This is a genomic window from Micromonospora sp. NPDC049559, from assembly GCF_040676675.1.
Classification (GTDB): Bacteria; Actinomycetota; Actinomycetes; order Mycobacteriales; family Micromonosporaceae; genus JBFAPK01.
The window spans coordinates 1-115,343 of sequence record NZ_JBFAPK010000005.1; the positions used below are offsets into that span (position 1 = coordinate 1).

General features: G+C 73.7%; 99 protein-coding genes, 2 tRNA genes and 3 pseudogenes (1 of these 104 running past the window's edge). 33 read left to right on the forward strand and 71 right to left on the reverse strand.

Annotated elements, in window-relative coordinates; genetic code table 11:
• Positions 1-89: 89 nt before the first annotated feature.
• The 18 genes and pseudogenes from AB0J86_RS08920 to ftsY form a co-directional block, all read right to left on the reverse strand.
• A pseudogene (locus AB0J86_RS08920) lies at positions 90-185 on the reverse strand (ribosome maturation factor RimM); the annotation flags it as partial.
• Positions 185-445: an RNA-binding protein gene (locus tag AB0J86_RS08925; protein ID WP_363854801.1), complete on the reverse strand. Its 261-nt coding sequence runs from the start codon at positions 443-445 to the stop codon at positions 185-187. The pseudogene AB0J86_RS08920 and the gene AB0J86_RS08925, both read right to left, overlap by 1 nt.
• Positions 420-869 carry a 30S ribosomal protein S16 gene (rpsP, locus tag AB0J86_RS08930; RefSeq protein ID WP_363854804.1) on the reverse strand — a complete coding sequence of 150 codons (450 nt, stop codon included), beginning with the start codon at positions 867-869 and terminating at the stop codon, positions 420-422. Before rpsP ends, AB0J86_RS08925 begins: the two co-directional genes overlap by 26 nt.
• 224 nt (positions 870-1,093) lie before the next feature.
• The gene (locus AB0J86_RS08935) at positions 1,094-2,287 is read right to left on the reverse strand and encodes an FAD-dependent oxidoreductase (RefSeq protein ID WP_363854806.1); all 1,194 of its coding nucleotides are present in this window, start codon (positions 2,285-2,287) and stop codon (positions 1,094-1,096) included.
• Between the two features lie 254 nt (positions 2,288-2,541).
• Positions 2,542-3,189: a DUF402 domain-containing protein gene (locus tag AB0J86_RS08940; RefSeq protein WP_363854809.1), complete on the reverse strand. Its 648-nt coding sequence runs from the start codon at positions 3,187-3,189 to the stop codon at positions 2,542-2,544.
• Between the two features lie 6 nt (positions 3,190-3,195).
• The gene (proS, locus tag AB0J86_RS08945) at positions 3,196-4,602 is read right to left on the reverse strand and encodes a proline--tRNA ligase (protein WP_363854811.1); all 1,407 of its coding nucleotides are present in this window, start codon (positions 4,600-4,602) and stop codon (positions 3,196-3,198) included.
• 193 nt (positions 4,603-4,795) lie between these two features.
• Positions 4,796-5,875 carry an amidohydrolase family protein gene (locus AB0J86_RS08950; protein ID WP_363854814.1) on the reverse strand — a complete coding sequence of 360 codons (1,080 nt, stop codon included), beginning with the start codon at positions 5,873-5,875 and terminating at the stop codon, positions 4,796-4,798.
• Between the two features lie 38 nt (positions 5,876-5,913).
• Positions 5,914-6,492 (reverse strand): Uma2 family endonuclease, encoded by a 579-nt coding sequence (locus AB0J86_RS08955; protein WP_363854816.1) that lies wholly within the window; start codon positions 6,490-6,492, stop codon positions 5,914-5,916.
• A 44-nt stretch (positions 6,493-6,536) separates the two neighbouring features.
• The gene (gene ffh / locus AB0J86_RS08960) at positions 6,537-8,090 is read right to left on the reverse strand and encodes a signal recognition particle protein (protein ID WP_363854818.1); all 1,554 of its coding nucleotides are present in this window, start codon (positions 8,088-8,090) and stop codon (positions 6,537-6,539) included.
• Between the two features lie 218 nt (positions 8,091-8,308).
• Positions 8,309-8,962, reverse strand: coding sequence for a response regulator transcription factor (locus AB0J86_RS08965; RefSeq protein WP_363855331.1), 654 nt, complete (start codon positions 8,960-8,962; stop codon positions 8,309-8,311).
• Between the two features lie 137 nt (positions 8,963-9,099).
• Entirely contained in the window at positions 9,100-10,251 is a 1,152-nt protein-coding gene (locus AB0J86_RS08970) for a sensor histidine kinase (RefSeq protein WP_363854821.1), read from the reverse strand.
• Between the two features lie 49 nt (positions 10,252-10,300).
• Positions 10,301-11,200, reverse strand: coding sequence for an ABC transporter permease subunit (locus tag AB0J86_RS08975; RefSeq protein ID WP_363854823.1), 900 nt, complete (start codon positions 11,198-11,200; stop codon positions 10,301-10,303).
• Complete coding sequence (locus AB0J86_RS08980; protein ID WP_363854826.1) at positions 11,190-12,095, reverse strand: ABC transporter ATP-binding protein; 906 nt, start codon at positions 12,093-12,095, stop codon at positions 11,190-11,192. The genes AB0J86_RS08975 and AB0J86_RS08980 overlap by 11 nt, the downstream gene beginning before the upstream one ends.
• Positions 12,096-12,277: 182 nt before the next feature.
• Positions 12,278-14,536, reverse strand: a pseudogene (locus AB0J86_RS08985) ([protein-PII] uridylyltransferase); the annotation flags it as partial.
• A 73-nt stretch (positions 14,537-14,609) separates the two neighbouring features.
• On the reverse strand, positions 14,610-14,948 hold the full coding sequence (locus AB0J86_RS08990; protein ID WP_363855333.1) for a P-II family nitrogen regulator: 339 nt from the start codon (positions 14,946-14,948) through the stop codon (positions 14,610-14,612).
• A gap of 26 nt (positions 14,949-14,974) precedes the next feature.
• Positions 14,975-16,357, reverse strand: coding sequence for an ammonium transporter (locus AB0J86_RS08995; RefSeq protein WP_363854829.1), 1,383 nt, complete (start codon positions 16,355-16,357; stop codon positions 14,975-14,977).
• Positions 16,358-16,585: 228 nt separating this feature from the next.
• Positions 16,586-17,422 carry an aminoglycoside phosphotransferase family protein gene (locus tag AB0J86_RS09000; RefSeq protein WP_363855336.1) on the reverse strand — a complete coding sequence of 279 codons (837 nt, stop codon included), beginning with the start codon at positions 17,420-17,422 and terminating at the stop codon, positions 16,586-16,588.
• Entirely contained in the window at positions 17,422-18,606 is a 1,185-nt protein-coding gene (gene ftsY / locus AB0J86_RS09005) for a signal recognition particle-docking protein FtsY (protein ID WP_363854832.1), read from the reverse strand. Before ftsY ends, AB0J86_RS09000 begins: the two co-directional genes overlap by 1 nt.
• Before the next feature lie 175 nt (positions 18,607-18,781).
• Here ftsY and AB0J86_RS09010 point away from each other — a divergent pair, with 175 nt between their 5' ends.
• The 8 genes from AB0J86_RS09010 (at position 18,782) to AB0J86_RS09045 (ending at position 26,540) form a co-directional block, all read left to right on the forward strand.
• Positions 18,782-20,581 carry an alkaline phosphatase D family protein gene (locus tag AB0J86_RS09010; protein ID WP_363854835.1) on the forward strand — a complete coding sequence of 600 codons (1,800 nt, stop codon included), beginning with the start codon at positions 18,782-18,784 and terminating at the stop codon, positions 20,579-20,581.
• A 97-nt stretch (positions 20,582-20,678) separates the two neighbouring features.
• Positions 20,679-21,131 (forward strand): MarR family transcriptional regulator, encoded by a 453-nt coding sequence (locus tag AB0J86_RS09015; protein ID WP_363854838.1) that lies wholly within the window; start codon positions 20,679-20,681, stop codon positions 21,129-21,131.
• Between the two features lie 260 nt (positions 21,132-21,391).
• Complete coding sequence (locus AB0J86_RS09020; protein WP_363855339.1) at positions 21,392-22,957, forward strand: MDR family MFS transporter; 1,566 nt, start codon at positions 21,392-21,394, stop codon at positions 22,955-22,957.
• Positions 22,958-23,049: 92 nt separating this feature from the next.
• Positions 23,050-23,559, forward strand: a complete 510-nt coding sequence (locus AB0J86_RS09025) for a universal stress protein (protein ID WP_363854841.1) — start codon at positions 23,050-23,052, stop codon at positions 23,557-23,559.
• A 105-nt stretch (positions 23,560-23,664) separates the two neighbouring features.
• Entirely contained in the window at positions 23,665-24,198 is a 534-nt protein-coding gene (locus tag AB0J86_RS09030; protein ID WP_363854844.1) for a DinB family protein, read from the forward strand.
• 101 nt (positions 24,199-24,299) lie between these two features.
• A complete protein-coding gene (locus AB0J86_RS09035) occupies positions 24,300-24,599 on the forward strand; it encodes a hypothetical protein (protein ID WP_363854847.1) in 300 nt (99 codons plus the stop codon).
• Complete coding sequence (locus tag AB0J86_RS09040; RefSeq protein WP_363854849.1) at positions 24,596-26,158, forward strand: hypothetical protein; 1,563 nt, start codon at positions 24,596-24,598, stop codon at positions 26,156-26,158. The genes AB0J86_RS09035 and AB0J86_RS09040 overlap by 4 nt, the downstream gene beginning before the upstream one ends.
• Positions 26,159-26,174: 16 nt before the next feature.
• A complete protein-coding gene (locus tag AB0J86_RS09045; protein ID WP_363854852.1) occupies positions 26,175-26,540 on the forward strand; it encodes a hypothetical protein in 366 nt (121 codons plus the stop codon).
• Between the two features lie 88 nt (positions 26,541-26,628).
• Here AB0J86_RS09045 and AB0J86_RS09050 read toward each other — a convergent pair whose 3' ends face one another.
• The 5 genes from AB0J86_RS09050 to AB0J86_RS09070 all read right to left on the reverse strand — a co-directional run bounded on the left by AB0J86_RS09050 (position 26,629) and on the right by AB0J86_RS09070 (position 35,475).
• Positions 26,629-29,898, reverse strand: a complete 3,270-nt coding sequence (locus tag AB0J86_RS09050; RefSeq protein WP_363854855.1) for a S8 family serine peptidase — start codon at positions 29,896-29,898, stop codon at positions 26,629-26,631.
• A 297-nt stretch (positions 29,899-30,195) separates the two neighbouring features.
• Complete coding sequence (locus tag AB0J86_RS09055; protein WP_363854858.1) at positions 30,196-30,651, reverse strand: protease inhibitor I42 family protein; 456 nt, start codon at positions 30,649-30,651, stop codon at positions 30,196-30,198.
• A 37-nt stretch (positions 30,652-30,688) separates the two neighbouring features.
• The gene (locus AB0J86_RS09060) at positions 30,689-31,309 is read right to left on the reverse strand and encodes an HAD-IA family hydrolase (RefSeq protein WP_363855341.1); all 621 of its coding nucleotides are present in this window, start codon (positions 31,307-31,309) and stop codon (positions 30,689-30,691) included.
• Between the two features lie 12 nt (positions 31,310-31,321).
• Positions 31,322-34,900: a chromosome segregation protein SMC gene (gene smc / locus AB0J86_RS09065; protein WP_363854862.1), complete on the reverse strand. Its 3,579-nt coding sequence runs from the start codon at positions 34,898-34,900 to the stop codon at positions 31,322-31,324.
• 380 nt (positions 34,901-35,280) lie between these two features.
• Positions 35,281-35,475, reverse strand: coding sequence for a hypothetical protein (locus AB0J86_RS09070; protein ID WP_363854864.1), 195 nt, complete (start codon positions 35,473-35,475; stop codon positions 35,281-35,283).
• Between the two features lie 390 nt (positions 35,476-35,865).
• Here AB0J86_RS09070 and AB0J86_RS09075 point away from each other — a divergent pair, with 390 nt between their 5' ends.
• Entirely contained in the window at positions 35,866-37,152 is a 1,287-nt protein-coding gene (locus AB0J86_RS09075; protein WP_363854867.1) for a CAP domain-containing protein, read from the forward strand.
• Here the strand turns inward: AB0J86_RS09075 and AB0J86_RS09080 are convergent.
• Positions 37,149-37,295 carry a hypothetical protein gene (locus tag AB0J86_RS09080; RefSeq protein WP_363854869.1) on the reverse strand — a complete coding sequence of 49 codons (147 nt, stop codon included), beginning with the start codon at positions 37,293-37,295 and terminating at the stop codon, positions 37,149-37,151. The two genes, AB0J86_RS09075 and AB0J86_RS09080, sit on opposite strands and share 4 nt — an antisense overlap.
• A 229-nt stretch (positions 37,296-37,524) precedes the next feature.
• Between AB0J86_RS09080 and AB0J86_RS09085 the strand changes: the two genes are divergently transcribed.
• Entirely contained in the window at positions 37,525-38,331 is an 807-nt protein-coding gene (locus tag AB0J86_RS09085) for an endo alpha-1,4 polygalactosaminidase (protein WP_363854872.1), read from the forward strand.
• Between the two features lie 13 nt (positions 38,332-38,344).
• On the opposite strand, the gene mutM is transcribed toward AB0J86_RS09085, so the two are convergent.
• From mutM to rsmD, 8 genes are all read right to left on the reverse strand, one after another.
• Positions 38,345-39,202 carry a bifunctional DNA-formamidopyrimidine glycosylase/DNA-(apurinic or apyrimidinic site) lyase gene (gene mutM / locus AB0J86_RS09090; protein WP_363854874.1) on the reverse strand — a complete coding sequence of 286 codons (858 nt, stop codon included), beginning with the start codon at positions 39,200-39,202 and terminating at the stop codon, positions 38,345-38,347.
• Positions 39,195-40,139: a ribonuclease III gene (rnc, locus tag AB0J86_RS09095; protein WP_363854876.1), complete on the reverse strand. Its 945-nt coding sequence runs from the start codon at positions 40,137-40,139 to the stop codon at positions 39,195-39,197. The genes mutM and rnc overlap by 8 nt, the downstream gene beginning before the upstream one ends.
• Before the next feature lie 18 nt (positions 40,140-40,157).
• Positions 40,158-41,156 (reverse strand): phosphate acyltransferase PlsX, encoded by a 999-nt coding sequence (locus AB0J86_RS09100; RefSeq protein WP_363854879.1) that lies wholly within the window; start codon positions 41,154-41,156, stop codon positions 40,158-40,160.
• 112 nt (positions 41,157-41,268) lie between these two features.
• Positions 41,269-41,442 (reverse strand): 50S ribosomal protein L32, encoded by a 174-nt coding sequence (gene rpmF, locus AB0J86_RS09105; protein ID WP_363854882.1) that lies wholly within the window; start codon positions 41,440-41,442, stop codon positions 41,269-41,271.
• A gap of 139 nt (positions 41,443-41,581) precedes the next feature.
• Positions 41,582-42,145 carry a YceD family protein gene (locus AB0J86_RS09110; protein ID WP_363854884.1) on the reverse strand — a complete coding sequence of 188 codons (564 nt, stop codon included), beginning with the start codon at positions 42,143-42,145 and terminating at the stop codon, positions 41,582-41,584.
• A gap of 193 nt (positions 42,146-42,338) precedes the next feature.
• Positions 42,339-42,833, reverse strand: coding sequence for a hypothetical protein (locus AB0J86_RS09115; protein WP_363854886.1), 495 nt, complete (start codon positions 42,831-42,833; stop codon positions 42,339-42,341).
• A gap of 180 nt (positions 42,834-43,013) precedes the next feature.
• Positions 43,014-43,502, reverse strand: coding sequence for a pantetheine-phosphate adenylyltransferase (gene coaD / locus AB0J86_RS09120; protein ID WP_363854889.1), 489 nt, complete (start codon positions 43,500-43,502; stop codon positions 43,014-43,016).
• The gene (rsmD, locus tag AB0J86_RS09125; RefSeq protein ID WP_363854891.1) at positions 43,499-44,083 is read right to left on the reverse strand and encodes a 16S rRNA (guanine(966)-N(2))-methyltransferase RsmD; all 585 of its coding nucleotides are present in this window, start codon (positions 44,081-44,083) and stop codon (positions 43,499-43,501) included. The genes coaD and rsmD overlap by 4 nt, the downstream gene beginning before the upstream one ends.
• A 317-nt stretch (positions 44,084-44,400) precedes the next feature.
• Here rsmD and AB0J86_RS09130 point away from each other — a divergent pair, with 317 nt between their 5' ends.
• On the forward strand, positions 44,401-45,528 hold the full coding sequence (locus tag AB0J86_RS09130) for an LPXTG cell wall anchor domain-containing protein (RefSeq protein ID WP_363854893.1): 1,128 nt from the start codon (positions 44,401-44,403) through the stop codon (positions 45,526-45,528).
• 128 nt (positions 45,529-45,656) lie between these two features.
• On the opposite strand, the gene recG is transcribed toward AB0J86_RS09130, so the two are convergent.
• Entirely contained in the window at positions 45,657-47,858 is a 2,202-nt protein-coding gene (gene recG, locus AB0J86_RS09135) for an ATP-dependent DNA helicase RecG (protein ID WP_363854896.1), read from the reverse strand.
• 55 nt (positions 47,859-47,913) lie between these two features.
• Positions 47,914-49,614 carry a DAK2 domain-containing protein gene (locus AB0J86_RS09140; RefSeq protein WP_363854899.1) on the reverse strand — a complete coding sequence of 567 codons (1,701 nt, stop codon included), beginning with the start codon at positions 49,612-49,614 and terminating at the stop codon, positions 47,914-47,916.
• Positions 49,615-49,868: 254 nt separating this feature from the next.
• Here AB0J86_RS09140 and rpmB point away from each other — a divergent pair, with 254 nt between their 5' ends.
• On the forward strand, positions 49,869-50,060 hold the full coding sequence (rpmB, locus tag AB0J86_RS09145) for a 50S ribosomal protein L28 (protein ID WP_363854902.1): 192 nt from the start codon (positions 49,869-49,871) through the stop codon (positions 50,058-50,060).
• Between the two features lie 179 nt (positions 50,061-50,239).
• On the opposite strand, the gene AB0J86_RS09150 is transcribed toward rpmB, so the two are convergent.
• The 3 genes from AB0J86_RS09150 to AB0J86_RS09160 all read right to left on the reverse strand — a co-directional run bounded on the left by AB0J86_RS09150 (position 50,240) and on the right by AB0J86_RS09160 (position 52,755).
• Positions 50,240-50,998, reverse strand: a complete 759-nt coding sequence (locus AB0J86_RS09150) for a class I SAM-dependent methyltransferase (protein ID WP_363854905.1) — start codon at positions 50,996-50,998, stop codon at positions 50,240-50,242.
• Between the two features lie 137 nt (positions 50,999-51,135).
• Positions 51,136-51,603 carry a GNAT family N-acetyltransferase gene (locus tag AB0J86_RS09155; RefSeq protein WP_363854907.1) on the reverse strand — a complete coding sequence of 156 codons (468 nt, stop codon included), beginning with the start codon at positions 51,601-51,603 and terminating at the stop codon, positions 51,136-51,138.
• 213 nt (positions 51,604-51,816) lie between these two features.
• On the reverse strand, positions 51,817-52,755 hold the full coding sequence (locus AB0J86_RS09160; protein WP_363854909.1) for a thiamine-phosphate kinase: 939 nt from the start codon (positions 52,753-52,755) through the stop codon (positions 51,817-51,819).
• Between the two features lie 173 nt (positions 52,756-52,928).
• On the opposite strand from AB0J86_RS09160, the gene AB0J86_RS09165 reads away from it, so the two are divergent.
• Entirely contained in the window at positions 52,929-53,162 is a 234-nt protein-coding gene (locus AB0J86_RS09165) for an Lrp/AsnC ligand binding domain-containing protein (protein ID WP_363854912.1), read from the forward strand.
• Positions 53,163-53,768: a DUF3515 family protein gene (locus AB0J86_RS09170; RefSeq protein WP_363854914.1), complete on the forward strand. Its 606-nt coding sequence runs from the start codon at positions 53,163-53,165 to the stop codon at positions 53,766-53,768.
• A 41-nt stretch (positions 53,769-53,809) separates the two neighbouring features.
• On the opposite strand, the gene AB0J86_RS09175 is transcribed toward AB0J86_RS09170, so the two are convergent.
• The 3 genes from AB0J86_RS09175 to AB0J86_RS09185 all read right to left on the reverse strand — a co-directional run bounded on the left by AB0J86_RS09175 (position 53,810) and on the right by AB0J86_RS09185 (position 57,263).
• Positions 53,810-55,384 (reverse strand): Na+/H+ antiporter, encoded by a 1,575-nt coding sequence (locus AB0J86_RS09175; protein WP_363854917.1) that lies wholly within the window; start codon positions 55,382-55,384, stop codon positions 53,810-53,812.
• A 184-nt stretch (positions 55,385-55,568) separates the two neighbouring features.
• Positions 55,569-56,669, reverse strand: coding sequence for a D-alanine--D-alanine ligase family protein (locus AB0J86_RS09180; protein ID WP_363854919.1), 1,101 nt, complete (start codon positions 56,667-56,669; stop codon positions 55,569-55,571).
• Positions 56,670-57,047: 378 nt separating this feature from the next.
• On the reverse strand, positions 57,048-57,263 hold the full coding sequence (locus AB0J86_RS09185; protein WP_363854921.1) for a hypothetical protein: 216 nt from the start codon (positions 57,261-57,263) through the stop codon (positions 57,048-57,050).
• A gap of 610 nt (positions 57,264-57,873) precedes the next feature.
• Between AB0J86_RS09185 and AB0J86_RS09190 the strand changes: the two genes are divergently transcribed.
• A complete protein-coding gene (locus AB0J86_RS09190) occupies positions 57,874-58,719 on the forward strand; it encodes a helix-turn-helix transcriptional regulator (RefSeq protein ID WP_363854924.1) in 846 nt (281 codons plus the stop codon).
• Between the two features lies 1 nt (position 58,720).
• Entirely contained in the window at positions 58,721-58,918 is a 198-nt protein-coding gene (locus AB0J86_RS09195) for a DUF397 domain-containing protein (RefSeq protein ID WP_363854927.1), read from the forward strand.
• A 109-nt stretch (positions 58,919-59,027) separates the two neighbouring features.
• On the opposite strand, the gene AB0J86_RS09200 is transcribed toward AB0J86_RS09195, so the two are convergent.
• The 5 genes and pseudogenes from AB0J86_RS09200 to AB0J86_RS09220 all read right to left on the reverse strand — a co-directional run.
• On the reverse strand, positions 59,028-60,074 hold the full coding sequence (locus AB0J86_RS09200) for an ROK family protein (RefSeq protein WP_363854930.1): 1,047 nt from the start codon (positions 60,072-60,074) through the stop codon (positions 59,028-59,030).
• A gap of 112 nt (positions 60,075-60,186) precedes the next feature.
• Positions 60,187-60,729 (reverse strand): hypothetical protein, encoded by a 543-nt coding sequence (locus AB0J86_RS09205; protein WP_363854933.1) that lies wholly within the window; start codon positions 60,727-60,729, stop codon positions 60,187-60,189.
• Between the two features lie 134 nt (positions 60,730-60,863).
• Positions 60,864-61,991 carry a cystathionine gamma-lyase gene (locus AB0J86_RS09210; RefSeq protein ID WP_363855344.1) on the reverse strand — a complete coding sequence of 376 codons (1,128 nt, stop codon included), beginning with the start codon at positions 61,989-61,991 and terminating at the stop codon, positions 60,864-60,866.
• A 54-nt stretch (positions 61,992-62,045) separates the two neighbouring features.
• Positions 62,046-63,044: an NAD(P)H-dependent glycerol-3-phosphate dehydrogenase gene (locus tag AB0J86_RS09215; RefSeq protein ID WP_363854936.1), complete on the reverse strand. Its 999-nt coding sequence runs from the start codon at positions 63,042-63,044 to the stop codon at positions 62,046-62,048.
• Positions 63,045-63,220: 176 nt separating this feature from the next.
• Positions 63,221-63,904: pseudogene (locus tag AB0J86_RS09220) on the reverse strand (lysophospholipid acyltransferase family protein); the annotation flags it as partial.
• A gap of 238 nt (positions 63,905-64,142) precedes the next feature.
• Here AB0J86_RS09220 and cofC point away from each other — a divergent pair.
• The 5 genes from cofC to AB0J86_RS09245 all read left to right on the forward strand — a co-directional run bounded on the left by cofC (position 64,143) and on the right by AB0J86_RS09245 (position 70,317).
• Entirely contained in the window at positions 64,143-64,745 is a 603-nt protein-coding gene (cofC, locus tag AB0J86_RS09225; protein WP_363855347.1) for a 2-phospho-L-lactate guanylyltransferase, read from the forward strand.
• Positions 64,746-64,825: 80 nt separating this feature from the next.
• Positions 64,826-65,023, forward strand: a complete 198-nt coding sequence (locus tag AB0J86_RS09230; protein WP_363854939.1) for a cold-shock protein — start codon at positions 64,826-64,828, stop codon at positions 65,021-65,023.
• A 597-nt stretch (positions 65,024-65,620) separates the two neighbouring features.
• A complete protein-coding gene (locus AB0J86_RS09235) occupies positions 65,621-67,879 on the forward strand; it encodes an RNA degradosome polyphosphate kinase (protein WP_363855350.1) in 2,259 nt (752 codons plus the stop codon).
• Between the two features lie 45 nt (positions 67,880-67,924).
• Entirely contained in the window at positions 67,925-69,454 is a 1,530-nt protein-coding gene (locus AB0J86_RS09240; RefSeq protein WP_363854941.1) for a CYTH and CHAD domain-containing protein, read from the forward strand.
• Positions 69,442-70,317 (forward strand): NUDIX domain-containing protein, encoded by an 876-nt coding sequence (locus tag AB0J86_RS09245; protein ID WP_363854944.1) that lies wholly within the window; start codon positions 69,442-69,444, stop codon positions 70,315-70,317. Before AB0J86_RS09240 ends, AB0J86_RS09245 begins: the two co-directional genes overlap by 13 nt.
• A 96-nt stretch (positions 70,318-70,413) precedes the next feature.
• Here the strand turns inward: AB0J86_RS09245 and AB0J86_RS09250 are convergent, their stop codons facing one another.
• From AB0J86_RS09250 to leuC, 3 genes are all read right to left on the reverse strand, one after another.
• The gene (locus AB0J86_RS09250) at positions 70,414-71,004 is read right to left on the reverse strand and encodes an HU family DNA-binding protein (RefSeq protein WP_363854947.1); all 591 of its coding nucleotides are present in this window, start codon (positions 71,002-71,004) and stop codon (positions 70,414-70,416) included.
• 132 nt (positions 71,005-71,136) lie between these two features.
• Positions 71,137-71,724 carry a 3-isopropylmalate dehydratase small subunit gene (gene leuD, locus AB0J86_RS09255; protein WP_363854950.1) on the reverse strand — a complete coding sequence of 196 codons (588 nt, stop codon included), beginning with the start codon at positions 71,722-71,724 and terminating at the stop codon, positions 71,137-71,139.
• 14 nt (positions 71,725-71,738) lie between these two features.
• Positions 71,739-73,193: a 3-isopropylmalate dehydratase large subunit gene (gene leuC, locus AB0J86_RS09260; RefSeq protein WP_363854953.1), complete on the reverse strand. Its 1,455-nt coding sequence runs from the start codon at positions 73,191-73,193 to the stop codon at positions 71,739-71,741.
• A 49-nt stretch (positions 73,194-73,242) separates the two neighbouring features.
• On the opposite strand from leuC, the gene AB0J86_RS09265 reads away from it, so the two are divergent.
• Positions 73,243-73,929: an IclR family transcriptional regulator gene (locus tag AB0J86_RS09265; protein WP_363854954.1), complete on the forward strand. Its 687-nt coding sequence runs from the start codon at positions 73,243-73,245 to the stop codon at positions 73,927-73,929.
• Between the two features lie 178 nt (positions 73,930-74,107).
• Here the strand turns inward: AB0J86_RS09265 and AB0J86_RS09270 are convergent.
• The 3 genes from AB0J86_RS09270 to AB0J86_RS09280 all read right to left on the reverse strand — a co-directional run bounded on the left by AB0J86_RS09270 (position 74,108) and on the right by AB0J86_RS09280 (position 75,334).
• Positions 74,108-74,180: transfer RNA gene (locus AB0J86_RS09270), tRNA-Glu, on the reverse strand.
• 161 nt (positions 74,181-74,341) lie between these two features.
• Positions 74,342-74,413, reverse strand: a tRNA-Gln gene (locus AB0J86_RS09275).
• Positions 74,414-74,530: 117 nt separating this feature from the next.
• Positions 74,531-75,334, reverse strand: coding sequence for a fumarylacetoacetate hydrolase family protein (locus AB0J86_RS09280; protein WP_363854956.1), 804 nt, complete (start codon positions 75,332-75,334; stop codon positions 74,531-74,533).
• 302 nt (positions 75,335-75,636) lie between these two features.
• Here AB0J86_RS09280 and AB0J86_RS09285 point away from each other — a divergent pair, with 302 nt between their 5' ends.
• A complete protein-coding gene (locus tag AB0J86_RS09285) occupies positions 75,637-76,854 on the forward strand; it encodes a hypothetical protein (protein WP_363854959.1) in 1,218 nt (405 codons plus the stop codon).
• Between the two features lie 93 nt (positions 76,855-76,947).
• A complete protein-coding gene (locus AB0J86_RS09290; RefSeq protein WP_363855353.1) occupies positions 76,948-77,844 on the forward strand; it encodes a 3-methyladenine DNA glycosylase in 897 nt (298 codons plus the stop codon).
• 93 nt (positions 77,845-77,937) lie between these two features.
• Here the strand turns inward: AB0J86_RS09290 and AB0J86_RS09295 are convergent, their stop codons facing one another.
• Both AB0J86_RS09295 and arfB read right to left on the reverse strand, forming a co-directional pair.
• Complete coding sequence (locus AB0J86_RS09295; protein WP_363854962.1) at positions 77,938-78,696, reverse strand: class I SAM-dependent methyltransferase; 759 nt, start codon at positions 78,694-78,696, stop codon at positions 77,938-77,940.
• A gap of 179 nt (positions 78,697-78,875) precedes the next feature.
• Entirely contained in the window at positions 78,876-79,298 is a 423-nt protein-coding gene (gene arfB, locus AB0J86_RS09300; RefSeq protein ID WP_363854965.1) for an alternative ribosome rescue aminoacyl-tRNA hydrolase ArfB, read from the reverse strand.
• 129 nt (positions 79,299-79,427) lie between these two features.
• On the opposite strand from arfB, the gene AB0J86_RS09305 reads away from it, so the two are divergent.
• Positions 79,428-79,919, forward strand: a complete 492-nt coding sequence (locus AB0J86_RS09305; RefSeq protein WP_363854968.1) for a GNAT family N-acetyltransferase — start codon at positions 79,428-79,430, stop codon at positions 79,917-79,919.
• 25 nt (positions 79,920-79,944) lie between these two features.
• Here AB0J86_RS09305 and AB0J86_RS09310 read toward each other — a convergent pair whose 3' ends face one another.
• The 6 genes from AB0J86_RS09310 to AB0J86_RS09335 all read right to left on the reverse strand — a co-directional run bounded on the left by AB0J86_RS09310 (position 79,945) and on the right by AB0J86_RS09335 (position 85,752).
• Complete coding sequence (locus tag AB0J86_RS09310; protein WP_363854971.1) at positions 79,945-80,709, reverse strand: hypothetical protein; 765 nt, start codon at positions 80,707-80,709, stop codon at positions 79,945-79,947.
• A 109-nt stretch (positions 80,710-80,818) separates the two neighbouring features.
• Positions 80,819-81,682 carry a trypsin-like peptidase domain-containing protein gene (locus tag AB0J86_RS09315; RefSeq protein WP_363854974.1) on the reverse strand — a complete coding sequence of 288 codons (864 nt, stop codon included), beginning with the start codon at positions 81,680-81,682 and terminating at the stop codon, positions 80,819-80,821.
• A gap of 50 nt (positions 81,683-81,732) precedes the next feature.
• Positions 81,733-82,692, reverse strand: a complete 960-nt coding sequence (locus AB0J86_RS09320; protein WP_363854977.1) for a VWA domain-containing protein — start codon at positions 82,690-82,692, stop codon at positions 81,733-81,735.
• Positions 82,689-83,762, reverse strand: coding sequence for a DUF58 domain-containing protein (locus tag AB0J86_RS09325; protein ID WP_363855355.1), 1,074 nt, complete (start codon positions 83,760-83,762; stop codon positions 82,689-82,691). The genes AB0J86_RS09320 and AB0J86_RS09325 overlap by 4 nt, the downstream gene beginning before the upstream one ends.
• Before the next feature lie 85 nt (positions 83,763-83,847).
• Positions 83,848-84,897, reverse strand: coding sequence for a MoxR family ATPase (locus AB0J86_RS09330; protein ID WP_363854980.1), 1,050 nt, complete (start codon positions 84,895-84,897; stop codon positions 83,848-83,850).
• A gap of 138 nt (positions 84,898-85,035) precedes the next feature.
• Positions 85,036-85,752, reverse strand: coding sequence for a helix-turn-helix domain-containing protein (locus AB0J86_RS09335; protein WP_363854983.1), 717 nt, complete (start codon positions 85,750-85,752; stop codon positions 85,036-85,038).
• 325 nt (positions 85,753-86,077) lie between these two features.
• Here AB0J86_RS09335 and AB0J86_RS09340 point away from each other — a divergent pair, with 325 nt between their 5' ends.
• A complete protein-coding gene (locus tag AB0J86_RS09340; RefSeq protein ID WP_363854986.1) occupies positions 86,078-87,451 on the forward strand; it encodes a hypothetical protein in 1,374 nt (457 codons plus the stop codon).
• A 127-nt stretch (positions 87,452-87,578) separates the two neighbouring features.
• On the opposite strand, the gene AB0J86_RS09345 is transcribed toward AB0J86_RS09340, so the two are convergent.
• Positions 87,579-89,282, reverse strand: coding sequence for a hypothetical protein (locus tag AB0J86_RS09345; protein WP_363854988.1), 1,704 nt, complete (start codon positions 89,280-89,282; stop codon positions 87,579-87,581).
• 278 nt (positions 89,283-89,560) lie between these two features.
• On the opposite strand from AB0J86_RS09345, the gene AB0J86_RS09350 reads away from it, so the two are divergent.
• Positions 89,561-90,553, forward strand: a complete 993-nt coding sequence (locus AB0J86_RS09350) for an endonuclease/exonuclease/phosphatase family protein (protein WP_363854991.1) — start codon at positions 89,561-89,563, stop codon at positions 90,551-90,553.
• A gap of 139 nt (positions 90,554-90,692) precedes the next feature.
• Here AB0J86_RS09350 and cimA read toward each other — a convergent pair whose 3' ends face one another.
• Positions 90,693-92,279, reverse strand: coding sequence for a citramalate synthase (cimA, locus tag AB0J86_RS09355; protein ID WP_363854994.1), 1,587 nt, complete (start codon positions 92,277-92,279; stop codon positions 90,693-90,695).
• 426 nt (positions 92,280-92,705) lie between these two features.
• Here cimA and AB0J86_RS09360 point away from each other — a divergent pair, with 426 nt between their 5' ends.
• The 3 genes from AB0J86_RS09360 (at position 92,706) to AB0J86_RS09370 (ending at position 96,546) form a co-directional block, all read left to right on the forward strand.
• A complete protein-coding gene (locus tag AB0J86_RS09360) occupies positions 92,706-93,164 on the forward strand; it encodes a PRC-barrel domain-containing protein (RefSeq protein ID WP_363854997.1) in 459 nt (152 codons plus the stop codon).
• 148 nt (positions 93,165-93,312) lie between these two features.
• On the forward strand, positions 93,313-94,056 hold the full coding sequence (locus tag AB0J86_RS09365; protein ID WP_363855000.1) for a tyrosine-protein phosphatase: 744 nt from the start codon (positions 93,313-93,315) through the stop codon (positions 94,054-94,056).
• A gap of 306 nt (positions 94,057-94,362) precedes the next feature.
• Positions 94,363-96,546 carry an MMPL family transporter gene (locus AB0J86_RS09370; protein WP_363855003.1) on the forward strand — a complete coding sequence of 728 codons (2,184 nt, stop codon included), beginning with the start codon at positions 94,363-94,365 and terminating at the stop codon, positions 96,544-96,546.
• A gap of 78 nt (positions 96,547-96,624) precedes the next feature.
• Here the strand turns inward: AB0J86_RS09370 and AB0J86_RS09375 are convergent, their stop codons facing one another.
• From AB0J86_RS09375 to AB0J86_RS09385, 3 genes are all read right to left on the reverse strand, one after another.
• Positions 96,625-97,719: a branched-chain amino acid aminotransferase gene (locus AB0J86_RS09375; protein WP_363855006.1), complete on the reverse strand. Its 1,095-nt coding sequence runs from the start codon at positions 97,717-97,719 to the stop codon at positions 96,625-96,627.
• Positions 97,720-97,893: 174 nt separating this feature from the next.
• The gene (locus AB0J86_RS09380; RefSeq protein ID WP_363855009.1) at positions 97,894-98,991 is read right to left on the reverse strand and encodes a branched-chain amino acid aminotransferase; all 1,098 of its coding nucleotides are present in this window, start codon (positions 98,989-98,991) and stop codon (positions 97,894-97,896) included.
• A gap of 186 nt (positions 98,992-99,177) precedes the next feature.
• Positions 99,178-100,209, reverse strand: a complete 1,032-nt coding sequence (locus AB0J86_RS09385) for a 3-isopropylmalate dehydrogenase (protein ID WP_363855358.1) — start codon at positions 100,207-100,209, stop codon at positions 99,178-99,180.
• A gap of 186 nt (positions 100,210-100,395) precedes the next feature.
• Here AB0J86_RS09385 and AB0J86_RS09390 point away from each other — a divergent pair, with 186 nt between their 5' ends.
• Entirely contained in the window at positions 100,396-101,292 is an 897-nt protein-coding gene (locus AB0J86_RS09390) for an FAD:protein FMN transferase (RefSeq protein WP_363855012.1), read from the forward strand.
• Between the two features lie 146 nt (positions 101,293-101,438).
• Here the strand turns inward: AB0J86_RS09390 and AB0J86_RS09395 are convergent, their stop codons facing one another.
• Positions 101,439-102,647: an esterase-like activity of phytase family protein gene (locus AB0J86_RS09395; RefSeq protein WP_363855015.1), complete on the reverse strand. Its 1,209-nt coding sequence runs from the start codon at positions 102,645-102,647 to the stop codon at positions 101,439-101,441.
• A 429-nt stretch (positions 102,648-103,076) separates the two neighbouring features.
• Here AB0J86_RS09395 and AB0J86_RS09400 point away from each other — a divergent pair, with 429 nt between their 5' ends.
• Complete coding sequence (locus tag AB0J86_RS09400) at positions 103,077-103,433, forward strand: hypothetical protein (RefSeq protein WP_363855018.1); 357 nt, start codon at positions 103,077-103,079, stop codon at positions 103,431-103,433.
• 99 nt (positions 103,434-103,532) lie between these two features.
• Here the strand turns inward: AB0J86_RS09400 and serA are convergent, their stop codons facing one another.
• From serA to AB0J86_RS09430, 6 genes are all read right to left on the reverse strand, one after another.
• Positions 103,533-105,131: a phosphoglycerate dehydrogenase gene (gene serA, locus AB0J86_RS09405; RefSeq protein WP_363855021.1), complete on the reverse strand. Its 1,599-nt coding sequence runs from the start codon at positions 105,129-105,131 to the stop codon at positions 103,533-103,535.
• Positions 105,132-105,473: 342 nt separating this feature from the next.
• Positions 105,474-106,694 (reverse strand): mannosyl-3-phosphoglycerate synthase, encoded by a 1,221-nt coding sequence (mpgS, locus tag AB0J86_RS09410; protein WP_363855024.1) that lies wholly within the window; start codon positions 106,692-106,694, stop codon positions 105,474-105,476.
• A 268-nt stretch (positions 106,695-106,962) separates the two neighbouring features.
• Positions 106,963-107,976, reverse strand: a complete 1,014-nt coding sequence (gene ilvC / locus AB0J86_RS09415; RefSeq protein ID WP_363855027.1) for a ketol-acid reductoisomerase — start codon at positions 107,974-107,976, stop codon at positions 106,963-106,965.
• A 40-nt stretch (positions 107,977-108,016) separates the two neighbouring features.
• The gene (gene ilvN, locus AB0J86_RS09420; RefSeq protein WP_363855029.1) at positions 108,017-108,532 is read right to left on the reverse strand and encodes an acetolactate synthase small subunit; all 516 of its coding nucleotides are present in this window, start codon (positions 108,530-108,532) and stop codon (positions 108,017-108,019) included.
• A 9-nt stretch (positions 108,533-108,541) separates the two neighbouring features.
• Entirely contained in the window at positions 108,542-110,479 is a 1,938-nt protein-coding gene (locus AB0J86_RS09425; protein ID WP_363855031.1) for an acetolactate synthase large subunit, read from the reverse strand.
• Positions 110,480-110,749: 270 nt separating this feature from the next.
• Positions 110,750-113,203: a bifunctional diguanylate cyclase/phosphodiesterase gene (locus AB0J86_RS09430; RefSeq protein ID WP_363855034.1), complete on the reverse strand. Its 2,454-nt coding sequence runs from the start codon at positions 113,201-113,203 to the stop codon at positions 110,750-110,752.
• 302 nt (positions 113,204-113,505) lie between these two features.
• Between AB0J86_RS09430 and ilvD the strand changes: the two genes are divergently transcribed.
• On the forward strand, positions 113,506-115,343 hold the 5' portion of the coding sequence (ilvD, locus tag AB0J86_RS09435; protein WP_363855036.1) for a dihydroxy-acid dehydratase. Its footprint extends 10 nt past the window's final position; only the first 1,838 of its 1,848 coding nucleotides appear in the window; it begins with the start codon at positions 113,506-113,508; its stop codon lies beyond the right edge, outside the window.

Here is a 115,343-nt window from a genome sequence, read left to right on the forward strand (position 1 = left end):
AAAACCCCCACCCCCAAAACAATTTCACCACACCCCCCCATCTCCCTTTCTGCCCCCCCCGGGGGGCGGGCCCCCCCCCCCCCCCCGACGGCGAAACGTACCTCAGGCTCGTCGGTCCGCACCTCCACGGTGACCTCACCGCGGATGCCGTGCGGCTTACCGACCCGACCGACGATCAGGAGCATCAGTACGAGTCGACGATGTCGACGCGGACCCCACGCCCGCCGATCGAACCGATCACCTGGCGCAGCGCCTTGGCGGTGCGGCCGGAGCGGCCGATCACCGTGCCCAGGTCCTCGGGGTGCACGCGGACCTCGAGCCGCTTGCCCCGACGGGAGTCGATCATGCGGACACGCACGTCGTCCGGGTGGTCGACGATCCCCTTGACCAGGTGCTCCAACGCGGGGCGGAGCGCCACGTCAGGCCTGCTCGCCGGAGTCGGCACCGGCCTGCTCCTCGGTCTGCGCGGGCGCCTCGGCCGCCTTGGCGGCCTTCTTCGCCGGCTTCGGCGTGGTCGCCTCGGCCAGGCCGGCGGCGGCCTGCGCCTCGGCCTCGTAGATGGCCTTGCGGTCGGCCTGCTCGGCGGGGACCAGCAGCGGCGGCGGGGCGGGCAGGTTCTTGAACTTCTGCCAGTCGCCGGTCTTCTCCAGGATGCGCTGGACGGCCTCGCTCGGCTGGGCGCCGACGGAGAGCCAGTACTGCACGCGGTCCGACTTGACCTCGATCAGCGAGGGGTCGTGCTTCGGCTGGTAGATCCCGACGAACTCGATCGCCCGACCGTCGCGCTTGGTACGCGAGTCGGCGACGACAATGCGGTACTGCGGGTTGCGGATCTTGCCCATCCGCAGAAGCCGGATCTTTACGGCCACAGTGTGTTCGCTCCTGTTGCGATTTTCACCAGCCCAGTCCGGGCGGTGCGCGGGTGAGAGCCGACCGGCACAGTGGGGTTTGAGCCGGGGACTGCTCGATGGACTGGCGACGGACCCGGGGTAGAGGGCGCCGGGCACGCGCCGGAGTACCAGCGCCCTATTCTGCCAGACCGCGGCCCGATCCTCCGCACCGGACCAGGGAACTGCCCCCACTCCTCGTCGATCTAGGGCAAATCTTCGTTATTGGAGATCAAATAGCAGGGATTTGCCCTAGATCGGCGGAGCTGGGCGGCGTACGGGCCGGGGTCCACCGACTCCTCCCCCCGGCCCAGCGCCGCGTCGATCCGCTCCGCCGCCAGCCGCCCGGACTCCAGCGCCGACCCGATCCCGACCCCGATCGTCGGACCCACCCCGGCCGCGTCGCCCGCCACGAGCAGCCCGGGCAGACCGCAGCGGCGCGGGGCGAAGTCGAACCGGAGGAGACCGCCGCTGGCCACCCCGGTGGCCCGGGCCCGGCGGAACCGCTCGTCGCCGTCGAGCAGCTCGGCCACGAGCCGCTCGTACCGGGCGCGCACCCGCTGCCGGTGCGGCGGGTCGACCATGCCGACGCCGACGTTGACCAGCCCCTCCCGGACCGGACAGACCCAGCCATACCAGGACAGCGGAGCGTCCCGCCCGCCCCGGTCGCGCTCGCCCACCAGGCCGCCCTCGCCCAGAGAGCCGCCCTCGCCGAGCCACCCGCCCTCGCCCGTCGGCGCGCGTTCCGCGATCGGACCGCCCTGGCCGAGAGAGCCACCCTCGCCGAGCGGCAGCCGCACCTCGACCAGTTCGTCCAGCCCGGTCACGCCGGCGAAGTAGCCGCGCACCGCGAAGCCGCTCCGCCGCCGGTCCGGCGGACCGAGTCCGGCCTGCCGGGCCAGCGCCGAGGCCGCCCCGTCGGCGGCGACCACCACCGGGACCCGTACCGCCAGCCGCCGACCGCCGCCCTCGACCTCCACGCCGCGTACCCGGCCGGGCTCACCGAGCAGGTAGGTGGCCCGGATGCCGGGCCAGAAGACCGCTCCGGCCCGGACCGCCCGGGCGGCGAGCCGGCGGTCCAGCTCCCGGCGGGTCAGCACCAGCCCGTGCCCCGGCGGGTCCGGAAAGCGCTGCTCCTCGTCCGGGAGCCCGGCGCGGCGCAGCCGCACCCCGACGGTGCGCCAGGCTCCGGCCAACTCGTCGAGCGCGCCCATGCCGGCCAGGAGGCGGACGGCGGCCGGGGTCAGCGCGTCGCCGCAGCACTTGTCCCGGGGAAAGGCACGCCGGTCGACCAGGAGCACGCGCCGGCCCCGGTGGGCGAGGTGGTACGCGGCGGCCGATCCGGCCGGGCCGGCGCCGACCACCACCGCATCGAAACGGGCCGGCGTGCTGTCGGCCATGCCTACCCCTTCGACGACGGGTGTTCCCCGCCGTCGCCTCGGAGGTTATGGCGCTGACCTGCGAAAACACGGCATCCTGTCATGATCCCGACAGTCGGGGGAGGTGGGCCGCTCCCCACCGAGGCGGGTCCGTGCCCGCCCGGGCCGCCGGGCCGCGCCCGCCGGGGCCGGTGGTCCGCGCCCGCCGGGGCCGGTGGTCCGCGCCCGCCCGGGCCGCCGGGCCGCGCCCGCCCGGGCCGGCGGGCGATCCGTGCCTAGCGGGCCGGCGGGCGATCCCAGCCGGTCGGCAGCAGCGCCGGTCCGGTCCAGTCCGGCTCGGGTACGAAGTCGCACCACGTGCCGTCGAACGGGAACTCCCCCGCCTCGGCGAGCTTGATCACCCGTTCGCCCTCGGCCCGTACCGCCGCCTCGTCGGCCACCCAGTAGTGCTCGGGGTAGGCCAGCCGCTCCCGGAACTCCTCCTCGTCCTTCCAGAACCAGCTCCGGTCGGGGCGTACCACCACGTCGAGGTCCTGGTCGACCACGTCGATGCCGGCCACCTCGCCGTCGTCCCAGCGCACCCCGGGCTCCTCCAGGTTGACGTACCAGTTGGCGAACCGGCCGTCGTCGCCCCGGAACCACCAGACGGAGTGCGCGGCTCCGGCCGGGTAGAACTTCACCAGCGGCGGGCCCTGCCAGACCGAGACGGCCAGCCGGTACGAGCGGGTGGTCCACTCGGCGAAGGGCATGGCTCGCATGCCCCGCCCGTCGTCGGCCACCTCGTTGGCGACGGCGGCGCCCCGGGCGATCCAGATCGCCAGTCCGCGCTCGTCGTCGCTGATCACCCAGCCGGGCCGGACCCAGCCGATCCGGCCCCGCCGGACGTTCCGGTCCAGCACCAGCCGGCCGCGCTCCCAGGCCATGGCGGATCAGTACGAACGGGCCAGGATGGCGACCAGGTCGGGCTCGTCCTCGGAGTCGGGCACACCGCCGTCCGGCCGTACCAGGCAGCGCACGGTGACGCCCTGCCCGTTCGCCTCGGCCTCGCCCTCGACGCCCACGGCGGACCAGGGCACCCGGGCCCAGCCCGTGGCCGCCGCCTCGATCGCCTCGCCGAGCGTCCGCACGCTGACCGTGCGCGACTCGCGCAGGGCCAGCGCCTCCTCGTAGAGCGCCCGCTGGTCCGCGTCCAGCGCGGCGAGCACGGTGGCGACCACGTCGGAGACGGGTACCGGCGTCTTCACGCCGCTCGCCCGCCGCACCACCACCGCGTTGCCGGCGGCCAGGTCGCGGGGGCCGACCTCGACGCGTACCGGGTAGCCCTTGAGCTCGGCGTCGACGGCCCGGCGGCCGAACGGGGTGTCCACCCGCTCGTCGAAGCCGACCCGCACGCCGGCGTCGCGGAGCGCGTCGCGCAGCTTCGCCGCCGCCTCGGAGACGCCCTCGCCGTCCTTGACGACCATCACGTACGCCTGCACGGGGGCCAGCCGCGGCGGTACCCGCAGCCCGTTGTCGTCGCCGTGCGTCATGATCAGGCCGCCGAGCATCCGGGTCGAGGTGCCCCAGGAGGTGGTCCAGGCGTGCTCGACCCCGCCGGTGGCCGACGAGTAGCTGATGTCGAAGGCGCGGGCGAAGTTCTGCCCCAGCTCGTGGCTCGTGCCCAGCTGGAGCGCCTTGCCGTCGCCCATCATGCCTTCGAGCGTGTAGGTGCTGGTGGCGCCCGCGAAGCGCTCGCGGGCGGTCTTGCGGCCCACCACCACCGGGATGGCCAGCACGCTGACCATCATGTCCTCGTAGACCTCGTGCAGGATCTTGCGGGCGTAGGCCCGCGCGTCCGCCTCGTCGACGTGCGCGGTGTGCCCCTCCTGCCAGAGGAACTCGCTGGTCCGCAGGAAGACCCGGGGCCGCAGCTCCCAGCGGACCACGTTGGCCCACTGGTTCAGCAGCAGCGGAAGGTCCCGGTACGAGTCCACCCACTTGGCCATGAACTCGCCGATGACGGTCTCGCTGGTAGGGCGGACCACCACCGGCTCGGCGAGCTGCTTGCCGCCGCCGTGGGTCACCACCGCCAGTTCGGGCGAGAAGCCCTCGACGTGCTCGGCCTCCCGCTTCAGGTAGCTCTCCGGGATGAAGAGCGGGAAGTACGCGTTCTCCGCGCCGGCCGCCTTGATCCGGGCGTCCATCTCCGACTGCATCCGCTCCCAGATGGCGTAGCCGCTCGGGCGGATGACCATCGTCCCGCGCACCGGCCCGTTGTCGGCGAGCTGCGCCTTGGCGATCAGGTCCTGGTACCAGCGGGGGAAGTCCTCCGCACGGGGAGTGAGCACGCGTGCCATGACCGCACATCCTATTCCGCCCCGCGCCGCGCTCCACCATCGGGCGACCCGGACCGGCCCGGTGCGGGGCGCGGCGGACGTGGGCTCGGGGCGGCCCCGGCCCCACCGCGCCGGCGCGGCACCGCACGGGTCCACCGCACCCGCGTGACACCATCCCGACGCACCGCGAACCCGCGCGCGGCACCGCACGGGCTCAGCGGACGACGCGACCGCGCAGCACGATCCGGCGGGGCGCGGTGACCACGCGCAGGTCGGCGCGGGGGTCCCGGTCGTAGACCACCAGGTCGGCCAGGCCGCCCTCGACCAGGCCGGGGAAGCCGAGCCACTCCCGGGCCCGCCACGAGCCGGCGGCCAGCGCGTCAAGGGCCGACATCCCGGCGCGGGTGTGCAGCAGCAGCATCTCGGCGGCGGCCATGCCGTGCTCGATCCCGCCACCGGCGTCGGTACCAAGGTAGATCGGCACCCCGGCCTCGTACGCCGCGCGGACCACGTCGGGGAAGCCGTCGCGCAGCGCGAGCATGTGCTTGGCGTACCCGGGGAACTTCTCCCGCGCCCGCTCGGCGATGCCGCCGAAGGTCTCGATGTTGATCATCGTGGGTACCAGGGCCGTGCCGCGCCGGGCCATCTCGTCGACCAGGTCGAGGCTCAGCCCCGTGCCGTGCTCGACCGAGTCCACCCCGGCCCGCACCATGATCTCCACGGCCGACTCGGAGAAGGTGTGCACCGCCGCGCGTACCCCGGCGGCGTGCGCGGCCTCGACGGCCGCGGTCATCGTGGCGGCGTCCCAGGCCGGGGCGAGGTCCCCGGCGTCGCGCTCCAGCCAGTCGCCGACCAGCTTGACCCAGCCGTTGCCGGCCCGCGCCTGCTCCCGCACCGTCGCCGGCACGTCGGCCGCCGCGACCTCCACCCCGATCCCGCGCAGGTACCGCCGGGGCGGCGCGATGTGCCGCCCCGCGCGGGCCAGGCGCGGCATCTCCGGGTCGTCGTCCAGCTCCGGGTACGGGTACGGCGAGCCGGCGTCGCGGATCGCCAGCACCCCGGCGTCCCGGTCGACCAGGGCGAGTTCCCGCGCCTCGTCCAGCGAGCCGATCGGGCCGCCGCCCGGGGCGATGCCCGGGTGGCAGTGCGCGTCGACCAGCCCGGGCAGGATGAACCCGCCGTCGGAGATCGTCTCCGCCCCAGGGAGCGGGCTACGACTGACCCGGTCGCCGTCGAGCCAGAGGTCGACCGTCTCGTCGTCGGGGAGCAGGACGCCACGCACATGCAGGACCATGTGCACCTTCCTACCGGATCACCGACCGGGACGCCGGATCACCCGTCGCCGCCCGCCAGCAGGCCGGCCCGGCGTACGGTCAACGCCGGCAGGTCGACCGTCACCTTCCACGGCCGCTCGGTGACGAAGATGGCCTCGGTGTGCGCCGCCGGCTCGTAGTCGCCGTTCGGACCGAGCACGAACTCGGTCAGCGTCATCCGCTCGTGCAGCGGGTCGACCACCCAGTAGGTCGGGACCTTGGCGCGGGCGTAGGCGCGCGCCTTGTCGTACAGGTCGCGGAAGACCGAGGTAGGCGAGATGACCTCGACCGCGAGCAGCGCGTCGGCCACCGGCACCGGGCTGCGGTCGGCGTGTTCCCGTCGGATCACCACCACGTCCGGGCGCGGCTCGTTGCGGCGGTCGATCGCCACCGGCAGGTCGATGCTGACCAGCAGATCCGGCGGACAGTTGACGCGTAGCGCGAGGAGAAGTTCGACGCAGAGGTCCTGGTGCAGCGCGGTGGGGGAGGGCACGATCAATCTTCCGTTGACCAGTTCGTACGGAAGGTCCGGCGGCAGGTCGCCGAGGTCGTCGACCGTCCACTCCCGCCGCTCGGGCAGCTCGAGCGCCGTGCTCACGACGACTCCTTCCATTGAGGGCCCCATCACCCTACGCGTTCGGACTATCGCTCACCGTCCCGGTTGCGCTTGCCGAGCTTGTTGAAGTCCAGGTTCGGCAGCTTGAAGCCCGGGGGCAGGCCCTGGCCGCCGGCGAGCGCGTTCGGGTCGAGACCCGGGGGCAGCTGCGGCATGCCGCCGGGGAAACCGCCGGCGGGCAGGCCCGGACGCTGGCGCCCGCCGCCGCCCTTGGTGCCCTTGCGCTTGTTCTTCGGCGACTTGGTCGCCTTGCGCCGGCCGGCGCCCGGCAGCCCCATCATGCCGCCCATCTGCTTCATCATCTTCTGCGCCTCGGTGAAGCGGTTGAGCAGCTGGTTGACGTCCATGACGGTGACGCCGGAGCCGTTCGCGATCCGGGCCCGCCGGGAGCCGTTGATGATCTTCGGATTGACCCGCTCGCCCGGCGTCATGGAGCGGATGATCGCCGTGATCCGATCGAAGTGCTTGTCGTCCAGCTCCGCCAGCTGGTCCTTCATCTGGCCCATGCCGGGCATCATGGCCAGCACGTTGGCGATCGGGCCCATCCGACGGACCGCGATCAGCTGGTCGAGGAAGTCCTCCAGCGTGAACTGCTCACCGCCCATGAGCTTGGCGGTCATCTTTTCCTTCTGGTCGGCGTCGAACGCCGCCTCGGCCTGCTCGATCAGGGTGAGCACGTCGCCCATGCCGAGGATCCGGCTCGCCATCCGGTCCGGGTGGAAGACGTCGAAGTCCTCCAGCTTCTCGCCGGTGGAGGCGAAGAGGATCGGCTGGCCGGTCACCTCCCGTACCGACAGCGCGGCGCCACCGCGCGCGTCGCCGTCGAGCTTCGAGAGGACCACGCCGGTGATGCCGACGCCGTCGCGGAACGCCTCGGCGGTACGTACCGCGTCCTGGCCGACCATCGCGTCGATGACGAAGATGACCTCGTCGGGGTCGACCGCGTCCCGGATCGCCGCCGCCTGCGCCATCATCTCCTGGTCGATACCGAGCCGACCGGCGGTGTCGACGATCACGATGTCCCGGGCGGCCCGCTTGGCGTGCTCGATCGACGCCCGCGCCACCTGGACCGGGTCGCCGACCCCGTTGCCCGGCTCGGGGGCGAAGACCTCCACCCCGGCCCGGCCGCCGAGCACCTGGAGCTGGCCGACCGCGTTGGGGCGCTGGAGGTCGGCGGCGACCAGCAGCGGCTGGTGCCCCTGGGCCTTGAGCCAGCGGGCGAGCTTGCCGGCGAGGGTGGTCTTACCGGAACCCTGGAGACCGGCGAGCATCAGCACCGTGGGGGGCTGCTTGGCGTACTGGAGCCGGCGCCCCTCGCCGCCGAGGACCGCGACCAGCTCCTCGTGCACGATCTTGATGACCTGCTGGGCCGGGTTCAGCGCCTGAGAGACCTCGGCGCCCCGCGCCCGCTCCTTGACGTTGGCGATGAAGCCCTTGACCACCGGCAGCGCGACGTCGGCCTCCAGCAGCGCGAGGCGGATCTCGCGCGCGGTGGCGTCGATGTCGGCGTCACTGAGCCGGCCCTTGCCACGGAGCTTGGTGAAGATCCCGGAAAGGCGGTCGCTCAAGGTGTCAAACACGGCGCAACATCCCCGTTTGTCGTTGTTCCTACGGCGGGTCGGAGGTGGCCTGCGGCACGCAGGCCGGCCAGCGCTCCGCGAGACACGCCTAGGGTAGCCGGCCGCGGCGCGAGACGCCCCTGGCCACTCCCGTCGATCTAGGGCAAATCCGCGTTAGTTGATCTCCAATCACGAAGATTTGCCCTAGATCGACGGGGCGGCTCGGCGAGGCCGGCGCGTCACGGTTCGACGAGCCCCGACTGGTACGCGAAGACCACCAGTTGGGCCCGGTCCCGCGCGCCCAGCTTGGTCATCGCCCGGCTCACGTGGGTACGGGCCGTCGCCGGGCTGACCACCAGCCGGGTGGCGATCTCGTCGTTGCTCAGCCCCTCGCCGACCAGCGCCACGATCTCCCGTTCCCGCTCGGTGAGGGTGGCGAGCTGGGGGTGCGGCCGGCGCACCCGGGCGGGCCGGGTGGCGAACTCCCGGACCACCCGGCGGGTGACCGAGGGCGAGAGCAGCGCCTCCCCGGCCGCCACCAGCCGGATCGCCCGGAGCAGTTCCGCCGGCTTGGTGTCCTTGATCAGGAACCCGCTCGCGCCGTACCGCAGCGCGTCGAAGACGTACTCGTCCAGCTCGAACGTGGTCAGCACGATCACCCGGGTACCGGTCAGCGCCGGGTCCGCCGCGATCCGCCGGGTCGCCTCGATGCCGTCGACCCCGGGCATCCGTACGTCCATCAGCACCACGTCGGGGCGCTCCCGGCCGGCCAGCTCGACCGCCCGCAGCCCGTCGGCGGCCTCCCCCACCACGGTGAGATCGTCTTCGCTCTCCAGCAGGGTACGCAGGCCGAGCCGGACCAGGTCCTGGTCGTCGGCGACCAGGACTCGGATCCGCCCGGGACCCGGAACTCCGTCGCCCGCAAGACCGTCGCCCGGGGCGCCGCCGTCGTCGGGCCGCGCCGCGCCGCCGGCCGCGGCCACGCCGTCCCGGGCCGCCGGGCCGCCGCCGCCCGGCGCCGCGCCGGGGCTCACGGGCGTACCTCGGTCGGCAGCCGGGCGTGGACCCGGAAGCCGCCCTCGGCGCGCGGCCCCACCTCCAGCGTCCCGCCGAGCGCGTCGACCCGCTCCCGCATCCCGGCCAGCCCGTGCCCGGGTTGGCCGGCGGCCGGGCCGCCGGGCGGCGCACCCCGCCCGGTGTCGGTCACCTCCACGGTCAACGCCGCCTCCTCGTAGTGGATCGTCACGGTCGCGGTCGCCGCCCCGGCGTGCCGCAGCACGTTGGTCAGCGACTCCTGCACCACCCGGTACGCGGCGATGTCCACCGCCAGCGGCAGGTCCCGGGCCGCGCCGGTCACCTCCAGGGTGATCGGCAGGCCGGCGGCGGCGAGCCGCGCCCGCAGCGTCTCGATCTGGGCCAGGCCCGGGGTGGGCGCCCGCTCGGCGTCCCGGCGCACCACCGACAGCGTCGCGCGCAGCTCGTCGAGCGCCTCCTTGCTGGTCCGGCTGATCGCCGTGAGCGCCGCCTCGGCCTGCTCGGGGCGGCGCGGCAGGAGGTGCAGCGCGATCTCCGCCTGCATGTTGATCGCGGCGAGCCCGTGGCCGACCACGTCGTGGACCTCCTGCGCTATCCGCAGCCGCTCGTCGTCGGCGTGCCGGCGGGCCAGCTCGGTCCGCGACCGGGCGGTCGACTCCCGGTTGAGCCGCACCGTCGCCCCCAGCGCGAAGGGTACGGCCACCCACGCCGAGCTGGACAGCATCCCGGGCAGGCCGGCCGCGCCGCCGCGGGCGTAGAAGACGTGCACCAGCAGGAGCGCCAGCGAGGCGACCGCCGCCGTGGCCGCCCGCCGGGTCGGCAGGTGGGCCGCGACGGAGTACACCGCGACCACGTACGTGAGGAGGATCGGGCCGTACGGGTAGCCGAAGACCAGGTACGCGGAGGTGGCCGCGCTGGCGAGGGCGAGCGGGACCAGCGGGTACCGCCGGCGGACGGCGAGCCCGACCGCCGCGCTCGTGACCAGCCCGTAGGCGAGCCAGTCCACGGGCGTGGAACCGTGCTGGTGCTCCCCGGCCGGCCGGGTACCGATCACCGACAGCACGAGCAGCCCGAACGCCAGCCCGGCGTCGGCGAGGAACCGGCGCCACGCGCTCCGTCCCGCCGGCGCCGGGTCCGCGCGGCTCACCACAGCATCCGAGAATGTCACGACGGTGGCACCCGGCGTGGTACCGGCCTCACAGGACGTCCCCCCGGCGCAGCCGGAACAGGCCGAGCAGGGCGAACCCCAGCAGGTACGCGCCGAGCACCAGCGCCGCCTGACCGCCGCCGACCACCGCCTCGACGCCGGGCGTGTCGGCGGTGGCGCCGAGCGCGGCGACCAGCGCGCCCGCGTTCGGTCCGGGCAGCCCCTTCTGCGCCTGCGCGACCCAGTCGAGCAGCGGCGCCGCGATGCTGGCCAGGAGGTTCTGCACGGCCAGCAGCCAGACCAGCCCGAGCCCGACCGGCAGCGCGACGCCGCGCAGCAGCACCGCGAGCAGGGCGCCGAAGCTCGCCCACATCGTCGCGATCAGCCAGCCGGCGCCCACGCCCACGGCCAGGTCGCCCGCGCCCGGCCAGCTCGTCGGCGCTCCCTCGGCGGCGGCGATGGCCGCGCTGGTCACCGCTCCGGTGGCGAAGACCGCCAGCACGGCGACGAGGGTCGCCGCGGCGAGCGCGAGCAGCTTGCCGGCGTACCCGGTGGTGCGGCTCGGGCCCTGCGTCAACAGGGTCTTCCAGGTGCCCCAGCCGTACTCGCCGCCGACCGTCAGCACCCCGAGGATGACCATGAGCGCGCCGAGGAAGACCGGCAGGCCGCCGATCGAGTTGCCCACCAGCTCCGCCGGCAGCAGCGGGGCGAGGCCCCGGCCGCTGCGCGGCCCGCGGGTGCCGCCGGCGTAGCCCGCGTACGGGATCAGGTAGGTGAAGGTCAGGCCGAGCACCACCGCGATGACCAGCAGCAGCCAGCTCGCCGGCCGCCGGACCAGCTTGGTCAGTTCGGCCGCGACGACGCCGGTCAGCCCGCCGAGCCCGCGGGGGCTGGCCACCCCGGTCGGCGCGTCGAGCCCGCGGGGGCTCCGGATGGTCTCAGCCGGCATGGGTCAGCTCCCCCTCGGTCAGTTCGAAGAACACCTGCTCCAGGTCGCGCTCGCGGGCGCGCAGCTCGCTCACGGCCACCCCGGCGGCCACCAGCTCCGCGTTGATCCACGAGGCGCGCTCGGCCGGCACCGACAGGTCGAGCGCGCCGTCGACCAGGCGGACCCGGTCGGCGCCGAGCAGGGCGCGGGCGCGGGCCGCCGCGTCGTCGAGCGGTTCGGCCACCACCCGCAGCGTCGCCGTACCGCGCAGCTCGGCCACGGTGCTCTCGGCGACCAGCCGGCCGCGCGAGACCACCCCGACCCGGTCGCAGACCTGCTGCACCTCGCCGAGGAGGTGGCTGGAGAGCAGCACGGTGCAGCCGGCCACGTGCAGCCGCCGCACCAGCGTCCGCATCTCCGCCATCCCGGCCGGGTCCAGCCCGTTGGTGGGCTCGTCCAGGATCAGCAGCCTCGGGTCCTTCAGCAGCGCCGCGGCCACCCCGAGCCGCTGCTTCATGCCCAGCGAGTAGGTGGCGTACCGGTCCCCGGCCCGGGCGGCCAGGTCCACCTGCTCCAGCACCACCGGCACCCGCCGCGCCGGCACCCCGGCGTAGCGGGCCAGCACCCGCAGGTTCTCCCGTCCGGACAGGTACGGGTAGAAGGCCGGCCCCTCGATCAGCGCGCCGACCCGGGCCAGCCCGTCCGGTGCGCCGGGCGGGCGCCCGAGCAGCCGTACCGAGCCGGAGGTGGGGCGGACCAGCCCGAGCAGCATCCGCAGCGTGGTGGTCTTGCCTGCGCCGTTCGGGCCGAGGAAGCCGTACACCTCGCCCGGCCGCACCGTCAGGCTGATCCCGTCGACGGCGGTGAGCCCGCCGTACCGCTTGGTCAGCCCGGTCGTCTCGACAGGAAGTTCCATGCCGTTCACGGTCCCCGGTACGCCCCGGCGCCGCGTCGGTCACCGGGCGACACCCGGGCTACGCCCGCCGACGTACGCGGGCCGCCCGCCGGGCGTAGCCGATCCGGCCGCGGCGGCTCGGCCGGGGACGCCCACCGGCCCCGTCGCGGCTGCCGCTCAACCGGCCCCGTCGGCGCGGCGGGTCAGCCGGCGGCGGCCAGGACGGCGGCCTCCAGGCGTTCCCGTTCCGCCTCGTCGTAGCCGGTGCCGACCAGGTAGAACGCGTCGACCACGTCGCCGCCGAGGGTGGAGATGCGGGCGGCGCGCACCTGCACGCCGGCCTCGTCGAGCGCGCTGGCGACCCGGTAGAGCAGCCCGGCCGCGTCGGCGGCCCGCAGCTCCAGCACCACCGCGTCGGTGGCCGCCTCGCGGTGCCAGACCACCCTCGGCGCGGCCCCGCCGCCTCGGGCGGCCAGGGCCCGGCCGCGCAGCCGCTGGATCACCGAGACGTCCCCGGCGACGGCGCGGCGCAGGTCGGCGGTGAGCGCGATCGGGTCGGGCGGGGTGCCGTAGCGGGGCTGCACCAGGAACTCCACCAGCGCCCGGCCCGCCACGGTCGAGGCGTCGGCGGCGACCACCTCCAGCCGGTGCAGGGCCAGGCAGCCGGCGACGGTGGCGAGCAGGCCGCGCCGGTCGGCGGCGGCGACGGAGACCCGGTCCCCGTCGAGGTGGACCACCGGCAGCGGCCCGGCCACCAGCGCCGGATCCGGTACCGGCGGGGCCGGCAGCGCCCCGGTGTCCAGCGCGGTGTGCACCCGGCGTACCAGCTCGGCGACGAGCCGGGCCTTCCAGTCCGACCAGGCGGCCGGCCCGGTGGCCAGGGCGTCGGCCCGGACCAGCCCGTGCAGCAGGCCGAGGGTGGTGCCGTCCCCGACCGCCTCGGCGACCCCGGAGATCGTCACCGGGTCGGCCAGGTCGCGCCGGGTCGCCACCTCGGGCAGGAGCAGGTGCAGCCGGACCAGCTTCTCGATCACCGCGACCTCGGCGGGCGGCAGGCCGATCCGGGCGGCGACGGCGCCGGCGATCGGGGCGCCGACGCTGCTGTGGTCGCCCTCCAGCCCCTTCCCCACGTCGTGCAGGAACGCGCCGAGCAGCAGCAGGTCGGGCCGGTCCACCTCGCGCAGGTACGCGGTGGCCTCGTACGCGGCCTGCACCAGGTGCCGGTCGAGGGTGAACCGGTGCACCGGGTTGTGCTGCGGCAGACTGCGCAGCCGGGGCCACTCCGGCAGCCAGCCGTCAACCAGCCCGTACCGGTCGCAGGTCTCCCAGGCGGCGATCAGGCCCTCGCCCGCGCCGAGCAGGGTGATCAGGGCGGCGCGGGCGGCGGGCGGCCAGGGCGCCGGCAGCGGCGGGCAGTAGGCGGCCAGCCACTCACAGGTGGCCCGCGCGATCGGCAGCCGCGAGCTGGCCGCGGCGGCGGCGACCCGCAGCGAGAGGCTGGGGTCGGGGCGGGCGCCGATGGCGGTACGGGCCAGCACCAGTTCGCCGTCGTGCTCGACGACGTCGCGGGCGACCGGGCGCCGGACGGGGCGGCCCTCGGCGTGCCGGCCGCGCCCGGAGCGGAGCCGGTCGGCGGCGCGCCAGGCGTCGTCGAGGGCGTGGCTGACGGTACGGGCGTCGCCGGCGACCCGGCGCAGCAGCGCGTCGCCGTCGTCCGCGCCGGCACCGGAGCGCTGCCCGGCGGCGGAGTCGCCGGACGGGAGCTGGCGCAGCCCGAGCAGGTTCGCCACGGCCGCCCGCTCCTGCGCGACGAGCCGGTCGACCCGGCGGCCGACGGCGGTGTGCAGGGCGTCGCGGGTGTCGAGCAGCCGCAGGTGCGCGGCGCGTACGGCCGGGCGCAGGGCGTCGCTGATCCCGGCGTACGCGATGGCGCGCAGGATGCCGACGTCGCGCAGTCCCCCGGCGGCCTCCTTGAGGTCGCCCTCCAGGAGGAAGGCGAGTTCGCCGTGGGTCTTCCAGCGGGCGGCGGTGATCTCCCGCAGCGCCGGCAGCTGCCGTACGGCGGTGCGCCGCCACTGGTCGGCGGCGGCCGTGACGAGCTGCGCGGTCAGGTTCCGGTCGCCGGCGACGTGCCGGGCGTCGAGCAGGCCGAGGGCGACCTTCACGTCGTCGTGGGCGACGGAGAGCGCCTCCGGCACGGTGCGCACCGAGTGGTCGAGCCCGAGCCGGGCGTCCCAGATCGGGTACCAGATCGAGGCGGCCAGTTCGTCGATGCCGCGCACGCCGGAGTGCAGCAGCACCAGGTCCAGGTCGCCGTGGGGCGCGCACTGGCGCCGGCCGAGGCCGCCGACGGCCACCAGCGCCACCGAGCCGCCCGCGGTGGCCGTACCGGCCGGGAAGAGCGCGGTGAGGAAGGCATCGAGTGCCGCCGCGCGCTGCTCGCGCGCGGCGGCGCCGATGCCGGGGACGAGCGGGGGCCTCGGTCCGGCGACCGCGGGTGCCGTCTCGCCCCGCCTCATCGTGATGGTCGGCCGCTCAGAGCGCGTCGAGGCCGCGCTCGCCGGTGCGGACCCGGACGACGTCCTCGACGCCCGTGACCCACACCTTTCCGTCACCGATCTTGCCGGTACGAGCCGCCGTGACGACGGCGTCGACCACCTTGTCGACGTCGATCTCGTCGGTCAGCACCTCGACCCGGATCTTCGGCAGGAACTCCACCGTGTACTCGGCGCCCCGGTACACCTCGGTGTGGCCCTTCTGCCGCCCGTAGCCCTGGACCTCGCTGACGGTGAGGCCGGCCACGCCGAGGGCGTGCAGGGCCTCCTTCACCGCGTCCAGCTGGTGCGGTTTGATGACCGCGGTCACCAGCTTCATGTCCAAACCCTCCATCGCTTCAGACGTTAACCGGCGACCTTCTCGCTGACCGGGGTGGCGGGCTCGGCCGCCGGCGTGCTGCTGTTGGGGGTGCCGATCCCGGCGAGCGCGAAGGCGCCACCGCCGCCGCCACCCGCGGGCGAGAGGTCGTAGCCGCTCTCCGCGTGCTCGGCGACGTCGATCCCGTCGACCTCGTTCTCGGTGCTGGTACGCAGGCCGACGGTGTACTTCACGGCGAGCGCGATCAGCGCCGCGACCGCGAACGAGTAGACGGTGACGACGAGGCTACCGAGGGCCTGCCGGCCGAGCTGGGTGACGCCGCCGCCGTAGAAGAGGCCCTCGCCCGCGCCGAGCCCCTCGATCGCGGAGTTCGCCTGGAGGGTGGCGAAGAAGCCGATCGACAGCGAGCCGATCCAGCCGCCGACGAAGTGCACGCCGACCACGTCGAGGGAGTCGTCGAAGCCGAGCCGGTACTTCAGGCCGACCGCGAGCGCGCAGACCGCGCCGGCGACCAGGCCGATGACGACCGCCGGGATCGGGGCGACGAAACCGCAGGCCGGGGTGATGGCGACCAGGCCGGCGACGGCGCCGGAGGAGGCGCCGACCAGGGTCGGCTTGCCGTCGCGGATCCACTCGACCACGATCCAGCCGAGCAGCGCGGCCGCCGTGGCGACCTGCGTGTTGACGAAGGCCATCGCGGTGGTGCTGTCGACGGTCAGCTCGGAGCCGGCGTTGAAGCCGAACCAGCCGAACCAGAGCAGTCCGGCGCCGAGCGCCACGAACGGCACGTTGTGCGGCTTGAAGTTCTCCTTGGGCCAGCCGACCCGCTTGCCGAGCACCAGCGCGAGGCCGAGCGCCGCCGCGCCGGCGTTGATGTGCACCGCGGTACCGCCCGCGAAGTCCAGCGCCTTGATCTTGGCGCCGATGAAGCCGCCGCCCCAGACCCAGTGCGCCACCGGTACGTAGACCAGCGTGAACCAGCCGAACGCGAAGACGATCCAGCCGGCGAACTTGGTCCGGTCGGAGACCGCGCCGCTGATCAGGGCGACGGTGATGACGGCGAACATCATCTGGAAGACGAGGACCACGTAGGTCGGGATGCCCGTCCCCGTACCGAGGAAGAGCCATTCCTCACCGGCGAAGTTCGTCTGGGTGCCGAGGTACTGCGTGAAGCTGCCGATCACGTTGTTCAGGCCGGCGTTGTCGTTGGTGCCGAACGCCAGGGTGAAGCCGTAGATGACCCACAAAACGGAGACGAGCCCGATGGACACGAAGCTCATCATCATCATGTTGAGTACGCCCTTGGACCGGTTGAGGCCGCCGTAGAACAGGGCCAGACCCGGCGTCATGAGCAGCACCAGCGCAGACGACACGAGCAACCAGGCGGTGTTGCCGGTGTTGATCTCCACGCTGCCTCCTCTCGGTAGGTTCCTCCTTCCGGCAGGCAGGGCAGCATCGCCCGTACGCCGGTTAGGGCGGAAGCTTCCCGGGCGGCTGTTTCACGCACCGTCTCCGCCCGGTTTCGAGCGGGTGACGGCTTGTTTCAGACGTGTGAAGAAAATCTCACAGGCGTTGCCGGTGGGCGCGCGGCTCTCAGCGGCTGTCGGGACACCCCGGGCGAGGCTCTCGACAGCCGCTCAACGGAGCGCGTACTCCAGCGTGTGCCGCTCGTAGTCGAGCAGGCGCAGGTCCCGCATCGGGCGGCGCAGGTGCCCCTTGTGCACGATCCGGACGAAGGCCGGGTCGCCGGCCGCCGCCATCCGGCGGATCCCCTCGACGTGGTCCACGATCCGCTTGCGGATGGTCCGTACCAGGCGGTGCCGGTCGCGCGGGATCAGCCCGTACGCGTCGGCGAAGAGCCGCAGCCGGCGCGGGCGGTTCGGCCGCTTCCAGCCCAGCGTGTACGAGTCCCGGTCGGAGAAGAGCGGCACCCAGGTCCAGGCCGCGTAGGCGACGTCGTAGATCCGGGCGCCCGGCGAGGCGAGGTCGAAGTCGATCAGCGCGAGGGTGCCGTCGGGCCGCCAGATCACGTTGTGCGGGGCGGCGTCGTGGTGGCAGATCACCTCGGTGTCCGGCGGCGGCGGCCCGAACGAGCGCCAGACCGCGCCGGGCGGCGGCACGAAGCCGTACTGCGCGTCGTGGAACATCCGCAGCATGGTCGCCACCGTGACCAGTGCCTCGTCGGTGACCCAGTGCGGGGCCAGCGGGTACTCCCCGCACTCCCCCTCCAGGTACGACAGCACCTCGCGGTTGCGCTCGTCCATGCCGAGCGCCCGGGGTGAGCCGGTGAAGCCGACGTACTCGAGGTGGCGCAGCAGGGCGTGCACCGACGGGGTCCACGGCCCGACGTTGCGCCGGACCGTGTCGCCGACCCGTACGACGGTGCTCACGTTCCCGCCGTGCAGCGGGATCTCCTGCGAAGTCACGTACGGTCTCCCCAGTCGCGGCGCCGGTTCGCGATAGATCACCGAGATTACGCGTTCGCGTCGAGCGGCTCGGTTCCGAGGAGGGCGTCGACGAACTGGACCGGCTCGAACGGCGCGAGATCGTCCGGTCCCTCGCCCAGCCCGACCAGCTTCACCGGGATGCCGAGCTTGCGCTGTACCGCGATCACGATGCCGCCCTTGGCCGTGCCGTCGAGCTTGGTGAGGATCACCCCGGTCACGTTCACCACCTCGGTGAAGACCCGCGCCTGCTCCAGCCCGTTCTGGCCGGTGGTGGCGTCGAGCACCAGCAGGGTCTCGTCCACCGGACCGTGCCGCTCGACCACCCGCTTGACCTTGCCGAGCTCGTCCATGAGGCCGATCTTGTTCTGGAGCCGGCCGGCAGTGTCGATCAGCACGGTGTCCACACCCGCGTCGATGCCCCGGCGGACCGCGTCGAAGGCCACGCTCGCCGGGTCCGCCCCCTCTGGCCCGCGTACCACCTCGGCGCCGACCCGGCCGGCCCAGGTGGCGAGCTGGTCGGCCGCGGCGGCGCGGAAGGTGTCGGCGGCGCCGAGCACCACGCTGTGCCCGTCCGCGACCAGCACCCGGGCGATCTTGCCGCAGGTGGTGGTCTTGCCGGCCCCGTTCACGCCGACCACCAGCGCCACCGCCGGCGTACCGTCGTGCGGCGCCGTGCGCAGCGACCGGTCCAGCTCTGGGTCCAGCGCGTTGACCAGCTCCGCGGCGAGCAGCGCGCGCAGCTCGACCGGGGTACGGGTGCCCAGCACCCGGGTCCGCTCGCGCAGCCGGTCGACGATCTCCCGGGTGGCGTCGATCCCGACGTCCGCGGTGATCAGGGAGTCCTCGATCTCCTCCCAGACGTCCTCGTCGAGCCGGTCCCGGGCGAGCAGCCCGAGCAGCCCGCGGCCGAAGACGTTCTGCGAGCGGGAGAGGCGGGTGCGCAGCCGGATCAGCCGCCCCGCGGTCGGCTCCGGCGTCTCGACGGCCGGGGCCGGCTCGACCACGGTGGGCTCCGGCTCGACCACCGGGGGCGGCGCGGTGACCGTACCCGTGGCCGTTCCGGCCTCGCTGACCGGCGGGCCGGCCTCCTCCTCGACCCGGGGCGGCACGGCCGGTGGCTGGGGGCGCCGGCGCAGGCGGGGCGCCACCAGTCCGATGGTGCCGAGCACCAGGACGCCCACCAGGACCAGCACGACGACGAGGTATTCCATGCGGGAAATCCTGACAGATGACCGGCCGGGCGTCTCGACGGCCGCTCCCTGCGACGTGGCGCGTTCCACGGGTAGGCTCCCCGCCAGACACGGGTGGGGGTCCGGTCGGTCGGGTAGGAAGGAAAGATCAACCTCTCCCGACCGGGCGCACGCACCACCCTCGGAGGTACCAGCCATGTCCAGTGCCCGCCTGCTCATCGGCCCGCTGCTGCGGCGGGTCGTCGGCGCACGCGCCACCATCTGGGTCGAGACGAGCGGGCCGGCGGTGGTACGGGTCGCCACGGCGGACGGCGGCCACGGGCAGGCGGCCACCTTCGCCGCGTACGACCACCACTACGCGCTCGTGGTCGTCGAGGGGCTGACCCCGGGCGCCGCCAGCGCGTACCGGGTCTTCGTCGACGACGAGCTGGCCTGGCCGCAGCCGGAGACGGACTTCCCGCCGAGCGTGATCCGTACCCGCCCGCTCGACGACGCCGACGAGCCGGTCCGACTGATCTTCGGCTCGTGCCGGGAGACCACCCAGCACGCGACCGCCCGACGCCTGCCGCCTGACGCGCTCGACGCGTACGCCCGGCGGCTGATGGCGGCCGACGACCCGGCCGCCGAGCTGCCCGACCTGCTGGTGCTCCTCGGCGACCAGGTCTACGCCGACCAGACCTCGCCGACCGTGCGCAAGCTGCTCAGCCGCCGCCGCAGCCGTCCCCGGGGCGCCCCGGCCGACCAGGTGGTGAGCTTCGACGAGTACACGAAGCTCTACCTGGAGTCGTGGCGCGACCCGGAGATCCGCTGGCTGCTGGCGACCGTACCGAGCGTAATGATCTTCGACGACCACGAGATCATCGACGACTGGAACACCTCCGCCAGCTGGCGGGACGAGGTCCGGCGGGAACCCTGGTGGGCCGAGCGGATCGCCAGCGGCCTCGCCTCCTACTGGGTCTACCAGCACCTGGGCAACCTCTCCCCGGACGAGATCGCGGCCGACCCGGTGTACCAGAAGGTCGTGGCGGCCGAGGACGCCACCGCCGTGCTGCGGGAGTTCGGCGCGCGGGTGGACGCCGAGGCCGAACTCGCCCACGACACCGAGAGGTGGCGGGCGGTGCAGTACCAGTGGAGCTACGCGCTGGACCTGGGCCGCACGCGGTTGGTGATGCTCGACAACCGGTGCAGCCGGGTGCTCCAACCCGACCGGCGGGAGATGCTGCCGCCCGGCGAGTGGGCCTGGTTCGTCGACCAGGCGCACGGCAGCTACGACCACCTGGTCGTCGGCGCCTCCCTGCCCTGGCTGCTGCCGCCCGGCATCCACAACCTGGAGGCCTGGAACGAGCGGCTCGCCACCTCGCCCCGCCCCCGGGTCGCGGCCTTCGCCGAGCGGCTGCGCCGGGCGCTGGACCTGGAGCACTGGGCGGCCTTCCACCGCTCCTTCGAGGCGCTCGCCGCGCTCTTCGCCCGGATCGGCGCGGGCCAGACGGCGCGGGTCGGCGAACGGGTCGGCGCCGGCGAGGCGTACCCGGCCCCGGCGACGATCAGCGTGCTCGGCGGCGACGTGCACCACTCGTACGTGGCCCGGGCCCGCTTCCGGCAGCCGGTGACCACGCCCGTGCACCAGCTCACCTGCTCCCCGATCCACAACCAGGTGCCCGCCGCGATGCGGCCGCTGATGCGGCTCGGCTGGTGGCGGGGTCCGGCCGCGGCGACCCGGGCGCTGGCCCGTACGGTCGGGCTCAAGCGCTCGATCGTCGGCTGGCGCCGGTTGACCGGGCCGTACTTCGGCAACGCGGTGAGCACGCTGGTGCACGCCGGTCGCCGGGCCGAGGTGACGCTTGAGGGCACCACCTCGGACGGGGCGCTGCGCCGGATCGCCACGGTCCCGCTGAGCACCCGCACCGACGCGCCGCTCGACCCGCCCGCCGACCGGGGGGTCGTGGTGCCGCGCGCCCCTCGCGAACAGGCCCCGCCCAACGCCACGACCGCCTGACCGGCGGCACCCCACCCCCGCCGGCCGGCATCGGGCGCGCGCCGGAGGTACGCACGGTCGCCGTCCCCGTACGCTTTGCGCAGCGAGGGAGGGGCGGGTGGACGACGAGACGACCCGGAGACAGGCCGACGACCTGCGGCGGGTGGAGGATGAACTGTCGGTGCTGCTGCGCCGCGCCCGGGCGGTCTCCTGGGACATGGCCCGGGAGGTGCACCCGCGGATGGACGCGAACGCGTACGGGCTGCTGCTCTCGCTGTGGCGGTCGGGGCCGACCCGCCTCACCGACCTCGCGGTCGGGCTCGGGGTCGGCAAGGGGACGCTGAGCCGGCAGATCCGCAACCTGGAGTCGTTGGGGCTGGTCCAGCGCCGGCCCGACCCGGACGACGGGCGGGCGGCCCTGCTGGAGCTGACCGAGGAGGGGCAGCGGCGGTTCGAGGAGGCCCGGACGGCCCGGCTGGGGCCGCTGCGCCGGACGCTGAACGGCTGGCCCAGCGGCGACCTGGCCGAGTTCGCCCGGCTGCTGGGCCGGTTCAACGCCGCGAACGAGTGACCGCCGCACCCGGGTAACCAGGACCGGACGGCCGGCACGGGTCGGTGGTCGCCGGCCGTGTTGCCGGGGACTACCTGCGGGTATAACGTTGCCTGAGGCAACAAGCCGGCGGACCGGGGGCGGGATCTACCGGCACCGATCGAACCGCCCGAGGGATGTTCATGACGCAGTCCTCGACCCCGCGCGGCACGTACGACGGCGCGCGCACCAGCGGCATCAGTGGCACCACGGGCCCCAGCGGCACGACCGGCGCGCCGCAGATGACCCACCGGGAGATCCTGGAGGCGCTCTCCGGGCTCCTGCTCGGCATGTTCGTGGCGATTCTCTCCTCGACCATCGTCTCGAACGCGCTGCCACGGATCATCAGCGAGCTGCACGGCTCGGAGTCGGCGTACACCTGGGTGGTCACCGCGACGCTGTTGAGCATGACGGCGACCACTCCGATCTGGGGCAAGCTCGCCGACCTGACCAGCAAGAAGCTGCTCGTGCAGCTCGCCCTGGTGATCTACGTGCTGGGGTCGGTGCTGGCCGGGCTGAGCCAGTCCAGCGGGCAGCTGATCGCCTGCCGGGTGATTCAGGGGGCCGGCGCCGGCGGGCTCACCGCGCTGGCGCAGGTGATCATGGCCACGATGATCTCGCCCCGCGAGCGCGGCCGGTACAGCGGCTACCTCGGCGCGGTCTTCGCCCTCGGCACCATCGGCGGTCCGCTCATCGGTGGCGTGATCGTCGACACCTCCTGGCTCGGCTGGCGCTGGTGCTTCTACGTCGGCATCCCGTTCGCCGCGCTCGCCATCGCCGTACTCCAGCGGACGCTGCACCTGCCCGTGGTGAAGCGACCCGTGAAGATCGACTACCTCGGCGCCACGCTGATCACCGGCGCGGTGTCGCTGCTGCTGATCTGGATCTCCCTCGCCGGTACCGAGTTCGCCTGGCTCTCCTGGGCCACCGCCCTGATGGTGGTCGGCGCCGTCGCGCTGGGCGGGCTCGCCGTCCTGGTCGAGTCCCGCGCCGCCGAGCCGATCATCCCGCTCCGGCTGTTCCGCTCCCGGACGATCACGCTCGCCGTGCTCGCCAGCATCGCGGTCGGCATCGCCATGTTCGGCGCGACGGTCTTCCTGGGGCAGTACTTCCAGATCAGCCGGGGCAAGAGCCCGACCGTCTCGGGGCTGATGACGCTGCCGATGATCCTCGGCCTGCTGCTCTCCTCCACGATCAGCGGTCGCCTGATCAGCCGTACCGGCCGGTGGAAGGCGTACCTGGTCTCCGGCGCGGTCCTGCTCACCGTGGGCTTCGCCCTGATGGGGACGCTGCGGTACGACACCAGCCTGGTGGTGCTCGGCAGCTACATGGCGCTGGTCGGGATCGGGGTCGGCATGACCATGCAGAACCTCGTCCTGGCCGTGCAGAACACGGTACGGCCCCAGGAACTCGGCGCCGCCAGCTCGGTGGTCGCGTTCTTCCGCAGCCTCGGCGGCGCCGTCGGGGTCTCCGCCCTCGGTGCGCTGCTCGGTCACCGGGTCCGGGACTACCTCGCCGAACAGCTCACCCGGTTGCACGTGCGGATGCCCGCGGGCGGCGGCGACGCCATCCCCGACGTGCACAAGCTGCCCGGCCCGATCCGGACCGCCGTGGAGATCGCGTACGGGCACGGCGCCGGCGACGTCTTCCTCGCGGCGGCCCCGTTCGCCCTCATCGCGGTCGTGGCGGTGGTCTTCATCAAGGAGGTCCCGCTGCGCCAGCAGAGCGCCGGCGAGCTGGCCGGGGAGACCGGGGAGGCCGCGCCGGCCGGCGGGGCACCCGTCGGGTCGACTCGAATTGAACGCTGAGCCGATGTTTCATTAGGACATGCCCCGGTAAACGGGCTATGGCGAGCACCCCGGGTACGACGACGTTCCCGGGCCCGGCGAGGACGGTGACGGTGAGCACTGAGCCGCTAGACCAGCAGCCATCGGGTCGGGAGGGGTACCGCCCCGACCCCTCGGCCAGCCCGTTCGAGCGCGGTACGGACGGCCCCAAAGTGATCATGGTGGGGGTGGACGGGAGCCGCACCTCGCTGCGCGCCGCCGCCTACGCGGCCGGTCTCGCCCGCCGGCAGCGCTCCACCCTGGTGGTCGTCTACGTGGCCGCGCCCGCCGCGTTCACCTCGCTGGCCTCGGGGCTCGCCGCCACGGCGGTGCAGCAGACCCAGGACGAAATCGCCGAGGACCTGCGCCAACAGGTCCGGACCCACGCCGAGGAGGTGGGCACCCGGACGAAGTTCGTCTACCGGCGCGGCGACGCGTACACCGAACTCTGCGCCGCCGCCGACGAGCTGCGGGCGGACCTGGTGGTGGTCGGCTCCTCCACCCAGGCCGGGCACCGGCTGGTCGGCTCGATCGCCACCCGACTGGTCAAGGCCGGGCACTGGCCCGTCGTGGTCGTACCGTGACGGCCCGGGACCGGGCGGCCCGCGCTGGCCACCGGCCCCAGGAACGCGGGCACCGGCCGCACAAATGCGGGTGCGGCGGGGCCGGCCGGCCCCGATGATGGCGCGATGACGACGACCTGGACCGCGCCCGAGGTGAACCGCGAGCAGGAGCCGTACCTCGGCGACGAACGCACCATGCTCGAAGGCTGGCTGGACTTCCACCGCCAGACCCTGCTGCTCAAGTGCGCCGGCCTCACCGGCGAGCAGCTCAAGACACCCAGCGTGGAGCCCTCGGGGCTGACCCTGCTCGGGCTGGTACGCCACCTGGCCGAGGTGGAGCGCTGGTGGTTCCGCCGCCAGTTCGCCGGCGAGGAGGTCGGCGACCTCTACTGTTCCGAGGCCAGCCCGGACGGCGACCTCGACGACATCGCGGACGCCGACCCGGAGATCGATTTCGCCACCTACGCGCGGGAGGTGGAGCTGGCCCGCGAGACGGCGGCCGGACACGACCTCGACGAGACGTTTGTGCGGCGGCGCCGCGACGGCGACCAGGAGATGAACCTGCGCTGGATCTACGTCCACATGATCGAGGAGTACGCCCGGCACAACGGGCACGCCGACCTGATCCGGGAACGGATCGACGGCGTCACCGGCGACTGAGCCCGCCGGACGACCCCGCAGCGTGATCCGAGGGACACCGTCCGCTGCGCGGAGGCGGTAGGGTGCTGCCCATCCGAGGGGAGGGCCGGACCATGTCGTTGGTGCGTACCGACACCGCCGCGCTGCGGGCCGCGGCGAAGCGACTGCGGGACGAGGCGGCCCAGCGGGTGGTCGACGCCGCCGTACGGAGCTGGCGCACCGAGGAGCGGCAGGTGCCCGGCCTGGTCTTCGACCGGTACGGCAGCCTGCCCGGCTACCGAACCGCCGCCCGTGCCTGGCGCGACGAGCTGGGCAACCTCGCCGAGGCGCTGGCTCAGCTCGCCGACGCGCTGGACGAGTCGGCCGACGCCTACGACCGGGCCGACGCCGCGGCCGCCGCGCGGCTGGGCGGGGGCCGGTGAGCGCGGAGACGCCGCTGCCCCGGCTGCGGCAACTCCAGCGGGAGATCTCGGGCGAGAACGGCCTCTGGAACGCCGCCGCGCTGCGCGTCTCCACCGCCGAGGCGGTCGCGCAGGCCGCTCCGGGCGGCGCGGCGGCGGTGCTCGACGCGATGGCGGACGACTACGCCGGCGCGGCGACCGGGGTGGACGCCGCACTGCTGGTCGTGAGCGAGCTGCGCCGCCAGCGGCTCCCGGCCACCTGGGCCGGCGAGACGCAGGTGGCGGCCGGGGACGCGCTCGCCGCCGCCGAACGCGGCCTGCAACGCGGGGTAGACGCGCTGACCACGATCGCCGCCGGGCTACGCCGGCTGGCCGGGGCGGTCGAGCCGGCCGGGCGGCGGGACCTCGCCGGCGTGGCGACCCTGCGGGAGGCGAACGTGCTCGCCGAGGAGATCACCGCCGGGTTCGTCCCCGACCCGCTCAGCTACGACGGCGACAAGATGCGCCGCGCGCACCACCTGGCGATCGACGGCATCGCCGAGCGGGTCGCCGCGCACTCGCTGGTGGACGGTACCGCCCGCGAGGTGGCGGGCGAGTTCAGCGAACTGGCCAGCGAGGCGCGGCTGCGGCGGCTGGCCGGCTCGCCGCTCTCCGGAGTCGACGAGCTGCTGCTCACCGACGCCGGCACGGGTCGCGGCCCGGCCGAGGCGATCCTCACCCCGGCCGTGGCCGACCGGGCGGCGAACCGGCTGCACGGGCTCGACGAGGCGGACCAGGACCGGATGGCGCGGCTGCTGGCGGGCGCCCACGGGCCGGAGCACCGGGCGTACCTGATGCGCGCGCTGGCCGCCGGCCACGACCTGGACCGGATCGCCGAGTTCGACCGCCTGATCGGCCCGTACGGCGCGGACCCGGCCTGGCTGCGCGAGCACCTGGACCCGATCGACCCGGTCACCCGCGACACCGGCGAGTACCGCACGACGAGCTTCCAGGGTGCGAAGTGGACCCAGGGCGACGAGCCGACCTGTGTCGCGGCCGCCACCGTCACCGCCCGGGCCCGGGTCGACCCGCTCTACGCGCTCCAGCTCACCACGGGCGGGCATCCGGGCGACCCGGCGTACGACAACCGCGACGCCTTCTCCGCCCGGCTGCGTGACGAGCAGTTCCGGGTCTACGACGGCGGGCGGGACTGGTACCAGCGGCTTCCCCTGCTCGACGGGATGACCGACGGCCAGTCGGAGACCGTGGCGGACGAGGAGGTCGGGGCCCGTACCGGCGCCGACTACGAGAACCGCTCGCTCGACGGGGCGAGGGAGCGCCGGGCGGTGCTGCCCGAGATCGAGCGCGCGGTCGACGCGGGCGACGCCGTACCGATCACCACCCGCGAGGGCCCGACCGGGCACGCGCTCCTGGTGGTCGGGCACGACGGCGACCTGTTGCAGCTCTACAACCCGTGGGGCTACACGTTCTGGGTACGCGCCGAGGACTTCGTCCAGGGTCGACTCGACGGGGTCGACCCCGACATCCCGGACACCCCGGTCAGCGTCCGGCTCCCCCGCCGCGCCGACCAGCCCGGATGAGCGCGCAGGAGGCCCGGTGACACCCGGCCGGCTGGACGAGACCGAGCTACTGGCGCTGGACGTACCGGCGCTGCTGGCCGTGGGGCTGGCGTCGCCCGCGGGCCCGGCCGGCAACGCCGCGGTCGCCGCCGCGCTGGCCGCCGCCCGGCTCGGTACCGAACCGCGCTCCCTGACCTTCCTCGCCGAGGTCGTCCGGGTCGGCGGCGTCGGGTACGCGGCCGGGCTGGCCGAGCCGTTGCCCACGGCCGGGCAGCGCGCGCTCGCCGCGTCGTGGCTGGCCGCCGCGGCCGGCGTCGCCGACGACCCGGACCGGGACGAGGTCTTCGCCCGCTGGCTCGACAAGGTCGCCACGATCGTGGCGGTACGCCGCGCCGCGGCCTGACCCGCCGCGAGCGCGACGCCCGACCCCGGGCGACCGGACGCGCGTGCGGCGGGGCCGTCCGGCCCCGCCGCACTGATCGGTCACGCGGCTACTGCCACCACGACCGCGCGGTGTAGACCAGGTGTCCGGGGATCACCTGGCCGCCGGTGCGGTACTCGGTGTACGCCCAGTACTCGCCGTCGCCGGCCAGCGGCGCGTTCGGGCGGAGCGTGAACGAGGGGGTCGTGCCCCGCTCCACCGTGGCCGGCAGGTCGAGCGTGGCCGGGGCGTACCGGCCGTCGCGCGCGATCAGGGCGTGTCCGAGCCGGTAGTTCACCACCGGCTGGCCGGACTGGTACGCGAAGACGTACGCGGTGTACCGGCCCGGCTCGGGCAGGAAGACGTACGCCTGCTCCGAGCTGTGCCAGTTCGCGCTCCGGTACACCAGCCTGTCGCCCTGGTAGAGGAAGAGGTCGAGGTCGGCGTTCGGGTCGTCGGTCGCCGTCTCGACCACCAGCCCGGCGCTGCCCTTCGGCACCGTGAAGGTGTGCGCCCCCACTCCGGGGGCGTGCGGGTCGAAGATGCCGCCGTCGATGCCGGCCGGCATCGAGTACGCGTCCCACTCGACCGGGGTGTAGCCGGTCGACCGACCCTGGACCGGTCCGGTGAAGCCGACCTCCAGCAGCCCGAAGGCGCCGTTGGCGAGCCGGCCGAACTCCAGCCCGTCGTCGCCGTACATCCGGGGCGTGATGCCCCACGGCCGCGCGGCGACCGGCACCCGTACGGTGTGGGCCTTGCCGCGCCACGTGATCGCCCCGGTGACGAAGCGGTCCCAGGGCGCGCTGCCGCGCCGCAGCGTGATGGTCACCGTGGCGCTGCGCCCCGGCTCAACCGTGATCGACTTCGGCTCCACGGTCACCTGCATGCCCGGCAGGCCGCTGACCGTGGCGCGGTAGGTCTCCCGCGCGGTACCGACGTTGGTGAGCCGGCGGGTCAGGGTGAGCGGCCTGCTCGCGTCGTACTCGCGCAGCCCGATCGAGGGCAGGTTGAGCTGCTCCCCCTCCGGCTGCGCCGCCTCGCTGAACGCCACCAGGTCGGCCGTGGCCGGCTCGATCACCAGGCCCGGGTCGCTGGCGCGGGCCAGGTTCACCAGGCCGCTGCCCTGCTCCAGCGGGCTGGTGGTGCCCTCGGTGTCGGTGGCGGTGGTACGCAGCGCGGAGGCGACCGCCGCGGGCGACCAGTCCGGGTGCTGGGCGCGCAGGATCGCCGCGGTGCCGGCCACGTACGGGGCCGCCATCGAGGTGCCCGAGTACGCGTCGTACTGGCGGCCGAAGTTGCCCGGCGGCGAGACCGCGGCGACCACGTCGACGCCCGGCGCGACCAGGTCGGGCTTGAGCAGGCCGAGGTGCACCTGGTCCGGGCCCTTGGAGGAAAAGTCCGCGACGCTCGGCACGCCGGCGACGCTGGAGCCGTCCCCGCCGGAGCTGACCACCGCCGTGCCGTCGCTCGGGTGGCGCATCAGGTAGTTGAAGAGCTGGCCCGCCTGCTCCTCGGTCGGCAGGTAGAGGACCGGGAAGTTGTAGATCGAGTTGACCCGGAAGTTGCCGCCCGGAACGAAGACGACGATCGCCGCGGCGCCCTTCGCCTTCGCCTCCGCCGCCTGGTCGTACGGGTTGGAGAGCGCGCAGGCCACCACCTTGCCCCGGACCTTCGCCGGGTCGAGGCTGCCCGGCTCGCAGTACTGCGCGTAGTTCTCCAGCGAACCGGCCTGCTCGCCGAAGACCAGCGGACGGGCCCGCCCGCCGGGGAGGACGTCCATCGTGGCGCCCACGAGCTTCGTACCGTCACCGAGCCGGATGGTGCCCTCGTTGAGGTTGGTCACGGCCGCGCCCACCGTGGTCACCCACGGCGCCGCGTTGCCGATCATCCCGCTCATGCCGTCGTTGCCGGCCGACGCCGAGACGAAGACCCCGGCCAGTACGGCGTGGAGGAAGGCGGTACCGATCGGCGTGTTCGGCTGCTGGTCGCCGAACTGGTACCCGATCGAGTAGTTGATCACCTGTACGCCGTCGGCGACGGCCGCGTCGATGCCGGCGATGATGTCCGCGTCGTAGCCCTCACCGCCCCAGAGCACCTTGTAGACGGCGAGCTGCGCGTCCGGCGCCACCCCGGAGACCGGGCCGAAGCTCCGGCCGTCGATGGTGACGTCCTTGACCGGCAGCCCCGCGGCCGTGGAGGCGGTGTGGGTGCCGTGCCCGGACATGTCCCGGGCCGAGAGGACCTCGCCGTCGGGGAGCGCCCCCCGGCTGGCGAGGAAGGCGTCCGCGAAGTACCGCGCCCCGACGATCTTGCCGTTGCAGTGCTCGGCCACGAACGCCGCGCCGGTCTGGCAGGTGCCGTGCCAGCCGGCCGGCGCGGGCATCTTCTTGGCGAACGACGGGCTCTCCGGCCAGATGCCGGTGTCCAGCACGCCGATGACCATCCCCGCGCCGGTACCGCTGCCCGGCTTCGGCTGGCCCGGCTTCGGCTTGCCGGACGTGCCGCCCTGGTCGGCCCCGCCGGCGGCGCCCGTCCCGCTCCCGGCGCCCGTCCCGCTCCCGGCGCCCGTGCCGGCCGGAGCCGCCGCGCCCGCCGCCGCCTCGGACCCCGAGGTCGCGCCGCCCGGAGCCACGGAACCCTGCGTCGCAGAACCCTGCGCCACGGCACCCTGCGTCGCAGAACCCTGCGCCACGGCACCCTGCGTCGCGGAACCCTGCGCCACGGCACCCTGCGTCGCGGAACCCGGGCTCGCGGCGCTGGTCCGGACCACCCGGTCCTCGGTGACCGCCCGGACCCGCTTGTCCTGCCTCAACCGGGCCACCTGGGCCCCCGTCAGCTTCGCGGAGAAGCCGTTGAACGCGGTGGTGTAGGACTGGCCGGCCGTGACGCCGGCCGCCGCGGCGACCGCCGCGCGCTGGGCGTCGAGGTGCGCGCGGTACGCCCGGGCCGCCGTCGAGTCCGGTTCGAGCCGCTCTCCGGATCCGGGCCGGGTGCGCGCCAGCCCGGAGACCCCGCCGGCGTACGTCGTCACGGGCTCCTCGGCCAACTCGACGATGTACCGGCCGTCGCCGGCCGGGGTGCCGCCGGAGCGGGCCCCCGGCGAGGCGTCGGGCCGCGCCGGACGGGTTCGATCGGCGTCGAACGGCCGCCGGCCGCCACCGCCCGTGAGGTCCAGCCGCTCGCCGTCCTTGGCCAGCCCGAGGCCGGGGCCACTCGGCGCGCCGGCGGCCGGTGCCGCCGAGGCCGGAGCGGCGGTACCGGCCGCGCCGGCGCTCGCCAGGGCGAGGACCAGCAGGGGTACGGCCAGTCTTCGCCGCGTCCTGCTCGTGTTGCTTGCCACGAGGCTCCTTTCGGCACTCCCCCGCGGGAGCGCTTCCATGAACGAGATCGCACTCCCAACGGGAAGGGAGAGGAGATGCGCCTACCTAACCCCGCCCCGATTAACCAGGGGTTCGGGGGTTGTTACGCCCGATCTTGCCAACAAGATCACCGTGGAACAAGATCACCACAGGGCCGGCATCCACCCTGGACGGCCACGACCCGGCCCCCACCCCCCCGCGATCTAGGGCAAATCTCGGTGATTGGAGATCAAGTCACGACGATTCGCCCTAGATCGCCGGGGAGCGAGCGGGGGGCGTCAGGTGACCGTGACCGTCCAGAGCAGAGCGGTCGACGCCGCCCGCGTCTCGGCGTCCCGGCACCCCTGGAAGCAGTTCGTGACCGTCACCGTAAGCCGGCCCGGTCGCACCGCCACGAAGATGAAGTGGCGCGTACCGGCGCCGCCCCCGACCGCCGGGCCGAGAATCCGCTCGACCGGGTGCGACAGGACGAGTTCACTGCCCCGTGCCTCGGCGGCCCCGGCCGGCTCCACGGCGGCCCGCCAACTGTCGCCGACCGAGGGGCCCCGGTCGGGCACCGTGAGCGTGAACCGGTCGCCCGCCCGCACCGTCAACGCCGGACGGGACCGGTCGGCGACCGTGCCGTAGCGCACCTTCGTCCGCAGCGCGAGCGCGCCGGCGACCGTACCGCCGACCAGTACGGCGACGGCGAGGCAGCCGCCCAGGAGGATGACGACGAGCCTGCGGGCACCCACGCCGACCGACGCTACCGGCGCCGGGCAACGACCCGGCTCAGAGACCCAGCGCCGCGCGCAGGTACGGCAGGTCGGCCGGCCCGGTCCAGCGGTACGCGGAGAGCCCGGCGACGCGGGCGCCCCGCACCATCCGGTCCGAGTCGTCGACGAAGAGCACGCGGTCCGGCGGGGTCTCCAGCGCCAGGCAGGCCTGGCGGAAGTACTCCTTGGTCGGCTTGTGCACGCCGAGCACCGAGGAGTTGAGCACCAGGTCCACCTCGCCGGCGACGCCGAGCGCGGCGAGGTCGGCGTCGAGCCGGTCCGTGGCGTTGGTCGCCAGCCCCACCCGTACGCCGGCCGCGCGTACCTCGCGGACGAAGGCGAGCACCTCCGGGTCGATCTCGCCCCGGTCGGTCTGCCACTCCTCGACCGCCGCCCGGGCGTCCTGGTGGCTCACGGCCGGACCGGAGAGGGCCCGCGCCACCCCGTCCAACCAGTCCGCGTGGCTCACCTGACCGACGAGGGCGGGTTGCAGCATCGACCACCCCATCGCCGTGTCGAGCAGCGCGCCGGCCGGCAGCCCGTACCGCCGTTCCACCGCCGCCGCGAACCGCGGGTCGAACCGCCGCAGCACACCGTCCATGTCGACGAGCAGCGCCGTCGCCCTACGCCGAAGCATCATCCGGCCGACCTAGTCCTCTTCCCTGTTCAGCCGCTGGCTGATCACCTGGGTGACGCCGTTGCGCATGGTGACGCCGTAGAGCGCGTCGGCGACCTCCATCGTGCGCTTCTGGTGGGTGATGATGATCAGCTGGCTCTTCTCCCGCAGCTGGGCCATCAGGGTGATCAGCCGGCCCAGGTTGACGTCGTCGAGCGCGGCCTCCACCTCGTCCATGATGTAGAACGGGCTGGGCCGGGCCCGGAAGATGGCGACCAGCATCGCCACCGCGGTCAGCGAGCGCTCCCCGCCGGAGAGCAGCGAGAGCCGCCGGATCTTCTTGCCCGGCGGCCGGGCCTCGACCTCGACCCCGGTGGTGAGCAGGTCGTCCGGGTCGGTCAGCACCAGCCGCCCCTCGCCGCCCGGGAAGAGCACCGTGAAGACCTGCTCGAACTCGCGGGCGGTGTCGGCGAAGGCGCTGGCGAAGACCTCCAGGATCCGGTCGTCCACGTCCTTGACCACGGTGAGCAGGTCGCGGCGGGTCGCCTTGAGGTCCTCCAGCTGCTCGGAGAGGAACTTGTACCGCTCCTCCAGCGCCGCGAACTCCTCCAGCGCCAACGGGTTGACCTTGCCGAGCAGGGCCAGGTCGCGTTCGGCCTTGGCCGCCCGCTTCTCCTGCATCGGCCGCTCGAACGGCACCGGCTCGGGCACCGGCTTGCCGTCCCGTTCGGCCGCGGCCACGTCGGCGTCGGTCGGCGGTACGGGCTGCTGCGGACCGTACTCGGCGAGCAGCGTCTCCACGTCCAGCCCGAAGTCCTCGCCGGCCTTGATCTCCAGCTGCTCGATGCGCATCCGCTGCTCGGCGCGGGCCACCTCGTCCCGGTGCACCGCGCTGGTCAACCGCTCCAGCTCGGCGCCGAGGCGCTTCGCCGCGCCGCGTACCTCCTGCAGCTCGGCCTCGCGCGCGGCCCGCGCCCGCGCCACCTCGTCGCGGGTCTGCTCGGCGGTGGTGAGGGAGACCGCGACGCGGACCAGCGCCTCGCGGGCGCCGGCCTCGACGGCGCGGGCGATCGAGGCGCCCCGGGCCCGCGCGGCCCGGCGCGCGGCGGCGCGTTCCCGCGCCGCCCGCTCGGCCGCGGCCTGCCGGGCCAGCGAATCGGCCCGGCCGGCGATCGCCGCGACCCGCTCCTCCGCCGTACGCACGGCGAGCCGGACCTCCATCTCGTTCTGCCGGGCCTGCGGCAGGTACGCGGCGAGCTCGTCCCGCTCCTCGGTGGAGGGTTCGGCGTCGACGGGGATGTCCTCGGCGGCGCGGAGCCGCTCCTCCAGCTCGGCCAGGGTGGCGAGGTCCTTCTCCCGGGACGCCTCGGCCCGGGCGCGCGACTCGGCGAGCCGGTCGGTCTCGGCCTTGGCCGACCGGGCCGCCGCGCCCAGCTCGGCCAGGCGGCGGGCGGCTGCGTTGCGCTGCCCCTCGGCCTCGCGCTTGACGGCCGCGGCGGCGTTCACCGCCTCCTTGCGGACGGCCACCTCCTCGCGCGCCTCGGCGAGCTGTTCGCGCAGCTCCGCGATGGTCGCCTCGGCCGTGGCCCGGTTGTTCCGGGCCTCCTCGACGGCGGCCTGCACCTCGATGAAGCTGGGCGCCTTCGCCGAGCCGCCGGCCGCCGCGTACGCGCCGACCACGTCGCCGTCGGGGGTGACGGCGCGCAGCTCGGGGTTGCCCGTGACCAGCCGGGTCGCCGCCTCCAGGTCCGCCACCAGTACGACGTCGCGCAGCGCGCGGTGCACCGCGGCCCGGATCTCTTCCGGCGCCCCGACCAGGTCCGGCGCCCAGCGCGCGCCCTCGGGGAGGGCGGGGCGCAACGCGTCCGCGCTGCCGATCATGCCCGGCCCGGCCGCGCCGCCGACCAGCAGGCTCGCCCGGCCGGCATCCTGGATCTTGAGCAGCCGCATCGCCTCGGCGGCCTCGTCCACCCCGGTCACCGCGACCGCGTCGGCGAGCGCGCCGAGCGCGGCGGCCAGCGCGGCCTCGTGCCCCGGCTCGACCGTGAGCATCCCGGCGAGGCCGCCGAGCAGCCCCGGTACCTCCCCGGCGTGGGCCAGCAGCGCGCCGGCGCCGTCCTTGCGCCGCAGCCCCATGGCGAGCGCCTCTTCGCGCGCCTTCCACGTCGCGGCGTCCTTCTCGGCGGCGCGCTCGGCGTCGGAGAGCGCCCGTACCGCCGCCGCGGCGGCCTCCTGCGCGGCCACCGCCTCCGCGTGCCGGGCGTCGAGGTCGGCGTTGTCCCGGTCCGCCGCGGTCGACTGCGCGGCCACCGCGTCCAGCTCCGCCTGCGCCTTCTCGGCGCGGGCCTGCGCGTCGGCGTGCGCGGCGGAGAGTCGGGCGATCTCCTCGGCCGCCGAACTGGTCCGGGCCCGGGCCGAGTTCACCTGCCCGGTCAGCCGGGCCAGCCCCTCCCGCCGGTCGGCGATGGCCTTGGCCGCCGTGACCAGGGCGCGCTCGGCCTCGGCGAGCTGGCGTTCGAGCTGCTGCCGGCCCTCGACCGCCTCGGCGAGGCGGATCTGGTCCTCGGTGAGCGCCGCGCGCAGCTCCTCCTCCTGCTCCCGTACCGCCTCCGCCTCGGCGGCGAGCTGGTCCGGGTCCCGGCCGGGACGCTCGTCGTCCGGGGTGACGCTCAGGTGGCGCAGGCGCTCGCGGGCGAGCTGCTCGGTGGAGCGGAACCGCTCCTGGAGGGCGGAGAGCTTGTACCAGGTGTCCTGGGCGGCGGCGAGCAGCGGCGCGTCCTCGGCCAGCGCCAGCTCCAGCTCGGCCAGGCGCCGCTGCACCTCGGTGTGTTCCTGCTCGACCTGCTCGCGCCGCGCCCGCAGCGCGGTCTCGTCGGCGATCTCCTTGTCCAGCGTCGACCGCAGCGTGGCCAGGTCGTCGGCGAGCAGGCGCAGCCGGGCGTCGCGCAGGTTGGCCTGGATCACCGCGGCGCGCCGGGCCACCTCGGCCTGGCGGCCGAGCGGCTTGAGCTGGCGGCGCAGCTCGGCGGTGAGGTCGGTCAGCCGGTTGAGGTTCGTCTGCATCGCGTCGAGCTTGCGCAGCGCCTTCTCTTTGCGCTTGCGGTGCTTGAGTACGCCGGCGGCCTCCTCGATGAAGGCGCGCCGGTCCTCGGGCTTCGCGTGCAGTACGGCGTCGAGCTGCCCCTGGCCGACGATGACGTGCATCTCTCGGCCGATACCGGAGTCGGAGAGCAGTTCCTGGATGTCGAGCAGCCGGCAGGAGTCGCCGTTGATCTCGTATTCGCTCTCGCCGGAACGGAACATCCGGCGGGTGATCGAGACCTCGGTGTAGTCGATCGGCAGCGCGCCGTCGGTGTTGTCGATGGTGAGCGTGACCTCGGCCCGGCCGAGCGGCGCGCGGCCGGCGGTACCGGCGAAGATGACGTCCTCCATCTTGCCGCCGCGCAGGGCCTTGGCGCTGTGCTCGCCGAGCACCCAGGCGATCGCGTCGACGACGTTCGACTTGCCCGAGCCGTTCGGCCCCACCACACAGGTGATGCCCGGCTCCAGCTTGAGCGTCGTGGCGGACGCGAAGGACTTGAAGCCCTTCACCGTGAGGTTCTTGAGATACACCGTCTCGATCCGGCCGTTGCGGTCTGGTCAACCCTGTGTCTCGTCAACCGTCTTCTGGTCAACCTGCAGGTTAACCCGGAGCGTCGCGATCCTCGCCACGCGGCGCGCGCCCACACCCTAGCCGATCAACGCGACCATCCCGCGCGCACGCGGCGGAAACTGCGCTCCGTACCGGCACGGATACGAATCCGCGCCGGCGGCGGGTACGCCGGAAATCGCGCGTCCGGGGGGATGCGGAACGTGACGCGGAGACAAAACTGCGCGCCGCCACGGATGTGTCGGCGCGCGATCTTTGTGTACAGCGGTGGTGCTGATTCAGTTGTGCGGTGCCGTGGATTGTGTCCCGGCTTTGGGCGCCGGTCGCCCGGCGCCCCGGGAGATCAGGTCAGTGCCGGCTCTGCCAGGCGGAGCAGGTCGTCCGCCTCGGCCGCCGCCGCCGCGAGCCGATCATTCTCGGCACGCAACCGCGTGACCTCGAACTCCAGTGCCTGAACGCTGGCACGCAGTCGAGTGACCTCGTCGAGCAGACGCCGGTCAGGCGCCGCACCCACGTGGCCGTAGAGGGCCTTCGCCATATTGTCTCCTTGTAATGCGCTGCCGGAAAGGCCGGCCAACGCGCGCCCAACTTATTCGCGACTACCTGCCCGTAGGCAAATCCGGGCATGGCCGGGCGCGACTGGCGACACTCCTATCTTGGGCCGGTCCGCCCGCTCTCGTCAAGTTCCACGGGCACGGATCACTCTCGCGTCAACCGGTCGCTCGGCGAGGCCGCCACAAGGCACGAACAGGCGCGTTGTTCGGACCGCGCCAGTCTAGGCCGTGTTCCGCGCGGCGCCATCGGCCGCGAGCGGCCGGAGTCGATCTTTGCCGCAGCCTTATATCTTCCTTAGCCGGATTGTTCCGCCGGGCCGGCACACGTAGCGTCGCAGCAGCTCAGATACCGGCTATGGAGCGGAGGCAGACGCGTGAACGGGTGGCCCGACCCGGACCCACACGCACCGTACCGGCGACCCACGCCCAACGCGGGCGGCCGGGAACCGCACCGGGACGAGGCGTACCCGGCGCCCGGCGATCCGGCCGAGGCGGCCGACTTCCCGCCGCACCACCCCGAGCCCGAGTACCCCGAGTCCGACCACCCGGAGTCCGGCTACTCCGCGCCGCACTACCTGGAGCCGCCCTGTCCGGGGCCCGGGCCGCGATCCGTCGATCACCCCGCGCGCGCGGGATACCCGCCCGAGTCGGCGTACGCGGGCCGGCACGACGATGACCAGCGGGACGAGGCGTACCAGGGCGATGCGTACCGGGGCGAGGCGTACCGGGGCGAGGCGTACCGGGGCGAGGCGTACCGGGGCGAGAGCCTCCGGAATGACGGCCTCCGGAACGAGGGGTACGCCGACGAGCCGGCGACGGCGCGGGCCTCGGCCTTCTGGGACGGCGACGCCGACGGCGTCGTCGGCGGCGACACCGACCCGGACCGGCGCCCGGAGGGCGCCCGCCGGCGGCACCGCGCGCCCAGACGGACGCGGCGCTCGGCCCTGGTGGCCGGTGCCGCCGCCGTCGCCACCCTCGCGGTCGCGGTCGGCGCCGGCGCGCTGCTGCTGCCCGACCGGGACCGGCCCGCACCGGCCGCCAACGCGGCGGCGGACGGCACCGCCGGCTCGGACGGCACCCAGATCGACGCGGCCACCCCCGCCGCACCGGAGCCACCGACCGCCAGCGCGCCGGACACCCCGGCACCCAGCTTCAGCACCACCCGCACCGCGCCGACCACCGCCGCGCCGGCCCGCAAGCCGGCCGCCACCCCGCGGCGTACGCCGAGCCGTCCCCCCGCCACCGCCACGGGCGCCGCCGCCGCTCCCACCGCGCAGGGCGGCCCCGAGGCGCAGGTGGTCGCGATCGTCAACCGGGAGCGCGCCGCGAACGGGTGCGGAGCCGTCCAGGTCAACGACAAGCTCGCCGCCGCCGCCCGGCTGCACAGCCAGGACCAGGCCGAGCACGACACCATGTCGCACACCGGCAGCGACGGCAGCTCGCCCTGGGACCGTGCCGGAGCCGCCGGGTACGACCAGGCCATCGGCGAGAACGTGGCGGCGGGGTACCGCACGCCGGACGCGGTGATGACGGGCTGGATGAACAGCGCCGGACACCGCGCCAACATCCTGAACTGCCAGGCGAAGGCGATCGGGGTGGGCGTGGCCGCGGCCTCCGACGGCACCCTCTACTGGACCCAGATGTTCGGCTCCGCGATCTAGAAGCCCACGTCGATCCGAGCCCGGTCGATCTCGAAGCCCACGTCGATCCGAGCCCGGTCGATCTCGAAGCCCACGTCGATCCGAGCCCGGTCGATCTCGAAGCCCACGTCGACGCCGGTGGCCGGCACGGACCGGTCGGCCACGATCCGTGGGCCGATCGGCCGGGCGGCCGTACCGGGCGCACGTCCCGCTCGTTTCTCGGCATGAGGGGCGCTCCCGCTCGGTGTCGTGCGGGCCCGACGGCGCGCGCCGCTCGGACGGACCCGCCGCGACCCCGCGGCGGTCGACCCCGGGAGCCGCAGATGACGAGCGCGCCGCCACCGTACGCCGGTCGGCCGCCGCGGTGGACCGCCCGTACGCCGGCGGGCTGAGATGCGGCGGGCCGGCCGTCGCGCCGTCGCCCTCGTCGTCTCGCTGGCGCTGGTCGTACCCGCGGCGGGCTGCTGGCGCGACCGGTGGCCGCTGCCCGGGCCCCGCCCCTGGCCCAGCGGGGTGGCGCCGAGCTGGCAGTGGCAGCTCAGCGGCGAGTTGGACGCCGACGTCGACGCCGAGGTCTTCGTGCTCGACCCGTTCACCACGACGATCGAGGAGACCGGGCGGCTGCGCGGCCGCGACCGGCGGCTGATCTGCTACGTGCGGGCGGGGAGCTACGAGCGGTCGCGCCCGGACGCGGCCCGCTTTCCCGAGCGCCTGCTCGGCGGGGCGGTCGCCGCGGACGGCCGGCGCTGGCTGGACGTACGGCAGTGGGAGGTGCTCCGGCCGATCCTGGCCGACCGGTTCCGCCTCTGCCGCGGCAAGGGCTTCGACTCGGTGCTCGTCGCCGACGTCGACGGGTACGCCCGCTCGCCGGGCTTCCCGCTCGGCTTCGACGACCAGCTGCTGTTCAACCGCCGCCTCGCCGAGCTGGCCCGGTCCCTGGACCTCTCCCCCGGGCTCGGCAACGACCTGCCCCAGGTGGCCGCGCTGGCGCCGGACTTCGACTTCGCGCTGAACGAGGAGTGCGTACGGCTGCGGCAGTGCGAGCGCCTGCTCCCCTTCGCCGACGCCGGCAAGCCGGTCTTCCACGTCGAGTACGAGGGGACGACGGAGACCTTCTGCGCCACCTCGCTCGGTTACGGCTTCTCGTCGATCCGCAAGGAGCGCGCCCTCGGCGCCTGGCGCGCCCCCTGCCCGGCCTGACCGCGCCCGGAACTCACCTCGCCGCGGCGGTACGCGGACGGGGCTGGCAGCGCGGGCAGCTGTACGAGGAGCGGTTCATGAACGGCTCGCGGCGTACCGGCGCACCGCAGCGGCGGCACGGCTGGCCCTCGCGCCCGTAGACGTTGAGCTCCCGCTCGAAGTAGCCGCTCTCGCCGTTCACGTTGACGTAGAGCGCGTCGAAGCTGGTGCCGCCGACCTTGATCGCCTCGCCGAGCACGTCGCGGACGTGACCGAGCAGCCGGGTGGCGCTCGGCCCGGTGAGCGTGTCGGTCTGCCGGGCCCCGTGCAACCGCGCCCGCCACAGCGCCTCGTCGGCGTAGATGTTCCCGACCCCGGAGATCAGGGTCTGGTCGAGCAGCGCCCGCTTCACGTCGGTACGGCGCCGCCGCAGCCCGGCGACGAAATCGGCGTCCGAGAACGCCGGGTCCATCGGGTCCCGGGCGATGTGGGCGATCTCCGCGGGCAGCTCCGCGCCGCCCTCGGAGAGCGCCAGCCCGCCGAAGGTGCGCTGGTCCACGAAGCGCAGTTCCGGCCCGCCGTCGTCGAAGGTGAAGCGCACCCGCAGGTGCACCTCGTCCGGGGCGTCCGGCGGCTGGACCAGGAGCTGCCCCGACATCCCGAGGTGGCCGACGATCGCGTCCCCGCTGTCCAGGGGCAGCCAGAGGTACTTGCCGCGCCGCCGGGCGTCCAGCACGGTACGGCCGACGAGCGCGGCGGCGAAGTGCTCGGCCCCGGGCAGGTGCCGGCGTACCGCGCGGGGGTGGTGCACCTCGACGGCGGCGATGCGCCGGCCGGTGACCCAGCGGGCCAGGCCCTGCCGGACGGTCTCGACCTCGGGCAGTTCAGGCACCGGGCCGCTCCTGTTCGTTCGTGGCCGCCGAGTCGACCGGCGGGGTGGACGCGGAGCTACCGGGGCCGCCGGCCGGCGCGCTGCCGTTCGCCGCCGCGCGGGTCCCGTTCCCGGCCCGGGTGGTCCCGTTCCCGGCCGGCTTCCCGGTCGGCGTGCCGCCGTTCCCGCTCGCCTGCTCCGCCGCCTGCGCGGCCTGCTCCGCCACCTGGGCGGCCTCGGCGGCGGCCCGCTGCTCGGAGAGGGTGCGCCAGGCGGTCTCGGCCGCCCGCTGCTCGGCCTCCTTCTTGCTGCGCCCGTCCGCGCCGCCGTACCGGTTGCCGGCGACGATCACCCAGGCGGTGAACGTCTTCAGGTGGTCCGGGCCGGCCTCGTCGATCCGGTACTCGGGCACGCCGAGGCCGAGCGCCGCGGTCAACTCCTGGAGGCTGGTCTTCCAGTCCAGCGCCGCGCCGCGCCCGGCCGACTCCGCCATGAGCGGGTCGAAGAGGCGGTGGATCACGATCGAGGTGGTGTCCAGCCCGTACTGCAGGTAGATCGCGCCGAGCAGCGCCTCCAGCGTGTCGGCCAGGATGCTCGCCTTGTCCCGACCGCCGGTCGCCTCCTCGCCCTTGCCCAGCAGCAGGTACGCGCCGAGCCCCTCCGGCCCGAGCCGGCGGGCGACGTCGGCCAGCGCCCGCATGTTGACCACGCTGGCGCGCAGCTTGGCCAGCTGGCCCTCGGGCAGGTCCGGATGGTTGTGGAACAGGGCGGTGGTGATGACCACGCCGAGCACCGAGTCGCCGAGGAACTCCAGCCGCTCGTTCGTGGGCAGCCCGCCGTTCTCGTACGCGTACGAGCGGTGGGTCAGCGCGCGCTCCAGCATCTCCGGTTCTAGGGCGACGCCGAACGCCGCCTCCAGGTGTCCGATCGGCGCTCGCCGCCGCTTCTCACTAGTCATGCGGAAACCTCGTGTGATTCATGGCAGTTTCCCGCTCCAGTTGTCTTTCCCGCTCCGCTCCGCGTCGTCCAGGCGCCCCTGGGCATCGGCGAGCAACGCGGCGATCGCGGCGACGGCGCCGCGGCGGTGCAGGTGCGCCGCGAGCGCGATACCCGAGGCGATGTCGTCGTCGCGGGCCGCGCCGTGGCAGGCCACCACGGTGCCCCCGACCCCGAGCAGGGCGGCGGCGCGGGGCGCGCCACCGCTGGTCGGGGGGCCGCCGGCGAGCGCGTACGCGCCCTCGATCGCCTTGAGCAGGACGTTTCCGGTGAAGCCGTCGGTGACCACCACGTCGGCGCGCTCGCCGAGCGCCACGTCGTACCCCTCGACGAGCCCGATGTAGCGAGCGCCGCCCGGCAGCGCCTGGGCGGCGAGGACGGGATCGGCGGCGCGTCGGGCCCGGTCCCCCTTGCCGGGTTCGGTACCGATGGAGAGCAACCCGACGCGCGGCTCGGGTGTTCCGTGGGCGACGGCGGTGTAGGCGGCCCCCAGCACCGCGTGCCGGGCCAGGGTGGTGGGTCGGGCCTCGAGCGAGCCGCCGACGTCGACCAGGACGACCGGTCCGGCGACGGCCGGCAGGGTCGCCACCAGCGCCGGGCGGCGTACCCCCGGCCAGCGGCCGAGGCCGAGCGCGGAGGCGGTGACGGTGGCGCCCGTGGCGCCGGCCGAGACGACGGCGTCGGCGCTGCCGTCGACGACCGTGGCCACGGCCGCGGCGACGCTGGTGCCGGGGCGGCTGGCCCGGGCCGCGTCGTCGGTCATGCCCGCGACGTCGTACGCCGGGACGACCGTCACCCGGGCGCGGTCGGTCGGGGAGAGCACGCTGAGGAACCCGCCGGCCGCCTCGGGCGGGCCGACGAGCAGGAGCTGAAGATCGGGATCGGCGCCGAACGCCCGCAGAGCGCCGTCAACCACGACGGCGGGAGCCTTGTCCCCGCCGAGGAGGTCGACGGCGATCCGCACGGTGCCCGGCTCCACCGGTACGCCGACCGTTGGCCGGCCGGCGTCGGAGGAAGCCGGGGCACCGGGCAATCGCCGGGGCGCGCGCGCCGCCCGACCGGAGGTCGGAGGCGTCACTCGGCATCCAGGCTCAGACCTCGAGAACCTGGCGGCCGTTGTAGGTGCCGCAGACGGAGCAGGCGGCGTGCGGCAGCTTCGGCGACTTGCACTGCGGGCACGGCGCAGTAACCACCGCCGTCGCCTTCCACTGCGCCCGGCGGGACCGGGTGTTGCTGCGCGACATCTTGCGCTTCGGGACGGCCACGGTTCTTACTCCTTTTGATCGCGGTCCGCCTGGCCCTGGGCCTGCGCCCAACGGCGGCCGGTTCTCACTCGCTTGCCTTGCGGTCCCGCTGGCCGGTGGGCGGTGTTGTTCCGCCGTGCCGTCGGAGGGACCGGTGTCGTTACTCGTCCTTGCGGTTGAGCCGCGACAGGGCCGCCCAGCGCGGGTCGACCTCGTCGTGGCTGTGGTCGGCCGGCAGGTCGTCCCAGTGCGCCCCACACTCGGGGCACAGGCCGGGGCAGTCCTGGCGGCAGAGCGGGTTCGTCGGCAGCGCCAGCACGACCGCGTCCCGCAGCGCCGGCTCCAGGTCGATCAGATCGCCCTGCATCCGGCCCACCTCGTCCTCGTCGGCCGTCTCGTCCGTGGTGCTGTTCTCGTAGGCGTACAGCTCCTGGATCGTGACGGTCAGCGAGTCGTGGATGGCCCGCAGGCACCGGCCGCACTCGCCCTCCAACGGACCGCTGACGGTCCCGGAGACGAGCACACCCTCGGAGACCGACTCGAGCCTCAGGTCGAGGCTCAGGTCCGCCCCCTCCGGTACGCCGATCAGCTCCAGTCCGAGGTCCGCCGGTGCCGGTACCACCCGCTTGACCGTACGCAGAACACCAGGCCGGCGCGGCAGTTCCCTCGTGTCGAGGACCAGCGGCGACCTGGGGTCGAGTTGGCTTGGCGTGTGTTTGGGCATAGTTAGACTCCGGCCGGTAGAGGCCGACAAAACAGGTTACCTGGGCTGGGGCCGTACCGTCGAACCGGGGCCGGCGCCGCGTACAGGCCGGGCGCGCCGCACCGTCGACCGGAGTGCGCCGCGGGCCGGCATCCACGGTACGGCGGGCGCCGCGAGCCCGAGAGACCCCGACCCCCGGAACGGCACACCGCGCTCAGAAGGGCAGCGGGCGCTCCTCCTCGCCGACGAACGTGCCGATCTCGCGCAGGGCGTGCATCTTGTCCCGACCGCGCTCGATCGAGGCGAGCGCCCGGGTGAGGAACTGCTCGAAGTTGGCCAGGGCGGTGTCGACGTAGTCGTCGACCTCCTCGCGCAGCCGCTGGGCCTCGGCCCGCGCCTCGGCGATGATCCGGGCGCCCTCGTGCTCGGCGGAGACGGTGATCTCGTTGACCGAGACGAGCCGGGCGTGCTCCGCCTCACCCTCGCTGATGATCCGCTCGGCCTCCCGCTTGCCGGCGTCCATGATCTTGTCCCGCTCCTCCAGCAGCGCCGCCGCGCGACGCAGGTCGGCCGGGAGTTCGGCTCGCAGCTCGTCCAGGGCGCCGATCATCTCGCCGCGGTCGACCATGCAGTTGTTGCGGGACATGGGGACGGAGCGGGCCGCCTCCACCATCGCGATGATCTCGTCAATGCGGTCGAGCGGGTCCACCGGTACCTCACTCCTGTCGTTACGTCGGCTGACCTACATGATGCGGCGTCATGCCGGGTTTCGGCGCGACCGGCGACGCCGGAGCGCGGCGAGTGTGGCGACCGACTCATCGACACGGCGGGTCGCCGGGCGCCCACGAAGAGAAAAGACTAGGCGATCCGGGCCCGGATGACCGGGTGCTCAGCCCTCGGGCGGCGCGCCGAGGCGCTCGCGGAGGTGCCGCACCACCAGGTCCGGTACGTGGGCGGAGACGTCGCCGCCCCACTTCGCCACGTCCTTCACCAGGCTCGACGAGAGGAAGGAGTAGAGCGGGTTGGTGGGCATGAAGAGCGTCTCCACGCCGGCCAGGCCGATGTTCATCTGCGCCATCTGCAACTCGTAGTCGAAGTCGCTGACCGCCCGGAGCCCCTTGATCAGGACCTCGGCCCGCTGGGCGCGGCAGAAGTCGACCAGCAGCCCGCGGAACGACTCGACCCGGACGTTGGGGTAGCAGGAGGTGACCTCGCGGAGCATGTCGATCCGCTCGTCGACGCTGAACAGCCCCTGCTTGGACTGATTGATCAGCACGCCGACGATGACCTCGTCGAACAGCCGGCTGGCCCGACCGATGATGTCCAGGTGGCCGTTGGTCACCGGGTCGAACGAGCCGGGGCACACCGCACGTCTCATGATCGGCGACCGTACCAAAGAGTAGTCTCGCCGTAGCGGCGGCTGCGCTCGGCAGTGATTCCCTGCACCCAGTCGACCGGCCCCGTCCGGCTGGACCGCTCGACCACGACCACGGCGTCCGCCGCCAGCCACCCGCCGTCCACCAGCGCGGCCAGCATCGCCGCGATCTCCTCGTCCGGTACGGCGTAGGGCGGATCGGCGAAGACCACGTCGTACGGCTCTCCCGCCGGGGCGTACGCCTCACCCGCCGCACCGGCGCCGAGCACCTGGGCGACCTTGCCGACGACCAGTCGGGCGGCCGGGGCGGCCCGCAGGGCGGCGATGTTCTCCCGGACGACCCGGGCGGCCCGTGGGTCGGACTCGACCAGCAGCACGTGCCCGGCGCCCCGGGAGAGCGCCTCCAGCCCGACCGCGCCGGAGCCGGCGTACAGGTCGAGGAAGCGCGCCCCGTCGATCTCCACCATGGCGTCCAGCGCGCTGAACAACGCCTCCCGCACCCGGTCTGAGGTGGGCCGGGTGCGCTCGCCCGGTGGCGCCGCGATCCGTCGGCCACCGAGCGTCCCGGCGACGATGCGGGTCATCCCAACTCCCACTGCATGCCAGCGACGGTACGGGACACCACCGGAACCCGGCGCCCGATACACTCCGTCAACGCACCGAGATCACCGAGACACGCAGGGTGCACCAAATGTCTCGAATGGACAACGACATCCTTAAAGTCTGCTAACGACTGTCGTGATCTCTTTGTTATCGCTAGGGTCCAACGCTGTGCCGGCTGCCCTGCACCGGCCGCCACGGCATCGGGGAGGCACCGCCGCAGGTCGCGCCGCTCATGACAGCGACCCCCGCGGGCCACCCCGCCGTACCCCCAACGCTTCCATCCCCCTCAGGAGTACGCGTGATCCGTCCCAAGCTGTCGTTACGGCGATCGCTTGCCGTAGCCGGGGCCACGTTCATCGGCCTCGCGGCGGCGCTGGCCGTAGCCGCCCCCGCGAGCGCGCACCACAGCGAAGTCAAGGTCAAGTCCGAGTGCGAGACCGCGACCGGCGAGTGGGTGTTGACCTGGACCGTCAACAGCTACGCGCCGAGCGGCGTCCGGAACTACCGGCTCTCCAAGGTCGACGCCAAGCAGTTTGCCGGCGGCGCCGCGAGCGCTGCCTCGATCCCGGGTATCGAGGTCGCCCCGCGGGGCCAGTACCCGTACAAGGTCGGCACGCCGCTGGTGAAGCAGCAGCGACTTCCCGGCAACGCCACGGGCGCCTCCCTGACGGTGCGGTCCCAGTGGGACAACGGCTACAACGAGGACAGCGACAAGAGCGCCTCCATCCGGCTCAGCGGCGGATGCGCCAAGGTCGTCACTCCGCCGCCCGCCACGGCCAACCCCAAGGCCAGCATGTCGTCCGACTGCACCGGCGACATCGCCGTCGAGCTGGTGAACACCAAGGACGCCACCAAGGACGCGCAGTTCACCGTCACCACCGACAAGGGCTTCAAGAAGACCGTCAAGGTCAGCCCCGACGCGGACGAGACGGTGAAGATTCCGGCCGCCCAGGCCGGCACGGTGAAGGTGACCGAGGCCGGGCAGAAGCAGCCGCTGATCAACGGCGTTCCCGACGCCGCGACGGACTGCGTCAAGCCGGGCCAGCCGGCCGGTAGCAACCGCTCCACCTGCACCGAGCTGGTGGTCGAGGTCTCCAACCCGGCCGACGGCCAGCCCGTCACCGTCACCTACACCTCGAACAAGGGCGAGACCAAGACCGTCGAGGTCGCGCCCGGCCAGACCGGTACCGCCAAGTTCCCGGCCTCCGAGGGCCTGACGGTCACCCCGAGCGGCGGCGGCATCGACAGCAAGCCGATCGCCTGGGTCAGCCCGTCGGCCGACTGCGGTGGCGAGGGCGGCGGCGGCACGCTGCCGCTGACCGGTGCCGCCGCGGGCAGCATCGCCGCCGGCGCCGCGGTCCTGCTGGCCATCGGTGTCGTCCTCTTCGTGGTGGCCCGCCGCCGGAAGATCCGCTTCACCGCCTGATCCGGTAGCACCAACCGTTCGCAAGCGCCGAGGGCGCGTCGACCACCCGGTCGGCGCGCCCTCGGTGTCTCCGCCGGTGCCGCCGCCCCACGCGCACCGCCGCCCCGCCGGGGCCGCGCGCGCCCGGGTCAGCCCTTTTCGAGGTACTCCGCGCGCTCCTCGTCGACCAGGGCGGCGACCCAGGCGGCGAGCCCGGGATGCTTGGCCAGCTCCGGATCCTCCTCCACCAGCGCGAGCGCCTCGACCCGGGCGTCGCGGATCAGGTCGCTGTCGCGCAGCAGCGAGAGCAGGCGCAGGTGCGAGCGGCGACCGGACTGCAATGCCCCGAGTACGTCGCCCTCGCGGCGCTGTTCCAGGTCCAGTTCGGCCAGGCGGAACCCGTCCGTGGTGGAGGCGACCGCGTCCAGCCGTTCCCGGGCGGGCGTACCCTCGGCGGCCTCGGTGACCAGCAGGCAGAGCCCCGCCGCCGCGCCCCGCCCCACCCGGCCGCGCAGCTGATGCAGCTGGGATACGCCGAACCGGTCCGCGTCCAGGGTGATCATGACGGTGGAGTTGGGCACGTCCACGCCCACCTCCACCACCGTCGTGGCCACCAGCACGTCGAGCTCGCCGGCCGCGAACGAGCGCATCACGCCGTCCTTCTCGTCGGCCGGCAGCCGCCCGTGCAGCACCCCGATCCGCAGCCCGTGCAGCGGCCCGTCGGCGAGCAGCGGCGCCACCTCCGTCACCGCCAGCGGCGGTCGCCGGCCGTCCTCGCCCGTGGCGCCGGCCTCCTCGGCCGCCTCCGGGCCTTCTCCGATCCGCGGGCAGACCACGTACGCCTGGTGGCCGGCGGCCACCTCCTCGCGCAGCCGGCGCCAGGCCCGGTCCAGGTACGCGGGTTTCTCCGCCGCCGGTACGACGTGCGAGGCGATCGGCGACCGCCCGCGCGGCAGCTGGGACAGGACGGAGGTCTCCAGGTCGCCGTAGACGGTCATCGCCACCGTGCGCGGGATCGGGGTCGCCGTCATCACCAGCACGTGCGGCGGCTGTTCCGCCTTGGCGCGCAGCGCGTCGCGCTGCTCCACGCCGAAGCGGTGCTGCTCGTCCACGACCACCAGACCGAGGTCGGCGAAGTCCACCCCCTCGTAGAGCAGCGCGTGCGTGCCGAGCACGATCCCGGCATGGCCGGCGGCCACCTGCTCCAGCGCCCGGCGCCGGGCCGCCGCCCCGAGCGAGCCGGTGACCAGCTCCACCCTCGTGCCGTTCGGGTCGCCGTCCAGTTCGCCGGCGCGGCCGAGCGGCCCGAGCAGGTCGAGCATCCCCCGGTAGTGCTGCGCGGCGAGCACTTCGGTCGGCGCCAGCAGCGCCGCCTGGCCGCCCGCGTCGACCACCTGGAGCATGGCCCGCAGCGCCACCACGGTCTTGCCCGAACCGACCTCGCCCTGCAACAGCCGGTGCATCGGATGCGCGGTGGCCAGGTCGGCGGCGATCTCCTCGCCGACCTGGCGCTGCCCGGCGGTCAGCTCGTACGGCAGACGCGCGTCGAACGCGTCCAGCAGGCCACCGGAGCGCCGGGGCCGGGTACGCGCCGGCGAGGCGGCGGCCCGCTGCTTGCGCTGCACCAGGGTGAGCTGCACGGCGAACGCCTCGTCCCACTTCAACCGGCGGCGGGCCCGGTAGAGCTCCTCCTTGCTGGAGGGCCGGTGAATCTCCCGCAGGGCGGTACCGAGCCCGACCAGGTTTCGGCTGGCCCGTACCGTCGCCGGCAACGGGTCCTCGGGCGGGGTGAAGGTGTCGAGCACCACCCGTACGCATCGGGCGATCACCCAGGTCGGCACGGCGGCGGCGGCCGGGTAGACCGGGATCAGCGCCCCGGCGAACTCCTCGATCTCCTCGCTCGCCGCGGCCTCACCGTCGGTGGTGTCGCCGAGCAGGACGTACTCCGGGCTGTTGAGCTGCCGCTTGCCGCGGAACTCGGTGACCTTGCCGGCGAAGAGTCCCCAGCGACCCGGGCGCAGTTCCCGCTCCCGCCACGCCTGGTTGCCGAAGAAGGTGAGGGTGAGCGTGCCGCCCGAACCGTCCCCCACGGTCACCTCCAGCAGGTTGCCGCGCCGCTGCCGCATCGGCCGTACGGCGGTGCGCTGCACCTGGCCGAGCACGGTCACGTCCTCGCCGACGGTCAGCGAGCGGATGTCGGTGTGCTCGCCGCGCTCGTCGTAGCGTCGGGGGAAGTGGTAGACGAGGTCGCCGGCGGTGTGCAGGTCCAGGTGGCTGGCGAGCGCCTTGGCCGTCTTCTCCCCGACCAGCTTCTTGAGCGGGGTGTCCTCGGTCGTCACCGACTCGGTCATGATCTCCTCCCCGGTGGTGGGTACCGGCCCGGCTCGCGGCCGTTCTGCGCCCGGGTCACTCGACCCCCACCAGCAGGGGGTGCTGCGGCTGGCCGCCCGCGAAGGCGTTCACCTCGACGAAGGGCCAGCGCCGCGAGACGTGCTCCCGGAGGGCGTCGCCCAGCCCGTCCGGTGCGTCCGCGCCGAGCAGCAGCGTGACCAGCTCGCCGCCACCGCCGAGCATCCGGTCCAGCAGCGCCGTGCAGGTGCCGGTCAGGTCCTCGCCGACCAGGTGCACCTCGCCCTCGACCAGCGCGAGCACGTCGCCGGGGCGACAGGGACCGGCCATGGTGAGCGCCTCCCGGCCGGCCCGGCAGACCTCCGCGTACCGGCAGGCGCCGGCCGCCTCGGCCATCGCGATCACGTCGTCCTCGAACTCCCGGTCCGGGTTCCGTACCGCCAGCGCGGCGAGGGCCTGCACCGGGGAGCGGGTCGGCACGACGCGGACCTTCACCCCGAGCACCTGCGCGCGCAGCGCCGCGACGCCGGCCGCCGACTGGGCGGCGGGGTCGTTCGGCAGCACCACCACCCGGGCCGCTCCGGTCGCCCGGATCGCGTCGAGCAGTTCCCCGGCCGACGGGGTGCCGGCGACGACCGTGGCCCCCTCGGCCGCGAAGATCTCGGCGAGCCCGTCGCCGGCGGCGACCACCACGGCGGCCCGTCCGGGGCGCGGGCCCGCTGCCTCCGCCTCGGCCGGGCCGATCGGGGCCGGGAGGTCGGTCCGGGCCGGCCGGCCGGGCCGGGTGCTCCCGCCCGACCGGGTGACCGGGACGGCGTCGTCGGCGAAGCGGGTCACCGAGATCCGGTACGGGCGACCGGCCACCACGCCGGCCTCGATCGCCGCGCCGACGTCGTTGACGTGCACGTGCACCCGCCAGGTCGCCGGCCGCCCCGGGCCGGCCGCCTCGCCGCCGATCACCGCCAGGGAGTCACCGAGGCCGTCGAGGTCGCGCCGCAGCCGGTCGACCGCAGCCGGCTCCGCGTCGAGCAGGAACTGCACCTCGTACGCGTACTCCGGCGAGCCGGTCTCCCGGGCGGCCGTCAGTGGCGGGCGGGCCGCGAGCGGCTCCGGCCGGTCCCCGGTGACCACCTCGACCAGCGCGTCCAGCAGCACGCAGAGGCCCCGGCCGCCGGCGTCCACCACGCCCGCGTCGGCCAACATCGGCAGCAGTTGCGGGGTACGCCCCAGCGCGTCCCGGCCGGCCGTCGCGGCGGCCCGGGTCACCGCGGCCAGGTCGTCGCTGTCGAGCCGCTCGGCCGCGCCGGCCGCGGCGGCGACCACGGTGAGCAGGGTGCCCTCGACCGGTCGGGCGACGGCCGCGTAGGCGGCGGTGGTGGCCGCCCGCAGGGCGCCCGCGAGGGCCCGGCCGCGCACCGCGGCGACCCCGGAGAGCGCGTCGGCCAACCCGCGCAGGATCTGCGCGACGATCACCCCGGAGTTGCCCTGGGCGCCGAGCAGGGCTCCTCTGGCCATCGACCGGAGCACCCGGCCGTGCGGTGTCTGCTCCGGGATGCGGTCCCCCGCGGGCGGCCCGTCCGGCTCGGCCGCCAGCGCCCGCTCCGCGGCGACCAGGGTGAGCACGAGGTTCGTGCCGGTGTCGCCGTCGGGGACCGGGTAGACGTTCAGCTCGTCGATCTCGCCCTGGTGCCGCCGCAGCGCCGCGAGCCCACCGGCGCACCACCGGCGTACGGCGGTGGCGTCCAGGGTCTCCAGCACGGCCAGAAGCCTACTGGCGCCCACCGACACCCGCCCGGTACGCCGGAGATCGCCCCGCCGTGGTGTTTCCTTCCCGCCGTACCCGCCCCGCCGCCCCGCCGCTCCGCCGCTCCGTTGCGGTGGCCGCGAGGCGGGTGCGGGCGGGCGGAGCGGGGGCGATTGGCCGGCTGACCGGGGCATCGGGTAACCTGGCCAGGTTGCCCCGGCGACACCGCCGGCAACCTCACGAACGATTGAGATCCCAGGAGTATCCCGTGGCTAGCGTGTGTGACGTCTGTGGCAAGGGGCCGGGCTTCGGCCACAACGTGTCCCACTCGCACCGGCGGACGAACCGCCGCTGGAACCCGAACATCCAGACGGTGCGCACCCCCGCTGGCGGCGGGACCACCCGCAAGCTCCAGGTGTGCACCTCGTGCATCAAGGCTGGCAAGGTCGCCCGCGCCTGAGCGCGCGCCTCGTCGTACAGCTTCCCCGAGCCGCCGGACCATCATGGTCCGGCGGCTCGGCGCGTCTCCCGTCGATCTAGGAGCGCTCCCGTCGATCTAGGGCAAATCCTCGTTAGTTGATCTCCGATCACCGCGATTTGCCCTAGATCGCGGAGGTGGGCCCGCGCGGGGGTGGGTCTTCAGCGCAGGCCGACCACCGCGGCGTCGGGACCGCCGCGCCAGAGCGTCCCGGCCTCGGCGAAACCGGCCGCCCGCAGCGCCTCCAGATGCCACGACACCGGCGGGGTCCACTCCGCGCTGTGCCCGGTCGGGTAGATCTGCCGCCGCCGCTCGACCAGCGGGGCGAGCGCGGGATCGGCCGCGACGTGGGCCCACCAGTCCTGCCACGACAGGACCGCGCCCGCCGCGTACCGCCCGGACCGGCGCGCCTCGGCCCGAGCCGTGAGCCGCTTGGTCAGGGTGGGCAGCGCGTCGTCGGGCATGTGGTCGGCGTTGACGAAGATGCCGCCGGGCCGCAGGACGTCGCGGATCTCGGCGTACAGGGCGGTGAGGCGCTCGGGCGCGAGCCAGTGCAGCGCGGTCGCGGTCAGCACGGCGTCGTACCGCCGGTGCGGCAGCCCGTCGCGCCAGTCGGGCCCGCCGAGATCGGCGCTGACGATCGCGGCCCGCCCGGCCAGCGACGCCTCCGCGACGGCGAGCAGTACGGGGTCGATGTCGAGCAGCGTGACCTCCGCGCCCGGGAAGCGGGCGAGCGCGCGCAGGCTGATCGACCCGGTACCGCCGGCGAGGTCGAGCAGGCGGGGCGCCTCGCCCTCGGTCGTCGCGGCCACCGCGTCGAGTACGGCGGCGAAGCGGTGCTCCCGGTCCGGCAGGTACGCCTCCTGCTGGCGGTCCCAGCTCTCCTGCCAGGCCGCCGCATCGGCAATGTAAGGACTCATACCGGCTGAGGCTAGTTACGCCGGATGAGCGGGTCCAGCCCCGCGCGGCACTTGTCGCCAATCTTTTGCAATTACCGAACCCCAGGAGCAAGCCACGGGGCGGCCGGTGCACCCGCCGGCCACCCGGGGGGCCGGCGTCAGAGCGAGCGGCCGTACGAGATGCAGTTCGGCGAGTCGCGGTAGTAGCCGAAGTTCTCGATCCGCTCGTACCCACTGGCCTCGTAGAGCGCGATCGCCTCGGGCTGCCTGTCGCCGCACTCCAGGATCATCCGCTTGCGACCGTGATCCCGCGCCGACCGCTCGACCGCGGCCAGCACCCCGCGGGCCACGCCCCGGCCCCGGACCTCGGGAGCCGTGTACATCCGCTTGAGTTCGGCCACCTCGCCCGACTCGCCGTGGCTGCGCCAGGCCCCGCACCCGACGGGCTCCCCACCCAGGTACGCCACCAGGAAGGCCCCGTCCGGCGGCGCGAACTCGGCGGCGCGCACCGGGGTGTCGTCGCCGCTGCCGCCGTACCGCTCACCGAGATCAGCCAGGGCCGCGCGCACGAGTCGCCGCGCGACCGGGGAGTCGTAACCGACCAGGCGAATCTCCAGCTCACTCACGCGTAAAGGGTACGACGCGCTCGGGGGCTTACCGACCCGACTCCGCCCACGGCCCGGCCGACTCCCTCGCCGGCTCGGCGGCAGGGCCCACCGTTCCGCCTCGCACGGCTCAACGGCAGGGCCCACCGTTCCGCCTCGCACGGCTCAACGGCAGGGCCCACCGTTCCGCCTCGCACGGCTCAACGGCAGGGCCCACCATTCCGCCTCGCACGCTCAGCGGAAGTGCTGCCAGCCGGTGGGGCCCTTGTAGGGACGGCCGTCGAGGGTGACGCCGGCGCCGTGGATGACGTGCCCGATCTGCCGCCAGCCGGGCGGCAGCGGGGTGTCCTCGGGAAAGGCCGCCGCCAGCGCGTGGTCGTCGCCGCCGCCGAGCACCCAGGCGTACGGGTCGACGCCGAGCGCGTGCGCCGCGTCCCGCATCTGCACCGGCACCTCGAAGGCGTCGCCCGTCAGGTCGATGGCGACCCGGCTGGCCGCGGCGAGGTGACCTAGGTCGGCGAGGAGCCCGTCGGAAATGTCGATCATGGCGGTGGCACCCCCCTCGGCTGCCAGCGGCCCGGCCGCGTACGGCACCTCGGGCCGCCGGTACGCCTCGACCAGCATCTTCGGCGTGCGGAACCCACGGGAGAGCACCGTGTAGCCCGCCGCGGCGTACCCGATCCGACCGGCCAGCGCGATCACGTCGCCGGGCCGCGCTCCGCCGCGCACGACGGGCGCCCGGCCCTCCAGGTCGCCCAGCGCGGTCACCGCGATGGTCAGCGTCGGGCTGGCCGACATGTCGCCGCCGACCACGCTCGCCCCCACCTTCGCGGCCTCGGCGGCCAGCCCGTCCGCGAGCTCCTCGGCCCAGCTCGCCTCCAGGTCCGGCGGCATGCAGAGGGCGACCAGCAGGGCGGTCGGGGTGGCGCCCATCGCGGCGATGTCGGCCAGGTTGGCCGCCGCCGCCCGGTGCCCCACGTCCACCGCGCTCGACCAGTCCCGACGGAAGTGGCGCCCCTCGACCAGCACGTCGGTCGAGGCGACCACCCGGGTGTCGGGCGCGGCCACCACGGCCGCGTCGTCGCCGGGGCCGAGCAGGGTCGCCCGACCCGTGCCCAGCCGGGCCGTCACCCTTCCGATCAGCCCGAACTCGCCGACCACCGCAACGCTCATGAGCCCTCCTCGCGACGCCCGGCGAACACCCGAGGCTCGATTGCCCCGGGCCGGCCGATCCGCCCGCGACGCCCGCCCATCATGCCCTCCTTGACCACCGATAAGGATCCGACCCGCTCCGTACGGTATTTTCACGATCGAGCCGCTCGTCGGCGGCGGACCGGAGGTGGGTCGTGGTCCAGGCGTACATCCTCATCCAGACAGAGGTCGGCCGGGCACGTGACGTGGCCGGGTCGATCGGCGACATTGCGGGGGTCGTGCGGGTCGACGCCGTCACCGGCCCGTACGACGTGGTCGTCCTCACGGAGGCGAAGACGGTCGATGAGCTGGGTAAACTCATCGTGAGCAAGGTGCAGATGGTGCCGGGGATCACCCGCACCCTGACGTGTTCGGTGGTGCGACTGTAGGTGGAGCCGCAGACGTCCGAGGTCGAGCGGGATTCTACGACGCGCCAGGCGGCGCTCTGGGCGACCGTCGTCGCCGTGCCGCTGGCGCTGGTCGTGGCGATCGTCGCCATCGTCAGCCTCAGCCCCGGCGAGCCGGCGGCGGCGCCGACCGCGTCGGCCAGCGCCACCGCCAGCCCCGGCCCCCGGTCGACCGCGCCCGTGGCGATGGCCGCGCCCCCGCTGGCGGAGCGGCCCGCCACGGTCTGCCGCGCGCTGGTCTCCCAGCTCCCCGACACCATCCGCGACCTGGCGCAGCGCCCGGTGCGGGCCGGTGCCGAGCAGAACGCCGCGTACGGCGATCCGGCGGTCACCGTGGCCTGTGGCGTACCGCCGGCCTCGTACCCGCCCACCGACACGCTCTGGGTGGTGAACGGCACCTGCTGGTACCCGTCCGACCAGTCCGACGCCGTGGTCCTCACCACCGTCGACCGTGAGGTCCCGATCCGGGTGACGCTGCCGCGCGCGTACGACCAGGCGGCGCAGTGGGCGACCGTGACCGCGCTCTCCGAGTCCGTGGTCTCCTCCGTCCCCTCGGTCAAGCCCCTGCCGTACGGCTGCACCGGCTGACCTCGACCCGCCGCCGGTGATCCCCGGTCGCCGCGCTCGCGCTACTCGGGGGCGGTCGGCCCCAGCAGCCGGACCTCCTCGATGTCCAGCGCCGCCTGGAGGTCCCGCAGCACCGTGTCGTCGATCTCGTTCGCGTTGCGCAGCCGGGTGAGTTCGTGGCGCTTGTGCTCCAGCACGGCCAGCCGGAGGCGACGCTCGACCTCCCGCTCGCGCTTCGAGGCCGGGTCCTCCTCCGCGGCGCGGATCTCGTCGAGGTGGGCCTGGTAGTCGTCGCGGACCCGCTGGGCGACCTCGTCCGTGGCGCCGACCTCGCCCGCCACCTGCGGCAGCATCGCCAGCCCGACCTCGGTGGTCCGCTGCCGGGCGCGGTTCACCTCGTCGCGGCGTCGCTCGTCGCCGACGAGGCCCGCCCACCGCGTCACCACGGGCAGGGTGATGCCCTGGACCAGCATGATCAGGACGATCACCACCGCGGTACAGAAGATGATCAGGTCACGTTCCTCGACCGGCTTGCCGGTGGCGGTGGTCAACGGGACCGCGAGCGCCGCCGCCAGGGAGACGGCGCCCCGGAAGCCGGCCCACCCCGCCGCCGTCCGGATCCGCCACCCGACCCGCAGGCCGGCCTGGGACCTGCGGCGGTCGACCACGTTCAGCAGGGCCGTCGCCAGGTAGATCCACGCCATCCGGGTCCCCACGACCACGGCGACCACCGCCAGCGCGATGGCCACCGCCCGCCCCGCCACCGGTGCCACGCTCCGCACGGCACGCGGGATCTGCATCCCGAGGATCACGAACAGCCCGCCGTTGATCAGGAACGTGCTCAGGTCCCAGAACGAGAACGCCAGCAGCCGGGAGCGGGCCCGGATCACCCGGGGACCGGCGTACGAGAGCAGCAGGCCCGCGACCACCACGGCCAGCACGCCGCTGGCGTGCGCCGCGTCGGCGAGCAGGAACGCGGCGAACGGGGTGAGCACGCTGAGCGCCCCCTCGGGAAGCGGGTCGTCCAGGTACCGACGGATGAGGATCGCCACGCCGCCGACCAGCAGGCCGGCCGCGATGCCACCGAGCAGCGACACGGCGAACCGCTCGGCGGCCTCCAACGGCCCGGGTACGACCCCCTCGGCGAACAGGCCGAGCGTCACCGCGAACAGCACCAACGCCGTACCGTCGTTGATCAGGCTCTCGGCCCGCAGGATGGTGAGGAACCGCACCGGTAGCCGCTTGGCCAACCCGGCGACCGCGGCGGCGTCGGTCGGCGCGAGGACCGCCCCGAGCACCCAGGCGGCCGCCGGGTCCAGCCCGAACGCCTGGGCGGTCAGCGAGACCGTGACCATGGTGACCACCACCAGCGCCACCGCGAGCAGCGAGATGGCCGGCAGGTTGGCGCGGATCTCGCGCAGGCTGAGGGTGAGCGCCTCCCGGTAGAGGATCGCCGGCAGGAACAGCAGCAGCACCACGTCCGGCCGCAGCACCACGTGGGAGAGCGGCGGGAGGAGCGCCAACAGCGCGCCGAAGCCGATGAGCAGGATGGGCGGCGCCACCCGGTACCGCCCGCCCAGAATGGTTCCGACGAGCACGGTGGCGCCCAGCACCACCATCAGCACGAGCGCTGCCACGTCGTCCCCTCACCACCGGGCGGGCGCGGTCCGGTAGGCGGCCGTACCGGACCGTCGGAGCCGCCCCGGAACGGCGCGTCCGTCCGCCCCTACATGGTGGTACGGGCCGCCACCGGCGCAGGCCGGAATCCGCCTACTGGGCGACCGGCCCGGTGGCCCTGCCTGGTGCAGGCGGGTGCCGCGGCTAGTGCAGGCCGGTGCCGCGGCGCAGCGCGGTACGGATCAACCGGCTCACCAGCTTCGGGTACTCCAGCCCGGTCGCGGCCCACATCCGGGGGAACATCGACGTCGGCGTGAACCCCGGCATGGTGTTGATCTCGTTGAGGTAGACGTCCAGCTCGGGCGTGACGAAGAAGTCGACCCGGGCCAGGCCGGCGCAGTCGATCGCGCTGAACGCCCGGCAGGCGTACTCCTGGATCTGGCGGGTCACGGCCTCGGGCAGGCCGGCCGGGATGTCGTACTCGCAGGAGTCGTCGAGGTACTTGGCCTCGAAGTCGTAGAAGTCGTGGTCGCTGACGACGCGCACCTCCGCCAGCAGGGACGCCTCCGGCCCGCCGCCGACCTCGCCCTCCAGCACGCCGCACTCGATCTCGCGTCCGACGACGGCCGCCTCGACGAGGACCTTCGGGTCGATCTGCCGGGCCGTCGCCACCGCCGCGTCCAGCTCGGCCCAGTCGGTGACCCGCGTGATCCCGTACGAGGAACCGGCGCGGGACGGCTTCACGAAGACGGGCAGCCCGAGCCGCTCCTTGTCCGCCTCGGAAAGGGTCATCCCGTTGCGGAGCACCGCGTACGGGCCGACGGGGATGCCGTCGAGCGCGCAGAGCTTCTTGGTGAACTCCTTGTCCATCGCCGCCGCCGAGGCGAAGACGTTGGCGCCGACGTACGGGATGCCGGCCATCTCCAGCAGGCCCTGGATGGTCCCGTCCTCGCCGTACGCGCCGTGCAGCACCGGGAAGACCACGTCGACGTCGGCGAGCGCGCGCGGACCCTCGGCCGGGTCGAGCACCATCAGGCCGTTGCCCGTCGGGTCCGCCGGCAGTACGACGGCCGAGCCGGCCGCCGCGGTGATCTCCGGTAGCCGGCGCTCGGAGATGGCGAGCTGCTCGGCGTCGCCGCCGGTCAGCACCCACTGGCCCGCCCGCGTGATGCCGACCGGCACGGCCTCGAACTCGTCCGGATCGAGGGCGCCGAGGAGACTGCCCGCGCTCACGCAGGAGATGCCGTGCTCGGGACTGCGGCCACCGAAGACGACGGCCACACGGGTCTTGCGTGGGGTGGTCACAGGGTCACCTTTCGTTCCGCGACTGCTTACGCCGCAACGGTGGGAGAGGGGTACCGCCACGGTGTTCGCTACGCGCGCCCACCGGGGTGACCCTACTCTGCGTGGCCACCGTGCGGTCCCGTCCCCGGCGGGACCGAGGTTAAACCCATGATCTCGGGCAGGTCACGCGCCCACCGCCAATTCGCCGCCGGGACCGGGCAGGAGGGCGGCATCGTCACGCTCGGCCACCGACTCCGTCACAGCGAGTCGCACCCGGAGCGCCCGAGGGCACCAGGGCGATCCGGCCCGAGATCGGGGCGTACGGCCTGAGATCGGGGCGTCCGGCCCGGGATCGGAGCGTCCGGAATCGGGACGACGTCCGGCCCGGCGAAGGGCAGGTCAGGCCGACCGCTTGCGCCCCACCGCGATCACTTTGACCCGCTGCCGCCCCGCCCGCACCATGCCGAGGGCCATGAACGCGTTGGCGATCTTGTCAGCCGCCTCCCGGCTGGTCGCCCCGACGACCTGGCGGCGCCGTTCCGGGGAGAGTCGTTCGTTCCGCCCGTCCGCGGTCAGCGGCCGCACGTCGGTGAGGACCACGAGGAAGCGGGTCACCGGAGACCGCCGCCGCGGCAGAGGCACCCAGAACCTGGGGAGTCGGCGGAACGGCCGGCGGCACGCGGTCCGGGACCGGGCGGCGCGACGGGGTCGTCGGCCGGGCGGCCCGCCGCCGGATCGAGCGCGTGGCGCCGGTCCGTGGGCAGGTCACGGACGGGCGGGCGCTGCGGCAGCGGGCCGCGGTACCGGCGGGCCGCGCGGGGGTCAGAGCGCACGGCGGACCACCTCCGGCTCGGCCGTGGTGGCGGCGAGGCCGCCGGAGCGGTCGCGACAGACGTAGGCGAGATCGGCGTGGATCCAGGCGCCGTCGTTGTCACGCAACACGGGCCGCGCACACCAGCGGCACCGCGAAACCCTGGGCCAGAAGCTGGTCGGCGTCATTCGACTTCCTCCAGGTCCCCGGTGGCGGGAGCCACACGGCGATCGGGCACGGGGGAACCCGATCGCCGTGCGCCTCATTTCCCCTCCCGTCGCTCACCGCCACCGTCGCCACGACAACCGGCAGTGAGGACGCCACAACAGATTGGCACCTGCGAACGCATGAATGCAACTCTCATGGGCTTATTCTCATGCACCTTTTCCCAGAGACCTGTGCGAGGATCGATGCATGGCACCGAAGACCGCTCGCGCCCGTCGCCTCGGCATCGCCCTGCGCTCGCACCGGGAGAACGCCGGGCTGACCCTGGAGCGCGCCGCCGAGGAGATCAACAGCACCCGGAGCACGCTGTCCCGGTACGAGAACGCCCAGACCCTGGTCGCGCCGGCGACGGTACGCGGCCTGCTGCTCCTCTACGGCGTCGGCGGCGAGGAGCTGAACGCGCTGGTGCAGCTCGCCAAGGATGCCCGCAAGCCGGGCTGGTGGGTGTCCTACTCGTACATCCTCGACCGCAAGACCATCGACTTCATCGCCCTGGAGGCCGAGGCCACCGCGATCGCGAACTTCGAGCCCTCGGTCGTACCGGGCCTGCTCCAGACCGCCGACTACGTACGGGCGGTGATGCGCGGCGGCCCGCACACCCTCTCCGACGAGGAGGTCGAGCAGCGGGTGCAGATCCGCCGGGACCGGCAGAAGCGGCTGACCGAGAACGACCCACCGATCCTCGACGCGATCGTGGACGAGGGCGCGCTGCTGCGGCCGGTCGGCGGGCAGTCGGTCACCGAGGCCCAGCTGCGTAACCTCCTCAAGACCTCTGAGCTGCCCAACGTCACGGTCCAGGTGATCCCGCTCTCCGCGGGCTACCACCGCGGCACCCGGGGCTCGCTGCACCTGCTGGAGTTCGCCGACCCGGAGGATCCGATGATCGCTTCGGTCGAGACCGTCGCCGGTCAGATGATCATCGACCGCCCGGCCGAGCTCCGCACCTGCGTCAAGATCATGGAACACCTACGGGCCGTGGCACTCAGCCCGGACAAGAGCCGGGACCTGATTTTCGATCGCCTGAAGGGACAGTGACATGTCTGGTCACCCCGTACCGCCCGATGCCACCTGGTACAAGAGCAGTTACAGCGGCGACCAGGGGGCCTGCGTCGAGATCGCCCTCGTATCGGACGCCGTCGCGGTCCGCGACGCCAAGGATCCGGCGGGTCCCGTCCTGGTCTTCTCCCCGACCGCCTGGGCGGCCTTCGCCGGCGCCGTGCCCGCCCGGCCCTGACCGCCCCGCTCCCGCCGCCGCCCGACGGCGCGGGCGGCGGACGCGGGCGGCGACCGACGGCCCGCGCGGCGGACGGCGACCGACGACGACCGGCGGGAGCGCGGACGGCCTAGGACCGGATCGACGTCAGGGCGGCGATGGCGACCCCGCGCGCCCCGGCCATGTCCAGATCGGGCACCAGCGCGAACGTCGCCACCGCCGCCTGCTCCTCGCGCAGGATCGTGTGCTCCCGCACCCGTTCCAGGAACCACTGGCCGAACTCGGCCGTCGCCTCCACCACGCCGCCGCCCACGAAGTAGGCGTGCGGATCGGTGAAGTTGGCCGCGATCGTGAAGAGGCGTCCGAGCGCCATCGCCTGCTGCTCGAAGATGGCGCGCGCCAGCTGGTCGCCGTCCACGCCGTACCCGCGGACCAGCTTGGCGGCCCGGGCGACCGAACCGGCGCTCGCCAGCGGGTGTCCCTCGTACCGGGTCAACCAGTACGGCAGCAGGTTGCGCTCGATCCCGGTCAGCGACGCCACGCTCTCCGCGTCGCCGGCGAAGCCGCAGCCGCAGACCGGTAGCGCCTGTCCGTCACCGAGCAGCCCCTCCATCGGGATGGTGATGTGCCCGAACTCGCCCGCCATCCCGGCCGCGCCCGAGACCACCCGCCCGCTCTCCACCACCCCGCCGCCCAGGCCGGTACCGACGATCGCGGAGACCGACGAGCGGGCACCGGCGGCGTCGCCGAAGTAGACGTGGTGGGCGTAGAGCGCGGCGGCGTTGCCGTCGTTGTGGTAGACGACCGGCAGCCCGAGCCGCCGCTCCAGAGCGGTACGGATGTCGAAGCCCCGCCACGGCGGCTGGGAGAAGTTCGTCGAGCCCTTGGACGAGATGACTCCGGTCGCGCTAGCCGGTCCGGGAGTGTCGAGGCCGACCGCGCGCACCAGCGTCCGTGGCGTACCGGTCCTCGCGAGCACCCGCTCGAACGCCTCGGCCAGAGCCTCCACCGCGGCGTCGGGCCCCTCCTGCACCCGACTCGGGCTCTCCACCAGCGTGTCCACCAGGAACCGCCCGGAGACGTCCAACACGGTCGCGTTGTTGCTGTTCCCGCCGTTGTCGAGACCGACGACGACCGGCAGACCCGGTTCGCCGACCGGTGGCTGCGAACTTCCCATCCGCTTTCGCACCTCCGTGCCGCGAGACCCCGCATGCTACCCGGGGCCCGCGCACCGGCTCCGCACAACGCGACCGCCGCCGCGCGCCACCGGCGGCGCCCCGTCGACCCGGTCACGAGCAGCCGGTACCGACCGGCACGCGGGCCCGCTCGTCGCGGCCGTCGGCCCGTACGGCCAGGGTCAGGCACGCCGGGCGCGCCACCCGGTACCCGCCGGCGAAGACCAGCCAGCCGCTCCGGTCGGGGCAACCGGTCAGCCGGGTCCGCGTGTCGAACTCGGCCGGGCCGCCCCAGCCGATCCGCGCCCGGACCGCCGTCGGCGCGTCGACCTCCAACTCCGCCGCCGCATCCGCGCGCACCACCAGCCCGGACTTGGCGAAGAGCGACCCGTCCGGCTCGCCCGCCGGTCCGGCCGCGAGCACGGTACGCGTCGACAGCGCGACCGCCCCGGCGAGCACGGTGAAGCCGGGCGGCGGGGCGTCGAGCCGGTCGATGCTGGCCGAGCAGTCGATGGCCGCCCCCTCGGGCGTACCGGTGGCCGGCGAAGTGGAGGCAGCGCCGGCGCGGGCCGGTCCGGTCGCGCGCTCCGGGACGGGCGGCACGGGGCCGGCGGCGTCGCAGCCGGCGCCGGCCAGCGCGGTCAACAGGGGCAACACCAGGGCGAGGGCGGGTACGGGTCGAGGTCGAGGTCGAGGCGTCACATCGGACCCGAGTCACGGCCCGCCCCGTCGGCTCCCCCGGGTGTCCGCCGCCAACCGACCACGCCGCCGGGCGGTCGCCGCGGTCTCGGTCAGGCGGCCGCGGCGTCGTCCAGGGCCGCGGTCAGGTCGGCGACCAGGTCGGCCGGGTCCTCGATGCCGCAGGAGAGCCGGACGAAGCCGGGCGCCGTGTCGTCGCCCCACTGGGCCCGCCGGTCCGCGCTGGTGTGCAGCCCGCCGAAGGAGGTGGCCGCGAAGATCAGCCGCGAGGCGCGCAGGAACCGGGTCACCCGCCCGGCGCTGCCCAGGTCGAACGAGACGATCCCGGGAATGCGACGCATCTGACCGCTCGCGACCGGGTACGCCGGGTCGTCGGCCAGGCCGGGCCAGCGTACGGCCGCGACGTCGGTACGGTCGCGCAGCGCCCGGGCCACGGCCTCGGCGTTGGCCGACTGGCGGGCCAGCCGCAGGTCCAGTGTGGCCAGCGACCGGTGCGCGAGCCAGGCGTCGAAGGCGCCCGGTACCGACCCGGTGGTGGTCCGCCAGTCCCGGGCCGCCTGGAGCAGCTCCGCCGAGCGGGTGGCCAGGTAGCCGAGCAGCAGGTCCGAGTGGCCGGTCAGCGCCTTGGTACCGGACGCGACCACCAGGTCGGCGCCGAAATCGAGCGGGCGCTGGCCCAGCGGCGTGGCGGCCGTGTTGTCCACGGCGAGCAGCGCGCCGGCGGCGTGCGCGGCGGCGGCCAGCCCGGCGACGTCGCAGACGTCCAGTCCCGGGTTCGCCGGCGTCTCCACCAGCACCAGGCGCACGCCGTCGAGCGACGGGTACGGCCCGGCCGTCGGTACGAACCGCGCGGTCACCCCGATCGAGGCGAGCGTGGACGTGGCGAACGCCCGGACGGGAAAGTAACCGTCGGCGGGAAGCAGCACCGTGTCGCCCGGCCGGAGCACGGCGAGGAGCAGTCCCGTGATCGCCGCCTGCCCGGAGGCGAAGACGAGGGTCTCCCCGCCCTCCAACTCGCCGATCGCCGCCTCCAGCAGCCGCCGGGTCGGGTTGTCCGGCCGGCCGTACCCGTTGGGGCTCGCCTCCGGCCCGCGCTCCGGATCCAGGTGGTACGGGGCCGCGAAGACCGGCCCGGGCAGGAACGGCTCCCCGGTACGCGGCTCCGGCAGCCCGGCGTGCACGCAACGCGTACCGTCGCCGTAGCTCGGCTCGTCGGACATCCGTACCTCCTCGGTCACGGCCTCCTCGGTCACGGCACCTCCTCGGTCACGGCGTCACTCCGGCTTCGGCGAGCGCGCCAGCAGCGCCGCCATCGCCACCTCCGGCTTGACGCCCTCGTGGCAGACCAGCTCGACCTGCTCGGTGATCGGCATCTCGACCCCGTGCCGGCGGGCCAGGTCCCGGATCGACAGGCAGCTCTTCACGCCCTCGGCGGTCTGCCGGGTGGCGACCTGCGCCTGCTCCAGCGTCTCGCCCCGGCCCAGGTGCTCGCCGAAGGTGCGGTTGCGCGACAGCGGCGAGGAGCAGCTGGCGACCAGGTCGCCCATGCCGGCGAGGCCGGCGAAGGTGAGCGGGTCGGCGCCGAGCGCCACGCCGAGCCGGGCGGTCTCCGCCAGCCCGCGCGTGATCAGCGTGGCCTTGGTGTTGTCGCCCAGCCCCATCGCGGTCGCCATCCCGTACGCGAGCGCGATGACGTTCTTGACCGCCCCGCCCAGCTCGCAGCCGATCACGTCGTCGTTGGTGTACGGCCGCAGGTACGGCGTGGTGATCGCCCGCTGCACCTGGATCGCGCGCGCGTCGTCGGTGCAGGCGACCACGGTGGCCGTCGGCTGCTCACGGGCGATCTCCGGGGCCAGGTTGGGGCCGGAGATCACCACCACCCGCTCGGGCGCGAACCGGGTGGTCTCCATGATCACCTCGCTCATCCGCTTGGTGGTGCCCAGCTCGATCCCCTTCATCAGCGAGACGAGCGTGACGTCCGGCTCCAGGTAACCGGTCCACTCGGCGAGGTTGCCGCGCAGCGTCTGCGACGGTACGGCCAGCACGACGAGTTCGGCCCCGCTGATCGCCTTGGCCGCCTCGCTGGTGGCGGTGACCCGCTCGGGCAACCGGAGCCCGGGCAGGTAGTCGGGGTTCGTACCGGTGTCCCGGATCTGTGCCGCGACCCGCTCCCGGCGGGCCCAGATCCGTACGTCCCGGCCCGCGTCCGCGAGAATCTTGGCGAAGACGGTGCCCCAGGAGCCGGCGCCGAGCACCGCTACGTGCCCGTTCACCGCTCACCGCCCGACCGCAGCTCACCGTTCGTCCCCCGGTCGCCGTCCTGACCAGCGGGCGCCGCGCCGTCCTGACCAGCGGGCGCCGCGCCGTCCTGACCAGCGGGCGCCGCGCCGTCCTGACCAGCGGGCGCCGCGCCGTTCTGGCGGGCCTCGCCGTTCTGGCGGGCGGGAGACCAGAGCGGTGGCGGGGTGCCGCCACGGATCTCGGCCACCAGGTCGCGCACGTGCAGCATGATCTCCTCGGTCATCTCCTCGAGCACCTGCCGCGTGTTCGGCGCCCCGGCCCAGCGACGCAGGTCCACCGGCGGTCCGGCGACGACGGTCACCGGGATTCGCGGGCGGAGGCTGAAGCGCTTGGTCCGGGCGTCGAACATCTCCTGCGCTCCCCAGAGCCCGATCGGGATCACCGGCGCGCCCGTGGCCAGCGCCACCCGGGCCGCCCCGGTCTTGCCGCGCATGGGCCACAGGTCGGGCTCCCGCGAGGTGGTGCCCTCCGGGTAGATCACCACGGCGCCACCGTCCTTGACGGCGGTGACCAGGGTCTCCAGCGAACGGGCCGCGTCGACCGAGCCGCGCTCCACCGGTACCTGTCCGGCCCGGCGCAGGATCGCGCCGACCACCGGCACCCGGAAGACGCTGGCCTTCGCGAGGTACTGCGGCCAGCGGCCGGCGTCGTAGATGAAGTGGGCCGAGACGAGCGGGTCGGCGTGCGAGATGTGGTTCGGTACGAGGATGACGCCGCCCGTGCGGGGCAGGTGCTCCATGCCACGCCAGGTACGCCGGGTCCAGACGGTGAGTATCGGTTTCACCACCGACACCGCGAACCGTCGCGTGAATCCCAGCCTGCGCCGTGTCACGGCTCCTCCTCGTCGCTACCGCGCCGTCACCCGGCGCCACCGCGCCATCCGACGCCCGCAGCGAAATCATGCCTGCTCGCCCCCGGGGCGGCCAGGCAGGGTGTCCGCCGGCCACAGCGCGGTACGCGGGCCGCCGTCGGAGCGCGGACGGTCTACGGCCGAGCCGGTACGGGCCTGGCAGGATTGCGGCGTGGGGGAAGCGGTCTGGACGGTGGTGGTGCCGGTCAAGCGGCTCGCCATGGCCAAGAGCCGGCTACGCGGTGCGCTCGGCGGGGTACGGCACGAGACGCTGGCGCTCGCGCTGGCGCAGGACACCGTCGCCGCGGTGCTCGCCAGCGAGCCGGTCGGCGAGGTGCTGGTGGTGACCGACGACCGGGAGGCCGGGGAGGCGCTCCGCCCGCTCGGCGCGCGGGTGGTCGCCGAGCCGTCCGGCGGCGGGCTGAATCCGGCCTTCCGGCTCGGCGCCCGGCACGCCGGGGACGGTTGGGTGGCGGCGCTCACCGCGGACCTGCCCGCGCTGCGGCCGGCCGAACTGGCCGAGGCGCTGGTCGCGGCGGCCGGGCGCCCGACGCCGGCGCGGTGCTTCGTCGCCGACGCTCCGGGTACCGGTACCGCCCTGCTCACGGCCCCGCCCGGGCTGGCGCTGGAGCCCCGCTTCGGTCCGGCGTCCGCCGCGGCGCACGAGGCCAGCGGCGCGTTCGCGCTCACCGGCGCCTGGCCGACGCTGCGCCGCGATGTCGACACCGCCGCGGATCTGGCGGCGGCGGGCGCCCTCGGGCTCGGTCGGCACACCGCCGCGCTGGTCGGCGCGCTCTGCCCGGCGGGCGCCGCCGAACACTGACCCGCCCGCGCCACCGCCCACGCGTGCGGCGCCCACCGGCGTGCCGCCCGCCGCCCGACCGCCGGTGTACCGTGCTGGGCATGCAGGGGACCGTGGCGACGTTCGACCCGAACAGCCGGGCCGGCACGGTACTGCTCGACGACGGTACCGAGGTCGCCTTCCCGGCGGCCGCGTTCGACGCCTCCGGGCTGCGGTTGCTCCGGCTCGGTCAGCGGGTACGCCTCGACCGGGCACCCTCGGGCGAGGTCGTCCGGCTGACGTTGCCCACCTTCCACTGACCCACCACTGCGAAGTTCATTTTACGTTCACCCGACTCGGGTGATTATTGGCGGGTGACTACCCCTCCCGGCCGCCGCCCCGTCCGCCAACACCACGCCCCGGGCGACCCGCTCGGCTCCGACGCCACGGCTCCGGAGCGAGACACCACGGCTCCGGAGCGGGACGCCACGGCCCGGGAGAGAGCGGAGGCCGAGCGGCGATCCGGGTCGGACCGGCCCGGTACCGGCCGGGACGCGAACGGCGGTACCGGCGAGCCCGACGCCCACCGCGACCGGCAGCCGGACGACGGCCCGCGCGCGAACGGCGGTACCGGCGTGAACGGTGACGGACGGCCGCGCGGCACCGACGGCCGGTTCGTCCGCGCCGACCGCGACCGACCGCGCTCCGGCGAGCAGCCGAACCCGGCGGAACCGCCCACCGAGCGGGCGCTCGCCGCCGAGGAGGCGGCGGCGGGCTCCGGCGCGGCCCGCGCCACCCCCGAGCGGGACACCGCGGTCGGGCAGGTGGCGGCGGCGCAGCGGGCCGCCCGGGCGGAACGGGCGGAGCAGCCGGAGCAGACCCGGGATGCCGTACGGGCGGAGCACTTCGTCGAGCCGCTGGACACCACGGAGGACCAGGACCCGGTCGAGACGCTCAATCCGGCGACGCTCGACCGGTCGGCGCTCGACCCGGCGACGCCCGAGCGTGCGACGGGGGCGCGGTCGACCCTTCCGCCCCGGGACGAGGAGCCCGGGGCGGCGCAGCCGTTGCCGGAGGACCGCTTCTTCAACCGGGAACTCTCCTGGCTCGACTTCAACGCGCGGGTGCTGGCCCTGGCCGAGGACCCGGCGACGCCGCTGCTGGAACGGGCCAAGTTCCTCGCCATCTTCGCCAGCAACCTGGACGAGTTCTACATGGTCCGCATCGCCGGGCTGAAGCGCCGGCTCCAGGCGGGGCTGCCGGTACGCGGCGGCGACCGCCTGCCGCTGCGTACCCAGCTGGAGCTGATCGCGGAGAGGACCGCCGACCTGGTCGCCCGGCACGCCCGCTGCTTCGTCGAGGACGTGCAGCCGCGGCTGGCCGCCGAGGAGATCCACATCCTGCGCTGGAGCCAGTTGGACGACGCCGAGCGCAAGCGGCTGCGCGGCTACTTCCGGGACAAGATCTTCCCGGTGCTCACCCCGCTCGCCGTGGACCCGGCCCACCCGTTCCCGTACATCTCCAGCCGGTCGCTGAACCTGGCGGTGGCGGTACGGGACCGCGAGGGCGGCCCGGAGCTGTTCGCACGGGTCAAGGTGCCGAACAACGTGCCTCGCTTCGTCCGCGTCGAGCAGGACCGCCCCGGCGCCCGGTTCCTGCCGGTGGAGGACCTGATCGCGGCCCACCTCGACCAGCTCTTCTTCCGGATGGAGGTGGTCGAGTGCCACCTGTTCCGGGTCACCCGCAACGCCGAGGTCGAGGTCGACGAGGACCGCGACGAGGACCTGCTCCAGGCGCTGGAGCGCGAGCTGGCCCGCCGCCGCTTCGGCCCGCCGGTACGCCTCGAGGTGGCCGCCTCGATCTCCGACCACGTGCTCGAACTGCTCACCCGCGAGCTGGACATGGACAGCCACGACGTGCTGCGGGTCCCCGGGCTGCTCGACCTCTCCTCGCTCTGGCAGGTCTACGAGGAGTCGGACCGGCCCGACCTGAAGGACCTGCCGTTCGTGCCGGCCACCCACCCGCGCCTGATCGAGGGCGAGGTACCGCGCAGCGTCTTCGCCACCCTGCGCGACGGCGACATCCTGGTGCACCACCCGTACCACTCGTTCGCCACCAGCGTGCAGCGCTTCATCGAGCAGGCCGCCGCCGACCCGAACGTGCTGGCCATCAAGCAGACCCTGTACCGGACCAGCGGCGACTCTCCCATCGTCGACGCGCTGGTCGACGCGGCCGCCGCCGGCAAGCAGGTGGTGGTGCTGGTCGAGGTGAAGGCCCGCTTCGACGAGGTGGCGAACATCGGCTGGGCCCGGACGCTGGAGCGGGCCGGCTGCCACGTGGTCTACGGCCTGGTCGGTCTGAAGACGCACTGCAAGACCGCCCTGGTCGTACGCCAGGAGGGGAACACCATCCGCCGCTACTGCCACATCGGCACCGGCAACTACCACCCGAAGACGGCCCGGCTCTACGAGGACTTCGGCATGCTCACCGCCGACCCGGAGATCGGCGCGGACCTGACCGACCTGTTCAACGTGCTGACCGGCTACAGCCGGCAGACCGCGTACCGGCGGCTGCTGGTCGCGCCGCAGGGCATCCGCAGCGGGATCGTCGAGCGGATCGAGCGGGAGATCGCCAACACCCGGCTCGGCGTGCCGGGGCTGGTCCAGATCAAGGTCAACTCGCTGGTGGACGAGGAGATCGTGGACGCCCTCTACCGGGCCTCCCGGGCCGGCGTGCACGTGGACCTGCTCATCCGGGGCATGTGCACGCTGCGGCCGGGCGTACCGGGGCTGTCGGAGAACATCCGGGTCCGCTCGGTGCTCGGCCGGTTCCTGGAGCACTCGCGGGTCTTCCGCTTCGGCAACGGCAGCCTGCCGGCGAACGGTACGCCCGCCCGCGACGGCGCACCGGGCGGCGGTCCGGCCGAGTTCTGGATCGGCTCGGCGGATCTGATGCACCGCAACCTCGACCGCCGGGTCGAGGCGCTGGTGCAGGTCACCGACCCGGTCGCCCGCGCCGAGCTGGACTACGTGATGACCATTGCGATGAGCCCGGAGATCGAGGCGTTCGAGCTGCACGGCGACGGTACCTGGACCCGCCGGGTCGGTACCTCCGAGCAGCCGCTGGTGCACCTGCAGGAGGCGCTGTTGCGCCGGGTCGGCGGTTCCGCCGGCTGAGCCGGCCCACGACCGGGCTCAGCCGGCCGGGATAACCTGGGTCGGATGATGGAGGAGGAGCGCAAATACGACGTCCCCACCGGATTCGTCCTGCCGGAACTCGCCGGCGCCGTACCCGACGGCGGGCGGGTGGTGGCCCTGCCGCCCGTCACCCTCACCGCGACCTACTTCGACACCGCCGACCTGCGCCTGGCCCGGGCGGGCGTCTCGCTGCGCCACCGCAAGGGTGACGAGCTGCCGTGGACGGCGAAGCTGCCCGGCGACGTCCCCGGGGTGCGGCACGAGATCTCTCGCGCCGGCAAGGCCCGCCGGATCCCCGCCGAGCTGGCCGGCCTGGTCACCGTCTACCGCCGGGACGCCGACCTGGCCCCGGCCGCCGTCGTGCGCACCGTGCGGCACGCGTACGAGCTGCGCGACGGCGGCGGTCGGCTCCTCGCCGAACTGGCCGACGACGCCGTCGCGGTGCTCGACGGCAAGCGGGTCACCGCGGAGTTCCGCGAGATCGAGGTGGAGCGCAAGGAGGGCGGGCGGGACCTGCTCGACCGGGTCGAGGCGGTGCTGCGCGACGCCGGCGCGACCGGCGGCGGCTTCGTACCCAAGCACGTCCGTGCCCTCGGCGAGGCGGCCGCCGGCCCGGCGGACCTGGTCGAGCCCGGCGAACTCCCGGCCGGGCCGACCGCCGCCGACGTGGTCGCCGCCGCGATCCGGCACGGCGTGTGGCGGATCCTCACCCACGACCCGCTGGTACGGCTCGGCGAGCCGCTGCCCGACGGCGACACCGCCGTGCACCAGATGCGGGTCGGGTGCCGGCGGCTCCGCAGCGACCTGCGCACGTTCGCGGCGCTGGTCGAGCCGGAGTGGGCCCGGCCGCTGCGCGACGAGCTGAGGTGGCTGGCGGGCGTGCTGGGCGCGGCCCGCGACGCGGAGGTGCTGCGGGCCCGGCTACGCCGCACGGCCGCCGCCGACCCGGTCTGCCCGCTCGACCCCGCGGCGGTGGAGCGCCTCGACGCGGCGCTGGCCACGCGCGAGTCCGCGGCCCTGGCCGCCGTGGCCGAGGCGCTGCGCTCCCCGCGCTACCTGGCGCTCGTGGAGATCCTGCTGACGGCGGCCCGGGCGCCCCGGCTGACCGCCGCGACCGGCGGGCCGGCCACGGAGGTGCTGCCCCGGCTGGTGGCCCGGCCGTGGCGGAAACTGGTGCTGGGCGACCGGAGCCACGGCGGCGCGGCGGACCTCGACCCGCTCGGCCCCGACGAGCGGTGGCACGCGGTGCGGATCGCCGGCAAGCGGGCCCGGTACGCCGTCGACGCGGTCGCCCCGGTGCTGGGCGGCGGCGCGCCGAAGCTCGCCCGGGCGCTGGCCCGGGTGCAGAATCTGCTCGGCGAGCATCAGGACGCGGCCGTGGCCGCGCAGACCTGGCTCGACATCGCCCGGGCCGAACCGTCCGACCACACCCTCGCGGTCACCGCGGGGCGGCTGATGGAGCGGGAGCGGGCGGCCATCTCCGCGGCCCGGGCCGAGTTTCCGGCGGCCTGGCGGCGGGCGACGAAGGGAAGCCGGACGAAGTGGCTACCGTGACACCCATCCGGGCCGCGGGTGGGGTGGTGTGGCGACCGGCGGCGGTCGGCGTCGAGGTCTGCGTGGTGCACCGGCCGCGCTACGACGACTGGTCGCTGCCGAAGGGCAAGCTGGACCCGGGCGAGCGCCCGCTCGCCGCGGCGGTACGCGAGGTGGCGGAGGAGACCGGCGTACGGGCCGTGCCGCAGGTGCGCCTGCGCTCGATCGGCTACCGCAGCGACGGCCGGCCCAAGGTGGTGGACTTCTGGTCGATGGTGGCGGTCGGCACGGGCGGCTTCCAGCCGGACACCGAGGTCGACGGGATGCGCTGGCTGCCCGCCACCGAGGCGGCCGAGCTGGTGAGCTACCCGCACGACGCCGGGGTGCTGCGCCAGTTCGCCGAGCTGCCACCGGTCACGGCCGTGCTGACCCTGGTACGGCACGCCCAGGCCGGCAAGCGGGCCACCTGGTCCGGGCCGGACTCGGCCCGCCCGCTCGATCCGACCGGGCTCGACCAGGCCCGGGCGCTGGCCCCGCTGCTGGCGCTGACCCGGCCCGGACGGCTGCTCTCCGCCTCGCCCCGGCGCTGCGTACAGACCCTCGACCCGCTCGCCGGCCTGCTGGACCTGCCGATCGAGGTCGACTCCGCCTTCGACGAGCCGAAGCCGGGGCAGGAGTTGGAGGAGAACGCCCTGGCCGCCGCGGGGCGCCTGGCCGAGCTGGCCCTGACCGGCGCCCCGGCGGCGGTCTGCAGCCAGGGCAAGGTGATCCCGGTGGCGCTGGCCCGGTTCGGCGGTACGCCGGAGGACTACCCGACCCCGAAGGGCGGGGCCTGGCTGCTGGCGTTCGCCGGGGACCGGCTGGTCGGCGCCGACCCGCTCTGACGCTCGGGCCGGCGCGTGCGGTGGGCCCCGGACAGCGCTGACGGGCGCCCCCGGCGGTACCGGAGAGCGCCCGTCGTGCGGTGTACGGCGGCGGCGTCAGCGCCGCGTGGTCGCCTTCTTGGCCGGCGCCTTCTTCGCCGGAGCCTTCTTCGCGGCGCTGGCCCGCGCCGTCGTCTTGGCGGCCGTGGTCTTGGCGGCCGTGGTCTTCTTGGCCGTGGCGGTCTTCTTCGCCGGGGCGGTCTTCTTGCCCGCGGCGGCCTTGGTGGCGGTCGTCTTGGCCGGAGCGGCCTTCTTGCTGGGGGCCGCCTTCTTGGTGGCGGTCGCGGTGGCGGCCGCCGTCTTCTTCGCGGCGGTGGTGCTCTTCGGCGCCCGGCCGCTGGCGACCATGTCCTTGAAGCCGGCGCCCGGCCGGAACGCCGGCACCGACGTCTTCTTGACCTTCACCGCCTCGCCCGTACGGGGGTTGCGCGCTGTTCGCGCTCCCCGGACACGCTTTTCGAACACTCCGAAACCGGTGATCGCCACGCGGTCCCCCTTGGCGACCGCGGCCTGAACCTCGGTGAGGACCGCGTCGAGCGCCGTCGTCGCCGTCTTCCGATCCCCCAGACGCGCGGCGAGAGCCTCGATGAGCTCGGCCTTGTTCACGACTTCCCTCCCGTATGTGCAACTGGACTCAACGCGAGCCATTCTGCGCGCACGGTATGCCCTGTGCCACCGGGACACAAACATCTGCTCGAAAAAAGCCGTTGTGTCGTAACGGATTCGCCCCCACCGGCGGGGCCGATGGGGGCGAAAAGCGCTCCGGTGCTGGCGTACGGGCTATCCCACGAGGGGCAGGAAGGGGGCCCGCTGGCGCTCGAAGGCCGTGATGTCCGCCTCATGCCGGAGGGTCAGTCCAATGTCGTCCAAGCCCTCCATGAGGCGCCAACGGCTGAAGTCGTCGAGCGGGAAGCTCCAGGTGGAGTCCCCGACCCGGACCTGGCGGGCGGTCAGATCGACGGTGACGGGCGCCGCCGGGTCCGCCTCGACCAGATCCCAGATTTCTTCGACGGCCTTCAATTCAAGCTCGACCGGCAGGAGGCCCTCCTTGAGCGCGTTCCCACGGAAGATGTCCCCGAAGCGAGGGGCAATCACGACCCGGAAGCCCCAGTCGCGCAACGCCCACACGGCGTGCTCGCGCGACGACCCGGTGCCGAACTCCGGGCCGGCCACCAAAATCGACGACCCAGAATAAGAAGAATCGTTGAGCACGAATTCGGGGTCCTCGCGCCAGGCGCTGAACAGACCGTCGGCGAATCCGGTACGGGTCACCCGCTTGAGGTACACGGCGGGAATGATCTGATCCGTATCCACATTGGAACGGCGCAGCGGTACGGCGGTGCCGGTGTGCACGGTGAACTTGTCCATCAGGTGTCAGCCCCTCACAGGTCGGCCGGCGCGGCCAGCCGGCCCACCACGGCGGTGGCGGCGGCGACCGGTGGCGAGACCAGGTGGGTACGCCCGCCCCGGCCCTGCCGGCCCTCGAAGTTGCGGTTGGAGGTCGAGGCGGAGCGCTGCCCCGGGGTGAGCGTGTCCGGGTTCATGCCCAGGCACATGGAGCAGCCGGCGAAGCGCCACTCGGCGCCGGCGTCGACGAAGACCTTGTCCAGCCCCTCCTGCTCGGCCGCCTCGCGTACCGCGGCGGAGCCGGGTACGACGAGCATCCGTACCCCGTCGGCGACCTTGTGGCCGCGCAGCACGTCGGCGGCGGCCCGCAGGTCCTCCAGCCGGCCGTTGGTGCACGAACCGACGAAGACCACGTCGATCGGCACGTCCCGCAGCCGGGTGCCGGGCCGCAGGTCCATGTACTCCAGGGCGCGGCGGGCGGCGGTGCGCTCCGCGTCGGTGCCGAACTCCTCCGGGTCCGGCACGGCGGCGTCGAGCGCCGTGCCCTGGCCCGGGTTGGTGCCCCAGGTGACGAACGGGCTGATCCGGCTGGCGTCGAGGGTCACCTCGGTGTCGAAGACCGCACCCTCGTCCGTGGGGAGCGTGCGCCAGTACGCCAGCGCGGCGTCCCAGTCCGCGCCCCGCGGGGCGTTGGGGCGGCCCTTGAGGTACGCGAAGGTGGTCTCGTCGGGCGCGATCATGCCCGCCTTGGCGCCCCACTCGATGGACATGTTGGCGATGGTCATCCGCCCCTCCATGGAGAGCCTGCGGATCGCCTCGCCCCGGTATTCCACGATGTGGCCGCGGCCGCCGCCGGTACCGACCTGGGCGATGAGCGCCAGCACCAGGTCCTTCGCGGTGACGCCGGGGCGCAGCTCGCCGGTCACGTTGACCGCCATGGTCTTGGGACGGGCCTGCGGCAGCGTCTGGGTGGCGAGCACGTGCTCGACCTCGCTGGTGCCGATGCCGAAGGCCAGCGCGCCGAACGCGCCGTGCGTGGCGGTGTGCGAGTCGCCGCAGACGATCGTCAGGCCGGGCTGGGTGAGCCCCAGCTGCGGGCCGATCACGTGCACGATCCCCTGGTTGTCGTCGCCGAGCGGGTGCAGCTTGACGCCGAACTCCGCGCAGTTGCGGCGCAGTGTCTCGATCTGCGTACGCGAGGTCGGGTCGGCGATGGTCAGCAGGTCGCCGCGGCGCTCGCGGTACGCCGGGTCGGCGTAGCCGGTGGGCGTGTTGTGGTCCTCGGTCGCGAGGGTGAGGTCGGTACGCCGCACCCGGCGGCCGGCCAGTCGCAGCCCGTCGAAGGCCTGCGGGCTGGTGACCTCGTGCAGCAGGTGCAGGTCGATGAAGAGCAGATCCGGCTCACCATCGGCGGATCGCACCACGTGAGCGTCCCAGACCTTCTCGGCCAGGGTCCTGGGCGATGTTGGTTTGGAAGTGACTCCCACCATCTGGACATCCTAAATTCTGGGAGGTATGTTTCGGCTTGTGGGACACAGTATGAGTGGTGTCGGCGTTCTCGACAAGGCGGTGGTCATCCTGGCCGCCTGCGTCGACGGCGCCAGCCTCGCCGAACTCGTCGAGCGCACGAAGCTGCCGCGGGCCACCGCGCACCGGCTCGCGCAGGCCCTGGAGATCCACCGGATGCTGGTACGGGACACCCAGGGCCGCTGGCGGCCGGGGCCCCGCCTGGGCGAGCTGGCCAACGCCGCCCCCGACGTGCTGCTGACCGCCGCCGAACCGCTGCTCGCCGCGCTGCGGGACGCCACCGGCGAGAGCGCCCAGCTCTACCTGCGCCGCGCCGACGAGCGCATCTGCGTCGCCGCCGCCGAACGGGCCAGCGGGCTGCGCGACACCGTGCCGGTCGGCTCGGTGCTGCCGATGACCGCCGGTTCCGCGGCACAGGTGCTGCTCGCCTGGGAGCCGCCGGAGGCGGTCATGCCGCTGCTGCCCCGCTGCAAGTTCACCGGTCGTACCCTCGCCGAGGTGCGGCGCCGGGGCTGGTCGCAGAGCGTCGCCGAACGCGAGCCGGGGGTGGCGAGCGTCTCGGCGCCGATCCGGGACCGCACCGGCCGGGTGATCGCCTCGATCAGCGTCTCCGGCCCGATCGAACGGCTCGGTCGCCGACCCGGCGAGCGGCACGCCATGGCGGTCGTCCGAGCCGGCCAGCGCCTGAGCGGCCTGTAAAACCCCCCAGCCTCGCCGATCTAGGGCAAATCCGGGTGAGTTGATCTCCAATCACTCAGATTTGCCCTAGATCGACGCGTGCTTCGCCGCGAATCGGCGCGCATGGGACGGCGTACGGCGGGTAAAGGCAGAAACGAGAGCGACCCGCGTCACCGGAGTGACGCGGGTCGTCGTGCTGTAGCCCCGACCGGATTCGAACCGGCGCTACCGCCTTGAGAGGGCGGCGTCCTAGGCCGCTAGACGACGGGGCCAGGACTTTCCTTGGTGGTGCTCGGTCTTGCTTGCCTTGCCAGCTTACTAGATCTTGCCGTGGTGCCCTCTTGCGGGTCTTGCCTACCAGCTCCACCCTCTCGGGCGGCGCCGCTGGACTCTACCAGAGACCAACTTCCGATGTCTTTGTGGACATCGGCAGCTGGGGTACCAGGACTCGAACCTAGACTAACTGAACCAGAATCAGTTGGGCTGCCAATTACCCCATACCCCATTGGTGCCTTTCGGCGCCGAGAAAGAACTTTACCGGACCCGCTGCCGCCGACCAAATCGGGTCGGCGGCAGGCGCCGTAGCTGCGCCAGACGCCGGACGGTGAGGTCACCGTCACGGTCAGGCCAGCGTCACCACCGGGTTCGACAGTTCCCCGATGCCGTCGATACGCACCGTCACGGTATCCCCGTCGGTCAGCGGGCTAACCCCCGCCGGGGTCCCGGTCAGGATCACATCTCCGGGCAACAGGGTCATCACGTGTGAGATGTAGGACACCAGGGTCGGGATGTCGAAGATGAGGTCTTTCGTCCGCCCGAGCTGGCGAACCTCCATCTCGTCCGGGTTCCGGCCCACCTCGCACCGGATCTCCAGGTCGCTGACGTCCAGGCCGGTGCTGATCCACGGGCCGAGCGGGCAGAACGAGTCGAAGCCCTTGGCCCGGGTCCACTGCCCGTCCGACCGCTGCAGGTCCCGCGCGGTCACGTCGTTCGCGCAGGCGTACCCGAAGACGGCCTGCTGGGCGGCGGCCCGGTCGGCGCGACGGGCGCCCGGCGGGCCGATGATCACCGCGAGTTCGGCCTCGTGCTCGACCTGCTTCGACTGCACGGGCAGCCGGATCGCGTCCCGGGGACCGATCACCGACGTCGACGGCTTGAGGAAGAGCAGGGGCTCGGCCGGAACCTCGTTGCCGAGTTCCGCCGCGTGCTCGGCGTAGTTGCGCCCCACACAGACGACCTTGCTGGGCAGGATCGGCGAGAGCAGCCGCACGTCGGCCAGCGCCCAGCGGGCGTTGGTGAGCTTGATCTCCCCGAACGGGTGGCCCTCGATCTCGGCGATCGTGAGGCCCTCGGGGCCGGCGTCCGGCTCCCCCTCGACGACGCCGAACGACATTCCCTTGGCATGAGCAAAACGAGCGATACGCACCCGGCCAATCTATCCCCACCAGCGCGTCCGTCACGGCCGGTGCCGGCGCGCCGGCACCCTACCGCAGGGGTACGCGCAGGCGGCCGAGTTCGATACTTCCGACCCGTCCGGGTACGCGCCGCTCCTAGCGTGCGGCTTGGGAGGTCTCGATTCTCATGGTTGCATCGACCCGGAAGCACACGCTGGTGGCGGCGGGTTTCCTCGCCGCCGCCGTGGGAGCCGGAGCCACGCTGGGAGCCGGAACCGCGGTGGGAGCCGGAACCGCGGTGGGAGCCGGAACCGCGGTGGGAGCCGGAACCGCGGTGGGAGCCGGAACCGCACCGAGCCTCGGCCTGGCCGCGCCCCCGCTCCCGCCCCCGCTGGTCAGCGTCGCGGTGGCGCCGGTCTCGGCCGCGACACCCGAGTACCGGATCCAGATCCGCAACGGCAGCGCCGGAGCCGTCGACGCCACGGTCCGGCAGGAGTTGCCGGCGGGCGCGGCGGCGACCGAGATCAGCGACGGCGGGCGGGCGGTACCGACCGGCGGGCGCGGAATCGCCAGTGGCGCGCCGGGCGGCACCGCCGCGGCGGGCGGCGCCGACCGGGGCATGACCGAGGTGATCTGGCAGCTGCGGTTGCCGGCGGGCGCTACGAAGACGCTGACGACCACGCTGGCGGCGCCACCCGGTCCCGCCACGCTCACGGCCCCGGCCTGCGCCTTCGTCGGCGGTGGGCAGATGCCCTTCGACTGTGCCTCGGCCACCTGGGACCCCACCCTGAACCGTCCGGCGGACGCCGCACCGCCCTGGTGGCAGCGGCCGGCCGTCATCGGCGGGATCGTCGCCGGGCTCGCGGTGCTCGCCACGCTGGTCGGGCTCGCGCGCCTGGTCTGGCAACGGCGGGCCAAGCTGCGCCGGGCGGAGAGCCGGCAGCGCGCCGGGGTCGCGACCTACGACCCCCAGGCGTCGCGCGGCACCCTCTATCCGCGGCCGTCCGCGCCCCGGCTGGTCACCCACCGCCGCACCCCGCCGGTGTGGCTGGTGGTGAGCGCCGCGCTGGCGATCCTCGCGGGTGTGGTGACCGGCGCCGTCTGGACCGCCACCAGCCGGGTCTCGGCCATCAGGGCCGACCGGCAGCCGACCAGCGGGGCGTGGGTCGGCACCAGCCAGGTCGGCGGGGTGGGCGTACCGCTGCGCGAGTCGGCGTTCGAGTTCACCCTCTACCGGCTGGCCTGCCCGGAGACCGGCTCCGGCGCGAAGCAGCAGTGCCAGGCGACGGTCGGGCTGCACAACGTCAGCCAGCAGAGCCAGCCCTGGTACGGCTCGTTGCAACGGGCGTACCAGCCGGGCGGCACCTGGGTCCCGGCCGACGAGGAGGCGACCCGGGCGGTCAACAGCGGGCGGGACCTCTTCACCGTGCCCGTCGCGCCGGGCGAACGGATGCTCGTCCCGCTGGTCTTCACCATGCCCGGGCGGGAGCCGCCGAGCCAGATCGAACTGCGCAGCGCGGTCTTCTCGGCCGGGGTACGGGTCAACGTCTGACCGGGTACGGGCCGCACCGGCGACCCCGGAAGCGGCCCGTACGCTGGAGCGGTGAGTCAGGTACATCCGGCCGGCGGGCAGGCGGGCGAGGCCGTGCTCACGTACCCGGGCGGGGTGACCCGGCTCGCCGCCCGGAGCTGGCAGGCCCGCGCCCGTGCCCACGCCGAGCGGGCCGACGCCCTTACCGCCGCCCACCGCGGTCGGCGGGCCAACCGCGAGCGCCACGCGATCGAGGACTTCCTCTACGACTACTACGGCACCCGCCCGGCCGTGCTGCGTCGCTGGCACCCGGGCGCCGGCACCGTCCTGGAGCCGGCGGCGGAGGCACCGACCCCGCACGCGGCCTGGCGCTGGTACGCGACCGACCCCGACGGCGCGGTGCGCCTGGACCGGGACCGGTTCCTGGCGGAGCGGGGCGAGTCCGTCGAGTTCATCCACCGGCTGCTCGCCGCCACCGCGGCCCGACCCGCCTTCACCGGCTGCTTCGGCCTGCACGAGTGGGCGATGGTGTACCGCCAGCGCGAGCACCGGCACCCGCTGCCGCTGCGGCTGGGCCAGCGGGGCACCGACGCGGTGGTGGAGTCGCACCAGATCCGCTGCACCCACTTCGACGCGTTCCGGTTCTTCACCCCCGAGGCGGTCGGCCTCAACCGGCTCCAGCCGACCCGGGCCAGCCAGGTCGACCTGGAGCAGCCGGGCTGCCTGCACGCCTCGATGGACTGCCACAAGTGGGCGACGAAGCTCGGCCCGGCCGTCCCCGGTGAACTCGCGCTGGACTGCTTCCAGCTCGCCGGGGAGGTCCGGCTGCTGGACATGCGGGCCTCGCCGTACGACCTCTCGTCGTACGGCCAGCCCGCCGTGGCGATCGAGACCCCCGAGGGCAAGGCCGAGTACGTCGCCCGCCAGCGCGACCTGGCCCGCCGGGCCGGCGAGTTGCGCGTCCGCCTGATCGCCGTCTGCGAGACGCTGCTCGCCCAGCCCGGGTCCTGACCCTTCCGGCGTCGGCGCCCGCGGCGTCCGGCCCCTCCCGAAGCCGACGGCGTCCGAGGTCACGGATCAGGGTTCAGGGCCGGCGGGCCTCGATCAGGGCCGGCGGGCCTCGATCAGGAAGCGCTCGGCGTGCGCCACGAACGGCCCTTCGCGGCCGATCCGCTCGTGCAGCTCGGCGAGGCGGGGACGGTACCGCTCGACGCTGAAGCCGGGCACGATCCAGATCACCTTGCGCAGGAAGTGCACCACCGCGGCGACGTCGAAGAACTCCATCCGCAGCGACTCGGCGCGCAGGTCGACCACGCGCAGCCCGGCCGCCTCGGCCTCGGCGACCGCGTGGCCCGGGTCGCGGACCCGCCCGACCGGCCGCGGGCCCAGCACGAACTCGGCCAGCTCCCGTACGGTGCCGGGTCCGACCTGCTGGGACAGGTACCTCCCGCCGGGGCGGAGCACCCGGGCCACCTCCGACCAGACGGTGACGACGGGATGCCGGCTGACGACGAGGTCGAAGGAGCCGGTCGCGAACGGCAGCGCCGCGTCGTCGGCCGCCTCGACCACCGTCCCGCCCAGCGGGCGCAGCCGGCGGCGGGCGATCTCGAGGTTCGGCCGCCAGGACTCGGTGGCCACCAGCAGCGCGGGTGGGTGCGGGATCCCGGCGAGCACCTCCCCGCCGCCGGTCTGGACGTCCAGGGCCGCCGTCGCGCCCGCCATCCGCTCGCCGAGCAGCCGCGAGTAGCCCCACGACGGGCGTTCCTCGGTGGCCCGGCCCTCGAACCAGGAGAAGTCCCACCCCTCGACGGGTACGGACGCTCCCTCGGCGAGCAGTTCCTCGAAGGTGGCGGGTCGGCTCATCCCGCGAGTCTCGCCCCGCCCCGGTACGCCCGCCACCGCTTTCCCGCCGGCCGCGATCAGCGCGGGCACCACCGGCCGCGATCAGCGCGGGCACCACCGGCCGCGATCAGCGCAGGCACCACCGGCCGCGATCAGCGCAGGCACCACCGGCCGGCCGTGAGTGCCCACCGCCGGGGGTGCTACTCCCCGTCGGCGCGGCGCAGCCGCTTGACCTCGCCGCGCCGCTTCTTGTCGGCGATCCGCCGCTCCTTCGACGCGCGGGACGGGCGGGTCGGCCGGCGCGGCGGCGGGGGCGCCTTGATCGCCTCACCCACCAGCGAGGCGAGGCGCGCCTCGGCGGCCTGCCGGTTCTGCAACTGGCCGCGGTGCTCCGACGCCGCGATCGTCAGTACGCCGTCGACCAGCCGGTTCGCGAGCCGGTCCAGCGCCCGCTCCTTGAGGTCGTCGGGGAGCACCGCCGAGCCGGCCAGGTCCCAGGAGAGTTCCACCCGGGAGTCGGCCGTGTTCACGCCCTGCCCGCCCGGACCGCCGGAACGGGAGAACCGCCAGCTCAGCTCGCTCTCCGGGATCACCAGACCGGAGCGGATGGTCACCGGGGGCATGACGTCGTCCCGCGCCCGGCCGGATACAGGTCATCGGCCACGCACCGAGGCTAACGCCCGACGGGGTGACGTGAAGCCGCCATTTAATCGGGTTGGCGCGCGGCCCGCCGCGACGGCATGCTGTGACCCGTGCTGATCAGGGATGCCACCGCAGCGGGCTGGCCGGCCATCTGGGCGTTCATGCGTCCCATCGTCGCGTCCGGCGAGACCTTCTCCTGGGACCGCGACATCTCCCCGGAGCGCGCCCGGGCGTACTGGCTGCACGAGCGGCCGCCCGGCCGTACCGTCGTGGCCGTCGACCCCGACGGCACGGTGCTCGGTACCGCGGAGCTGCACCCCAACCACGGCGGGCCCGCCGCACACGTCGCGAACGCCGGCTTCATGGTCGATCCGGCGCACTCCGGCCGGGGCGTCGGCCGCGCGCTGGGCGAGCACGTGGTGGCCCGGGCCCGCGCCGACGGGTACCGGGCGATGCAGTTCAACGCGGTGGTGGAGAACAACACCCGCGCGGTCGCGCTATGGCGGTCGCTCGGCTTCGAGGTGCTCGCCACCGTGCCGGAGGCGTTCCACCATCCGCGGGACGGCTACGTCGGGCTGCACGTCATGTACCGCCGCCTCTGAACCGATCCGCGAGCCCGGGCGGTCGCTACAGGATGTTCACCGCACGGGCGATCACCAGCGCGACCACCAGCAGCGACACCGCGGACTGCAGCATCATCGCGACCTTCGCCCAGCGGGCGAGCGGCAGCGTGTCCGTCGGGCTGAACGCGGTCGAGTTGGTGAACGACAGGTAGAGGTAGTCCAGGAAGACCGGTCGCCAGTCGGCCGGGGCCAGCTCGGGCGCGGTCATCTGGGGGAAGAGCAGATCCGGGTACGGCCGCCGCACGTTCGCCCGCGCCGCCGGCCCACCCCGGTCGAGCTGCCAGTACCAGAGCGCGAAGGCCAGGACGTTGGTCAACCAGATGGTGGCCCCGTTGACCAGTACCGCCGACGGGGGCGTGCGGGTCTCCGTCCCAGCGAGGACCAGCAGCACGATCAGCCGGCCGGCGGACCAGAACAGCGCCACCGTGGCCACCCCGACCAGCGCGAGTTCGGCCACCCGTACCACGGACGACTCCCGGTTCATCCGGAACGGGTTGACCGCGAGCAGCACGGCCAGCAGCAGCCCCTCGACCGCGGGCAGCAGCCACTTCGGATCGAAGGCCAGCTTCTGCGGGGTGGCCAGTTGCAGGGCGATGGCGACCAGGATCGCCACCACCACCGGCCAGCGGTGCTCGCCGCGGTGCGGCCGCCGCCACGCCGGTACGGTCGGCCCCGCCCCCGACGCCGGCCCGGACGCCGCGGGCGACGGCGCGCCCGAGGCCGTGCCGGGCGGTACGGTCTCGTCGCCGGCGCCGGGCTCGCTGCTCATGCTGGCATTGTGGCCCGCGCCCGGCTCGGCCGCTCGACGCGGTCGGACCTGCGGCGGCTGGGCCGGCCAGCGCCGGCAGGCGGCGGCGACCGGCGGCGGCGCGCGACCGTCAGCCGCCCTTACCGATGATCGTGTCGGCGACCTGCTGGACCTGCTCGATCGGGATGGCGAAGCCGATGCCGATCGAGCCGCTGCCGTCGATGGTGGCGATGGCGGTGTTCACCCCGACCACCTCGCCCCGGGCGTTGACCAGCGGCCCGCCGGAGTTGCCCGGGTTGATCGACGCGTCGGTCTGCACCGCCGAGTGCCGGCTGTTGCCGAGCTTGACCTGGCGGTCCAGGGCGCTGACGATGCCGGCCGTGACCGTGCCGGGCAGGCCGAGCGGCGAGCCGACCGCGAGCACGGGCTCCCCCACCCGGGTCGCCCCCGGCTTGGCCAGCGGCAGCGGGGCCAGCCCGGCCGAGGGCGGTACCCGCAGCACCGCGATGTCGCTGCTCGGGTCGCGCCCCACCACCTGCGCCGCCATCTGACGGCCGTCCGGGGTCTGCACCATCACCGAGGAGCCGTTGCCCCGGGCGATGATGTGGTCGTTGGTCACCACGTGCTGCACGTCGTCGAGGGCGAAGCCCGAGCCCGTTGCGGTACCGCCGGAGCCGTTCACGGTGATCGACACGACCCCCGGTACGGCCGCTGCCGCCGCCGCGACCATGTCGGCCGGTACGGGTGCCGCGGCCGACGCCGCCGGTCCCGGCTTCTCCTGGCTGGAGGCCCAGTCACCGGCGATGGCGCCGGAGGTGGCGGAGATGGCGACCACCGCCAGCGTGGCCAGCAGGGCCATCCGCCACCGCGCGCCCCTCGCCGCGGCGAGCGGGCCGTACGCCCCCGCGTCGGGCCGGCCGGCGCCGCCCGGTTCGAGGTCCGGCGAGATGAACCACGGGCCGCGGGGTTCGCCGAGGCCGCTCTGTGTTGCCATCGTTCACGCTCCTCGTCCGCTCGGTTGCTGCTGGTCACTCGGTGCGCAATTCAGGGCAGCCGGGAGAACCACCTCATCGAGCCGGCCGCCGCCGCCAGGGCCAGGAGCAGGCCGAAGCCGATGAACCGGGCCGAGATGTCCTGCCGTTCGGTGCGGTACCCCACCGAGGTGCCGATGTCCTCGTAGACCGCGCGCAGCTCCTCGCTGGTACCCGCCTCGTGGTACCCGCCGCCGGTCTCGTCGGCGACCGCCTTGAGGGTCTGCCCGTCCACCGGCACCCGGATCGGCCGGCCGCCCCGGTCCACGTAGCCGCCCGGCGTGCCGAACGAGATCGTGTGCACCGGCACCTTGGCCTGTACCGCGTCGGAGGCCGCCGCCATCGGGTCGCGGCCCGAGGTGTTCGCGCCGTCGGAGAGGAGCACGATCCGGGCCGGTGGCGGGTCCTTCGCCGCCCGGCTGTCGATGTTCTTCACCGCCACGAGGGAGGTGTTGATGGCCTCGCCGATCGCGGTCCCCTGCACCCCGGTGCTGCCCTCGGCGAGGCGCCGGATCCCGGTGTGCAGCGCCGAGCGGTCCGTGCTCGGCGGGACCAGCACGGCCGCGCTGCCGGCGAAGGCCACCAGCCCGACGTTGAACTCGTCCGGCAGCGCGTCCACGAACCGGTGCGCGGCGGCCTTCGCCGCCTCCAGCCGGTCGGGGTCCACGTCGTTGGCGAGCATCGAGGTGGAGACGTCCACCGCCACCACCACGGTGGCCCGCTCGCGCGGTACCCGTACGTCGGCGGTTGGTCGTGCGAAGCCCACCACCAGCAGCGCCAGCATGGCCAGGAAGAGGCCCGCCGGTACGTGCCGCCGCCAGGCCGGGCGCTCCGGCGCGACCCGGTCGAGCAGGCGCAGGTTGGTGAAGCGTACGGCGTACCGGCTGCGCCGGCGCTGCGCGACCACGTACGCCACCGCGAGCGCGGCGACGCCCAGCAGGAGCAGCAGCCGCCACGGGGACTGCCAGGTCATGTTCCACCTCCCCCACCGACGTGCACCGGCTGCCGGGACCGGTTGGCGCCCGCGAGCCGGCGTTGCGCGTGTACGTGCCGGACGATGTCCGCGGTCCAGTCCCGGTCGGTACGCAGCGGCAGGTGGTTCGCGCCGGCCCGGCGCAGCGACCGCCGGACCGCCTCGCGCTGGGCCGCCGCCGCCTCGGCGTACCGTTGCCGCAGCCGCGCGTCGCCGCTGTCGACCTCGCGCCGCCGGCCGCTCTCGGGGTCGACCAGGGTGATCACCCCGACGTCCGGCAGCTCCCACTCCCGGGGGTCGGTCACCTCGACCGCCAGCACCTGATGGCGCGCGGCGAGCCGCCGCAGCGGCACCTCCCAGGCGGGGATACCCGTCTCCCGCTCCGGCAGTCCGTCGAGGAAGTCGGAGACCACCACGACGAGCCCGCGCCGGGCCACCGCGCGGCGCAGCGCGTCCAGCGCGTCGGCGAGCGCGGGCGCGGACGCCGGCATGGGCGCGGGGCCGGCCGTCGGCATGCGTCCGGACGCCCTCGCGGCCGCCGGCATGGGCCCGGTCGCCCGGGCGGGCGCGGTACCGGCGGTACCGCCGCGCGGGGCCGCCATGAGCGCCCGCAGCAGGCTCAGCAGGTGCTGGCGCCCGCCCCGGGCCGGAAACCGCCGCACGCCGTCGCCCCCGAGCAGGTACGCGCCGAGCCGGTTGCCGGCGCCGGCGGTGAGGAACCCGACCGCGGCGACGGCGGCCACCGCCAGCTCCCGCTTCTCCAGCTCGGCCGTGCCGAAGTCCATGCTCGCCGTGGCGTCCACCAGCAGCCAGGTGGAGAGTTCCCGGTCGGCGTCCACCTCGCGTACGTGCGGCAGCGCGGTCCGGGCGGTGACGGCCCAGTCCATCCGGCGTACCTCGTCCTCGCCGGGCCGGTACTCGCGGCTGCCGGCGAACTCGCTGCCCGAGCCGGGCAGCAGCCCCTGGTACTGCCCGTGCAGCAGCCCGTCGAGCCGGCGCGTGACGGCCAGTTCCAGCCGACGCAGCCGGTGCTCCGGCGCCAGCTCGCGCAGCGTCGGGTCCCGGTCCACGCCGACGGGCCGCCGGTCCCGGGCGCCACCGGCCGTCACGCCACGACCTCCCGGCGGGTAGCCGTACCGCCGTCTCCGCGCGTACTCATGCCACCGCCAGTCCGGGCTGCCGCTCGTCCTGGATCGGCGCGACGCGCGGCGGCGGTACCGCCTCGACGAGCCGGCGCATGATCTGCTCGGCGGCGATCCCGTCGGCGACCGCGTCGAAGGAGAGCACCAGCCGGTGGGACATCACGTCCACGGCGAGTTCCCGCACGTCCTCGGGGAGGACGTAGTCCCGGCCGCGCAGCATCGCCTGCGCCCGGGCGGCGGAGACCAGTCCCAGGGTGGCGCGCGGGCTGGCCCCGTACGCGAGCAGCCCGGCGATGTCCGGCAGCCCGAACCGGGCGGGGTCGCGGGTGGCCAGGACCAGTCGGACGACGTACTCGGCGATGGCGTGGTGCACGAAGACGTTGGCGGCCTGCTGTTGCAGGGCGAGCAGCCGGCCCGGTTCGAGCACCGGGCGGGCCCGGGGCCGGTCGGCGCTCATCCGGTAGAGGATCGCCAGCTCGTCGGCGTCGCTCGGGTAGTCGACCGTCACCTTCATCAGGAAGCGGTCCCGCTGCGCCTCGGGGAGCTGGTAGACCCCCTCGGACTCGATCGGGTTCTGGGTGGCCAGGACGAGGAAGGGCTCCGGTACGGGATAGCTCCGCCCGCCGATGGAGACCTGGCGCTCGGCCATCGCCTCCAGCAGCGCCGACTGCACCTTCGCCGGGGCGCGGTTGATTTCGTCGGCGAGGACCAGGTTCGCCATCACCGGCCCCAGCTCGACGTCGAAGTCCTCCTTCGACGCGCGGTAGATGCGGGTGCCGACGATGTCCGACGGCACCAGGTCCGGGGTGAACTGGATCCGGGAGAAGGTACCGCCGACGGCGGTGGCGAGGCTCTGCGCCGCGAGCGTCTTGGCCACGCCGGGCACGCCCTCCAGGAGGCAGTGCCCGTCGGCCAACAGCGCGGTCAACAGCCGCTCGACCAGCCGGTCCTGCCCGACGATGACGCGTTTGACCTCGAATAACGTCTGTTCCAGGGCGGAGCCGGTGGACGTGGTCTCGACCGGCCTGGGCCCACTGATGCGGGTGTCCGACATGTCCGTCACGTTGCTTGCTTCCCCGCCTCGCGGGGGCCAAACATGGCAGACGTTTCACATTTTCCCGACCGGCCGGGGCCCCGGCCGAGAGGTCCACCACCGGCCGCGCCGGCCCCGGCGGGCCCGCCCGTGGGTGGGGCCGGGCGATCAGCGTACGGGCGAAAGCCGCAACCAGTCGGTCTCGCTCTCCGCGATACGGCGGCCGTCGAGGATGAGCACGGCGCGCGCGTACACCGCCGAACCCTTGACGAGCAGGATGTCGCTCCAGTGCACGTCGAAGCAGTACCCGCAGCGGAAGACCGTACGGGCGTCGTCGTCGACCCGGTGCACCCCGATCTCCACGTCGACCCGGCCGCCCCCGGCGACGTGGTCCAACGCGGCCGTACCGACGAACCGCCCCCAAACCGCGCCCCGGGCGGGCGAGTAGCGCAGCTGCACCGCCCCGAGGTGCACGTTGCTGAACCCCTCCGGCAGATGGTCGGTCCAGACCAGCTTGCGGGCGTGCACCGTGACCTTGTCGTAGCCACAGCCGCTGCGGTCCGGGTCGGCGCCGTCCGCCAGCGGCTCCGGCGGCAACGCCGGCGCCGGGGTGGCCTCGTGGTCGATCGGCGCCGGCGCCCAGAGGTCCCGCCACCGCCGCGGATCCTCGCCACACGCCTGCACGAACGCCTCGGTCAGCGCCCAGCTGGCCGGTCGCCGGCCGGTCTCGGCCGTGGAGAGGGCGCTCGCCGAGTATCCGGAGCGCGCGGCGAGCTGGCGCAGGGTCATCCCCCGCCGCTGCCGCAGTTCCCGCAGCGCGACGGCCAGGGCCGGCGAGGAGCCGCCCGGACCCGGGCCGCGTTCACCGGAAGACTGAACAGCCACGCGCTGAGCTGCGGGGCCGCGCCAGCCGTGTTCACCCGCGTTCGACTCCATCGCCATCCGATTCTGCCGGCCGGCCGGGAGCAGTACAACAGGATCTCCGGATGCCTCGGTCCACAGAGGAGAGCCATGCGCACACCTCGCACCCCGGGCGCGGTCGCGGCCACCGCGCCGCCGTCCGCGACCCGGCACGGCAACGACCCGGGCTCCGCGCCGACCCTCGGCCGCACGAACGGCGCCACCCGCTAGTGCCCGGTGGCCGGGGCCGGCAGCGGCACCCGGCCGGTCACCGCCGGTGCCCGCCGTGCCTCTTTCCCAGGAGCATGCCATGTCCACGTTCCTCCCCCCGCCGACCGTGCCGCCCCGCTCGCCGGTCCCGGTACCGCCCGCCGCCGCCACACCGCCCGGCGGGTTCGTACCGCCCCCAGGAGCCTGGCCCGGCGCCGGTCCGGCCGCCCCGGCCGCACCCCGTACGCTGCGGCTCTTCCTCGTCCGCCTGGTGTGGGAGGGGACGCTGTTCCTCCTGGGGCTCATCCTGAGCGCCGTGATCGCCATGGGGAGCGACCCCTTCGGCGCCCGGGGCGGCTTCTGGTTCAACTTTGCCAGCCTCGCGCTGGTGACCAGTGCCTTCGCGCTTTCGGCCCGGACCGCCACCCCCAACCTCGCGGTCGGCGCCCTGGCCGCGCTGGCCGGTACGATCTTCGGCAAGCTGCTGGTGGCCGGCTGGTCGGGGCTGCCCGCGGGCCTGGTCGCGATGCTCACGACGCTCGCCATCGGACTGTTCCTCGGTCTGGTCACCGGGCTCACCTCCGCACCGGCCTGGGCGGTGTCGCTGGCCGGTGCCGTCGGTGGCCAGGCGCTGCTGCTCTCGATGACGGGAGCGCAGCGGGCCTTCTTCATCGGCCAGGTCTACTCGGATCGGGGCAGCGGGGCGTCGTGGGCGTTGCTCGCCATCTTCGGTTCCCTGGCCGGCGGGGGACTCTGGCTCGTCCCCCAGGTACGCCGGACGCTGGGCGCCAACCGCACCGCCGCCGGCCCGGCCCGCGGCGGCCGGTACCGGTTGCTCGGGAGCCTCGTCGGGCTCGGCGGTTCCAGCCTGGTGGCCGGGCTGGGCGGGGTGGTGACCGCCTGGCACCTGGCGACCGCCGGCTACCTGAGCGACACCCTGCTCCCGCTCGCCGTCGGCGCCGCGCTCCTGGGCGGGGTCAGCGTCTTCGGTCGGCGCGGCGGGGTCGCGGGCACCATCCTGGCCTGCTTCCTGATCGTCCTGGTCCAGTTCGAGCTGTTCCAGTCGGAGGCGCCCGAGTGGGCGCGGGATGCCCTGCTCCCCACCATCGTCCTCCTGATCGGCCTGCTGGTGGGCTGGTTCTTCGAGCGGCTCGGCGGCCCGGAACCGGCGTCGGCCCTGCCCACTCCGGCCGGAGCCGCACCGCCGCCGGCCGTCGCGCCCGCCGCGCGGTACGGGCCGCCGTGGGCCGGGCCCGCCGCGGCACCGGTACCGCCGGCGACACCCATGCCCGCCGCGCCGCCGGCCGCCCAGCCCACCGCGGCCGAACCGCTCCCAGCGGAGCCGGCCGGGGCACCGACCGCGGCCGAGCCGACGACCGGCGCGGGGTCGACCGGCGCGGGGTCTAGCAGCGGCGAGGCGGCCGGCTCGGCGGAGGGAGGCACCACCCCGGCGACCATGCCGGTTGACCGCTGACGGCCGGGTTCGCACGTCCGTCGGACCCGGCCACACGGACGCCGGGCGGCCGGGGTGACCTCGCGTCGACCCCGGCCGCCCGCCGTTCGGCATCGCCGTCGCGACGCCGGTCGGTCTGCCGTACGAATCAGATCTCGTCGGCGTTGATGTGGAACTGCACGGTGGCGACCTCGGACGCCAGCCCGAGCCGTTCGAGGTCGGTGACGTCGATCCGGCCGTCGTCGTTGGCGTCCGGGACCTCGTCCGGCGCGTCGTCGTAGACGCCGTTGTGGTCGAGGTCGTCGACCACCGCGACGGTCAGCTCCGACCGCACGTCCTTGCCGAAGGCGGCCTCCCCGACGATCCAGTCGCCGACGATCTCGGCCAACTCCGCCCCCCGGTGGTTCACGCCGGTGAGGTTGAACAGGTTCGCCACGTTCGTGCCGGCGCCGTCCTCGTTGGTGGAGACGAGCGCCACCAGGCCCGGGAGCCGGTCGTCCCGGCCCGTGCCGAACCGGCCCGGGAACAGCGTGTCCGGCGACGGGGCGACGTCGTCATGCCCTTCCGGCCCGGTGAGCTGCGGCGCGGTGAACCCGGCGCGTTCGAGGCCGTCCTCGCCCGTGTACGAGACCCGCAGGTTGACCACCCAGCCGAGGCCGGCCACGCCGACGTTGTCGTTGCGCTCGGGGTTGAGGATCTCCACGTGCACCGGCTTGTCGAGCAGCCGGGACAGGGTGGCCGCCCGGCTCGCCGGCGCGCCCGCGCCCCGCCCGGCGGACGATTCCTCGCCCTCCTTCGAGGACCGGTCGCCGCTCTCCTCGGACGACCGGGCGTCCTCCTGGCCCTCGGACCCGTTCTCCTCGGACGACCGGGCGTCCTGCTGACCCTCGGTGCCGCTCTCCTCCGACGACCGGGCGTCCTCCTGACCCTCGGACCCGCTCTCCTCCGACGACCAGGCGTCCTCCTGGTCCGGCCAGCTCTCGTCGCGGTCCGCGGACCGGCTGTCGCCACCGTCGGAGTAGTCCCCGTCGTGGTCGCCCGGGCAGCCGCTGTCGCCGCCGTCCCGCTCCTCACCACCGCGCGCGGACGAGTCACCGCCACGCTCCTGGTACGACCCCTCGTCACCACGCTCCTGGTAGGACCCGTCGTCGCCCCGCGAGGAGCCGCCGTCCGAGTAGCTCTCGTCCTCCTCCCGGGCGGAGTCCTCGTCGCCGTGCATGCTCAGCCCGCCGCCGGCACCCGAGGTGCCCGCGTCGTCGCCCGTGGTCGAGCCCGCGTCGGCGCCCTGCGCCGGGCCGGTGCCGGCCTCCGTCGACCCCGCCGGGCCGCTGTCGGCCTGCGCCGACTCCGCCGGGCCGCTGTCGCCCTGTGCCGACTGCTCCGGACCGTTGCCGCCCTGCAACCAGTTCTGTTCCTCGTCCTGCCAGGAGTCGTCCTGGCCGCTCGACGAGCCATCGCTGCTGGTCGACGAGCTGTCGGTACCGCCGAGGCAGGGGCTGGCGGTGGCCTGGGGCTGGCTGGCGGCCGAGGACTCCGACGAGCCGTCGCCCCAACCCTGGGACGACTCCTCCCCGCCGCGCTTCTCGGCGGCGGAGCCGTCCTTGCGCTGCCCTTCGGCGTCGCCGCTCCAGTCACCGCTCGAACTGCTCTTCGACTCGCCGTTCGCCTCGCCGCTCTGGGTCCCGGTGCCCTCCTGACTCCAGGACGAGCTGCTGTCGGCGCGACGATCGGCACCGTCCGGCGGGTCCTCCGCGGCGCTTGCGATGCTTGCCCCACCGAGCCCCAATGCGACGGCGGCGACGATTCCAAGCCCGAAACGAGCGGCGTAACCCGCTCTTCCCGTGTTCGACATGAAAACCTCCGCTACTTGGTTCGGTACGATTCGTACCTTTTGCGGCGGCCGGGTTCCCGAAGACTTCTCCGGTATGCCTCGTACAGGAGGTGAATCGGCGACGCGTTTGCGCACCACCAGCGCAGACGTACACCGGGTACGGGCGTGCACAGCGGGTACGGCGCGGCCCAGGCGCTACCGGAGCGGCCCGGGCGGTACAAACGGCGTTGCCGGCCGGGAACCGGAAACCTTCACCGGATCACCACGAAACCGCCGTGGTCGCTGGTTAGCGTTCGGCCATGAGCACCCAGACCCTCGCGGGTCCACGGCTCGCCCGGCGCCGTGGCCCCGTCCTCACCCTGCTCTGCTGGCTCGCCGTGGCACCGCTGGCGCTCTGGGCCGTCGTCCGGCTCGGCGGGCTGGAGCGCGGTCCGCTGGTGCAGTTGGTGGCCTTCACCCCGTACGCCGCGGCGGCGAGCCCGCTCCCCCTCGTCCTCGCGCTCGCGCTGCGGCGCTGGGGGCCGGCGGCGCTCGCGACCCTGGCGGCGCTGGCGCTCGTGGGCGCGGTCGCGCCGCGCGCGATCGCGGACGACGGGACGGTGGCCTCCGGACCGGAGCTGCGCGTGCTCACGGCCAACGTGCTCGGCGGCGCGGGCGACCCGGCGGCCCTGGTGGGGCTGGTACGCGACGCCCGGGTCGACGTGCTGGCGTTGCAGGAGTTCGACCCGGGCACCGGCGCGGCGCTCGACCGGCTCGGCCTGGTCACGCTGCTGCCCTACCGGCAGCTCAACCCGGTCGCCGACGCCAGCGGGTCGGCGCTGTACAGCCGGTACCCGCTGACCGACGGCGGCGTGCGGCGCAACGCCGGCGGCTTCACCCAGGCGTACGGGACGCTGCGGGTCCCCGGCGCGCCGGCCGTACTGGTCGAGTCGGTGCACCCGGCGTCGCCCTACAGCCTGGCGATGCTGGACGACTGGCGCGACGACCTGCGGGCCGAACCGCCCGCCACGCCGCGTGGGCCGCTGCGGATCCTGGCCGGCGACTTCAACGCCACGCTCGACCACGCCCCGCTGCGCGACCTGCTGGACACCGGGTACGCGGACGCCGCCGCGACGGCCGGGGCCGGGCTGGCCGGCACCTGGGGCCCGTACGACGGGGACCCGATCCCGCCGGTGACCATCGACCACGTGCTGGTCGACCGGCGGATCGGGGTACGGCGCGTCGCGGTGCACCCGCCGGCGGGCAGCGACCACCGGCCGGTCCTCGCTGAGCTGACCCTGCCCGCCGGCTGAGCGGCGGGCGGCCGGAACCGGCCGGGCTGAGCGGCCGGCGGCCGGGACCGGCCGGCTGGACCGCCCAAGCGGGATGCTCCCCCGCCTCGGCCGGTACGGGCCCCTTGTCGCGGCGGAAGCGCCGGCAGGGGGCCGCCCCTCAGACCTCGGCGGTGGCCGGGGCAAGCCCGTAGGTCAGCGCGTCGACGAGCGCCTGCCAGCTCGCCTCCACGACGTTGGGGTGCACCCCGACGGTGGTCCAGCCCCGCCCGTCGCCGTCCGTCTCCACCAGCACCCGGGTGACGGCGCCGGTGCCGGTGCTCCCCTCCAGGATCCGCACCTTGTAGTCGGCCAGCTCGAACGTGCGCAGCTCCGGGTAGTGCCGGCACAGCCCGACCCGCAGCGCCTCGTCCAGCGCGTTGATCGGACCGTTGCCCTCCGCGGTGGCGATGACCCGCTCCCCGCGTACGCGGATCTTGACGGTCGCCTCGGAGACCACCGCACCGTCCTCGCGGTGCTCGACCAGCACCCGGTACGACTCCAGCGAGAACGGCCGCGGCGTCTCCCCGCCCGGCAGCTCCGAGCGGACCAGCAGCTCGAACGAGGCGTCGGCCGCCTCGAAGGACCAGCCGCCCGCCTCCAGGTCCTTGACCCGCTTGGTGATCCGGGACAGCGCCTCCGGATGGCCGGCCAGGTCCAGGCCGAGCTCGCGGCTCTTGAGCTCGATGCTGGCCCGGCCGGCCATCTCGGTCACCAGGATCCGCATGTCGTTGCCGACCACGCCGGGATCGACGTGGTTGTAGAGCAGCGGATCGACTTTGATCGCGCTCGCGTGCAGTCCCGCCTTGTGGGCGAAGGCCGCGGCCCCGACGTAGGCCTGGTGGGTGTCGGGGGCGATGTTGGCGATCTCGGCGATGGCGTGCGAGACGCGCACCATCTGTTCCAGGCAGCCCTCCGGTAGGACGGGCAGCCCGAGCTTGAGCTGGAGGTTGGCCACCACCGCGAAGATGTCGGCGTTGCCGGGGCGCTCGCCGTACCCGTTGGCGGTGCCCTGGAAGTGCCGTATCCCGGCCTCCACGGCGGCGATGGTGTTGGCGACCGCGCAGGAGGTGTCGTTCTGGCAGTGGATGCCGAGGCGATCGGCCGGTACGCCCAACCGCGCGGTCAGTTCGCCGATCACGCTGGTCACCCGGGACGGCAGCATCCCCCCGTTGGTGTCGCAGAGGACCACGCGCTCGGCGCCGGCGTCGAGCGCGGTGGCGACCACCGAGGAGGTGTACGCGGGATCGAACCCGTAGCCGTCGAAGAAGTGCTCGCAGTCGAGGAAGACCCGGCGCCCCTCGGCGACGAAGTGCGCGACCGTGTCGCGGACCATGGCGAGGTTCTCCGCCGGAGTGGTCCGCAGCGCCCGTTCGACGTGCCGCAGGTCGGACTTGGCCACCAGGCAGACGGCCGGGGTCTCGGCGTCCAGCAGGGCGCGGACCTGCGGGTCCTCGGCGACGGCGACGCCGGCCTTGCGGGTGGCGCCGAAGGCGACGAGGATCGCGTGCCGCAGGTCGAGTTCGCTGCGGGCGCGCCGGAAGAACTCGGTGTCCTTCGGCATCGCCCCCGGCCAGCCCCCCTCGATGAAGCCGACGCCGAACTCGTCGAGCAGCCGGGCCACCGCCAGCTTGTCGACCACCGAGTAGCTGATCCCCTCACGCTGTGCCCCGTCGCGCAGCGTCGTGTCGTACACCTGAAAAGTCATGGATATCCCTTCGGAAACGGCGCGGGGACCCGGTCGTCGCCCCGACCGGACCGGCCCGGTCCGCCCGGCCGTCGCCTTTTCCGGCCGGACAAACAAAATGACCCCCCGCGGATGCGGGAGGTCTGCGCGCTCGGCGTGAGGGGCAGCCGGCGCGCTAGTTGCCAATAATGAGTACGTGGCGAGTCACGATCAGTACTCTGCCACCCTCCCCCCAGTTTTGGGAGCATCCGCCCACATCCCGGGACACACCCACGTCCTCCCGCCCTCCCCTGTCGGTGCTCGAGTTGCGACTCGGACAAAAGCCGCCAATGACGACATGTTGGCGACCATAACTCCATGATCGACAGGGAAGTGTGTATGGATCACGAACGCGGGGTAGCAGGTTCCATAGACAGCAGTAGACGTCGAGAAGAGGAGTGATAGCCAATGGACCGGCTCGATCCTCGGCCGACCCCCGATCCGACGATCTCCAGCGGTCCGGGCGCCCAGACGGGCGAACCCATGAGCGCCTTCGATCCCTGGAGCTACCGGGACGACGCCGGCGTGACCGGCACCGACCTGGCCGGCTACAAGGTGGAGGCGACCGACGGCGGCATCGGGAAGATCGACAGCACGAGTCAGGAGTTGAACGCCAGTTACCTGGTGATCGACACCGGCCCGTGGATCTTCGGCAAGAAGGTCATGCTGCCGGCGGGCGTGGTCAACCACGTCGACCACGACGACCGCAAGGTCTACGTCGACCGGAGCAAGGACCAGATCAAGGCCGCGCCCGAGTTCGACGAGGCCGCGTACGGCGACCCGGCGTACCGCGACAAGCTCGGCAGCTACTACGGCGACACGTACGGCACGGGAGGTCTGCTCCCGCCGCCCGGTCGCCTGATGTAGCGCCGCGCCGGGGCGGTCCGGTCCTCGACCGGGCCGGCCCCCGGTGGTCGCGTCCCGCCCACCCCCGCCGGTCGGCGTGGGGCACGGAAGATCCACAACCCCGTGCTCCACGCTGGATCGGCGGGGGTGCGCTGGTTAGGGTGATCGGGTGGATGCTGCCGCGCGGGAGAACACCTCGATCACCTTCTCGGCCATATTCAACTTCCGTGACGCGGGCGGCCACGCCGGTCTGGGCGGGCGCAGGGTCCGCTCCGGGCGGCTCTACCGCTCCGACTCGCTGCACCGGCTCGACGAGGTCGACCGGGAGGCGTTCGTCCGGCTCGGGATCCGGACGGTGATCGACCTGCGCCGCCCGTACGAGGTGGAGCGGGACGGCCGGGTGCCGGCGTACGACGGGCTCAGCTACGTGCACATCCACCCCGAGCACCGCGAGTGGGACGAGGTCCCGTACGACGAACGGCAGAGCCTCGCCCGCTACCTCGCCGACCGGTACCTCGACCTGGCCGAGACGGGCGCGAGCGGGCTGGCGAGGGCGGTCGGCATGATCGCCGACGAGCGGGCCGCCCCGGTGGTGGTGCACTGCGTCGCCGGCAAGGACCGTACGGGCGTCGTCTGCGCGCTGACGCTGTCGCTGCTCGGCGTCGACGACGCCGAGATCGCCCGGGACTACGCGCTGAGCACGGCGGCGTCGGAGAAGTTCGGTGCCTGGGTCGCCCAGTTCCTGCCGGACGAGAAGCCGCCACCGCCGCCGTTCCTCGCCTCGCCGGTCGAGGCGATGCTGCTCTTCCTGGCCGAGCTGCGGGAGCGGCACGGCTCGGTGGAGCGCTACCTGCTCGACGCGGGCCTGTCGGCGGAACAGATGGCCTCGCTCCGCGCCCACCTGCTGCACTGACCCGAACCCCGACCTGAGCACCCCACACCGGCCAGCGCCGCGCCCCGAGCCCAGCCAACCCGAGCCCAGGGCCCAGCCAGGCCCAGGGCCCAGGGCCACGGCGCACGGCGCGCACGGCGATCGCGGGCGAGCGCGGCCCTCGAATCCCGGTTAGATACGGATATATCCCGCCGCACAGGCCCATGATCCACGGCTATGGTGGGGTGTCCCCCCGGGTGCCGCGCGGTGCTGCCGCGCGGCGCGGCATGGTCAGGATCCACGGTTCCGACGTGGCGTCCGGCCGTTCGACCGTGACGGGGGACGTGGATGGCCAGGCTCGCCCGGTGGTGCTTCCGCCATCGCCTCCTCACGCTCCTGCTCTGGATCCTGGCGGTGGTCGGCATCTTCCTGGCCCAGCGGACGCTCGGCACCGCCTACTCGACGGACTTCTCGCTGCCCGGCACCGAGTCGACCCGGGCGCTGCAACTGCTCAGCAGCGCGGCACCGGCCCAGGCGGGCGAGTCGGCCAACATCGTCTGGCACGTCGACTCCGGTACGGTGCGCGACCCGGCCGTACGGCAGCGGATCAGCGGGATGCTCGACCAGGTGTCGCACGCCCCGGGCGTCTCGGCGGTGGGCAGCCCGTACGAGCCGGCCGGGGCGGCGCAGATCAGCCCGGACGGGCGTACCGCCTTCGCCACGGTCACGTTCGCCGGTCACGGCCAGCAGATCAAGACCGGCGACATCCGGAACGTGATCGACACCGCCGAGCGGGCCCGCGCCCCCGGGCTCGACGTGGAGTTGGGCGGCAGCCCGATCCAGCGGATCAACCAGGTCTCCACCTCGATCTCCGAACTGGTCGGAGTGCTGGCCGCCGCCGTCGTACTGCTGATCGCGTTCGGCTCGATCCTGGCGATGCTGCTGCCGCTGGCGGTCGCGCTGCTCTCGCTGGCCGCCGGCACGCTCACCATCGGCCTGCTCAGCCACCTGCTCACCATCGCCGACATCGCCCCGACCGTCGCCGCGCTGATCGGCCTGGGCGTCGGTATCGACTACGCGCTGTTCATCGTCACCCGACACCGCAACGGGCTGCGGGCCGGACTGGCGGTCGAGGAGTGCGTGGTCAAGGCGCTCAACACCTCCGGCCGGGCCGTGCTCTTCGCCGGCGGTACGGTCTGCGTGGCGATGCTCGGGCTGCTGGTGTTGCAGCTCAGCTTCCTCACCGGCATCGGCATCGCCGCCGCGGTGATGGTGCTCTTCACCATGTTCACGGCGGTCACCCTGCTCCCGGCGCTGCTGGGCTTTCTCGGTACCCGGGTGCTGACCCGTCGGGAGCGGCGCCGGCTCGCCGAGGAGGGCCCGCACGAGGTGCACACCCGGGGCTTCTGGTCGGACCTGTCCGCCTTCGTACGGCGACATCCCGCCATCCTCACGCCGGTGGCGCTGGTCATCCTGGCCGTGCTCTCGGTGCCCCTGTTCGCCCTGCACCTGGGCGCCTCGGACCAGGGGAACGATCCGGCCGGCACCACCACCCGCAAGGCGTACGACCTGCTCGCCGCGGGCTTCGGCCCGGGCTTCAACGGCCCCCTGCAACTCGTCGCCGAGGTGCGCTCCCCCGGCGACCAGTCGGCGCTGAACGCGCTGGCCCAGGCCGTGCGGCAGACGCCGGGCGTGGCCCAGGTGGCGCCGGTGCCGTCCCGGCCGGACGCCCCGGTCCAGGTGGTCCAGGTGATCCCGACGACGGCGCCGCAGGACGTACGGACCAACGACCTGATCGACGATCTCCGCAACCGCGTGATCCCCGCCGCCGAGCGGGGCCACACCCTGCGGGTCTTCGTCGGCGGGCAGACCGCCATCTTCGACGACTTCGCCACCGTGATCACCAGAAAACTCCCACTCTTCATCGGGGTGATCGTCGGGCTGGGCTTCCTGCTGCTCCTGATCGCGTTCCGCAGCCTGCTGGTACCGCTGACCGCGGCGGTGATGAACCTGATCGCCGCGGCGGCCTCGTTCGGCGTGGTGGTGGCGTTCTTCCAGTGGGGCTGGGGGTCTGAGGCGCTCGGCCTGGGCCGGGCCGGCCCGGTGGAGTCGTTCCTGCCGGTGATGATGCTCGCCATCCTGTTCGGGCTCTCCATGGACTACCAGGTCTTCCTGGTCAGCCGGATGCACGAGGAGTGGGTGCACAGCCGCGACAACGGCTACTCGGTGATGGTGGGGCAGGCCGCCACGGGCCGGGTGATCACCGCGGCGGCCACCATCATGATCGCGGTGTTCCTGGCGTTCGTCTTCGGCGGTCAGCGGGCCATCGCCGAGTTCGGCCTCGGGCTGGCCAGCGCGGTCTTCATCGACGCGTTCGTGCTGCGCACGATCCTGGTACCGGCGCTGATGCACCTCTTCGGGAACGCCAACTGGTGGCTGCCGCGCTGGATCGACGGCTGGCTGCCGCACCTGGCGGTCGAACCGACCGACCCGGACGAGGCCGCGACCAGCCTCCGCACGGCGGGGCGCTGACGCGCGGTGTCGGGTCGGGAAGGGCCCTTCCTATCCGCAAAGAGTGCGGCAACAAGGGCCCTTCCCGACAACCAACGCCTAAACCCGGTGGACCCAGCCGTAGGGGTCCTCGGCCCGGCCGCGCTGGAGGTCGACCAGCCGCTGCCGCAGCGCGGTGGTGACCTCGCCCGGCGCGCCGTCGGCGATGGTGAACTCGCCGTCGGGGAAGCGGACCTGCCCGATCGGCGTGATTACCGCGGCGGTGCCGCAGGCGAACACCTCCCGCAACCGGCCACTGGCGGCATCGGCCCGCCACTCGTCGAACGCGACCGGCCGCTCAAGCACCGTCAGGCCGGCGTCGGTGGCCAGCCGCAGCACCGAGTCGCGGGTGATGCCGGCCAGGATCGTCCCGCCCAACGGCGGAGTGACCAGCGTGTCGTCGTCGTACCGGAAAAACACGTTCATCGCGCCGGATTCGTCGATGTAGCGGCGCTCGACCGCGTCGAGGAAGACCACCTGGTCGCAGCCGTGGTCGATCGCCTCACCCTGCGCGATCAGCGAGGCCGCGTAGTTGGCGCCGGTCTTGGCCGCACCGGTACCGCCCGGCGCCGCCCGCGTGTACGTCGGGGAAACCCAGACCGTGACCGGCTGCACGCCGCCGGAGAAGTACGACCCGACCGGGGAAGCGATCAGAACGTAGAGGTACTCCAGTGCGGGGCGCACGCCGAGGAAGACCTCACTGGCGAACATGAACGGACGCAGGTAGAGACTGCCGCCGTCCCCGGTCGGGATCCAGTCCCGATCGATCTTCACCAACTGGTGCAGCGAGTCGAGGAAGACCTGCTCCGGCAGGACCGGCATCGCCATCCGCTGCGCCGACGCGGCGAACCGGGCCGCGTTGGCCTCCGGACGGAACATCGTGATCCCGCCGTCGGCCGCCTGGTACGCCTTCAACCCCTCGAAGATCTCCTGCGCGTAGTGCAACACCGCGCTCGCCGGGTCCATCGGAATCGGCGCGCGTGGCTCGACCTGGGCGTCGTACCAACCCTTGCCGTCGGCGTAGCGGATCGTGACCATGTGGTCCGTGAAAATCCGCCCGAACCCCGGGTTCGCCATCAGCGCGGCACGCTCGGCGGCGGATACCGGCGCGGAATTCCGGCGAACCTCGAAGTCGAGTCTGTCACCACCGATCATTGCGCTGACCTCCATCGATTAGGCAGCCGTGACACAGGCATGCCGAAAGAATCATGCTTGAGACCTATCCCGAACGCCGTTCGCGAGCTGTTCGCCGACCTGGCTCGGTAACGGTGCGCACGGGCGGCGCGCTCCGCGGCGACCGCCCCGGCTACTCGCTCGGCCGCCCGGCGATCAGTCGACCCGGTGGACCCAGCCGTAGGGGTCCTCGGCCCGGCCGCGCTGAAGGTCGACCAGCCGCTGCCGCAGCGCGGTGGTGACCTCGCCCGGCGCGCCGTCGGCGATGGTGAACTCGCCGTCGGGGAAGCGGACCTGCCCGATCGGCGTGATCACGGCCGCGGTGCCGCAGGCGAACGCCTCCCGCAGCCGGCCGCTCTCGGCGTCGGCCCGCCACTCGTCGAAGCTGACCGGCCGCTCGACCACCGTCAGGCCGGCATCCGCCGCCAACCGCAACACGGAATCCCGGGTGATACCAGCCAGGATCGTCCCGCCCAACGGCGGAGTGACCAGCGTGTCGTCGTCGTACCGGAAGAAGATGTTCATCCCGCCCAGCTCGTCGACGTAGCGGCGCTCGACCGCGTCGAGAAAGACCACCTGGTCGCAGCCGTGGTCGATCGCCTCGGCCTGGGCCACCAGCGAGGACGCGTAGTTACCGCCGGTCTTGGCCGCACCGGTACCACCCGGCGCCGCCCGCGTGTACGTCGGGGAGACCCAGACCGTGACCGGCTGCACGCCGCCGGAGAAGTACGACCCGACCGGCGAAGCGATCAGAACGTAGAGGTACTCCAACGCCGGACGCACACCGAGGAAGACCTCACTGGCGAACATGAACGGACGCAGGTAGAGACTGCCACCCTCCCCGGTCGGGATCCAGTCCCGATCGATCTCGACCAACTGGTGCAGCGAGTCGAGGAAGACCTGCTCCGGCAGGACCGGCATCGCCATCCGCTGCGCCGACGCGGCGAACCGGGCCGCGTTGGCCTCCGGACGGAACATCGTGATCCCACCGTCGGCCGCCTGGTACGCCTTCAACCCCTCGAAGATCTCCTGCGCGTAGTGCAACACCGCGCTCGCCGGATCCATCGGAATCGGCGCCCGCGGTTCCACCCGGGCGTCGTACCAACCCTTGCCGTCGGCGTAGCGGATCGTGACCATGTGGTCCGTGAAAATCCGCCCGAACCCCGGGTTCGCCATCAGCGCGGCACGCTCGGCGGCGGATACCGGCGCGGAATTCCGGCGAACCTCGAAGTCGAGTCTGTCACCACCGATCATTGCGCTGACCTCCATCGATTAGGCAGCCGTGACACAGGCATGCCGAAAGAATCGTGCCTGAAATCTACCCCGAACGGTCGTTCAGCGGGAACCACCGGTCGGCCCGTCGGCGCGGACAGCGCCAGATGGGAGGAGAGGGGTGAAGGGTACTGAGAGTGCGCTCAGCCCGCGGCGCTACGGCGGGGGTCAGCCCGCGGCCGCCGCGGCGAGCCGGTCGCCGACCTCGGCGGTACGCAGCGGCGCGCCCGGGGTACGGGCGGCGAGCTCCGCGGCGACCGCCCCGGCTACTCGCTCGGCCGCCTCGGGGTGTCCGAGGTGGTCCAGGAGCAGCGACGCGGAGAGCACCGCGGCGACCGGGTCGGCGACGCCGCGACCGGCGATGTCCGGCGCGGAGCCGTGCACCGGCTCGAAGATCGACGGGTGGGTCCGCTCGGGGTTGATCGAGCCGCTGGCCGCGAGGCCGATCCCGCCGCTGACCGCCGCGGCGATGTCGGTGAGGATGTCGCCGAAGAGGTTGTCGGTCACCACCACGTCGAACCGCTGCGGCTGGCTGACCAGGAACATCGCGGCCGCGTCGACGTGCTGGTACTCGGTGGTGACGTCGGGGTGCTCGGCCGCGACCGCCTCGAAGGTGCGGGCCCAGAGCGAGCCGGCGTGCGCCAGCACGTTGGTCTTGTGTACCAGGGTGACCTTGCGGCGCTCGCGGCGCTCGGCCCGCGCGAAGGCGTCCCGGATCACCCGCTCCACGCCGTGCCGGGTGTTGAGGCTCTCCTCGGTGGCGACCTCGGCGGGGGTGTCCCGGTGCATGGCGCCGCCCGCGCCGGCGTACAGGCCCTCGGTCCCCTCGCGGACCACGACCAGGTCGATCTCGCCCGGCTTCACGTTGGCCAGCGGGGTGGAGGTGCCGGGCCAGAGCCGCGACGGGCGCAGGTTGACGTACTGGTCGAAGACGAAGCGGAGCTTGAGCAGCAGGCCGCGCTCCAGCACGCCCGGCGGGACGGTCGGGTCGCCGACCGCGCCGAGCAGGATGGCGTCGTGTCCGGCCAGCTCCGCCAGGACCGAGTCGGGAAGCACCTCGCCGGTACGGTGGTAGCGCGCCGCGCCCAGGTCGTACTCCGTGGCCACGATGCCGGGCAGCACCGCGTCGAGGACCTTGCGGGCCTGCGCGACCACCTCCGGTCCGATACCGTCGCCGGCCACCACCGCGATCCGTGCCACCGACACGTCAAGCTCCTTTGCTGCCTCTGCTGTCTAGGGAACGTTAAGGGAACGTCCCGGTTCTCGGTACGGCGCTCCCAACATGCGGGAAAGTGTCGACTTCAGGATCTTCACAGCCAGCGTCCATGGGCCATCCACCTTGCTTCCCTAGCCTCGGCGGTGAGTCGCCGTCCAAGGGAGGACGAGATGATGATCGGGGAAGCCCGCCGGACCCGCCCGGGGAGCCGGCCAGCGGCGCCGGCCATCCGGGGCCAGCGCCCGGACCTGCGGTTGGGCCCGGCCCGCCGCACCGAGCGTTCGGGCGCGGCACCGGCCGGGCGGCTGGTGGCGCGGCACACGGTCGCCACGTCGATCACCGACTACACCCTCGTCCTCAACGGGCCGGCCGGGCTGGGTCGGCGGGCGCTCGGCGAGGCGCTCGCCGACGCCGTGGCGGAGCTGCGCGCGGTCGACCTCACCTACAGCCCGGCCCGCCCCACCAGCCTCGTCTCCCGGCTGCGACGCGGGGAGATCTCCGCCGACTCGTACGCGCCGCTGGCCGACATCGTGAACCGCTGCGCCGCCATGCGGGCCGCCACCGACGGCTGGTTCGATGCGTGGGCCGTACCGGGCGGCTTCGACCCGGGCGGGCTGCTCGGCGGCTGGGCCGCCGAACGCGCCGCGGCGCGGCTGCACGCCGCGGGCATCGCGGACTACGCCCTGATCAGCGGGGCGGACCTGCTCGTACGCGGGCACGCGCCGCACGGCGGACCGTGGCGGGTCGCCCTGCACCACCCCACCGACGCGCGGCGCGCCCCGGTGGTGCTCGAACTGACCGACGCGGCGATCGGCACCTCCGGGGTGGGCGGGCGGCGCGGTCACGTGGTCGACCCGCACACCGGCGAGCCGGTGGACCAGCTCGTGGCCGCCACCGTGATCGGCCCGAACCCGGTGGTCGCCGACGCGTACGCCACCGCGCTCTTCGCGGCGGGGCGGGCCGGGCTGGCCTGGTTCCCCACCGCCGACGGGTACCGGGCCCTGCCGCCGCCGCGCGCCCGGTCGTACCGGCGCGACCGCGGCCTGGCGCGCGACGCCCGGCCCTGACCGGCGCCGCGTCTCCCGGCGTCGCGCCCCCGAGATTGTCACGGCGCCAGGATTGTCACGGCGCCGGGCGCGCGCCGGCCCGGGAGACACCGAGGCCCGGCCGGGGCGCTGCGCCCCGGCCGGGCCGGCCCCGCCGGTGCGGTCGGTCAGCGGCGGCGCAGGACGCGCTTGTCCGCGTCCAGGTCGCCCGCGAGCCGCAGCACGATGAACTCGTCGTCGTCCGCCCTGCCCTCGGTACGGCCGGACGAGAACGGGAAGTTGTTGTCGTTCAGTACGGCGATGGTCTGGTCGTCGAGGATCACCACGTCCTCGATGGTCTGGAACGGGAACGTGAACGTGGTCCCGAACCCGCCGACCCGCTTCGGGTTGGCGATGTCCATCAGGTCGGCGACCAGCTTCTTGTCGAGCCGGCCGTCCCGGTTCCGGTCCCGCCGGTCGGCCAGGTAGATCTTCTTCACCTTGGCCGTGGCGCCCTGGCCGTTGTCCCGCTCGATGACGAGGAACCGGTCCTGGTCGACGGCGATGGCGTCGCCGATCGCGTTGCCCGGGTCGTCCAGCTGGTAGCTCCACCGCCGGCCGGTGTACGCGTTCGCGGCGATGTCGAACTCGTTGAACCGCAGCGAGCCCGCCGGGTCACCCGCGACGGTCCCCTCCAGCAGCGGGTAGAGGGTACGCCCGTCCGGCGAGAGCGCCATCCCCTCGAAGCCCTTGCTGCTGTTGATGTTCGCGGGGGTCTCGCCCCGGGTCGGGTTCTCGGGCGCGTAGACGCCGGGCAGCGGCACCGGGGCCCGCAGCAGCCGGCCGGCCCGGTCGAAGTGCAGCAGGTACGGGCCGAACTCGTCACCCAGCCAGTAGGTGCCGTCCGGCGTACGGGTGATCGACTCGACGTCGAAGTCGGCGCCGGTCAGCACCCGGTCGGGGCGGGTGAGCGGGAACGGCACCCTGCCGTCCGGGTCGGTCAGATTGATCCCGCCGACCACGTCGACGGCGCCGGTACGGAAGTCCGGCGCGATCCGCTGCACCCGCAGCAGGAAGTCGGCGCTGTTCCCCTTGTTGCCGTACCCGTTGTCGGAGAGCACGTCGAAGGTGCCGTCGCTGTTGCGCAGCACCCCGCTGAAGCCCTGGACGGGCTGGTCGGCGAAGGGCGGGACGATGCCGTTGCTGGGCGTACCGCCGAGGGCGGCGCCGGACGGCTCGCTGCCGGGTACGAAGGTCTCCGCCGGCAGTGCGGCGAACTCCTGCAACCGGGCCTGACCGAAGGTGTCCCGGTCCGCCGCCGAGGCGCCGCCGGGCAGCCCGAGCGCGATGGCCGCGATGGCGACACCGACGCCGAGGCGCTTCACAGCTCCCATCATTCCCCATTTCCTGGCCGCGTACGCGGCACGAACGGTCCCTGGATTCTCCGGCGGGACACTAGGGACGGCGGATGAACCGCAGTTGTCCAGCGGGAAGGTCCACAGCGAAGCTGCGCTTGCCAACTGCGTTGCACACGGGCGGTCCTGCCACGCGCGGTTGTGCCACGCGCGATCGGCCTCCACGGTCTCGGCAATGACCGTGGAGGCCGATCGGCGACGAGTGCGCGTGGCTCGCACACACGGGGGTGCTGGACTACCCGCCCGGCGTCGCGCCTCATCACCCGAAGACGAGCCCACGCCGGGAACGGACACGGGTAACCGCGCGGATACGCTAGCGAATCGACGCAACTCAACGCAAGAGTTGCCCGGCACAGCGTGTCGGCCGGGGCCGGCAACAAAAGATGAACGACAGATGGCACGCTGTGCCGCGTGAGTTTCGATCTGGTCGTCTGGGCTCTGGAGGACGGAGCCTCTTCCGCGGATGTCCACGCCGCCCACGAGCTGTGTCGCCAGGGCGAGCACGTCGACGATCGCCCTGAGCCGCGGGTGGCATCCTTCTACCGCGCCGTGACGGCGAGCTATCCGGACCGCGCGCCCGCCCCGGCCTCTCCCTGGGCGGTGGCGCCGCTGCACGTGGCCACCGACCACGTCGAGATGCGACTGACCGAGACCTGCGAGGACCAGGTGCTGCTCGACATCGAGCGGCTCGCCGGCGAGCACGGTCTGATCCTGCTCGACCCGCAGGACGGCTCGGTCTACCCGCCGCCCGCCCGGGTCGGCGGCTGAGACGCGCCGGGGCCCGGCGAGCAGAACTCGCCGGGCCCCGCGGAGGTCCGCTCCCCGCCGCGTCCCGTCGATCCGGGTACGCGGCGGGGCGGACGCGTGCTACTCGTCGCGCAGGTCCGCGGCGCTGGCCGCCACCGCGCCGATCGAGTCCGCCGCCGAGGTCAGCAGCTCGACGCCGACCGCCGAGTCGACCGTCAGCGTCATCAGCGCCTCGCCGCCGGCCTCGCGCCGGGCCACCTGCATCGCGGCGATGTTGACGCCGGCCTCGCCGAGGATCGACCCGACGGTACCGACCACGCCCGGCCGGTCGGAGTAGCGGAAGAAGAGCAGGATGCCCTCGGCCGCGATCTCCAGGTCGAAGCCGTCCACCTCGGTGAGCTTGATGACGTCGCGGCTGCCGCCGTGCACCACGGTCCCGGAGACGCTGACCGTACGGCCGTCGGGGAGGGCGCCGCGTACGGTGACCAGGTTCGGGTGGTCGGCGGTCTCCGCGTACGTGGCCAGTCCGACCTCGACCCCACGGTCGGCGGCCAGGTGCGGGGCGTTCACGTAGGTGACCTGCTCCTCCACCACCGAGGTGAAGAGGCCCTTGGTCGCCGCGAGCTTGAGCACCGAGACGTCGTGGGAGACGATCTCGCCCCGCACCTCGACCGTGACGCTGGCGGCTACGCCGCCCGCCACCGCGGTGAACGCCTTGCCGAGCTTCTCGGCGAGCGGCAGCAACGGCCGGACGTCCTCGTCGACCACGCCGCCGGCCTGCACGTTGACCGCGTCCGGCACGAACTCGCCCTGCAGCGCGAGCTTGACGCTGCGGGCCACCGCGAGACCGGCCTTGTCCTGCGCCTCGGCGGTGGAGGCACCCAGGTGCGGGGTGGCGACCACGTTGTCGAAGGCGAAGAGCGGGGAGGCGGTGCAGGGCTCCTTGGCGTACACGTCGATGCCGGCGCCGCCGACCCGGCCCTCGGCGATCGCGTCGGCCAGGGCCTGCTCGTCGACGAGACCGCCCCGGGCGGCGTTGACGATGCGCACCCCCGGCTTGACGAGGGTCAGCTCCTTCTCGCCGATCAGCCCGACCGTCTCGGGGGTCTTCGGCAGGTGGATCGAGATGAAGTCGCTCTCCCGCAGCAGCTCCTCCAGCCCGACGAGGCGCACCCCGAGCTGCGCCGCGCGCGCCGGCTGTACGTACGGGTCGTACGCGATCAGCCGGGTGCCGAACGCCGCCATGCGCTGCGCGAAGAGGACACCGATGCGACCGAGCCCGACCACGCCGACGGTCTTGCCCTGGATCTCCACGCCGGTGTACTTGGACCGCTTCCACTCTCCCGCCTTGAGCGCGGCGCTGGCGCTGGCGGTGTTGCGCGCCACGGCGAGCAGCAGCGCGACGGCCTGCTCGGCGGCGGAGACGATGTTGGACGTCGGGGCGTTGACGACCATGACGCCGCGCGCGGTCGCGGCCGGTACGTCGACGTTGTCCAGACCGACCCCGGCGCGGGCGACGACCTTCAGCCGCGTCGCGGCGGCGACGGCCTCGGCGTCGATCTGCGTGGCGCTGCGCACGATGACCGCGTCGGCCTCGGCGAGCGCGGCGAGCAGCGCGGGACGGTCGGTGCCGTCGACGTGGCGTACGTCGAAGTCGTGGGCCAGTACGTCGATTGCGGCGGGGGCGAGTTCTTCGGCGATCAGTACGACAGGAGTCATCGGTCCTCGAATGTGTCGGGCTGTGGCGGGTGTCGGCGCGCGTGTCCGCGGCGGTAGGGGCGCCGCGCTGCGCCCATGCGCGCTCCCGTGCGCTGGTAATCCGGCCCGGCGTGGAGGCCGGACGACCTACCCGCGATCGTAGGCTGACCGCTGCGCAGGGTGGCCCGTGACGCGGCGTGAGGGCCCTCACAAACCCCACCTAAACCCCTGGTGAACGCCCGAAGGTGTTACCGCTCACGTCCAAGGAGTGAGACGCCGACCGATGCCATTCGGGCGCCCGGCCCCGGGCAGTCCGACCGCGACCGACCGCGACCCGACCCCGGACAGCCCGACCGCGCGGGGTCAGAGCACCGAATGCGGCAGGCTGGCCCGGGCCGCCAGCGCCCCCGTACCGAAGACCCGGAACCCGCCGGCCTCGGCCTCCAGCACGTCGCGGAGCAGGTCCAACGCCAGCGAGCCGACCGGCGGGTAGATCCGCTCGTGCGGCGGCTCCTGGCCGGGGGCGAGCACCCCCTGGGCCACCATGAACTCCAGGATCGCCTCGCGCACCGCCGGCAGCGAGATCGGCGAGTGGTAGAGGACGTTGAGCGCCTGCATCCGCATGCCCTGCACGTGCTCCTCGCCCTTGTTGTCGTGGAAGTGCGGGTTGCGGGTCTCGATCTGGAGCACCGGCACCGAGGTCGCCATCACCTCGGGGTGGGCGGCGTCCAGCACCCCGCCGAACTGCTCGAAGAGGTCGAGGTACTCAAAGGGCTCCACCGCGAAGCCGCCGGCCAGCCGCATCCGCAGGCCGAGTTCGAGGCTGAGCGCGTGCTCGCCGGCGTTGCCCGTGGCGATCACCTCGGTGCCGAAGCCGGAGTACTCGGCGATCAGCCGGTTCAGGAAGCTGTTGGTGATCTCGGAGCTGCGCCCGCGGCGGTTGAAGAAGAGCCGCCCGTCGCGCAGCTTCGGCTTGGAGTGCCAGGAGATCCGGACCATCGCGTACGGGTTGGCGGCCAGGTGCAGCCCGGCGGCGTAGACCTTCACGTACTCGTGCACCGAGCCCGGTACGTAGTTGTCCGCGTCGATGTAGCCGAGGTACTTGCGGCCGGTCAGGGCGGCCACCGCCATGCCGATCAGCATCGCCTCGCCCTTGCCGCTGCGGACCAGGCCGTCGTCGTCGATCAGCTCGGGCATGCCGGCGGCCTTCATCGCCGCGGCGAGCCCGGGGTCGCGCTGGTGCACGGTGATCGCCGGCCGCTCGGCGGCGCGGCAGAACTGCTCCACCGTCTGCATCTCGATCTCGTACCGGTCGACCGGCTGCCGCGCGCTGTTGGAGACGAGCACGATGAGGCAGTCGTGCGGTATCCCGGAGAGCACGCCTTCAATTACTCTGCGTGTTTCGTTCATGCAGGGAATGACGACGACCAATTCCCGCTCGATCGCCCGGATGGCCGCGTGCGAGACGACCCCGTCACTACCGGTTCCGGGCGCATCACCCGAGTCCAGCTGGATGACGCGCTGAAGTTCGTGGATACGAACGGCACCAAAGCGCTCGGTGCGATGCGATTGCTCCAGACGCATGCGGCGACAGTACCCGAGCGACGTCGATAACCGCCCGTAACCGCGAGCCGATTCCTCGCCGCAACATCATTCGCACGGACTCGTCTTCAGCCCGCAATATTGCGGTAACGCGACCGCCGCGCGCGGCACCGTACGCAGCCGGGCCGACACGCAGCGGCCCGGGCCCCGGCGCGGTCACCCCCGCGCCGGACCCCGGGCCACCACCGCTAACGCCCGACTGACGGCGGGCGTTCGGCGGGCGCCGGAACGCCTCAGGCGTTCCCGCGGCTCACGCGGTCTCGGTGATGGGCCGGTCCACCCAGCTCATCATCCCGCGCAGCTTCTTGCCGGTCTCCTCGATCGGGTGCGCCGCGCCCTCGGCCCGCCACTTGGTGAAGTTCGGCCGGCCCGCGTCGTCCTCCGCGATCCACTCCCGGGCGAACTCGCCCGACTGGACCTCGGCGAGGATCTTGCGCATCTCGTCCTTGACGCGGGCGTCCACCACGCGCGGACCGCGCGAGTAGTCGCCGTACTCGGCCGTGTCCGAGACGCTGTACCGCATCCGCGCGATGCCGCCCTCGTACATCAGGTCCACGATCAGCTTCAGCTCGTGCAGGCACTCGAAGTACGCGATCTCCGGGGCGTACCCCGCCTCGGTCAGCACCTCGAACCCGGTCTGCACCAGGGCGGAGGCGCCGCCGCAGAGCACCGCCTGCTCGCCGAAGAGGTCGGTCTCCGTCTCCTCCTTGAAGGTGGTGCGGATCGCACCGGCCCGGGTGCCGCCGATGCCCTTGGCGTAGGCCAGCGCCAGCGCCAGGGCGGTGCCGCTCGCGTCCTGCTCCACGGCGACCAGCACCGGTACGCCCTTGCCGTCCACGTACTGCCGACGCACCAGGTGACCCGGGCCCTTCGGGGCCACCATCGCCACGTCCACGTCGGCCGGGGGCGTGATGAACCCGTACCGGATGTTGAACCCGTGGCCGAAGAAGAGCGCCTTGCCGGCGGTCAGGTTCGGCGCGATCGCCTCCGCGTACAGCGTCCGCTGCACCGTGTCCGGCGCCAGCACCATGATCACGTCGGCCTCGGCGGACGCCTGCTCCGGCGTCGCCACCCGCAGCCCCTGCTCCTGCGCCTTGGCCCGGCTCTTCGAGCCCTCCGGCAGGCCGACCACGACCTCCACGCCGGAGTCGCGCAGCGACAGCGCGTGCGCGTGCCCCTGGCTGCCGTACCCCAGCACGGCGACCTTCTTGGCCTGGATCAGGCCGAGGTCGGCGTCGTCGTCGTAGTACACCTCAGCGGTCATTGCACTTCCCTTTCGTGCGGGGCCCGGTCGGCCACCGCGGCTAAGCGGCACGCAGCGCCGAACCGGTGGTGATCGAGCGGGAGCCCCGCCCGATCGCCACCAGGCCGGACTGCACCATTTCCTTGATTCCGAACGGTTCGAGGTCGCGCAGCAGGGCGTCGAGCTTGTCGGCGGTGCCGGTCGCCTCGATGGTGAGCGTGTCCGGCGCGACGTCGACGACGCGGGCCCGGAAGAGGTTGACCGTCTCCAGTACCTGCGACCGGGCGGCGCGGTCGGCGCGGACCTTGACCAGCAGCAGTTCCCGGGCCACCGAGACCGCCGGGTCCAACTCGACGATCTTCAGTACGTTGACCAGCTTGTTGAGCTGCTTGGTGACCTGCTCCAGCGGTGAGGAGTCGGCGTTGACCACGATCGTGATCCGGGAGACCTCGGGGTTCTCGGTCTCACCGACGGCCAGCGAGTCGATGTTGAACCCGCGGCGGGAGAAGAGCCCGCCCACCCGGGCGAGTACGCCGGGCTTGTTCTCCACCAGGACGGAGAGCGTGTGGGTCGTCATGGCTGCCTCTCACAGGTCGTCGTCGTCGAAGGCGGGGCGGACCCCGCGGGCGAACATGATTTCGTCGTTGCTGGTACCGGCGGCCACCATCGGCCAGACCATCGCGTCCTTGCCCACCACGAAGTCGATCACGACGGGAGCGTCGTCGATCGCCATCGCGGCCTCGATCGTCTTGTCGACGTCGGCGGCGTTCTCGCAGCGTAGACCCACGCAGCCGAGCGCCTCGGCGAGCTTCACGAAGTCCGGGATGCGGTGCTTGTGGGTGCCGAGGTCGGTGTTGGAGTAGCGCTCCCCGTAGAAGAGGGTCTGCCACTGCCGCACCATGCCGAGGTTGCCGTTGTTGATGACGGCGACCTTGATCGGGATGCCCTCCAGCGCGCAGGTCGCCAACTCCTGGTTGGTCATCTGGAAGCAGCCGTCCCCGTCGATCGCCCAGACCGTGGTCTCCGGCTTGCCGACCTTCGCGCCCATCGCGGCCGGCACGGCATAGCCCATCGTGCCGAGGCCGCCGGAGTTCAGCCAGGTGTACGGCTTCTCGTACGAGACGAACTGCGAGGCCCACATCTGGTGCTGCCCGACGCCGGCCACGTAGACCGCGTCCGGGCCGGCGATCTTGCCGAGCCGCTCGATCACGTACTGCGGGGCGAGGGTGCCGTCGGACGGCTCGTCGTACCCCAGCGGGTACCGCTCGCGCAGGTCGTTGAGCTGCGCCCACCACTCGGTCCGGTCGCCGGGGACCGGGCGGGTACCGGCGGCGCCCGCGGCGGCGCGCCCGTTCGACCGCTCGCCGCCGGAGAGCGACCTGATCGCCTCGATCAGCTCGTCGATGACGTACCGGGCGTCGCCGACGATCGGCACGTCGGCCGGGCGGTTTTTGCCGATCTCGGCGGGGTCGATGTCGGCGTGCACGATCGCGGCGCCCGGCGCGAACGAGTCGAGCTTGCCGGTCACCCGGTCGTCGAAGCGGGCGCCCAGCGCCACGATCAGGTCCGCCTTCTGCAGGCCGTACACGGCCGCGACGGTGCCGTGCATGCCCGGCATGCCCAGGTGCTGCGGGTGCGAGTCGGGGAACGCGCCGCGCGCCATCAGGGTCGTGACCACCGGGATACCGGTGAGCTCGGCCAGCTGGCGCAGCCCCTCGGTGGCGCCGGCCTTGAGCACGCCGCCGCCGACGTAGAGCACCGGCCGGCGGGCCGAGACCATCAGCCGGGCCGCCTCCCGGATCTGCTTGCCGTGCGGGTGCAGGGTGGGCCGGTAGCCGGGCAGGTCCAGGGTCGGCGGCCAGCTGAAGGTGGTCTGCGCCTGGAGGACGTCCTTGGGGATGTCGACCAGGACCGGGCCGGGCCGGCCGGTGGCGGCGAGGTGGAACGCCTCGGCCAGGATCTGCGGGATCTCTTCGGCCGTCTGGACCAGGAAGTTGTGCTTGGTGATCGGCAGGGTGATGCCCTGGATGTCCGCCTCCTGGAAGGCGTCCGTACCGATCGACGGCCGGGCCACCTGACCGGTGATCGCCACGATCGGGACCGAGTCCATGTACGCGTCGGCGATCGGCGTCACCAGGTTCGTCGCGCCCGGCCCGGAGGTGGCGATGCAGACGCCGACCTTGCCGGTGGCCTGCGCGTAGCCGGTGGCGGCGTGCCCGGCCCCCTGCTCGTGCCGGACCAGGATGTGCCGCACCTTCGAGTCGTAGAGCGGATCGTAGGCGGGCAGGATCGCGCCGCCGGGGATGCCGAACGCGACATCCACACCGAGCGCCTCCAGCGACTTTACGAGCGAACCCGCCCCGGTGCACGGCTGCGGCGCGATGGCGCGTACGGCGGCCGGCGCGGCGGTGGCGGGGCTCGGGACGCCGCGGCCGAGCTGGCCGGCGGCCTCACTGGCGGCTTCGGTGCTGGGCCGGCTCCGCCGCGCGGAGTGGGCGAGGGTCTCTGGCGTGGGTCTGGTCATGACGATTCGGCCTTCGGTTCGGCTCGGTGGTGCTTATACAGGAGTGCCTCGGTGGTGCGTCGGGCGGAGCGCGGCCCGTCGGGACCCGCGGGGCCCGGACGCGTCCCGGGACCGGCGGTGGCGCCGGGCGCGCGACGCCGGTGGAGCTGACGATGCCAATAAAAATGGCCCTCGTGCGGATGCACGGGGCCAGCGCACTCTCGTTCGACGAGTGGTCGGAGAGAGTGCGCTCAGATAAGTACTCGGAGCGACCGGGTCGTGGACATGGGGCTAAGCCTGACGCATCTCACGCGATGAGTCAACTGATCCCACATCCTGGGCGGCCCGATCCGCGCCGGGCCGGTCGCCACCAGGCCGGTCCGCGCCAAGCCGGTCCACGCCGGGCCGCTCCTGCCGGTCGCGGTCGCCCCGGGCCGGTGACGGATGCCGGTCGCGGTCGCCCCGGGCGGCCGAGGTCGGCCCGGTGCCGGGCGTGGCGTCCGGTCGCGGCACCGGTACCGGGCGGGCGGCGGGCGAGCTGGCCGCCTCCAGCATCGCCTCCAGGTGCTCGGCCGGCACGCCCCAGCCGAAGAGCTGCCCCTGGCCGAAACGGCACCCGGCGTCGACCACCGCCGAAAGTTCGGTGGGGTTGGTCACCCCCTCGGCGATCACCTCCAGGCCGAGCTGGTGCCCGAGCCGCATCACCACGTCGACCATCGGCGCGAAGGGGCGCCCGTCCGGGGTGACGGCGGTGGCCGGCTCGGGCTCGGTCACCAGGCTGTGGTCGATCTTGAGAATGTCGATCGGTAGGCGGCGGAGCTGCCCGAGCGAGGAGTAGCCGGCGCCGAAGTCGTCCAGCGCGATCCGTACGCCCGTCATCCGCAGCGCGCCGAGCCGCCGGATCAGCTCGTCCAGGTCGGTGGCGACGGCGTGCTCGGTGACCTCCAGCACCAGCCGCTGCGGCGGTACGCGGTGGGCGCGCAGCGCCTCGGCGACCCGGTTGACGTACTCGGGCGCGTGCAGCTCGCGGGGCGAGACGTTGACCGAGACCCAGACGTCGTGCCCGTCGGCCAGCCAGCGGGAGAGCTGGTGGCACGCCTGGTGCAGCACCCAGGCGCCGAGTTCGGCGATCATGCCGCACTCCTCGGCGAGCGGGATGAACTCGTCCGGGCCCACGTTGCCCAGCTCGTGATGGTGCCAGCGCAGCAGCGCCTCCGCCCCGACCGGGCGTACCGAGGGCACCGCCACCACCGGCTGGAAGACCAGCCTCAGCTCGTCGCGCCCGATCGCCCCGCGCAGTTCGTGCTCCACCGTCGTACGCCGGCGCAGCAGCTGGTCGTAGGCGACGTCGTACCGTTCGACGCGGTTCTTCCCGCGCTGCTTGGCGTAGCGCAGGGCGAGGTCGGCGTGGCGCAGCAGCGACTCGACGTCCGGGCAGTCCGGATCGCCGGCGAGCCCGATGCTGACGGAGAGGAAGATCCGCCCCTCCGGGCGCTCGTACGGCCGGCCCAGCACCCCGAGCAGCCGCTCGGCGACCCGCTGCGCCTCCGGCGGTCGTCCCCACATCAGCACCGCGAACTCGTCCCCGCCCAGCCGGGCCGCCAGGTCGCCGGGGCGCAGGTTGCCGCGCAGCCGCTGCCCCACCTCGACCAGCACCGCGTCCCCGACGTCGTGCCCGCGCATGTCGTTGACGTGCTTGAACCCGTCCAGGTCCAGTCCGAGCAGCACGCAGGGGTTGTCCGGCCCGGCCTCGTTGTGCAGGACCCGCAGCAGCCCGCGCCGGTTGGCCAGCCCGGTCAGCGGATCGGTGTGGGCCAGCTCGCGGAAGTGCGCCTCGCGTTCGGCCAGCCGGCTCGCGTAGCCGCGCACGTCGCGCAGCGCGAAGTACTGGCCCGCGACCAGGGCGAAGCCCTCGACGCTGCCGGCGACGACGCCGGGCGCGGTGAAGACGCCGCCCCGGCCGAGGTGGTAGGCGGCGGAGACGACCATCGCCAGCATCGGCAGGAAGGCGTACCCGCTGGCCTGGCGGATGACGTCCCGCTCGGGCCCGCCCGTGGCGTCGGTGCGGCGGCTGGCGTACGCGACCAGCAGCAGGCCGGCCCCGAGCGTCGCGGCGCCGGCCATTGCCGGGACCGGGCCGGCCTGGCAGATGCCGGTGGCGAGCCCGAGCCCCCCGCCGGCCGTCACGCTGACACCGAGCCCGGCACCGGCGAGCCCGCGCCGCGGCCGGGCCGAGTACCCGCCGATCATGAAGGTGAGGCCGACGGCCGTGACCGCCGTCACGGCGGAGAGCATGATCGCGGCGCAGGACGCCGGGGTGGCCGCCCCCAGCAGCCGGGTCGGTTCGACCAGCAGTATCCAGCCGACGAACCAGAGCGCCGCCGCGACCACCAGGCCGTCCAGGACCAGCCGGAGCGCCGCCGCGCCGGTCTCCGCGACGCCGGGCAGCCGCAGCAGCCCCGCGCAGAGCAGCAGGCCGGCGACCGCCATCGGGACGGCGACCAGCGTGGCGAGCCCCGTGCGGTGCGACTGGTGCTCGTCCCAGTGGCCGGCGACGGCGATCATGCCGATCGCGCCGACGAGCAGGCCCGCGGTGGCCAGCCCCGCGCCGGCGGCCAGCAGCTGGTGCGCCTGGCGCCGGCGACCGCCGCGCTGCCGCGCCGAGACCACCAGAAGCGACAAACCGGACAGTGCGCCGGCAGCGCTCGCCGCCACGACCGCCACCGTGCCGGAGGGGATTTGCACGCATCAACTGTGCCGGATGCGTCCGCTCCGTGGGGTACTGGGTAGACAACTCTTTGGCGACATCGCCCCCCGCCGTCCGGCCCGCCGGCCCGCCCCAGCAGGCCATCCGCCGGTGCGGTCGGGCGCGGCGGGCGTACCGCCGCTCGGCGTGTCGGAGACCCGGCGTCGGACCGGGTGTGCGTCTCCCGGTCCCCGCGCCTGTGCGCCCCCGGTGGTCCCGGATCCCCCTGCGGCGTCCCGCGTGTCGGAACGGCCGGGCCTGGCGGCGGACGGCAGGCGGGCTGCGGTGCAACACTGGGCGGATGCCCGAACTGCGGTCAAAGACCTCAACCCACGGCCGGACGATGGCCGGCGCCCGGGCCCTGTGGCGGGCCACCGGGATGACCGACGGCGACTTCGGCAAGCCGATTGTCGCCATCGCCAACAGCTTCACCCAGTTCGTACCCGGTCACGTACACCTCAAGGACCTCGGCGGCCTGGTCGCCGACGCGGTGGCCGAGGCCGGCGGGGTCGGCCGCGAGTTCAACACCATCGCCGTCGACGACGGCATCGCCATGGGCCACGGCGGCATGCTCTACTCGCTGCCCAGCCGCGAGTTGATCGCCGACGCCGTCGAGTACATGGTCAACGCGCACTGCGCCGACGCGCTCGTCTGCATCTCGAACTGCGACAAGATCACGCCGGGCATGCTTCTCGCCGCGCTGCGGCTCAACATCCCGACCGTCTTCGTCTCCGGCGGCCCGATGGAGGCCGGCAAGACCGTGGCGATCGAGGGCATCGTCCACGACAAGATCGACCTGATCGACGCGATGATCGCCGCCTCGAACGACGCGGTGACCGACGCGCAGCTCGGCGACATCGAGCGCTCGGCCTGCCCGACCTGCGGCTCCTGCTCCGGCATGTTCACCGCCAACTCGATGAACTGCCTCACCGAGGCGATCGGGCTCGCGCTGCCGGGCAACGGCTCGACGCTGGCCACCCACGCCGCCCGCCGGTCGCTCTTCGTCGAGGCCGGGCGGACCGTCGTGGAGATCGCCAAGCGCTGGTACGACGGGGACGACGCCTCGGTCCTGCCCCGGTCGATCGCCTCCCGGGCCGCCTTCGAGAACGCCGTCGCGCTCGACGTGGCGATGGGCGGCTCGACCAACACCGTGCTGCACCTGCTCGCCGCCGCCCGCGAGGCGGAGCTGGACTTCGGCGTCAAGGACATCGACGAGATCTCCCGCCGGGTGCCCTGCCTGTCGAAGGTCGCGCCGAACTCGCCCAAGTACCACATGGAGGACGTGCACCGGGCCGGCGGCATCCCCGCGATCCTCGGCGAGCTGGACCGGGCCGGGCTGCTCAACCGGGACGTGCACGCGGTACACGCGCCCGACCTGGAGCAGTGGCTGGCCGACTGGGACATCCGCGGCGGCACGGCCCGACCCGAGGCGATCGAGCTGTTCCACGCGGCCCCCGGCGGGGTACGCACCACCGAGCCGTTCTCGACCGCCAACCGCTGGTCCAAACTGGACACGGACGCGGCCGAGGGTTGCATCCGCGACCTGGCGCACGCGTACACGGCCGACGGCGGGCTGGCCATCCTGCACGGCAACCTGGCCACCGACGGCGCCGTGGTGAAGACCGCCGGCGTGCCCGAGAACCGGCTCAGCTTCCGCGGCCCGGCCAAGGTCTTCGAGTCGCAGGAGGACGCGGTCGAGGCGATCCTCGCCAACAAGATCGTCCCCGGCGACGTGGTGGTGATCCGCTACGAGGGGCCGAAGGGCGGGCCCGGCATGCAGGAGATGCTCTACCCCACCTCCTTCCTGAAGGGGCGGGGCCTGGGCAAGGACTGCGCGCTGGTCACCGACGGCCGCTTCTCCGGCGGCTCGTCCGGCCTCTCGATCGGGCACGTCTCCCCCGAGGCGGCCGGCGGCGGGCTGATCGCCCTGGTCGAGGAGGGCGACGAGATCGTCATCGACATCCCGACCCGCTCGATCGAACTGGACGTACCGGCCGAGGTGCTGGACGCCCGCCGAATCGCGCAGGAGAAGCGGGACCGCCCGTACACGCCGGTGCACCGGGAGCGCCCGGTCTCCGCGGCGCTGCGCGCGTACGCCTCGATGGCGACCAGCGCCAGCGACGGCGCGTACCGCCGCGT

Coding starts and splice junctions, on each gene's coding strand:
- ftsY (WP_363854832.1), bottom strand. CDS start 18,606: ATGGAATACCTCGTCGTCGTGCTGGTCCTGGTGGGCGTCCTGGTGCTC.
- coaD (WP_363854889.1), bottom strand. CDS start 43,502: ATGAGACGTGCGGTGTGCCCCGGCTCGTTCGACCCGGTGACCAACGGC.
- AB0J86_RS09020 (WP_363855339.1), top strand. CDS start 21,392: ATGACCCACCGGGAGATCCTGGAGGCGCTCTCCGGGCTCCTGCTCGGC.
- AB0J86_RS09240 (WP_363854941.1), top strand. CDS start 67,925: ATGATGGAGGAGGAGCGCAAATACGACGTCCCCACCGGATTCGTCCTG.
- AB0J86_RS09350 (WP_363854991.1), top strand. CDS start 89,561: ATGAGCACCCAGACCCTCGCGGGTCCACGGCTCGCCCGGCGCCGTGGC.
- AB0J86_RS09230 (WP_363854939.1), top strand. CDS start 64,826: ATGCAGGGGACCGTGGCGACGTTCGACCCGAACAGCCGGGCCGGCACG.
- AB0J86_RS09210 (WP_363855344.1), bottom strand. CDS start 61,991: ATGTCCGACGAGCCGAGCTACGGCGACGGTACGCGTTGCGTGCACGCC.
- AB0J86_RS09360 (WP_363854997.1), top strand. CDS start 92,706: ATGGACCGGCTCGATCCTCGGCCGACCCCCGATCCGACGATCTCCAGC.
- AB0J86_RS09340 (WP_363854986.1), top strand. CDS start 86,078: ATGTCCACGTTCCTCCCCCCGCCGACCGTGCCGCCCCGCTCGCCGGTC.
- AB0J86_RS09370 (WP_363855003.1), top strand. CDS start 94,363: ATGGCCAGGCTCGCCCGGTGGTGCTTCCGCCATCGCCTCCTCACGCTC.
- AB0J86_RS08980 (WP_363854826.1), bottom strand. CDS start 12,095: ATGGAACTTCCTGTCGAGACGACCGGGCTGACCAAGCGGTACGGCGGG.
- ilvC (WP_363855027.1), bottom strand. CDS start 107,976: ATGACCGCTGAGGTGTACTACGACGACGACGCCGACCTCGGCCTGATC.
- arfB (WP_363854965.1), bottom strand. CDS start 79,298: ATGCCCCCGGTGACCATCCGCTCCGGTCTGGTGATCCCGGAGAGCGAG.
- AB0J86_RS09195 (WP_363854927.1), top strand. CDS start 58,721: ATGTCTGGTCACCCCGTACCGCCCGATGCCACCTGGTACAAGAGCAGT.
- cimA (WP_363854994.1), bottom strand. CDS start 92,279: ATGACTTTTCAGGTGTACGACACGACGCTGCGCGACGGGGCACAGCGT.
- AB0J86_RS09190 (WP_363854924.1), top strand. CDS start 57,874: ATGGCACCGAAGACCGCTCGCGCCCGTCGCCTCGGCATCGCCCTGCGC.
- AB0J86_RS09345 (WP_363854988.1), bottom strand. CDS start 89,282: ATGTCGAACACGGGAAGAGCGGGTTACGCCGCTCGTTTCGGGCTTGGA.
- AB0J86_RS09295 (WP_363854962.1), bottom strand. CDS start 78,696: ATGAGCCGACCCGCCACCTTCGAGGAACTGCTCGCCGAGGGAGCGTCC.
- serA (WP_363855021.1), bottom strand. CDS start 105,131: ATGACTCCTGTCGTACTGATCGCCGAAGAACTCGCCCCCGCCGCAATC.
- AB0J86_RS09110 (WP_363854884.1), bottom strand. CDS start 42,145: ATGCCCAAACACACGCCAAGCCAACTCGACCCCAGGTCGCCGCTGGTC.
- AB0J86_RS09070 (WP_363854864.1), bottom strand. CDS start 35,475: ATGGCGAAGGCCCTCTACGGCCACGTGGGTGCGGCGCCTGACCGGCGT.
- AB0J86_RS08975 (WP_363854823.1), bottom strand. CDS start 11,200: ATGCCGGCTGAGACCATCCGGAGCCCCCGCGGGCTCGACGCGCCGACC.
- AB0J86_RS08940 (WP_363854809.1), bottom strand. CDS start 3,189: ATGGCCTGGGAGCGCGGCCGGCTGGTGCTGGACCGGAACGTCCGGCGG.
- AB0J86_RS08950 (WP_363854814.1), bottom strand. CDS start 5,875: ATGGTCCTGCATGTGCGTGGCGTCCTGCTCCCCGACGACGAGACGGTC.
- AB0J86_RS09380 (WP_363855009.1), bottom strand. CDS start 98,991: ATGATCGGTGGTGACAGACTCGACTTCGAGGTTCGCCGGAATTCCGCG.
- recG (WP_363854896.1), bottom strand. CDS start 47,858: ATGACCGAGTCGGTGACGACCGAGGACACCCCGCTCAAGAAGCTGGTC.
- AB0J86_RS09395 (WP_363855015.1), bottom strand. CDS start 102,647: ATGATGGGAGCTGTGAAGCGCCTCGGCGTCGGTGTCGCCATCGCGGCC.
- AB0J86_RS09160 (WP_363854909.1), bottom strand. CDS start 52,755: ATGAGCGTTGCGGTGGTCGGCGAGTTCGGGCTGATCGGAAGGGTGACG.
- AB0J86_RS09390 (WP_363855012.1), top strand. CDS start 100,396: ATGATGATCGGGGAAGCCCGCCGGACCCGCCCGGGGAGCCGGCCAGCG.
- rsmD (WP_363854891.1), bottom strand. CDS start 44,083: ATGACCCGCATCGTCGCCGGGACGCTCGGTGGCCGACGGATCGCGGCG.
- proS (WP_363854811.1), bottom strand. CDS start 4,602: ATGGCACGCGTGCTCACTCCCCGTGCGGAGGACTTCCCCCGCTGGTAC.
- AB0J86_RS09150 (WP_363854905.1), bottom strand. CDS start 50,998: ATGAGTCCTTACATTGCCGATGCGGCGGCCTGGCAGGAGAGCTGGGAC.
- AB0J86_RS08990 (WP_363855333.1), bottom strand. CDS start 14,948: ATGAAGCTGGTGACCGCGGTCATCAAACCGCACCAGCTGGACGCGGTG.
- cofC (WP_363855347.1), top strand. CDS start 64,143: ATGGCCAAGAGCCGGCTACGCGGTGCGCTCGGCGGGGTACGGCACGAG.
- ilvN (WP_363855029.1), bottom strand. CDS start 108,532: ATGACGACCCACACGCTCTCCGTCCTGGTGGAGAACAAGCCCGGCGTA.
- AB0J86_RS09085 (WP_363854872.1), top strand. CDS start 37,525: ATGCGGCGGGCCGGCCGTCGCGCCGTCGCCCTCGTCGTCTCGCTGGCG.
- AB0J86_RS09010 (WP_363854835.1), top strand. CDS start 18,782: ATGTCCAGTGCCCGCCTGCTCATCGGCCCGCTGCTGCGGCGGGTCGTC.
- AB0J86_RS09250 (WP_363854947.1), bottom strand. CDS start 71,004: ATGGCTCGCGTTGAGTCCAGTTGCACATACGGGAGGGAAGTCGTGAAC.
- rnc (WP_363854876.1), bottom strand. CDS start 40,139: ATGACTAGTGAGAAGCGGCGGCGAGCGCCGATCGGACACCTGGAGGCG.
- AB0J86_RS09310 (WP_363854971.1), bottom strand. CDS start 80,709: ATGAGCAGCGAGCCCGGCGCCGGCGACGAGACCGTACCGCCCGGCACG.
- AB0J86_RS09200 (WP_363854930.1), bottom strand. CDS start 60,074: ATGGGAAGTTCGCAGCCACCGGTCGGCGAACCGGGTCTGCCGGTCGTC.
- AB0J86_RS09030 (WP_363854844.1), top strand. CDS start 23,665: ATGACGACGACCTGGACCGCGCCCGAGGTGAACCGCGAGCAGGAGCCG.
- AB0J86_RS09425 (WP_363855031.1), bottom strand. CDS start 110,479: ATGACCAGACCCACGCCAGAGACCCTCGCCCACTCCGCGCGGCGGAGC.
- AB0J86_RS08935 (WP_363854806.1), bottom strand. CDS start 2,287: ATGGCCGACAGCACGCCGGCCCGTTTCGATGCGGTGGTGGTCGGCGCC.
- AB0J86_RS09320 (WP_363854977.1), bottom strand. CDS start 82,692: ATGACCTGGCAGTCCCCGTGGCGGCTGCTGCTCCTGCTGGGCGTCGCC.
- AB0J86_RS09060 (WP_363855341.1), bottom strand. CDS start 31,309: ATGCTTCGGCGTAGGGCGACGGCGCTGCTCGTCGACATGGACGGTGTG.
- leuD (WP_363854950.1), bottom strand. CDS start 71,724: ATGGACAAGTTCACCGTGCACACCGGCACCGCCGTACCGCTGCGCCGT.
- AB0J86_RS09375 (WP_363855006.1), bottom strand. CDS start 97,719: ATGATCGGTGGTGACAGACTCGACTTCGAGGTTCGCCGGAATTCCGCG.
- leuC (WP_363854953.1), bottom strand. CDS start 73,193: ATGGTGGGAGTCACTTCCAAACCAACATCGCCCAGGACCCTGGCCGAG.
- AB0J86_RS09315 (WP_363854974.1), bottom strand. CDS start 81,682: ATGGCAACACAGAGCGGCCTCGGCGAACCCCGCGGCCCGTGGTTCATC.
- mpgS (WP_363855024.1), bottom strand. CDS start 106,694: ATGCGTCTGGAGCAATCGCATCGCACCGAGCGCTTTGGTGCCGTTCGT.
- AB0J86_RS09265 (WP_363854954.1), top strand. CDS start 73,243: ATGAGTGGTGTCGGCGTTCTCGACAAGGCGGTGGTCATCCTGGCCGCC.